The sequence below is a fragment of the Paractinoplanes aksuensis genome, assembly GCF_024137025.1.
Lineage (GTDB): Bacteria > Actinomycetota > Actinomycetes > Mycobacteriales > Micromonosporaceae > Actinoplanes > Actinoplanes aksuensis.
Genome location: NZ_JAMYJR010000052.1, coordinates 1 through 109,586, shown reverse-complemented (window position 1 = coordinate 109,586; position 109,586 = coordinate 1). Strand labels below are relative to the sequence as shown.

General features: G+C 71.1%; 119 protein-coding genes and 4 pseudogenes (1 of these 123 running past the window's edge). 76 read left to right on the top strand and 47 right to left on the bottom strand.

From position 1 onward, the window contains the following. The 3 genes in view from M1L60_RS41170 to M1L60_RS41160 are tightly spaced (at most 4 nt apart) and all read left to right on the top strand, a layout consistent with a single transcriptional unit that may run on beyond the window. Positions 1-139: the 3' portion of a phosphotransferase family protein gene (locus M1L60_RS41170; RefSeq protein ID WP_253243019.1), read on the top strand. 1,085 nt of this gene lie to the left of the window's left edge; 139 of the gene's 1,224 nt are visible here — the last part of the coding sequence; the start codon falls outside the window, past its left edge; its stop codon occupies positions 137-139. Further along, entirely contained in the window at positions 136-1,083 is a 948-nt protein-coding gene (locus M1L60_RS41165) for a hypothetical protein (RefSeq protein WP_253243018.1), read from the top strand. The genes M1L60_RS41170 and M1L60_RS41165 overlap by 4 nt, the downstream gene beginning before the upstream one ends. Before the next feature lie 4 nt (positions 1,084-1,087). Next, positions 1,088-2,176: a protein-L-isoaspartate O-methyltransferase family protein gene (locus M1L60_RS41160; RefSeq protein ID WP_253243017.1), complete on the top strand. Its 1,089-nt coding sequence runs from the start codon at positions 1,088-1,090 to the stop codon at positions 2,174-2,176. Here M1L60_RS41160 and M1L60_RS41155 read toward each other — a convergent pair. Continuing rightward, positions 2,163-3,737, bottom strand: coding sequence for a phospholipase D family protein (locus M1L60_RS41155; protein WP_253243016.1), 1,575 nt, complete (start codon positions 3,735-3,737; stop codon positions 2,163-2,165). The two genes, M1L60_RS41160 and M1L60_RS41155, sit on opposite strands and share 14 nt — an antisense overlap. Before the next feature lie 198 nt (positions 3,738-3,935). After that, complete coding sequence (locus M1L60_RS41150; protein WP_253243015.1) at positions 3,936-5,132, bottom strand: aminopeptidase; 1,197 nt, start codon at positions 5,130-5,132, stop codon at positions 3,936-3,938. 99 nt (positions 5,133-5,231) lie between these two features. Between M1L60_RS41150 and M1L60_RS41145 the strand changes: the two genes are divergently transcribed. Further along, on the top strand, positions 5,232-6,233 hold the full coding sequence (locus M1L60_RS41145) for an SEC-C domain-containing protein (protein ID WP_253243014.1): 1,002 nt from the start codon (positions 5,232-5,234) through the stop codon (positions 6,231-6,233). 3 nt (positions 6,234-6,236) lie between these two features. Here the strand turns inward: M1L60_RS41145 and M1L60_RS41140 are convergent, their stop codons facing one another. Further along, on the bottom strand, positions 6,237-6,455 hold the full coding sequence (locus M1L60_RS41140; RefSeq protein ID WP_253243013.1) for a hypothetical protein: 219 nt from the start codon (positions 6,453-6,455) through the stop codon (positions 6,237-6,239). A 51-nt stretch (positions 6,456-6,506) separates the two neighbouring features. After that, positions 6,507-7,172, bottom strand: a complete 666-nt coding sequence (locus M1L60_RS41135; RefSeq protein ID WP_253243012.1) for a TetR/AcrR family transcriptional regulator — start codon at positions 7,170-7,172, stop codon at positions 6,507-6,509. An 88-nt stretch (positions 7,173-7,260) separates the two neighbouring features. Between M1L60_RS41135 and M1L60_RS41130 the strand changes: the two genes are divergently transcribed. Continuing rightward, positions 7,261-7,782 (top strand): hypothetical protein, encoded by a 522-nt coding sequence (locus tag M1L60_RS41130; protein WP_253243011.1) that lies wholly within the window; start codon positions 7,261-7,263, stop codon positions 7,780-7,782. A 184-nt stretch (positions 7,783-7,966) separates the two neighbouring features. Here the strand turns inward: M1L60_RS41130 and M1L60_RS41125 are convergent, their stop codons facing one another. Beyond that, the gene (locus tag M1L60_RS41125; protein ID WP_253243010.1) at positions 7,967-8,935 is read right to left on the bottom strand and encodes a pirin family protein; all 969 of its coding nucleotides are present in this window, start codon (positions 8,933-8,935) and stop codon (positions 7,967-7,969) included. A 206-nt stretch (positions 8,936-9,141) separates the two neighbouring features. Here M1L60_RS41125 and M1L60_RS41120 point away from each other — a divergent pair, with 206 nt between their 5' ends. Then, positions 9,142-9,342 (top strand): SDR family NAD(P)-dependent oxidoreductase, encoded by a 201-nt coding sequence (locus tag M1L60_RS41120; protein WP_253243009.1) that lies wholly within the window; start codon positions 9,142-9,144, stop codon positions 9,340-9,342. A 22-nt stretch (positions 9,343-9,364) separates the two neighbouring features. Here M1L60_RS41120 and M1L60_RS41115 read toward each other — a convergent pair whose 3' ends face one another. The 3 genes from M1L60_RS41115 to M1L60_RS41105 are packed head-to-tail and all read right to left on the bottom strand — an operon-like array spanning position 9,365 to position 11,911. Beyond that, complete coding sequence (locus M1L60_RS41115; RefSeq protein ID WP_253243008.1) at positions 9,365-9,805, bottom strand: MarR family winged helix-turn-helix transcriptional regulator; 441 nt, start codon at positions 9,803-9,805, stop codon at positions 9,365-9,367. A 46-nt stretch (positions 9,806-9,851) separates the two neighbouring features. Further along, positions 9,852-11,072, bottom strand: coding sequence for an enolase C-terminal domain-like protein (locus M1L60_RS41110; RefSeq protein ID WP_253243007.1), 1,221 nt, complete (start codon positions 11,070-11,072; stop codon positions 9,852-9,854). Continuing rightward, on the bottom strand, positions 11,069-11,911 hold the full coding sequence (locus M1L60_RS41105) for an NAD-dependent epimerase/dehydratase family protein (protein WP_253243006.1): 843 nt from the start codon (positions 11,909-11,911) through the stop codon (positions 11,069-11,071). The genes M1L60_RS41110 and M1L60_RS41105 overlap by 4 nt, the downstream gene beginning before the upstream one ends. 64 nt (positions 11,912-11,975) lie before the next feature. Here M1L60_RS41105 and M1L60_RS41100 point away from each other — a divergent pair, with 64 nt between their 5' ends. After that, positions 11,976-12,362, top strand: a complete 387-nt coding sequence (locus tag M1L60_RS41100) for a hypothetical protein (RefSeq protein ID WP_253243005.1) — start codon at positions 11,976-11,978, stop codon at positions 12,360-12,362. On the opposite strand, the gene M1L60_RS48585 is transcribed toward M1L60_RS41100, so the two are convergent. From M1L60_RS48585 to M1L60_RS41070, 5 genes are all read right to left on the bottom strand, one after another. Then, the gene (locus M1L60_RS48585; protein ID WP_438862211.1) at positions 12,359-12,961 is read right to left on the bottom strand and encodes a Clp protease N-terminal domain-containing protein; all 603 of its coding nucleotides are present in this window, start codon (positions 12,959-12,961) and stop codon (positions 12,359-12,361) included. The two genes, M1L60_RS41100 and M1L60_RS48585, sit on opposite strands and share 4 nt — an antisense overlap. 3 nt (positions 12,962-12,964) lie before the next feature. Beyond that, a complete protein-coding gene (locus M1L60_RS41085; RefSeq protein ID WP_253243004.1) occupies positions 12,965-13,201 on the bottom strand; it encodes a helix-turn-helix domain-containing protein in 237 nt (78 codons plus the stop codon). A gap of 101 nt (positions 13,202-13,302) precedes the next feature. Beyond that, a complete protein-coding gene (locus M1L60_RS41080) occupies positions 13,303-13,497 on the bottom strand; it encodes a DUF3072 domain-containing protein (RefSeq protein ID WP_253243003.1) in 195 nt (64 codons plus the stop codon). A 40-nt stretch (positions 13,498-13,537) separates the two neighbouring features. Beyond that, positions 13,538-14,269 carry a VOC family protein gene (locus tag M1L60_RS41075; RefSeq protein WP_253243002.1) on the bottom strand — a complete coding sequence of 244 codons (732 nt, stop codon included), beginning with the start codon at positions 14,267-14,269 and terminating at the stop codon, positions 13,538-13,540. Between the two features lie 235 nt (positions 14,270-14,504). Next, positions 14,505-16,655, bottom strand: coding sequence for an ATP-binding SpoIIE family protein phosphatase (locus M1L60_RS41070; protein WP_438862210.1), 2,151 nt, complete (start codon positions 16,653-16,655; stop codon positions 14,505-14,507). 814 nt (positions 16,656-17,469) lie between these two features. Between M1L60_RS41070 and M1L60_RS41065 the strand changes: the two genes are divergently transcribed. Beyond that, the gene (locus M1L60_RS41065; protein WP_253243001.1) at positions 17,470-18,522 is read left to right on the top strand and encodes a mechanosensitive ion channel family protein; all 1,053 of its coding nucleotides are present in this window, start codon (positions 17,470-17,472) and stop codon (positions 18,520-18,522) included. A 394-nt stretch (positions 18,523-18,916) separates the two neighbouring features. Next, complete coding sequence (locus M1L60_RS41060) at positions 18,917-20,311, top strand: FAD-dependent monooxygenase (RefSeq protein ID WP_253243000.1); 1,395 nt, start codon at positions 18,917-18,919, stop codon at positions 20,309-20,311. 66 nt (positions 20,312-20,377) lie between these two features. Here M1L60_RS41060 and M1L60_RS41055 read toward each other — a convergent pair whose 3' ends face one another. After that, positions 20,378-20,734, bottom strand: coding sequence for a DUF6401 family natural product biosynthesis protein (locus M1L60_RS41055; protein ID WP_253242999.1), 357 nt, complete (start codon positions 20,732-20,734; stop codon positions 20,378-20,380). A gap of 91 nt (positions 20,735-20,825) precedes the next feature. Here M1L60_RS41055 and M1L60_RS41050 point away from each other — a divergent pair, with 91 nt between their 5' ends. Next, entirely contained in the window at positions 20,826-21,209 is a 384-nt protein-coding gene (locus M1L60_RS41050; protein WP_253242998.1) for a hypothetical protein, read from the top strand. A gap of 5 nt (positions 21,210-21,214) precedes the next feature. Here the strand turns inward: M1L60_RS41050 and M1L60_RS41045 are convergent, their stop codons facing one another. Continuing rightward, positions 21,215-21,421 carry a hypothetical protein gene (locus M1L60_RS41045; protein WP_251798891.1) on the bottom strand — a complete coding sequence of 69 codons (207 nt, stop codon included), beginning with the start codon at positions 21,419-21,421 and terminating at the stop codon, positions 21,215-21,217. A 97-nt stretch (positions 21,422-21,518) separates the two neighbouring features. Here M1L60_RS41045 and M1L60_RS41040 point away from each other — a divergent pair, with 97 nt between their 5' ends. Further along, positions 21,519-22,220, top strand: a complete 702-nt coding sequence (locus tag M1L60_RS41040; protein ID WP_253242997.1) for a hypothetical protein — start codon at positions 21,519-21,521, stop codon at positions 22,218-22,220. A gap of 39 nt (positions 22,221-22,259) precedes the next feature. Here M1L60_RS41040 and M1L60_RS41035 read toward each other — a convergent pair whose 3' ends face one another. Next, a complete protein-coding gene (locus tag M1L60_RS41035; protein WP_253242996.1) occupies positions 22,260-22,724 on the bottom strand; it encodes an SRPBCC family protein in 465 nt (154 codons plus the stop codon). 40 nt (positions 22,725-22,764) lie between these two features. Continuing rightward, the gene (locus tag M1L60_RS41030; protein WP_253242995.1) at positions 22,765-23,769 is read right to left on the bottom strand and encodes a YihY/virulence factor BrkB family protein; all 1,005 of its coding nucleotides are present in this window, start codon (positions 23,767-23,769) and stop codon (positions 22,765-22,767) included. Positions 23,770-23,836: 67 nt separating this feature from the next. On the opposite strand from M1L60_RS41030, the gene M1L60_RS41025 reads away from it, so the two are divergent. After that, positions 23,837-25,423 (top strand): phytoene desaturase family protein, encoded by a 1,587-nt coding sequence (locus M1L60_RS41025; protein ID WP_253242994.1) that lies wholly within the window; start codon positions 23,837-23,839, stop codon positions 25,421-25,423. Here M1L60_RS41025 and M1L60_RS41020 read toward each other — a convergent pair. Beyond that, positions 25,414-25,863 carry an SRPBCC family protein gene (locus M1L60_RS41020; protein WP_308208616.1) on the bottom strand — a complete coding sequence of 150 codons (450 nt, stop codon included), beginning with the start codon at positions 25,861-25,863 and terminating at the stop codon, positions 25,414-25,416. The two genes, M1L60_RS41025 and M1L60_RS41020, sit on opposite strands and share 10 nt — an antisense overlap. 118 nt (positions 25,864-25,981) lie before the next feature. Here M1L60_RS41020 and M1L60_RS41015 point away from each other — a divergent pair, with 118 nt between their 5' ends. The 5 genes from M1L60_RS41015 to M1L60_RS40995 all read left to right on the top strand — a co-directional run bounded on the left by M1L60_RS41015 (position 25,982) and on the right by M1L60_RS40995 (position 30,811). After that, the gene (locus M1L60_RS41015) at positions 25,982-27,190 is read left to right on the top strand and encodes a glycosyltransferase (protein WP_253242992.1); all 1,209 of its coding nucleotides are present in this window, start codon (positions 25,982-25,984) and stop codon (positions 27,188-27,190) included. An 82-nt stretch (positions 27,191-27,272) separates the two neighbouring features. Beyond that, positions 27,273-28,175 carry an ABC transporter ATP-binding protein gene (locus M1L60_RS41010; protein ID WP_253242991.1) on the top strand — a complete coding sequence of 301 codons (903 nt, stop codon included), beginning with the start codon at positions 27,273-27,275 and terminating at the stop codon, positions 28,173-28,175. 5 nt (positions 28,176-28,180) lie between these two features. Continuing rightward, positions 28,181-28,921: an ABC transporter permease gene (locus M1L60_RS41005; protein WP_253242990.1), complete on the top strand. Its 741-nt coding sequence runs from the start codon at positions 28,181-28,183 to the stop codon at positions 28,919-28,921. Positions 28,922-28,946: 25 nt separating this feature from the next. After that, positions 28,947-30,197: a sensor histidine kinase gene (locus M1L60_RS41000; protein ID WP_253242989.1), complete on the top strand. Its 1,251-nt coding sequence runs from the start codon at positions 28,947-28,949 to the stop codon at positions 30,195-30,197. Further along, entirely contained in the window at positions 30,194-30,811 is a 618-nt protein-coding gene (locus tag M1L60_RS40995; RefSeq protein WP_253242988.1) for a response regulator, read from the top strand. The genes M1L60_RS41000 and M1L60_RS40995 overlap by 4 nt, the downstream gene beginning before the upstream one ends. Here the strand turns inward: M1L60_RS40995 and M1L60_RS40990 are convergent. The 3 genes from M1L60_RS40990 to M1L60_RS40980 all read right to left on the bottom strand — a co-directional run bounded on the left by M1L60_RS40990 (position 30,808) and on the right by M1L60_RS40980 (position 32,470). After that, the gene (locus M1L60_RS40990) at positions 30,808-31,572 is read right to left on the bottom strand and encodes a hypothetical protein (RefSeq protein ID WP_253242987.1); all 765 of its coding nucleotides are present in this window, start codon (positions 31,570-31,572) and stop codon (positions 30,808-30,810) included. The two genes, M1L60_RS40995 and M1L60_RS40990, sit on opposite strands and share 4 nt — an antisense overlap. Further along, positions 31,511-32,065, bottom strand: a complete 555-nt coding sequence (locus M1L60_RS40985) for an ion transporter (RefSeq protein WP_253242986.1) — start codon at positions 32,063-32,065, stop codon at positions 31,511-31,513. Before M1L60_RS40985 ends, M1L60_RS40990 begins: the two co-directional genes overlap by 62 nt. Before the next feature lie 72 nt (positions 32,066-32,137). Next, positions 32,138-32,470, bottom strand: coding sequence for a hypothetical protein (locus M1L60_RS40980; protein WP_253242985.1), 333 nt, complete (start codon positions 32,468-32,470; stop codon positions 32,138-32,140). Positions 32,471-32,588: 118 nt separating this feature from the next. Here M1L60_RS40980 and M1L60_RS40975 point away from each other — a divergent pair, with 118 nt between their 5' ends. From M1L60_RS40975 to M1L60_RS40960, 4 genes are all read left to right on the top strand, one after another. Continuing rightward, a complete protein-coding gene (locus M1L60_RS40975) occupies positions 32,589-32,897 on the top strand; it encodes a calponin homology domain-containing protein (RefSeq protein WP_253242984.1) in 309 nt (102 codons plus the stop codon). Between the two features lie 37 nt (positions 32,898-32,934). Beyond that, positions 32,935-33,438: a hypothetical protein gene (locus M1L60_RS40970; RefSeq protein ID WP_253242983.1), complete on the top strand. Its 504-nt coding sequence runs from the start codon at positions 32,935-32,937 to the stop codon at positions 33,436-33,438. An 81-nt stretch (positions 33,439-33,519) separates the two neighbouring features. After that, positions 33,520-34,353 (top strand): helix-turn-helix transcriptional regulator, encoded by an 834-nt coding sequence (locus tag M1L60_RS40965; protein ID WP_253242982.1) that lies wholly within the window; start codon positions 33,520-33,522, stop codon positions 34,351-34,353. Further along, complete coding sequence (locus M1L60_RS40960; protein WP_253242981.1) at positions 34,346-34,774, top strand: VOC family protein; 429 nt, start codon at positions 34,346-34,348, stop codon at positions 34,772-34,774. The genes M1L60_RS40965 and M1L60_RS40960 overlap by 8 nt, the downstream gene beginning before the upstream one ends. Positions 34,775-35,090: 316 nt before the next feature. On the opposite strand, the gene M1L60_RS40955 is transcribed toward M1L60_RS40960, so the two are convergent. Genes M1L60_RS40955 through M1L60_RS47425 form a run of 3 tightly spaced genes read right to left on the bottom strand, consistent with a single transcriptional unit; the run spans position 35,091 to position 37,867 of the window. Continuing rightward, a complete protein-coding gene (locus M1L60_RS40955) occupies positions 35,091-36,728 on the bottom strand; it encodes a RecQ family ATP-dependent DNA helicase (RefSeq protein WP_253242980.1) in 1,638 nt (545 codons plus the stop codon). A gap of 40 nt (positions 36,729-36,768) precedes the next feature. Beyond that, the gene (locus M1L60_RS40950) at positions 36,769-37,719 is read right to left on the bottom strand and encodes a TIGR03557 family F420-dependent LLM class oxidoreductase (protein ID WP_253242979.1); all 951 of its coding nucleotides are present in this window, start codon (positions 37,717-37,719) and stop codon (positions 36,769-36,771) included. 16 nt (positions 37,720-37,735) lie between these two features. Next, positions 37,736-37,867, bottom strand: coding sequence for a hypothetical protein (locus tag M1L60_RS47425; protein WP_255644522.1), 132 nt, complete (start codon positions 37,865-37,867; stop codon positions 37,736-37,738). Between the two features lie 148 nt (positions 37,868-38,015). Between M1L60_RS47425 and M1L60_RS40945 the strand changes: the two genes are divergently transcribed. Further along, entirely contained in the window at positions 38,016-39,578 is a 1,563-nt protein-coding gene (locus M1L60_RS40945) for a glycoside hydrolase family 3 protein (RefSeq protein ID WP_253242978.1), read from the top strand. 52 nt (positions 39,579-39,630) lie between these two features. Here the strand turns inward: M1L60_RS40945 and M1L60_RS40940 are convergent, their stop codons facing one another. Further along, on the bottom strand, positions 39,631-39,915 hold the full coding sequence (locus M1L60_RS40940; protein ID WP_253242977.1) for a GNAT family N-acetyltransferase: 285 nt from the start codon (positions 39,913-39,915) through the stop codon (positions 39,631-39,633). Positions 39,916-39,956: 41 nt separating this feature from the next. On the opposite strand from M1L60_RS40940, the gene M1L60_RS40935 reads away from it, so the two are divergent. From M1L60_RS40935 to M1L60_RS40905, 7 genes are all read left to right on the top strand, one after another. Further along, a complete protein-coding gene (locus M1L60_RS40935; protein ID WP_253242976.1) occupies positions 39,957-40,283 on the top strand; it encodes a hypothetical protein in 327 nt (108 codons plus the stop codon). A 60-nt stretch (positions 40,284-40,343) separates the two neighbouring features. Beyond that, entirely contained in the window at positions 40,344-41,168 is an 825-nt protein-coding gene (locus tag M1L60_RS40930; protein WP_253242975.1) for a DUF1206 domain-containing protein, read from the top strand. 95 nt (positions 41,169-41,263) lie between these two features. After that, on the top strand, positions 41,264-42,430 hold the full coding sequence (locus M1L60_RS40925; RefSeq protein WP_253242974.1) for a mechanosensitive ion channel family protein: 1,167 nt from the start codon (positions 41,264-41,266) through the stop codon (positions 42,428-42,430). Between the two features lie 82 nt (positions 42,431-42,512). Beyond that, positions 42,513-42,944, top strand: coding sequence for a phage holin family protein (locus M1L60_RS40920; RefSeq protein WP_253242973.1), 432 nt, complete (start codon positions 42,513-42,515; stop codon positions 42,942-42,944). Beyond that, a complete protein-coding gene (locus tag M1L60_RS40915) occupies positions 42,941-43,357 on the top strand; it encodes a DUF3618 domain-containing protein (protein ID WP_253242972.1) in 417 nt (138 codons plus the stop codon). Before M1L60_RS40920 ends, M1L60_RS40915 begins: the two co-directional genes overlap by 4 nt. Beyond that, complete coding sequence (locus tag M1L60_RS40910; protein ID WP_253242971.1) at positions 43,354-43,626, top strand: DUF4235 domain-containing protein; 273 nt, start codon at positions 43,354-43,356, stop codon at positions 43,624-43,626. Before M1L60_RS40915 ends, M1L60_RS40910 begins: the two co-directional genes overlap by 4 nt. A gap of 311 nt (positions 43,627-43,937) precedes the next feature. Then, on the top strand, positions 43,938-44,141 hold the full coding sequence (locus tag M1L60_RS40905; protein ID WP_011905669.1) for a cold-shock protein: 204 nt from the start codon (positions 43,938-43,940) through the stop codon (positions 44,139-44,141). Between the two features lie 119 nt (positions 44,142-44,260). Here M1L60_RS40905 and M1L60_RS40900 read toward each other — a convergent pair whose 3' ends face one another. Together M1L60_RS40900 and M1L60_RS40895 are read right to left on the bottom strand one after the other, a co-directional pair. Further along, entirely contained in the window at positions 44,261-44,497 is a 237-nt protein-coding gene (locus tag M1L60_RS40900) for a hypothetical protein (protein ID WP_438862209.1), read from the bottom strand. Positions 44,498-44,535: 38 nt separating this feature from the next. After that, complete coding sequence (locus tag M1L60_RS40895) at positions 44,536-45,513, bottom strand: aldo/keto reductase (protein WP_253242970.1); 978 nt, start codon at positions 45,511-45,513, stop codon at positions 44,536-44,538. Between the two features lie 68 nt (positions 45,514-45,581). On the opposite strand from M1L60_RS40895, the gene M1L60_RS40890 reads away from it, so the two are divergent. After that, positions 45,582-46,352, top strand: coding sequence for a trans-aconitate 2-methyltransferase (locus M1L60_RS40890; protein ID WP_253243037.1), 771 nt, complete (start codon positions 45,582-45,584; stop codon positions 46,350-46,352). Then, complete coding sequence (locus M1L60_RS40885; RefSeq protein WP_253242969.1) at positions 46,349-47,362, top strand: adenosine deaminase; 1,014 nt, start codon at positions 46,349-46,351, stop codon at positions 47,360-47,362. Before M1L60_RS40890 ends, M1L60_RS40885 begins: the two co-directional genes overlap by 4 nt. Here M1L60_RS40885 and M1L60_RS40880 read toward each other — a convergent pair. The 4 genes from M1L60_RS40880 to M1L60_RS40865 all read right to left on the bottom strand — a co-directional run bounded on the left by M1L60_RS40880 (position 47,341) and on the right by M1L60_RS40865 (position 51,925). Then, positions 47,341-47,499, bottom strand: coding sequence for a hypothetical protein (locus M1L60_RS40880; RefSeq protein WP_253242968.1), 159 nt, complete (start codon positions 47,497-47,499; stop codon positions 47,341-47,343). The genes M1L60_RS40885 and M1L60_RS40880 overlap by 22 nt on opposite strands. Before the next feature lie 15 nt (positions 47,500-47,514). Then, positions 47,515-49,686 (bottom strand): RICIN domain-containing protein, encoded by a 2,172-nt coding sequence (locus M1L60_RS40875; protein WP_253242967.1) that lies wholly within the window; start codon positions 49,684-49,686, stop codon positions 47,515-47,517. Between the two features lie 152 nt (positions 49,687-49,838). Further along, entirely contained in the window at positions 49,839-51,218 is a 1,380-nt protein-coding gene (locus tag M1L60_RS40870; protein ID WP_253243036.1) for a HAMP domain-containing sensor histidine kinase, read from the bottom strand. Between the two features lie 17 nt (positions 51,219-51,235). Then, positions 51,236-51,925, bottom strand: coding sequence for a response regulator transcription factor (locus M1L60_RS40865; RefSeq protein ID WP_221377956.1), 690 nt, complete (start codon positions 51,923-51,925; stop codon positions 51,236-51,238). A 96-nt stretch (positions 51,926-52,021) separates the two neighbouring features. On the opposite strand from M1L60_RS40865, the gene M1L60_RS40860 reads away from it, so the two are divergent. The 3 genes from M1L60_RS40860 (at position 52,022) to M1L60_RS40850 (ending at position 54,853) form a co-directional block, all read left to right on the top strand. Beyond that, positions 52,022-52,918, top strand: coding sequence for an ADP-ribosylglycohydrolase family protein (locus M1L60_RS40860; RefSeq protein WP_253242966.1), 897 nt, complete (start codon positions 52,022-52,024; stop codon positions 52,916-52,918). A 124-nt stretch (positions 52,919-53,042) separates the two neighbouring features. After that, complete coding sequence (locus tag M1L60_RS40855) at positions 53,043-54,341, top strand: diguanylate cyclase domain-containing protein (protein WP_253242965.1); 1,299 nt, start codon at positions 53,043-53,045, stop codon at positions 54,339-54,341. Continuing rightward, positions 54,338-54,853 carry an HIT family protein gene (locus tag M1L60_RS40850; RefSeq protein ID WP_253242964.1) on the top strand — a complete coding sequence of 172 codons (516 nt, stop codon included), beginning with the start codon at positions 54,338-54,340 and terminating at the stop codon, positions 54,851-54,853. The genes M1L60_RS40855 and M1L60_RS40850 overlap by 4 nt, the downstream gene beginning before the upstream one ends. A gap of 68 nt (positions 54,854-54,921) precedes the next feature. Here M1L60_RS40850 and M1L60_RS40845 read toward each other — a convergent pair whose 3' ends face one another. Beyond that, positions 54,922-57,081, bottom strand: a complete 2,160-nt coding sequence (locus M1L60_RS40845) for an elongation factor G-like protein EF-G2 (RefSeq protein ID WP_253242963.1) — start codon at positions 57,079-57,081, stop codon at positions 54,922-54,924. A 198-nt stretch (positions 57,082-57,279) separates the two neighbouring features. Here M1L60_RS40845 and pgsA point away from each other — a divergent pair, with 198 nt between their 5' ends. From pgsA to M1L60_RS40825, 4 genes are read left to right on the top strand one after another with little or no spacing between them, the layout of a single operon-like run. Continuing rightward, positions 57,280-57,927 (top strand): phosphatidylinositol phosphate synthase, encoded by a 648-nt coding sequence (gene pgsA, locus M1L60_RS40840; protein WP_253242962.1) that lies wholly within the window; start codon positions 57,280-57,282, stop codon positions 57,925-57,927. After that, positions 57,924-58,787 carry a phosphatidylinositol mannoside acyltransferase gene (locus tag M1L60_RS40835; RefSeq protein ID WP_253242961.1) on the top strand — a complete coding sequence of 288 codons (864 nt, stop codon included), beginning with the start codon at positions 57,924-57,926 and terminating at the stop codon, positions 58,785-58,787. The genes pgsA and M1L60_RS40835 overlap by 4 nt, the downstream gene beginning before the upstream one ends. Positions 58,788-58,795: 8 nt before the next feature. Then, entirely contained in the window at positions 58,796-59,950 is a 1,155-nt protein-coding gene (locus tag M1L60_RS40830) for a glycosyltransferase family 4 protein (protein WP_253242960.1), read from the top strand. Between the two features lie 25 nt (positions 59,951-59,975). Further along, positions 59,976-60,503: a hypothetical protein gene (locus M1L60_RS40825; protein WP_253243035.1), complete on the top strand. Its 528-nt coding sequence runs from the start codon at positions 59,976-59,978 to the stop codon at positions 60,501-60,503. A 1-nt stretch (position 60,504) separates the two neighbouring features. On the opposite strand, the gene pdxS is transcribed toward M1L60_RS40825, so the two are convergent. Then, positions 60,505-61,392 carry a pyridoxal 5'-phosphate synthase lyase subunit PdxS gene (gene pdxS, locus M1L60_RS40820; protein WP_253242959.1) on the bottom strand — a complete coding sequence of 296 codons (888 nt, stop codon included), beginning with the start codon at positions 61,390-61,392 and terminating at the stop codon, positions 60,505-60,507. A 310-nt stretch (positions 61,393-61,702) separates the two neighbouring features. Here pdxS and M1L60_RS40815 point away from each other — a divergent pair, with 310 nt between their 5' ends. Then, positions 61,703-62,926 carry a glycosyltransferase gene (locus M1L60_RS40815; RefSeq protein WP_253242958.1) on the top strand — a complete coding sequence of 408 codons (1,224 nt, stop codon included), beginning with the start codon at positions 61,703-61,705 and terminating at the stop codon, positions 62,924-62,926. Here the strand turns inward: M1L60_RS40815 and M1L60_RS40810 are convergent. Then, positions 62,923-63,330: a VOC family protein gene (locus M1L60_RS40810; protein ID WP_253242957.1), complete on the bottom strand. Its 408-nt coding sequence runs from the start codon at positions 63,328-63,330 to the stop codon at positions 62,923-62,925. The two genes, M1L60_RS40815 and M1L60_RS40810, sit on opposite strands and share 4 nt — an antisense overlap. Continuing rightward, positions 63,327-63,743: a helix-turn-helix transcriptional regulator gene (locus M1L60_RS40805; protein WP_253242956.1), complete on the bottom strand. Its 417-nt coding sequence runs from the start codon at positions 63,741-63,743 to the stop codon at positions 63,327-63,329. The genes M1L60_RS40810 and M1L60_RS40805 overlap by 4 nt, the downstream gene beginning before the upstream one ends. Positions 63,744-63,765: 22 nt before the next feature. On the opposite strand from M1L60_RS40805, the gene pdxT reads away from it, so the two are divergent. From pdxT to M1L60_RS40775, 6 genes are all read left to right on the top strand, one after another. Further along, on the top strand, positions 63,766-64,362 hold the full coding sequence (gene pdxT, locus M1L60_RS40800) for a pyridoxal 5'-phosphate synthase glutaminase subunit PdxT (protein WP_253242955.1): 597 nt from the start codon (positions 63,766-63,768) through the stop codon (positions 64,360-64,362). Between the two features lie 18 nt (positions 64,363-64,380). After that, positions 64,381-65,133 (top strand): YebC/PmpR family DNA-binding transcriptional regulator, encoded by a 753-nt coding sequence (locus tag M1L60_RS40795; RefSeq protein ID WP_253242954.1) that lies wholly within the window; start codon positions 64,381-64,383, stop codon positions 65,131-65,133. A 32-nt stretch (positions 65,134-65,165) separates the two neighbouring features. Beyond that, complete coding sequence (locus M1L60_RS40790; protein WP_253242953.1) at positions 65,166-65,717, top strand: Uma2 family endonuclease; 552 nt, start codon at positions 65,166-65,168, stop codon at positions 65,715-65,717. 66 nt (positions 65,718-65,783) lie between these two features. After that, positions 65,784-66,332 carry a Uma2 family endonuclease gene (locus M1L60_RS40785; protein WP_253242952.1) on the top strand — a complete coding sequence of 183 codons (549 nt, stop codon included), beginning with the start codon at positions 65,784-65,786 and terminating at the stop codon, positions 66,330-66,332. Between the two features lie 62 nt (positions 66,333-66,394). Further along, positions 66,395-66,667 carry a type II toxin-antitoxin system CcdA family antitoxin gene (locus M1L60_RS40780; protein ID WP_253242951.1) on the top strand — a complete coding sequence of 91 codons (273 nt, stop codon included), beginning with the start codon at positions 66,395-66,397 and terminating at the stop codon, positions 66,665-66,667. After that, positions 66,664-67,101: a PIN domain-containing protein gene (locus tag M1L60_RS40775; RefSeq protein ID WP_253242950.1), complete on the top strand. Its 438-nt coding sequence runs from the start codon at positions 66,664-66,666 to the stop codon at positions 67,099-67,101. The genes M1L60_RS40780 and M1L60_RS40775 overlap by 4 nt, the downstream gene beginning before the upstream one ends. A gap of 9 nt (positions 67,102-67,110) precedes the next feature. On the opposite strand, the gene M1L60_RS40770 is transcribed toward M1L60_RS40775, so the two are convergent. Beyond that, positions 67,111-67,650, bottom strand: coding sequence for a hypothetical protein (locus M1L60_RS40770; RefSeq protein WP_253242949.1), 540 nt, complete (start codon positions 67,648-67,650; stop codon positions 67,111-67,113). Between the two features lie 105 nt (positions 67,651-67,755). Here M1L60_RS40770 and ruvC point away from each other — a divergent pair, with 105 nt between their 5' ends. The 10 genes and pseudogenes from ruvC to M1L60_RS40720 all read left to right on the top strand — a co-directional run bounded on the left by ruvC (position 67,756) and on the right by M1L60_RS40720 (position 77,956). Next, positions 67,756-68,298 carry a crossover junction endodeoxyribonuclease RuvC gene (gene ruvC / locus M1L60_RS40765; protein ID WP_253243034.1) on the top strand — a complete coding sequence of 181 codons (543 nt, stop codon included), beginning with the start codon at positions 67,756-67,758 and terminating at the stop codon, positions 68,296-68,298. After that, positions 68,295-68,897, top strand: a complete 603-nt coding sequence (gene ruvA / locus M1L60_RS40760; RefSeq protein ID WP_253242948.1) for a Holliday junction branch migration protein RuvA — start codon at positions 68,295-68,297, stop codon at positions 68,895-68,897. Before ruvC ends, ruvA begins: the two co-directional genes overlap by 4 nt. Then, a pseudogene (locus M1L60_RS48580) lies at positions 68,894-69,226 on the top strand (Holliday junction branch migration DNA helicase RuvB); the annotation flags it as partial. The gene ruvA and the pseudogene M1L60_RS48580, both read left to right, overlap by 4 nt. 189 nt (positions 69,227-69,415) lie before the next feature. Then, positions 69,416-69,904 (top strand): annotated as a pseudogene (locus M1L60_RS48575) (LAGLIDADG family homing endonuclease); the annotation flags it as partial. A 153-nt stretch (positions 69,905-70,057) separates the two neighbouring features. Continuing rightward, positions 70,058-70,933: pseudogene (ruvB, locus tag M1L60_RS40745) on the top strand (Holliday junction branch migration DNA helicase RuvB); the annotation flags it as partial. 146 nt (positions 70,934-71,079) lie between these two features. Next, positions 71,080-71,466: a preprotein translocase subunit YajC gene (gene yajC / locus M1L60_RS40740; protein ID WP_253242947.1), complete on the top strand. Its 387-nt coding sequence runs from the start codon at positions 71,080-71,082 to the stop codon at positions 71,464-71,466. A gap of 188 nt (positions 71,467-71,654) precedes the next feature. Further along, a complete protein-coding gene (secD, locus tag M1L60_RS40735; protein ID WP_253243033.1) occupies positions 71,655-73,514 on the top strand; it encodes a protein translocase subunit SecD in 1,860 nt (619 codons plus the stop codon). 1 nt (position 73,515) lies between these two features. Further along, positions 73,516-74,721: a protein translocase subunit SecF gene (gene secF / locus M1L60_RS40730; RefSeq protein WP_253242946.1), complete on the top strand. Its 1,206-nt coding sequence runs from the start codon at positions 73,516-73,518 to the stop codon at positions 74,719-74,721. A 112-nt stretch (positions 74,722-74,833) separates the two neighbouring features. Beyond that, positions 74,834-75,352, top strand: coding sequence for an adenine phosphoribosyltransferase (locus M1L60_RS40725; protein WP_253243032.1), 519 nt, complete (start codon positions 74,834-74,836; stop codon positions 75,350-75,352). A 168-nt stretch (positions 75,353-75,520) separates the two neighbouring features. Next, the gene (locus tag M1L60_RS40720) at positions 75,521-77,956 is read left to right on the top strand and encodes a RelA/SpoT family protein (protein ID WP_253242945.1); all 2,436 of its coding nucleotides are present in this window, start codon (positions 75,521-75,523) and stop codon (positions 77,954-77,956) included. Between the two features lie 80 nt (positions 77,957-78,036). On the opposite strand, the gene M1L60_RS40715 is transcribed toward M1L60_RS40720, so the two are convergent. Both M1L60_RS40715 and M1L60_RS40710 read right to left on the bottom strand, forming a co-directional pair. Continuing rightward, a complete protein-coding gene (locus M1L60_RS40715) occupies positions 78,037-78,879 on the bottom strand; it encodes a peptidylprolyl isomerase (protein WP_253242944.1) in 843 nt (280 codons plus the stop codon). A 38-nt stretch (positions 78,880-78,917) separates the two neighbouring features. Beyond that, complete coding sequence (locus M1L60_RS40710; protein WP_253242943.1) at positions 78,918-79,772, bottom strand: peptidylprolyl isomerase; 855 nt, start codon at positions 79,770-79,772, stop codon at positions 78,918-78,920. Positions 79,773-79,904: 132 nt separating this feature from the next. On the opposite strand from M1L60_RS40710, the gene M1L60_RS40705 reads away from it, so the two are divergent. The 3 genes from M1L60_RS40705 to M1L60_RS40695 all read left to right on the top strand — a co-directional run bounded on the left by M1L60_RS40705 (position 79,905) and on the right by M1L60_RS40695 (position 82,930). Further along, positions 79,905-80,603: an MBL fold metallo-hydrolase gene (locus M1L60_RS40705; RefSeq protein WP_253242942.1), complete on the top strand. Its 699-nt coding sequence runs from the start codon at positions 79,905-79,907 to the stop codon at positions 80,601-80,603. A gap of 25 nt (positions 80,604-80,628) precedes the next feature. Beyond that, complete coding sequence (gene hisS / locus M1L60_RS40700) at positions 80,629-81,939, top strand: histidine--tRNA ligase (protein ID WP_253242941.1); 1,311 nt, start codon at positions 80,629-80,631, stop codon at positions 81,937-81,939. Between the two features lie 61 nt (positions 81,940-82,000). Next, positions 82,001-82,930: an acyl-ACP desaturase gene (locus M1L60_RS40695; protein WP_253242940.1), complete on the top strand. Its 930-nt coding sequence runs from the start codon at positions 82,001-82,003 to the stop codon at positions 82,928-82,930. Here M1L60_RS40695 and M1L60_RS40690 read toward each other — a convergent pair. Beyond that, positions 82,927-83,424: a PaaI family thioesterase gene (locus M1L60_RS40690; protein WP_253242939.1), complete on the bottom strand. Its 498-nt coding sequence runs from the start codon at positions 83,422-83,424 to the stop codon at positions 82,927-82,929. The two genes, M1L60_RS40695 and M1L60_RS40690, sit on opposite strands and share 4 nt — an antisense overlap. A gap of 55 nt (positions 83,425-83,479) precedes the next feature. On the opposite strand from M1L60_RS40690, the gene M1L60_RS40685 reads away from it, so the two are divergent. The 7 genes from M1L60_RS40685 to M1L60_RS40655 all read left to right on the top strand — a co-directional run bounded on the left by M1L60_RS40685 (position 83,480) and on the right by M1L60_RS40655 (position 92,578). Continuing rightward, positions 83,480-83,962, top strand: coding sequence for a winged helix-turn-helix transcriptional regulator (locus M1L60_RS40685; RefSeq protein ID WP_253242938.1), 483 nt, complete (start codon positions 83,480-83,482; stop codon positions 83,960-83,962). Positions 83,963-83,971: 9 nt separating this feature from the next. Then, positions 83,972-85,546: an MFS transporter gene (locus tag M1L60_RS40680; protein ID WP_308208615.1), complete on the top strand. Its 1,575-nt coding sequence runs from the start codon at positions 83,972-83,974 to the stop codon at positions 85,544-85,546. Between the two features lie 69 nt (positions 85,547-85,615). After that, positions 85,616-88,348 (top strand): cyanophycin synthetase, encoded by a 2,733-nt coding sequence (cphA, locus tag M1L60_RS40675; protein ID WP_253242937.1) that lies wholly within the window; start codon positions 85,616-85,618, stop codon positions 88,346-88,348. A gap of 496 nt (positions 88,349-88,844) precedes the next feature. Continuing rightward, entirely contained in the window at positions 88,845-90,953 is a 2,109-nt protein-coding gene (locus M1L60_RS40670; protein WP_253242936.1) for a serine/threonine-protein kinase, read from the top strand. Between the two features lie 142 nt (positions 90,954-91,095). After that, positions 91,096-91,272 carry a hypothetical protein gene (locus M1L60_RS40665; protein ID WP_253242935.1) on the top strand — a complete coding sequence of 59 codons (177 nt, stop codon included), beginning with the start codon at positions 91,096-91,098 and terminating at the stop codon, positions 91,270-91,272. After that, positions 91,269-91,523, top strand: coding sequence for a hypothetical protein (locus M1L60_RS40660; RefSeq protein WP_253242934.1), 255 nt, complete (start codon positions 91,269-91,271; stop codon positions 91,521-91,523). The genes M1L60_RS40665 and M1L60_RS40660 overlap by 4 nt, the downstream gene beginning before the upstream one ends. A 137-nt stretch (positions 91,524-91,660) precedes the next feature. Then, positions 91,661-92,578: a sigma-70 family RNA polymerase sigma factor gene (locus M1L60_RS40655; protein ID WP_253242933.1), complete on the top strand. Its 918-nt coding sequence runs from the start codon at positions 91,661-91,663 to the stop codon at positions 92,576-92,578. 222 nt (positions 92,579-92,800) lie between these two features. Here M1L60_RS40655 and M1L60_RS40650 read toward each other — a convergent pair whose 3' ends face one another. The 8 genes from M1L60_RS40650 to M1L60_RS40615 form a co-directional block, all read right to left on the bottom strand. Then, positions 92,801-93,526, bottom strand: a complete 726-nt coding sequence (locus M1L60_RS40650) for an urease accessory protein UreD (RefSeq protein ID WP_253242932.1) — start codon at positions 93,524-93,526, stop codon at positions 92,801-92,803. A gap of 37 nt (positions 93,527-93,563) precedes the next feature. Then, positions 93,564-94,310, bottom strand: coding sequence for an urease accessory protein UreG (gene ureG, locus M1L60_RS40645; protein ID WP_438862208.1), 747 nt, complete (start codon positions 94,308-94,310; stop codon positions 93,564-93,566). Beyond that, positions 94,300-94,944 carry an urease accessory protein UreF gene (locus tag M1L60_RS40640; RefSeq protein ID WP_253242931.1) on the bottom strand — a complete coding sequence of 215 codons (645 nt, stop codon included), beginning with the start codon at positions 94,942-94,944 and terminating at the stop codon, positions 94,300-94,302. Before M1L60_RS40640 ends, ureG begins: the two co-directional genes overlap by 11 nt. 7 nt (positions 94,945-94,951) lie before the next feature. Continuing rightward, positions 94,952-96,670 carry an urease subunit alpha gene (locus M1L60_RS40635; RefSeq protein WP_253242930.1) on the bottom strand — a complete coding sequence of 573 codons (1,719 nt, stop codon included), beginning with the start codon at positions 96,668-96,670 and terminating at the stop codon, positions 94,952-94,954. Then, positions 96,667-97,044: an urease subunit beta gene (locus M1L60_RS40630; RefSeq protein WP_253242929.1), complete on the bottom strand. Its 378-nt coding sequence runs from the start codon at positions 97,042-97,044 to the stop codon at positions 96,667-96,669. The genes M1L60_RS40635 and M1L60_RS40630 overlap by 4 nt, the downstream gene beginning before the upstream one ends. Continuing rightward, a complete protein-coding gene (locus tag M1L60_RS40625) occupies positions 97,041-97,343 on the bottom strand; it encodes an urease subunit gamma (RefSeq protein ID WP_253242928.1) in 303 nt (100 codons plus the stop codon). Before M1L60_RS40625 ends, M1L60_RS40630 begins: the two co-directional genes overlap by 4 nt. A 112-nt stretch (positions 97,344-97,455) precedes the next feature. Then, positions 97,456-97,836, bottom strand: coding sequence for a RidA family protein (locus M1L60_RS40620; protein ID WP_253242927.1), 381 nt, complete (start codon positions 97,834-97,836; stop codon positions 97,456-97,458). Positions 97,837-97,846: 10 nt separating this feature from the next. Then, complete coding sequence (locus M1L60_RS40615; RefSeq protein WP_253242926.1) at positions 97,847-99,043, bottom strand: amidohydrolase family protein; 1,197 nt, start codon at positions 99,041-99,043, stop codon at positions 97,847-97,849. 33 nt (positions 99,044-99,076) lie between these two features. Between M1L60_RS40615 and M1L60_RS40610 the strand changes: the two genes are divergently transcribed. From M1L60_RS40610 to M1L60_RS40560, 11 genes and pseudogenes are all read left to right on the top strand, one after another. Then, entirely contained in the window at positions 99,077-100,621 is a 1,545-nt protein-coding gene (locus tag M1L60_RS40610) for a beta-N-acetylhexosaminidase (protein WP_253242925.1), read from the top strand. Between the two features lie 15 nt (positions 100,622-100,636). Next, positions 100,637-101,071, top strand: a complete 435-nt coding sequence (locus M1L60_RS40605; protein ID WP_253242924.1) for a hemerythrin domain-containing protein — start codon at positions 100,637-100,639, stop codon at positions 101,069-101,071. Continuing rightward, positions 101,058-102,227 carry an alanine racemase gene (locus M1L60_RS40600; protein WP_253242923.1) on the top strand — a complete coding sequence of 390 codons (1,170 nt, stop codon included), beginning with the start codon at positions 101,058-101,060 and terminating at the stop codon, positions 102,225-102,227. Before M1L60_RS40605 ends, M1L60_RS40600 begins: the two co-directional genes overlap by 14 nt. Before the next feature lie 38 nt (positions 102,228-102,265). Next, the gene (locus tag M1L60_RS40595) at positions 102,266-103,033 is read left to right on the top strand and encodes a 2-phosphosulfolactate phosphatase (RefSeq protein ID WP_253242922.1); all 768 of its coding nucleotides are present in this window, start codon (positions 102,266-102,268) and stop codon (positions 103,031-103,033) included. A 93-nt stretch (positions 103,034-103,126) separates the two neighbouring features. Then, positions 103,127-103,825: a hypothetical protein gene (locus tag M1L60_RS40590; protein WP_253242921.1), complete on the top strand. Its 699-nt coding sequence runs from the start codon at positions 103,127-103,129 to the stop codon at positions 103,823-103,825. A gap of 70 nt (positions 103,826-103,895) precedes the next feature. Then, complete coding sequence (gene aspS, locus M1L60_RS40585) at positions 103,896-105,698, top strand: aspartate--tRNA ligase (RefSeq protein ID WP_253242920.1); 1,803 nt, start codon at positions 103,896-103,898, stop codon at positions 105,696-105,698. A gap of 12 nt (positions 105,699-105,710) precedes the next feature. After that, complete coding sequence (locus M1L60_RS40580) at positions 105,711-106,505, top strand: SDR family oxidoreductase (RefSeq protein ID WP_253242919.1); 795 nt, start codon at positions 105,711-105,713, stop codon at positions 106,503-106,505. A 49-nt stretch (positions 106,506-106,554) separates the two neighbouring features. Next, positions 106,555-107,043 (top strand): GyrI-like domain-containing protein, encoded by a 489-nt coding sequence (locus M1L60_RS40575; RefSeq protein WP_253242918.1) that lies wholly within the window; start codon positions 106,555-106,557, stop codon positions 107,041-107,043. A 106-nt stretch (positions 107,044-107,149) separates the two neighbouring features. Further along, positions 107,150-107,368 carry a hypothetical protein gene (locus M1L60_RS40570; RefSeq protein ID WP_221378020.1) on the top strand — a complete coding sequence of 73 codons (219 nt, stop codon included), beginning with the start codon at positions 107,150-107,152 and terminating at the stop codon, positions 107,366-107,368. A 120-nt stretch (positions 107,369-107,488) separates the two neighbouring features. After that, the gene (locus M1L60_RS40565) at positions 107,489-109,159 is read left to right on the top strand and encodes a replication-associated recombination protein A (protein WP_253242917.1); all 1,671 of its coding nucleotides are present in this window, start codon (positions 107,489-107,491) and stop codon (positions 109,157-109,159) included. Continuing rightward, positions 109,156-109,586: pseudogene (locus M1L60_RS40560) on the top strand (hypothetical protein); the annotation flags it as partial. The gene M1L60_RS40565 and the pseudogene M1L60_RS40560, both read left to right, overlap by 4 nt.

Here is a 109,586-nt window from a genome sequence, read left to right as displayed (position 1 = left end):
GATGCGCCCGGTCGCCGATCTGCGGGGAGCGCTGATCTACTCCGAGTTTCTCGAGAACATCGAGCCGACCGAGTGGCCGTACCACGCCACCGACGTGCCCGAGGGGCTGGCCGCCGCCGTGGAGGCAGCCCGGGCATGAGGACCCCGCTGCAGGGTGGGCTGCCTCCGGTCGAGGCGGTGGCCGGCCCTGTGGTGGAGATCGCCTGCGACGAGTCCGGCTTCTCGGGCACCAACCTGCTCGACCCGACCACGCCGATGATCACGCATGCGAGCGTCGATCTCAGCGCCGACGAGGCCGCCGGGCTCATCGCCGAGCTGCGGTCGAGCGACCACGAGCTGAAGTCCGGGCCCTTCCTGCGGGGCCCGCGGGCGGCCGAGGGGCTGCGGTTCCTGCTGACCGCCCTGCGCGGCCGCGCCCTGGTGCACCTGATCGACAAGGAGTTCTTCCTTGTCACCCGCATCGTCGACCTGCTGCTGGCCGAGCCGTCCTACGCCCGCCTGACCCCGGATCAGCGAGCGGTCGCCGCCGACCTGCTCCGGGCCGGACGCGAGGCCGGTGAGGTCTGGACGGAGTTCCTGGCCGCCTTCGCCGGACTGGTCCGCGTCAAACGCCGCCCACCCGCGGGCCAAGTCATCGAACAATTCCAACGAGCCGGGGACGCGCTGGGCGACCGAGCCCGGGACGTGCTGGGCGACGGAGCATGGGACGCGCTGGGCGACGCGGGACGGATTCGCGACTTCGTTACCCGGCTCGACCGCGACGACCGGTCGATCCCGCCGCCGCTCGAGCCGCTGCTGCCGGCGCTGGCCGAGACCGTGCTGTTCTGGAGCGACGGCCGCCGCCGCGTGCTGGTCACCCACGACGAGCAGAGCGCCCTCACCGCCGACCGCCTGACCCGCCTGCAGCAGGCGCTGGCCGTCGACGGAGTGTCACCGCTGGCCGGCCTGGTCATGGTGGACTCCCGCGACGACCCGCGCGTTCAGCTGGCCGACCTGCTGGCCGGCGTGGCCCGGCGATCACCGCGGAGTGACGACCTGCGCCCGCTGATCTCCCCGACCTCCCTCCTCCCGCAACTAGGGTGAGGGGATGGGACCGCGGGAGGCGTTTCTCGACCGGATCCGGCGCGGGGGCCTGACCCTCTCGCCGCAACTGGCCGCGGCCTTCGCCGAGGTGCCGCGCGAGGTGTTCGTCCCCGACGGGTTCCAGCGGCGCGACGGCACCTGGGCCGAGCCCGCCGACCCCGACTTCCTTCAGCTCGTCTATGACGACGACGTGCTGGTGACCAAGGTGGACGGTCGCACGCCGATCAGCTCGTCGAGCCAGCCGTCGCTGATGGCGCTGATGATCGAGGCGCTGGACGTGCGGCCCGGGCTGACGGTGCTCGAGATCGGCGCGGGCACGGGCTACAACGCGGCCCTGCTGTCCCACCTCGGCGCGTCCGTGATCAGCGTGGACGTCCAGGCCGACGTCGCCTCGCGGGCCCGCTCGGCCCTGGCCCGGGCCGGGGTCGACGGCGTACGGGTGGTGCTCGGTGACGGTTATCAAGGGCTTCCCGGCGTACGGGTGGACCGGGTGATCGTCACGGTCGGTGTGGCCGGGGTGTCGCCGCAATGGCTGGAGCAGCTCGACGGAACACCCGACGGCGTGGTCGTGGCGCCGGTCGAGCACGCGGGCACCCACCCCGTCCTGCGGATCACCGCTGATCGCCGGGCCCGCGTGGTCAGCCCGTCCAGTTTCATGGTCGCGGCCGGCCCGCTGACGGCCGCCCACCCGTTCCCGGCGCCGGCCCCGCCCAAATCGATGAAGCCCCTGGTCCCGTACGCCGGAAGCCGTTTCGACCCGCCGCTGGAGCCCCTGGCCTATCGCGATCTGTGGTATGCGGCCGGGGTCTGGCACCGCCGCGCGACCTATGCCGCCGTGCCCGGCCACGAACAGAACTGCCTGATGGTGCTGGACGAGCAGCGCACCGGCGGCGCGGCCGTGCTGCCCGACGGCAGCGTGGCCGCCGGCGGCGACGACGCCGAGCGCTACGCGGCCGAGGCGACCGCGATCCTCGACCGCTGGATCGCGTCGGGCCGCCCGCCGATGCAGGCGTGGCGGGTCGAGCTCGCGCCCGGCGGCGACCCGGAGGCACCCATCCTGTTGCCGGGCCGCTGGGAGCTCACCAGCGGTTAGCCCACCGGTCGCGCCAGCGCCGCCCGTCCGGGTCGTAGGCCAGCCGGTAGGCCGGGGTGGCCCACAACTTCTGGAAGAACGGCAGCTTCTCGGTCGAGTGCGGCATCAGCCGGCCCGGCGGGCGCGGACCCTGCCGGCCCCCGTCGTGCCAGGCCTTCAGCCGGTCGGCGGCGGCGGTCATTTCCCGTACGGCGTCCTCGGCATCGACCACGTCGAGGTCCTCGCGGCACAGGTGCTCGTGGGTCAGCGCGAGCCGCAGCTCCCGCGGGAACCGGCGCGCCCCGTCGCCCAGCCCGGCCGGGTCGCGCGGCTCCCGTTCGTCGCGCGTGTCGTCCAGCACCGCGTTCGACAGCTCACTGTCGTGCGTCCAGGACCGGCGGTTGAAGTTGTCGCTGCCCACGCTGCACCAGGTGTCGTCGACCACGCACACCTTGGCGTGCACGTAGATCGGCGTGCCGGCCTCGTTCTCGAGGTCGAACACGTGCACGCGGTCGGGCGCGGCCATCGAGCACAGCTCGATCGCCTTCTCGCGGCCGATCTGGTTGGGCGGCAGCGCGAACCGGCCGTCGACGTCGGGATAACGCGGGACGACCGCGATCAGATGCAGGTCGGGGTTGGCCCGCAGCGCGTCGGCGAACAGCCGGGCCACCTCGGCCGACCACAGGTACTGGTCCTCCAGATAGATCAGCCGCCGGGCCCGCTTGATCGCCTTGGTGTAGCCGCGGGCCACGGTCTGCTCGCCGTTGCGGGCGAAGTCGTACTGCGGGCGCATCGCCGGATAGGTGCGCAGCGTCTGCACGGCCATCGGCCCGCACTCGGGCGGGTCGGGCGGCTGCGGCGGCAGTTTGTCGGCGCTCATGTCGGCGTGCTTGAGCTTGTCGATCACCGTCGAGATCGGGCCGTGCTGGTCGAGGTCGTCCGGCTCGTTCCACCGCTCCCGGAACGTCAGATCCAGCACGCCCACCACCGGCCCGCGCACTTCGAGCTGCACGTCGTGCCAGGGCGGATGCGGACCGTACGCCTTGGCCATGGCCACCGCCTGCGGGTCACCCAGGTGCCGCTCGTCGTCGCGCCGACTGTGGCAAAGGTCGATGCCGCCGGCGAAGGCGACGTCCAGCTCGGGCCGGTCCGGGTGGCGCAGCACCACGAGCTTCTGGTGGTGCGAACCGCCGCGGCGCACCCGCTGGTCGAGCAGCACCTCGCCGCCGGCGGCCCGGATGTCGTCGCTCAGGGTGCGGTTCTCTTCCTCGCTGTACGCGAGTTTGTCCAGGTGGGATCGCCAGAGCAGACCCTTGACGAGGACCCCGCGCCGGGCTGCGGCCGAGAACAGCTCGGCGATCGTCGGCCCGTCGTCGCGCAGTCGCTCGTCGGGGTCGCCGCGCCAGTCGGTGAAGAACAGGTGGTCACCCTCGCGGAGACTTTCCACCTCATTCACCAGACGGTCAAAATATGTTTTGCCGTGAATCAGTGGCTTGGCCGCGTTTCCGGTGGACCAGGTGGGTATGGAGGAGTCCGGGTTGCCCCGCTCCTCCTGCGAGAGGAACCAGTCCGGCAGAGGCACGCCCCCGAATCTAGAACGCCGACCCGGCGCGCGCACCTCGAAGCGCGCTAGTTCCGAAGGGACCGTCCGATGAGCGCCGAGCCGATCACCGAAGCCGCCGACCCCGCTGTTGCCGCCGAAAGGGGACTGCTCATCGCGATGCTGCTGCTCGTCGTCATGGGCGTCGGCGCGATGCTCTTCATGATCTAGTAACGGAGATCACAACACCCATTCGTCGTCCCTGATGATCGTCACCGAGCCGCCGGGCCCGCGGCCGGTGACCGTGATCCCCTCGCCGCCGATCACCACGTCGGTGTGCACGCTCGACATGTTCAGCCCCAGCGCCGTCCGCTGCTCGTCGGTCATCGCGGCCGCCCCCGCGACGGCGAACGGGAAACTCTGACCCCACGCCACATGGCACGCCGCATTCTCGTCGAACAGCATGTTGTGAAAGACCACGCCCGTACGGGCGATCCGGCTGTCCCGGTCGACCAGGGCCACCTCGCCCAGGCGCCGGGCGCCCTCGTCGGCCTCGAGATGAGCCCGCACGACCTCAGCTCCCTCGTCGGCTGAGACGTCCGTGATGCGGCCCCCGGCCAGCGTCACCCGCAGCCCGGTCACCACCTGGCCGGCGATCACCGCGGGCCGGGTCACCCGCATGACCCCCTCCGCCCGGGTGCGATCAGGGCTGGTGAAGACCTCTTCGGTCGGGATGTTCGGCAGGTACGGGAGACCGGCCTGGTCGATCAGGCCGCCACCCGTCCAGCGGCTGTTCGGCAACAGGCCGACGGTCAGGTCGGTGCCCTCGCCCGCGTAGTGCAGCTCGGTCAACTCGAGCGCGTCGAGCCGGCGGCCGCGTTCGGCGAGGATCGCGCTGCGTTCCTGCCAGGCGGCCACCGGGTCGTCGAGGTCGAGCCGCATCGCCGTGCCCACGGCCTTCCACAACCGGTCGACGTCGGGCTCGCCGAACACCTCGCGGGCCCAGCCCGGATTGGGCGCGCCGACCACCACCCAGCGCGCGCCGCCCATCATGATCCGGCGCGTCGCCTGGGCCTCCTCGATGGGCGTGGCGGCTGTCCGGGCCGGGTCGAGACCGTCGAACAGGTGCGGGTCGGCCTCACCGAGCAGGCGGATCCAGGCCACCCCGGCCTGCTGCCACTCGCGGATGCGGTTCAGAGCCCATGGGCGTACGGCGGAAAGCTGTTCGACACTCGCATGAGTGACCGCCGATCGGCGCATGGGGCCGTCGGTCCACACCGGCTCGACCCAGGCCGCGCCGGCCGCGTACGCCGCCTCGGTCACCGCCCGGGCGATCTCGAGGTGGGCCGTGTCGGTGTGCAGAACCACGCCCTGACCCGGCTGGACGTTGATGCCGGCCCGGACCACAAGCTCCGCGAATCGCTCGATCAGCGCCATGTCCCGCAGGCTATGTGTTACCGGCCAGTTGCGATGCCCCGGCGCAAATGAGACTCAGATCAACAGCCACAGATGCGCAAGTCGCAGTAGATTGGCGGCGTGTCGACAAAAACGGTGCTGACCAGCGCAGACCTTGAAGAGATCCGGCAGACCGCCCTGGGCGCGGCCAACCCGCTCGGCGTCGCGGCTGACGTGGCCGACGCGGTCGAGACCGGCCGCCTCGAAGACCCGGAGGACGCGGGCCAGGCCCTGACGCTGGCCGCCGAGATCGCCGAGAGCCGCTCGAAGCTCGACGCGGCCCTGCGCTATGCCGACCAGGCCATCGCGGCGTTCGGCGACCGTGACGACAACCAGGTCGCCAACACCCGCGCCGTCCGCGCCCGCATCCTGTTCCGGGCCGGCCGCGACGACGAGGCCGCGGCCGAGCTCGACGCCCTGCGCCCCCAGCTGACCACCCAGCCCGACGCGGCCGCGTTCATCACGGCCGCCCTGGTCGTCGGCAAGCGCTCCCGCCAGGCCGAGGAATGGCTGACCGAGGCGGTCAAGCTGTCCCTGGCCGAGCGGGCCGCGAACGCCGACGAGTCCGACGAGCCGGCCAGCGCGGACGACGCCGGCACGCTGTTCTTCCTGCTGCAGCAGCGGCACCGCCTGCGCCACGCGCTGGGCCTGCAGCACGACCACCACGACAACCTGGCCGAGCGGCTCGAGACCCGGCTGGCCAACGCGAGCGCGACGCCCGCCACGGCCGACCCGACCGAGCTGGTGTTCTTCCCGCAGGCCGAGTTCGAGAGTGTGCTCAAGCAGTGGCCGGCCCTGGCCGAGCAGTACGGCGCCGACTGGGACGAGCACCGGGGGCGGCTCGAGAAAGAGCTGGTCCGCCTGACCGGCGCCGGCCGCGGCAACCTGGCCGTGTTCCCGGCGACGGCCGACGGCCTGGCCAAGCACGGCGACCCGGCCGAGGCGGGCACGCGGTCGGCGTACGCCCGGGAACTGACCGGCGGAACGAACCACATCGCGTGGCCGCCGGAGCGCAACGGGGCCTGCTGGTGCGGTTCGGGCCTGAAATACAAGAAGGACTGCCTGCCGCGCTCCCGCGCCTGACCCTCAGACAGCGTTGCCGCGACGCCTGTCTTCCGCCCGCTCCGGCGACGGCGGGAGCCAGGCGTCGCGTGTTTCGGTGTGGACGATGGTCGAGTAACTCTTCTCGTCGCCGATCCGCAGGCCCGGGTTGCGCGGGGCGCCGGCGTACGGGCCGGTGTCCGCGTACGAGACCGCGCTAGCCGCGCCGCCGAGCACCCTGAACCGGCGGCGCAGCCGATTCATGAAGCATCGACCGATGCTCGGCCAGCCATTCGTCGTCCGCCTCGGTACGCATCAACCCGTCTCTTCCTCGCTCGGGGCCGGTGGGGCTGCTTCGCTCGGAGGCCGGGCCGCTTCGCTCGGGGGCCGGGCCGCTTCGCTCGGGGGCCGGGCTGCTTCGCTCGGGGGCAACAGAGCGGCGAGAACGCCTGCGGCAACAGTCGCGACGTCGGTCTCCGGGGCCGTCGCGCGGCGCAGCACCAAGCCGCCGCCCAAGGCGCCCCAAGCCGTCACGAGATGCGGCAGCGGCATCGCGGGGCGTACCCCCAGCCGTTCGCAGCACTCGCCGAGCAGCACTGTCAGCTCGTCGTCGAGCCGGCGCTGCACCTCGGCCACCACCGTCGGATGCGCGGCCGTGGCCTCGGCCGCGACGAGCGCCCAGCCGTCGTCGGCCGCCTGGCCCGGGTTGAGGGCGAGAAGCAGTTCCTCCCGCGTACGAACCTGGGCCAGCACCTGCCGCAACGTGCTCAGCACAAGCTCGCTCTGCGCCTGTACCAGCGCCTGCCAGAGCCCTTCCTTGCCGCCGAAGTGTTTGTAGACCGCTCCTCGCGTGTACCCGGCCTCGGCTGCGATGTCGTCCACCGTCACCGCCAGAAACCCGCGCCGCCGGAACATCTCACGGCCGGCGGCCAGCAGCCGCTCGTGAGTCTGCTGCTGGGCCTGAAGTCTGGTGAGTCGCACAGATGCACCTCGTTTCTGGAAACGCAGTGTATCTGAAATCGCCGTAGACTGTCCGGCGACTTCGGACAGCGCAACAAAGGGAGCAGACGTGCAGCTCGCTCAGGTTCTCGACGTGATCGAGCGGGTGCTCGTCGCCGCCGAGCACCCCGACATCGTCAAGATCGAGCGCTACGGCACGGGCACGGAACCGTGGGGCCCGTCAGCGGCCAAATCGCGGACCACCTCGATCGCGGGCGTCCGGGTCACCTACGCCTCAACCGCCACGGCCATGCTGTGGGGCGCGATCTGGCCCGGCGAGAAGCCCCTGCCCATGCCCGCGGAACTGCCGAAGATCAGCGACCGGGTGGCTCGCCTGTCGATCCTGGTCGTCCAGCTGCTCGACGTGGCCAAGCCGGCCGCGTTCACCTCATGGCAGCTGGTGAGCCTGCCCGACCTGGGCCCCCAGGACGCTCCCGCCCCGGCCCCGGCCGGCGTGTCCGTGGTCTGCGCCGACGGCACCAAGATGCTGCTGCGCGCCGCCTCCACCGGCGCCACCGTCGGCGACGAGCCCGAGAACGACCCGACCCCCGACTACGTGATCCCGGCCGGGGTCAGCGGCGCCGGCGTTTAGGTCGTGTCCCGCGGATCACGTGGGAGCGCGGTGGTGGCCCCTGCTGCGCAGCATCGCCCCTGGTCAGGTGACGCTTGGGTCGCGCCGCAGCACCGCGTGATCCGCGGGACACGACCCTTGACCTGCTTCGGCAACGCGAAAGCCCCGCCCGGTTGAAGCCGAGCGGGGCCTGGTCGCTGGTGGGTCAGTCGGTGTGGGGGAGGCGCTCGGCCGGGATGACGCCGAGGCGGCCCTTCTGGAAGTCCTCGAAGGCCTGCTTGAGCTCGGCCTGCGTGTTCATCACGAACGGGCCGTAGTGGGCCACCGGCTCGCGGATCGGCTGCCCACCCATGACGAACAGCTCCATGGCCGGGATGTTCGAGTCCTGGCTGGCGTCGGCCGTCACCCGGATGGCGTCACCCTTGCCGTGCGCGGCCAGCTGCCCGATCTCGATCGGCCGCCGCTCGGCCCCGACCGTTCCGCGGCCGGCCATCACGTACACCAGGGCGTTGTATTCCGGCTGCCAGGGCAGGTCGAGCTGAGCGCCCGGCTGGAGCGTCACATGGGCCAGGTTGATCGGCGTGAACGTGGAGCCCGGCCCCGCGTGCCCCGCGACCTCACCGGCGATGACCCGGATCAGGCTGCCCCCGTCGGGCGTGGTGAGCAACCCCGCCTCACGCCCGCGGATGTCCTGGTACTTCGGCGTGATCATCTTGGCCGCCCGCGGCAGGTTGACCCAGAGCTGCAGCCCGTGGAACAGCCCACCACTGGTCACCAGATGCTCCGGCGGCGCCTCGATGTGCAGAATGCCCTGCCCCGCAGTCATCCACTGCGTGTCCCCGTTGGCGATAGTGCCCCCACTACCCAACGAGTCCTGGTGATCCATGATCCCGTCGATCATGTAAGTCACCGTCTCGAACCCCCGGTGGGGGTGCCAAGGGGTCCCCTTCGGCTCTCCAGGCGCATAGTCGACCTCGCCCATCTGATCCAGGTGGATGAACGGGTCGAGTTCATTCAGCGGCACGCCCGCGAAGGCTCGGCGCACCGGGAAGCCCTCACCCTCGTAGCCGCTGGGCGCGGTGGTGAGGCGCCGGACGGGCCGGAAGCTGGTGCTGGGGTCGAGCTGCGGCACCCGCGGCAGGACCAGAACGTCGTCGACGGTAATGGCGGGCATGGCAGGCCTCCCAAAGCTTGGACTTGCTACACCGTAACTCTTTCAAACTTGAAATACCAGGGTGGGCCGGCTCACGCCAGCGCCGGTACATCGTGCCCTGCCCGGTGCCGCAGGCCTTGGCCACGGCGTTGAGCTTTCACTCGGCCGGCTCGCGCACCAGCCGGTGGGCGGCCTCGGGAATCCGTTCCCGATCGAGCTGGCCTCCGGTGTTCCGTCGTCAGAGCGGTGGCCGTCTGGTCACCGTCGTGTCGACCTCGGGCTTGAAGATCGTTCCCGCGCGGGCGGTGTATGCCGGGACCAAAAATGCGGTCTGCACGCTTCTGGAGGCACTGCAGCAGGAGAACACCGACGGCGTCCTGCGCACCACGCGATCGACCAGCCGGACGACGTCGAGATCGGCGACCTGACGATCCGGCCCGTCCGGGCGGGCTAAGCCTTGCGGACCTTGTCGAAGACGCGGTGGACCACGGCTAGTTCGTCGGGGTCGAGGCGGTCTATGAAGCTGTCGCGGACCGTGATCAGGTGCATGGGGGCGGCGGCCTCCAGGGCGGCCATGCCCTCGTCGGTCAGCACGGCTTCCTGGCCGCGGCCGTCTTCGGGACATGGTTGTTTGCGGACCAGGCCGCGTTTGACCATGGAGCTGATCTGGTAAGTGATGCGGCTGGGGGAGAAGACCAGCTTGCTGGCCAGTTCGCCCATGCGCAGGCGGTGTTCCGGCGCCTCGGAGAGCGTGACCATCACGTGGTAATCGTTCATGCTGAGACCGGTCTGCGCGCGCAGCTCGTCTTCGAGGTGGGTGTGCAGGGCCCAGGAGCTTTCGATGAAGCTGCGCCAGGCGAGCTGTTGGCTCTCGGTCAGCGGGTCAGCCATACAGAAACAATACTTCTTTCAAATCTGAAACAACAAGTGGTCCGCCTCACGGGGCCTCGATCGAGCCGTCGGGGCGGCGGACCGTGGCCGCCCAGCGTTCGTGGGTGAGTAACACCGGCGGGTAGTCGGCGGCGGCGGCCTCGTCGAGGTCGATGCCCCAGCCCGGTGCGGTCGAGGGCCGGGCGTATCCGGCCGCGATCACCGGCGTACCGGGAAAGATCTCATGGACGGCCTCGGCGTAGATGTGACCCTCTTGGATGCCGAATGCCGGACTCGTCAGGTCGAGGGCGAGGTTGGCCGCGGCGCCCACGGGCGACACGTCGGCCGGGGCGTGCCAAGCCGTCTGTACGCCGTGCATCTCGCACAGCACGGCCAGCTTGTGCCCGGGGGTCAGTCCGCCGATGGCCGAGATGTGGCAGCGCAGCAGGTCGACGCCGCCCGCGGTGACCAGGCGGGCGGCGTCGGTCACCGAGGCCGTCAACTCGCCCACGGCCAGCGGCACCGGCGACGCCGCGCGCACCTCGGGCAGGCGGTCGTAGTGTTCGGGCGCCACCACGTCCTCGAGGAAGAACAGGCGGTACGGCTCGAGCGCGCGGGCCAGCACGACGGCCTGTTTCGGGGTGAGGCGGCTGTGCACGTCGTGCATCAGTTCCACGTCGTCGCCGAGGCGGTCGCGGGCCGCCGCGAACAGGCGCGGGGTCTGGGCCAGGTAGTGGTGGACGTTCCAGCCGTCGGGGTACGGCGAGCCGGGATAACCACCGGGGGAGCCGGGAGCTCCGTACGTGCCCAGGCCGGGCTGCCCGGTCTGCAGTCGCACGTGGCGGTAGCCGGCCGCGACCAGCGCTTCGGCCTCGTCCAGGGTCTCCTCGATGGTGGCGCCCGATGCGTGCAGATAGACCGGGACCGCTCCGCGCAGCGGGCCGCCGAGCAGGTCGTACACGGGCAGGCCGGCACGTTTGCCGGCGATGTCCCACAGCGCCATGTCCACCCCGGACAGCGCGCTGTTGAGCACGGGGCCGTTCCGCCAGTACGACGAGTAGTGCAGCGACCGCCCGATGTCGGCGATCTGCGACGCGTCGCGGCCGACCAGCATCGGGGCGATGTGGGTCTCGAGCGCGGACACCACGGCCGCGAAACGCTGGTGGAACGTCGCGCAGCCCAACCCGTACAGACCGGGCTCCGAAGTGTCGATGCGCACGACGACCAGGTTGACCCCCTCGGGCGCGGTCACCACGACCCGCACGCCGGTGATGGTCGGCGTGTTCATGCGACCGGGAACTCGTACGCGGCGGTGAATCCCAGCAGTTCGCGCGCCGGACGCAGGTCGATCGGCACGGCGCGCCCCTCGAAGGCGGGGCGGCGCACGCCGGGGTGGAACTCGTCGAGCAGCCATTCGGTGGACTGCGGCGCGAGGGTCTCGGGCGCGGCGACGTACAGCACGTGGTGGCCCGGCAGGGCCGGTTGCAACGCCATGACCAGGGCTCGGGCGGCGTCCCGGACGTCGAGGTAGCTCCACACGTCGGCCGCGCCACGCCCGGGATCGTCGGCGAACAGCTCGGCCATCGGGCGCAGGCGGTCGTCGGCCCCGCCCACGAAGGGCAGGCGCAGGGCGACCACGGTGGTGCCGTACTGGCGGTGGATCATGTCGGCCGTGGCCTCGTCGGTGCGCTTCGAGAGGGCGTACGGGTCGGTGATCTGCAGCGGCAGGGCGGCGTCGATCGGCAGGTAGGGCAGCCGCAGCGGCCGCCGCGCGAACGGCAGACCGCCGATCGCGTAGCTGCTGGCGATCGCGGCGTTCCGGATGCCCCGCCGTCCGGCCTGGTCGAGCACGGTGAACGTGGCCTGCGTGTTGTGGCCGAAGACGACCTCGTCGGGGTCGCGGCCGGGGTGGGGGATGGCGGCCAGGTGGATCACGGCGTCGCAGCCGTCGAGGGCGTCGTCGACCAGCGCGACGTCGCGGGCGTCGCCGACCAGGGTGCGGTCGGCCCGGGTGTCGCCGGGGTCGAGGACGAGGGCGGTGGTGGTGACGCCGTCGGCGGCGAGCAGGTCGAGGACGGCGCCGCCGATGAGGCCGGCCGCCCCGGTGACGAGGACGTGAGCAGGCATGATCTGAAACTTACTCGGGAAATCGCTTAAGATCGTCCCCTGGTCGGCCGGTGGGGGCAGATGCATGGCGTTCCGGGTGGAGTACGAGGGCGAAGTGGTCGAGTTCGCCGTGCTCGATGCCGCGCTGGACTGCGCGCGCAACGCGATCGTCAACGATCTCGGCCGCATCGACGGCTGGTCGGTCGAACACGACGAAGAGATCAACGACTGGTACGTGCGGGGCGTCCGCAACGGCCGCCGCGTCGGGCCGACCGCGGTGATCACGGGCCCGTCCCCGACCGTCTGGGAGGAGTGGGAGCGCCGGGTCGTCTTCGTCGGGCAGACGCCGGCCGAGGCGTTCGCGATGGCCGCGGCCTGGCTGGAGCGGCGGCCCGACATCACCGTGCTCGGTGACGTCGGCTGGCATCACACCGCCGACGGTCACCAGCTGCGGGTCTACTACCGCGGTTAGGCGGCGGTGGCGCCGACCGAGCGTTCCATCTCTTGGCGTACGCGGTCGAAGTCGACGCCCCGGTCGTGCATGATCAGCATGGCCAGCCCGTGCCCCTCGCGCAGCAGGCCGAGCATGATGTGTTCGGGCGCGATGAACTTCTGCTTGAGCCGGATGGCCTCGCGCAGCGACAGCTCGAGCACCTTTTTGTTGCGGTTGGTGAACGGGATGTGCCCGCTGCCCGCCACGACCTTGCCGAACAGGCCCCGCTTCTTCCGGGGCGGGCGCGGTAGCCGCAGGGAACCCGCGCCGAAATTGGCCTCAATCGCTTCCCGTACGGCGGCCAGGTCGATCCCGATGGCTTTCAGCGCGGCCGCATCCTCGGCGTCGGCGTCGCTGAGCACCGGGCCGTCCTGGTTGTGACCGCCGATGCGTTGCAGGACGTCGGCCCGTACGGCTTCGGCGTCGAGACCGGTCGACCGGGCCACCGGGCCCGCGGGGTCGGCCAGCAGGGTCAGCAGCGTGTGCTCGGTGCCGATGTGCTCGTGGTGCAGGCGGCGCGCCTCCTCCTGGGCCCGGGTGACGACGGTGCGTGCCTCGGCCGTGAATCGCTCGAACATCTTTCAGTCCTCCCGTGGGTCCGGCGCCGGCATCGTGCGCGCGTGCTTCTTGTGGACGCCCTGACGCGTCACCTCGAGGGCGTCGGCGATCTCTTGCCAGGACCAGCCCTTGCGGCGGGCGTTGGCCACCTGCAGGTGCTCGAGGCCCTCGAGCAGGCGGCGCAACGCCACCACCGCGCGCAGGCCGACCCGTGGATCGGCGCTGCCGGCGGCCGCGGCGAGATCGGTTGCTTCGGTCATGATGTCAACTTACGTTGACGACCCGACGATCGTCAACCCCGGTTGACAGTTCGGGCATAAAGAAGGCCGACCCGGAGGTCGGCCCGTCTTTATCTACCGCTCTATTTGCCGCGGCCGGTCTTGTCCTGCAGCTCGTCGATCTTCTGCGATGCCTCAGCCTTGGTCAGGCCGTCCGGCACTTCCTCGTTCGCCTCGCCGGCCAGGGTGTGCAGATAGCTCTCCTGGGCGCCGGTGGCAGGTTCGTCACCGGTGGTCCAGTCCGACGGGTCCTTCTCGGCGTTCGACAGGTCGGTCATCAGGCGTCCTCTCGTCCTCACTTTTCGAACGCCTGTTCCCTTACCCGCCGTAGGTCAACTCCATGCCGATGATGTCGTTGTAAGCCACACTCAACTCGACAGGGCGATGCACCGGCGCGGTCACCGCGAACGGCGCGCCCTGCGGGTCGAGCATCTCGACATAGCTGCCCAGGCCCATCTCGACCGGCCCGGCCACGACCCGGCCGCCCAGCCCGGCGCAGCGGTCGATGGTCTCGGTCGTGTCGGCCACCTGGAACGAGGGCTGCCAGCGGACGTCGTAGCGGCCGGTGATCAGGCCGGCCACCGAGTCGTGGGCCTCGCTCAGCCACTCGCGGCTGCCGAACTCGTCGGTCAGCGACCAGCCGAAGACCGACCCGTAGAAGTCGGTGGCCGTCCTGATGTCGTTGGTGAGCAGGTCGGACCACTCCATCGTGCCCGGCTCGCCGCGCACCTGGGCCCCGGAGAACCCGGCCGCCTGCCACAGGCCGAAGAGGGCGCCGTTCGAGTCCGACACGATCGCCGTGCAGGCCCCGTGCCGCTCCTCGGGCCAGGTCAGCTGCCGGCCGCCGGCCTGCGTGACCCGCTCCGCGGTGCGGGCGAGGTCGGGCGCGGCCAGATAGGTCAGCCAGCCCGGCGGCGTTTCCGGTCGCGTGCGGCTGATGCCGGCCACGGCCTGCCCGTTGAGCAGGAATCGATCACCCTCGACCTGCCAGCCGAACAGCCCGGCATAGAAACCGGCCGTGTCGTCCCGGTCCGAAGTCGTCAGCTCCACCCAGCAGGGAGTCGACGGCGCAAAGCCCCTGATCCGCATATAGCACTCCAACGTGGACGTCCCCGAATGACGATCACTCTACGGCAATCTATACGCGCCGTCACTACCCTGGGGTTCAATGTCCGCTTTGGAGGAGCTTTTCGCTACCTAAAGTGACTGCCTGTAGGTTGCGTGTCACGTCAGAGTTAACGGTTCAAGTTGTTGCCGGTACTGGGAGCGCACCCAGTTACCGCGATCAATCAGTTGTCGTGTGGGGAATGAGCATCTCGAACCACACCGTGGTGCCGCGCACGGTCGGATCGGTGCCCCACGAGTCGCTCAGTTCCTCGATCAGGCCGAGCCCGCGCCCGCGGCTGCTCATCGTGTCGGCGTGGGCCCGGATAACCGTGCCTCGCGTGCCCTCGTCGGCCACCGAGACCAGCAACCGCTCGGCGTTCAGGTCGATGTGGACCCGCGCCGGTGTGCCCGCGTGCAGCAGCGCGTTGGTCGTGAGCTCGCTCGTGCACAGGATGGCCGCGCCGATCACCGGCTCCGGAACCGACCACTCCCGCAGGCGGGTGGTCATCCATTGGCGTACGCGGCTCGGGCCCGTCGGTTCGGCCGGCACCTGCATCGTGTCGGATCGGCTCATGGCCATCGCGTGCTCGACCGCGAGCACCGCCACGTCGTCGTCGGTCGAACCGGCCACCGCCGACGTGGCCAGCGAGCACAGGTTGCGCGGGTCGCCCCCGGTCGCCCCCGCGACCGCCGCCACCAGCGCGTCCAGCCCTTCGGTGAGGGCGTGCCCGCGGCGCTCGACCACGCCGTCGCTGAACATCAGGATCGTGTCGCCCGGCTCGAGCCGCACCTGACCGGTCTGCCAGCGCCCGCCCAGGCCCAGCGGAGCGCCCGGCGGCACCTTGACCAGCTCGGCCGTCGGCGCCTCGCCACCCTGCCCGGCCCGGCGCAGCACCGGCGGCGGGTGGCCCGCGCTGGCCAGCGTGATCGTGCCGTCCGAGGGGTCGAGCACCCCGTAGACGACGGTCACGAAGATCTCTTCGTTGCGCGACTCGGCGCCCAGCGACCCGACCAGCCGGTCGAGCCCGGCCAGCACGCTCGGCGGGGCCGGATCGGTCAGCGCCATGGCCCGCAGCGCGGCCCGCACCTGGCCCATCACCGCCGCCGCCCGCACGTCGTGCCCCGCCACGTCGCCCAGCACCATGGCCAGCCGCCCGTCGAGCAGCCGGAACGCGTCGTAGAAGTCGCCACCGGCCGCGTTGCCGTCGACCCCGACGTCGTAGCGGGCGGCGATGCGGAACGTTTCAAGCTCGGGCAGGTGTTCGGGCAGCATGCTGCGCTGCAGCAGCTGGGCCGTGCCGTGCTGGGCCTCGAAACGGCGGGCCCGCTCGGCCGCCTGGGCCACCAGCTGGGCCGCCGCGTCGAGCAGCGCCCGCTCGGCCGGTAGCCAGCGGTGGGCCTCGCGGTAGCCGATGGTCAGCGCGCCGCTGAGCAGCGGAGTGCGCAACGGCAGCGTGGCCAGGGCCCGGATGCGCCGCTCGTGCCGGTCGGCCGCGACCGCCTGCAACGGCTCGCCGTCGCCCTCGAACGTGGCCTGCCCGGTGCGGGCGGCAGCCACTATCGGGGCGCGCGGGTCGTTGGGCAGCCTCTTCCACACCGGGGGCAGCCGCTCGTCGGCCTCGTCGAGCATCTCGCCCCGGATGCGCCGCACATAGCGGTAGGCCCCACCGTCGTCGACGGCGAACGCGCAGTGATCGACGTCGAACGAGCTCATCGCGTACCCGAGCACGACCCGGGCCACGTCGTCGACGGTGAGCGCGCCGGCCAGCCGGGAGGTGAGGTCGCTGAGATTCTGCAGCCGCCGGGTGACCTGGGTCGTCTCGGCGGCGATCGTGAGCACGCCGGCGACATTTCCTCGCAGATCGCGCACGACCGAGTGGCCGCGCGTGAAGAAGGCCTGCTCGGGCCGGTTGTGCGAGTGGCGGACGACGGTCAGCTGGGTCTCGGGCTCGAGGCGGGGCCGGCCGCTGCGGTAGACCTCGCCGACGACACCGCCGAAACCGCGCGACTCCCACAGGTCGCCGAAGACCTCGCCCGCGGGCTGGCCCAGCGCGGCCGGGTGCAGGGTGCCGATCAGATCGGCGTACGCGTCGTTGTAGATCAGCAGGAAGCCGTCACCGTGGGCGTAGACCATGGGCATCGGCGACGAGAGCACCAGCTCGACGGTCGCCGAGACGGCCGGGTCCCAGTGGTCGCGGGGGCCGAGCTCGGTGCCGCCCCAGTCGCGCCCGCCGACCAGATCGGCGCAGCTCGGGCGACTCGGCGGAGCGGCCGCGGCCTGCGCAGGCAGGGCGCGCATCACTCGGCTCACCCCACCCGTCCCGGCCATGACCAAAGAGTAGCCCGACTCGGCCATTCGGACGATGCCGCACCGGCCAACCGTCCGATTCTTGACGGTACGACCCCCTGATCCCACTCGTACGTACTCGGTGAGTTATCACTCTAGGTAGCGGTTTCTGGATGCCTTGACCTGGCGTGAGGGCGATGTCGTCACTTAGGGTGTTGTCCGTGTCCGAGGATCGCTTGCTGTCGCCCGTGCACCACCCGCGTATCCCGGCTCAACGTGGTCCGTTGATCGACCTTGCGGTCACGCCGCCGCCCGCTGCTCCGCGGCCGGTGCCTGGCCGTCGCCTCGCGGCTGTCGCTGTGGCCGTGTTTCTGGCCGGGGCGGGGGGCTACACCGCGTTGCGCCCGGCTTTGCCATCTTTCGCACCATCCTCCGTACGCGTGGTCCCCGCCCCACCGACGGCCACCGAACCGGCCTGGGTGCGCCCCGGCACCCCGACCGCCGACGCGGACCCGGTCCAACGCCGGTAGCGCATAGCCGATGAACCTCGCCCCCTGCGCTCTCCCGGCTGCGACTTGCCCGGTCTTCAGCCGCACTGGCGGGCGTGACTCAGAGGCCGCGGCCCGATGCGCCCTCGCCGGCCCTGCCGCCCGCCAGTTGCTCGTCGCAGCCGCCGGTCACGCTCACCATGCCGTGCCGGCTGTTTCCCGCGCTGGTTGCTTCCGCGTTGGCCGCTTCCGTTCGTCCTGCTTGTGCGGGCCTCCCGGAATGGGTGGGTCGTGACGAATAGGTAGTTCGGTCGTTCCCTCCTCGGGTCGGCAGCGGACCGGCCCGTATCCGAGGGCGGGAGCGCACGATGACCGGGGACGGGCTGGGCCGGGGCCTCAGCGACATGTGGCGGTCGGTGATGCTGGTCGTGCCGGCCGCGCTGGCCTCGGTGGCCATCCTGCTGGTCGGCTGGCTGGTGGCCCGTCTGCTGCGCGTGGCGGTGACCCGGGTCCTGCACAAGGCCGGCCTGGACGCTGCCGTGACCCGGGGAGCGGCCGGGCGCCTGTTCACCCCCGGCCGCACCACGCCGAGCGAGCTCGGCGGCAAACTCGTCTTCTGCACGGTCCTGATCTTCGCCGCCCAGCTCGCGTTCGGCCTGTGGGGCCCCAACCCGGTCAGCGCGCTGCTCACCGACCTGATCGGCTGGCTGCCGCGGCTGCTGGTGGCGATCGTCCTGGTGGTCGTGGCGGCCACGATCGCCCGCGCCGCCGAGGACCTGGTCGAGGGCGCGCTGAGCGGCCTGCCGTACGGCCGGTTCGTGGCCCGGGGTGTCTCGATCTTCATCGTCGCGCTGGGCGTGATCGCCGCCCTGGACCAGATCCGGGTCGCTGCCGCGGTCACCCGCCCGGTGCTGATCGCCGTTCTGGCCACAGTGGCCGGCGTACTGATCGTCGGCGTGGGCGGCGGCTTGGTGCGCCCGATGCAGTCCCGCTGGGAGTCCTGGCTGACCCGCGCCGCCACGGAATCGACCACCCTGCGCGACCACTTGGCCGCCCGCCCGGAGTACGTCCCCGGAGCCGGCCACTCGAGAGCCGGTGGTTCTGGAGCCGGTCATCACGGAGCCGGACATTCCGGGCCCGCGATCGAAGCCACCCGGCTCGACATCCACGCCGCGGACGAGGGTGTGCACACCGACGAGACCCAGGTGATTCCCCCGCCCCGCCACGAGTCCGGCGCCGACGAGACAGTCGCCGTCATCACCACGGCCGCCGGCGGCACAACGATCGTCAACCCCGGCTCGAACGACATCATCCTCATCGGCAGCGGCACCGAGGACACCGAGAGCACCCAGGTGATCCCACCCGCCACTCGCACCGAAAAATCGGCGGGGGAACAGCGCCGAGGCAAGCCGAGCGCGTAGGGGGCGAGCTTGTGTTGGCCGAGCGAGCCCCGTTCGATGGCCTCAGAGCGGGCAAAGAAATAGGCAAGGACGCTAATTCGCTCCCTGCCTGCTTCAACATATAGCGCGACACAGGGCTTGCGGCAAGGGCCGCCCAGAGGCGCAGAATGGCTCGGTCACGGGCCGTGATCTGTGCGAACTTGGTCGAACAGCGACTGTCGAACCGCCGGTGACGATGGCTGAGGGCTCGGTGCGCGGCACGACGACAGACGGCGGCGAGCGCCGCGAACGGGCGATGGCGGGCGGCGACGGATGGCGACCCGCGCCGGCGACCGCGAGCGACACGACGGGCGAGCGGCGGCGAGCGGCGGCGCGGCGGCGGCGCGCTTGGGTGTAGGCGCTGGGATGGAGTGACATGTTCGACGTGGTCATTGCCGGGGGTGGGCCGACCGGGATGATGCTGGCGGCGGAGTTGCGGCTGCACGGCGTACGGGTGCTGGTGGTGGAAAAGGATGTTGAGCCACCACTGTTTGTGCGGTCCTTGGGGCTTCATGTGCGCAGCATCGAGATCATGGATCAGCGGGGCCTGTTGGAGCAGTTCCTCGCGCATGGGCGGCAGCATCCGGTGGGTGGTTTCTTCGCGGGGATCGACAAGCCCGCGCCTCACCTCGACAGTGAGCATGCCTACGTTCTCGGGATTCCGCAGACCGTTACCGATCGGCTGCTGGCCGAGCATGCCGCCGCGGCCGGGGCCGAGATCCGCCGGGGCTGTGAGGTGCTTTCGTTCACTCAGGACGACTACGGGGTGACCGTCGTGACCAGCGCGGGTGAGGAGCGTGCCTCCTTTCTGGTCGGTTGTGACGGCGGGCGCAGCACCGTGCGCAAGCTGGCCGGCGTCGGCTTTCCGGGTGAGCCGGCCCGGGTTGAGACCCTGCTCGGCGAGATGGAAGCGACCGCGTCCGTGGACGAGATGGCCGCGGTCACGGCGCGGGTCCGCGAGACCGAGAAGCGGTTCGGGGTCGGGCCGATCGGGGACGGGGTCTACCGGGTGGTCGTGCCGGCGGCGGGTGTGTCCGAGGACCGGGCCGCCCCGCCGACGATCGAGGACTTCCGGGAGCAATTGCGGGCCGTGGCCGGCACCGATCTCGGGGTGCACTCGCCGCGGTGGTTGTCGCGGTTCGGGGACGCCAGCCGGCTGGCCGACCGTTATCGGGCGGGGCGGGTGTTCCTGGCCGGGGACGCGGCCCACGTGCATCCGCCGACGGGCGGGCAGGGGCTCAACCTGGGGCTGCAGGACGCGTTCAACCTGGGCTGGAAGCTCGCCGCCGAGATCGCGGGCTGGGCGCCGCTGGGGTTGCTCGACACGTACGAGGCCGAGCGCCGGCCGGTGGCCGAGGACGTCGTCAACAACACGCGGGCGCAGATGGCGCTCATGGACACCGCTCCTGGGCCGCAGGCGGTGCGGCGGCTGTTCGCCGAGTTGATGGACTTCGAGGACGTGAATCGGTATCTGGTCGAGAAGCTGACCGGGATCGGTGTCCGGTACGACTTCGGCTCGGCGGACGACCGGATCGGGCGGCGGCAGAAGGACGTACCGGTGAAGCAGGGCCGCTTGTACGAGCACATGCGCGGCGGGCGCGGGTTGATCACGGGTCCGAGAAAGGCGCAGGGGTGGGCGGACCGTGTTGATCACGTAGAAGCGGACCAGGCCGTTCTGCTCCGGCCGGACGGCCATATCGCGTGGGCCGGCGACTCCGACGATCTGGAAGAGCAGCTCAGGCGCTGGTTCGGGGAGGAAAGCCGGACATGAGGAAGGCCGGTGCCACAACGGCACCGGCCTTCGCATGAAAGGTCGTTCAGCGAGCGGGCAAACTGGTCAGGCGGCGGGCTGGGGCAGGGTGCGGGCGAGGGCGCACACCGCCAGCAGGCGGCGCAGGACCCAGTCGTTGGCGGTCCAGTCGATCTCGCCGGCCGGCGGGCGCCAGCCGTGCGTGAAGGCGGCGTCGCGCACGCCCTCGGCGTACGCGGCGAGCAGCACCGCGGTGAGCGGGCGGACGTCCGACGACAGGCTGTCGCGGATGCCCGCGGTGTGCTGGTCGATCAGGGCCATCAGACCGGGGTTGGCGTCGGCCTGGTCGAGGCCGGCACCGACGGTGTCGTGCAGCTCGGTCAGGCTGGCGTGGGCGGAACGGTGGGCAGCACGGGCGGCAGCGCCGCTGAACAGGCCATTCATGAGAAGAACATTAAGAAGCCACGGGTAGCTGACGGTTCTTCGTGCGGGTGCAGCTCGGTTGAAGCTTTTCCGGCGGGGAAAGAAGAGCGGCATGGACGACACGACCGTCGAGGCGCTGGGCAAGCTCAGCTCGGCCCTGGAGACCACCGAGCGGGCCCGCGGGCACCTGCTCTCGTTCCATCAGCTCACCGGCAAGGCCGATTTCGAGCTGGACGAGGCGGTGGCGCTGTTCCGTAAGGCCGGCCACGACGCGATGGCCGACCGGATCCAGCAGGACCTGATCGGCCGCAACGTCATCCCGGGTCACTGGACGTTCCAGATCATCGAGGAGTACGACGACACGTACTGGAGCTTCTTCCGTACGGTCGAGCGTGAAGCCCGCGAGGAGCTGGCCGACGGGCGCCGGCACCTGCACGAGGCGGCTCTCAAGGAGCAACGGCGCACCCACGGCAAGCCGGGGCACGAGGCCGGCTGAAGAAGCTATTCCGCCTCGGCCTGAGCCGGACGACGGCGCTGGGCGTCGTCGGCGAGGATCACGGTGGCGACGACCATGGCCACGACCACGGCGAAGAGCCAGGAGGCGTCGTCGATCAGATTCGCGGCCAGTGGGGCCTGGAAAGCGGCGAGCAGAAAGCCCATCCAGGCGAGGCGACGCTGACGATCGGTGAGGAATCCGGCAGAACGCATTCGGACAGTCTTGCTCGCACCGGGCGGATCGCCGTCACCCGTTCGGCCGATTCTCCGTTGTCCGATAGTGCCCTCAGGCTTGCGTCGCCACCGCTCAATGATCGCATTGCTGCTGGTCGGCGCGCTGGCGATCACGGGTTGTGAGAAGACTGGGACCACCGCGTTGCCGGAGGCGCGCGAGCACACGGTGACCGGGCCGTTGCAGAACCGTGCAAGCGCGCGACTTTTCGTGCCCGATGCGTCCTCGCGCGTCCACGTGGTGCTGGCGAACCTTCCGGGACTGCTCTACCGCATCACCACGCCCGCCGGTTCCGGACTGAAACCGCGGGTCGTCCGGCGAGGCGGGCTGGTGCGGCTGGGGCTGCTGCCGACCGGTGGGAAAGGGCCGGACGAGGTCAGGATCGTACTCAATCGCACCGTACGGTGGGATCTGCGCTTCCCGGCCGGGGCCGGCGAGCAGCGATTCGACCTGAGCCGGGGCCGGATCACCCGCCTCGACCTGGGCACGGCCGGTCTGATCGAGTTGCGCCTGCCGGAGCCCGGGGGCACCGTCCCGCTCACCTTCACCGGCAGTGTCGGCACGCTCAGTGTCACAGCCCCGCGATCTACGCCGCTGCGCCTGTATCTGGCCGGGGGAGTGGGCTCGGCGCTGACGCCGTGGACGGCCGACGAGCAGTTGCCGCCGGCCACGGCCCTGGCCCCGGCGATCTGGCCCACCGCCCGCGACCGCTACTGGCTGCGCGTCCGGGCGCCGGTCGGTCTGCTGAGCCTCACGAGAGCGGAAACGGCCGCCCGGTGAACCGGGCGGCCGCTTTTCCCTTGGGAGGAACCCCTGACGTCAGACGCCGGGGCGATCAACCTCGCCGCGCCAGGCGCCGGTCTCGACGCCGCCACGCTGCTCGATGTACTCCTTGAACCGCTTGAGGTCGCCCTTGACCCGGCGGTCGACGATGCCCAGCTTGTCGCCGACGTTCTCGACGAAGCCCTCCGGGTCGAAGTCCATCTGCACGGTCACCCGGGTCTTGGTGTCGTCCAGACGGTGGAAGGTGACCACGCCGGCCTGCTTCTCACCCTCGGTCGACTTCCAGGCCACCCGCTCGTCCGGCAGCTGCTCAGTGATCTCGGCGTCGAACTCGCGCTTGACCCCGGCGATCTCGGTCTTCCAGTGCGTGTGGGTCGCGTCGAGCTGACGGATCTCCTGCACGCCCTCCATGAACCGGGGGAACTCCTCGAACTGGGTCCACTGGTTGTACGCGGTGCGCACGGGAACGTCGACGTCAACGGACTCGGTCACGGTACTCACGACTGTGAACTCCTTCTATTTTGTTACCCCGCCTTACGCACTAAGTGGTGCCCGGGTCGGCCGGGGCTAAACGAGGAGCCAGCGGAGTTTTCGGGTTCTCGTCCCCGGCCTGGCGCAGCCGGGCCCGCTGCACCTCGGCGTTGACCTGCACCCCGAGCAGGACGGCGATGTTCGACAAATAGATCCAGACGAGGAACGCCATGATCGCGCCCAGGCTGCCGTAGGTGCGGTTGTACGACCCGAAGTTGGCCACGTAGAGGCCGAAGCCGAACGACGCGATGCTCCACACGAACAGCGAGACCGCCCCGCCCACGGTGAGCCAGCGGAACCGTGGCTGCTTGACGTTGGGGGCGATCCAGAACAGCAGCGAGAGCACCAGCGTGGCCACGGCGACCAGCACCGGCCAGCGCCCGACCGACCACAGCTGCCGGACCGTGTCGCTGGCCCCGAGCGCGTTGCCGACGGCGTCGACCAGGGGGCCGCTGATGATCAGGCCGGCCCCGATCGAGGCCAGCAGCACCAGGGCCACGGCGGCCAGCAGGATCTCGAGCAGCTGCAGCTTCCACCAGGAGCGGCCCTCCTGGACGCCGTAGATACGGTTGGACGCCCGCGAGAACGTGGACACGTAGCCCGAGGCCGACCACAGCGCGAGCAGCAGGCCGAAGCCGAGCAGCACCTTGGCCGAGCTCTGCTGCACGAGCAGCGTCTGCACGACCGAGACCAGGCCCTCGTTGTCGACCACCGAGCCGACGCCGAGGTCGCGCAGGATGCCGATGGTGCCGGTGAGCACGGCCGAGCCGTCGGTGACCAGGTTGATCAGGGCGACGATGACGACCAGGGACGGGATCAGCGCGGTGAACGTCTGATAGGTCATCGCGGCGGCGTAGTCGGAGCAGTCGTCCTCGACGTAGCCGGCCACGCTGCGCCACAGCACCGAGCGCCAGCTGCGCCAGCGGAGCTGACGGAGCTTGAGGGGCACGGGTCGCGGCGTAACCTCGTCGGCAAGCGCCTCGGACTCCCGGTCGACGGTGGGCTCGGTGTCCATGCCGGCTCCTGACATGTTTTGACGGCAGCTACCCGGGCACGGAGGGCGGCAAACGCTGGGGGTGGTCATGCAGAGCGCGGACGCGATCGTGGTCGGGGCGGGACACAACGGGCTGGTGGCGGCCAACCTGCTGGCCGACGCCGGGTGGTCGGTGCTGGTGCTCGAGGCGTCCCCGCAGCCGGGCGGCGCCGTGCGGTCGGGTTTCGTGACCGCGCCGGGCTACCTCAGTGATCTTTTCAGTTCGTTCTATCCCCTCGGGTACGCCTCGCCGGTGCTGGGCGGCCTGGGCCTGGGTGAGCACGGCTTGACCTGGACCCACGCCCCCGACGTGCTGACCCACCTGTTCCCGGACGGCCGGGCGGCCACGATCAACCGCGATCTGGCTCGCACGATGGAGTCGCTCGAGGCGTTCGCCCCCGGTGACGGGCAGAAGTGGAAGAACGCGTACGACGAGTGGCTGTCGGTCTCCGACGCCATGCTCAACACGATCCTGACCCCGTTCCCGCCGGTGCGGCACGGCGTCGACGTGGTCCGCCGGCTTCGCGTCGGGGGTGCGCTCCGGCTGGCCCGGCGGCTGCTTCTTTCCGTACGGGAAATGGGGTCGGAGATGTTCGCCGGCGATGGCGGCACGCTGCTGATGGCCGGGTGCGCGCTGCACACCGACCTGTCGCCCGAGGAGGCCGGCGGCGGCGTGTACGGCTGGCTGCTGGCCATGCTGGGTCAGCAGTACGGCTGGCCGGTGCCGGTCGGCGGCGCCCAGCGGATCACCGACGCGCTGGTGGCCCGGCTCGAACAGCGCGGCGGCCGGATCGTCTACGACGCGCCTGTCGACAAGGTGCTGATCGCCCGGGGCAAGGCCCTGGGCGTGCGGTCGGCCGGTGAGGACTACCGCGCCTACCGGGCCGTGATCGCCGACGTGCCCGCGCCCGCCCTCTATCTCGACCTGGTCGGCGAGCGCTGGCTGCCGCCGCGGCTGGTCGAGGATCTGGCCCACTTCCGGTGGGACGGCGCGACGGTCAAGGTCGACTGGGCCGTACGCAGGAAGATGCCCTGGAAGAACCCGGCCGCCGCCGGCGCCGGAACCGTGCACCTGGGCGCCGACTTGAACGGCCTGACCCGGTACGCGGCGAAGCTGGCCACCGACGAGGTGCCGGAGCACCCGTTCCTGCTGCTGGGCCAGATGACCACGGCTGACCCCGAGCACTCGCCCGCGGGCACCGAGTCGCTGTGGTCGTACACGCACCTGCCGCACCGCGCGCAGTGGGACCCGGACGAGATCGCGGCCCACGTCGAGCGCATGGAGGCGGTGGTCGAGGAGCACGCGCCCGGCTTCAAGCAAGAGGTCGTCGGCCGCAACGTCTACTCCCCGGCCGACATGCAGAACGAGAACCCGTCGCTGGTCGGCGGCGCCCTCGGCGGGGGCACGGCGGCCGCGTTCCAGCAGCTGTTCCTGCGCCCGATCCCGGGCCTGGGCCGGGCCGACACCCCGGTCGACCGGCTGTACATGGCCAGCTCGTCGGCCCACCCGGGCGGCGGTGTGCACGGCGCGCCCGGCAGCAACGCGGCCCGGGCCGCCCTGGCCCGCGACCGCGCCCTGCTCGGTGACGCCTACCGCGGCGTGATCAACACCGGGAACAAGCTGATCTACGGGTGATCGAAGTGCTTGGACCGGTCGCGCTCGGCGATGTCGGCCAGGCGGCGCAGGGACTCGATGTTGCGGCGGTGCAGCACGAGGTCGTTGATCTTGTTGCGCACGGCCAGCAGCGGGCCCTGCTCGAAGTCCTCGTGAATGGTGACCTTGGTGCCGTTCGCACCCTCGGGTTCCAGGTGGATGTCGACCACCGCCGCACCCAGCGGCCACAGCCCCGCGTTCAGGCGCAGGCGCCGGCCGGGTTCCATGGCGAGCACGGTCGACTTGTCGTGCAGGGAGAGCGGCCACGGGCCGGCCTTGTGGTGCAGGTGGGAGCCGACCTCGGGCCAGGCCGCGTCGACGTCGCGGATATGGACGGTGCCGACCACCCAGTCGCTGTAGGTCCAGCCGTCGGCGAGGACGGCGAAGACACGCTCCGGCGGGGCTTGAACGGTTCGCTGCACGGTAGCCACGCACGGGACATACCCTGCGACAAGACGCCGTAACGGATGGGCCCAGGTTTACGGATCCGGCTGTCGGGCATCAGCGTCTGCGCAACCACTGCACTACGGAGGGGACCTCGTGCGCATCGCCATGATTTCCGAGCACGCCAGCCCCCTGGGTGACGGCGGCCAGCACACCCACGTCGCCGGCCTGTCCGCGGCTCTGGCCGAGCTCGGTCACGAGGTGTGCGTGTACACCCGGCGCGACGACCCGGCCACGGCCGAGGTGGTCACCACGCCCGGCGGCCTGCGCGTGGTCCACGTGACCGCCGGCCCGCCCCACTTCCTGCCGCCCGACCTGCTGCTGCCGCACATGGGCGAGTTCGCGCGGTCGCTCGAGCAGATCTGGCGTACGCAGGCCTGGGTGCCCGAGGTCGTCCACGCCCACTTCTGGACCAGTGGCCTCGCCGCCGTCACGGCCGCCCGCCCGTTCGGCATCCCGGTCGTGCAGTCGTTCCACGAGCTCGGCGAGATCCAGGCCGGGAACGGGCAGCCGACTCGGACCGGCTACGAGCGCGCCCTGGGCCGGGCCGTCGACCGGGTCGTCGCCCAGAGCCAGGACGAGCTGCAGGGCCTGGTCCGCATCGGGGTGCCCCGGGCCCAGCTGACCGTGGTGCCGGCCGGCGTCGACAGCGCCCGCTTCACCCCCGACGGCCCGGCCGTCGAGCGCAACCCCGACCGCCCGCGCATCCTCTCGGTGGGCCGGCTGGTCGAGCGCAAGGGCTTCGGCGACGTGCTGCAGGCGATGCGCTACGTGCCCGACGCCGAGGTGGTGGTCGTCGGTGGCCCGTCGGCCGACCAGCTGACCGCCGACCCGGGCGCCCGCAAGCTGCGCGCGCTGGCCGAGAAGCTACAGGTGGCCGACCGGTTCCGGCTGATCGGCGGGGTGCCCGCGCGGGACATGCCGAGCTGGTACCGCTCGGCCGACCTGCTGGTCGCGGCCCCCTGGGAGGAGCAGTTCGAGGCGTCCGCGCTCGAGGCCATGGCCTGCGGCGTGCCGGTGATCGGGACGGCGGTGGGCGGGCTCACCGAGACGGTGGTCGACGGCCTGACCGGCGACCTGGTGCCGGCGCGTGACCCGCGGGCGCTCGGCGGGGCGCTGCGGCGGCTGGTCAACGACAAGGTGCGGCGCTTCGCGTACGCCACGGCCGCGCTCGACCGGGCCCGGCAGGCGTACTCGTGGAAGCGGGTGGCGGCCCAGGTCGGCTCGGTCTATTCGGCGGTGACCGGCCTCGGGAAGACCAGCAGCGCGAGCCCGAGCAGCACCACCGAGGAAGCCATGGCGTAGGGGCGCATCCACCAACTGGTGGATGAGGGGTGGAGCGAGCTGATCGATTCGCCGGCCCCGGTCCTCTTGGGACGCTCGATGCATGACAGTCATCGAGGTCCGTAACCTGCGCAAGGCGTACGGGGACACGGTTGCGGTGCGGGACGTCTCGTTCACGGTGGAAGCCGGCGAGATCTTCGGCATTCTCGGTCCCAACGGCGCCGGCAAGACCACCACCGTCGAGTGCATATCAGGGCTGCGTGCCGCCGACGGCGGGACGATCCGGGTGCTGGGGCGCGACCCCGGCGACCGGTCGCTGCGCAACGACGTCGGGGTGCAGCTGCAAGAGAGCGGCCTGCCGGACAAGCTCACCGTCCGGGAGGCGCTCGATCTGTACTCCTCCTTCTATGCGGAGCCGGCCGACTGGCGGGCCCTGACCCGCGAGCTCGGCCTGGGCGAGAAGCTCAAGACGTCGTACGCGAAGCTCTCGGGGGGTCAGAAACAGCGCCTCTCGATCGCGCTGGCGCTGATCGGCAGCCCCAAGATCGCGATCCTGGACGAGCTGACCACCGGGCTCGACCCGCAGGCCCGCCGCGACACGTGGGACCTGATCGAGGGCGTACGGGCCAGCGGCGTCACGATCGTGCTGGTCACCCACTTCATGGAGGAGGCCGAGCGCCTCTGCGACCGGCTCGCCGTGATCGACCGCGGCCAGGTCGTCGCGCTCGACACCCCGGCCGGGCTGATCGCCGGCATGGACACCGAGCAGCGGATCCGGTTCCGCCCGTCCGCCCCGATCGACGACGCCCTGCTGCGGGCCCGGCCCGAGGTGCGCGAGGTGCACCGGCACGGCAGCCAGATCGAGGTCGTCGGCACCGGCAACCTGCTGCACGCCGTCACCTCCGTGCTCGCCGTCAACGAGATCATCGCCGCCGACCTGCGGATCGAGCAGGCCAGCCTGGACGACGCGTTCGTCCAGCTGACCGGCCGGTCCGTGAAGGAGTGATCGCCATGCGCGTCTTCACCAAGCTGACCCTGACCGAGCTCAAGTTGTTCCTGCGCGACCCGATCTCGTCGTTCTTCGTCCTGTTCTTCCCGACGATCCTGGTCATCATCCTGGGCAGCATCCCGTCGTTCCGGGAGCCGTCGGCCGACCTCGGCGGCCGCCGGGTCATCGACCTCTACGTCAGCATCGCCGTGGTGCTGACCCTGGCCATGGTGGCCATCCAGGTCGCGCCGGCCGTGCTGGCCACCTATCGCGAACGCGGCGTGCTGCGACGGCTGGCCACCACCCCGGTGTCGCCGCTGAAGCTGCTGGGCGCGCAGCTGGCGATGTTCGGGATCGCCGCCGTCGTCTCGACCGCGCTGGTGCTGGCGGTCGGCCGGATCGCCTTCGACGTCAAGCTGGCGTCCCAGTTCGGCGGGTTCGTGCTGGCCTTCCTGCTGACCACGGCGGGCGCGCTGGCCATCGGCCTGTTCGTGGCCGCGGTCGTGCCCACCGGCAAGGCCGGCAACTCGGTCGGCACGATCCTGTTCTTCCCGCTGATGTTCTTCGCCGGCCTGTGGACGCCGCGCGAGGTCATGCCGGACGTGCTGCAGCGGATCGCCGACTTCACGCCGCTCGGCGCCGGTCAGCGGGCGCTCGGCGACGCGATGACGGGCAGCTGGCCCAACCTGCTCTCGGCTACGGTTCTGGTGGGGTACGTGGCCGTCTTCGGGTTCTTCGCGGTCCGTTCGTTCCGCTGGTCGTGACGAGGGTGGGGGAAGCCTGATGGAGGTGTCGACGAGGGACCGGGTGGGCCGGATCATGGGGCGGCTGCCGTACGTCGCCCTGGCCGCCTCGCTCGTGCTGGTGGTGGCCGGCGCCTCGGTCGGCGTCCCGCACGAGGGCTGGCCGGCCATCGGTCTGCTCGTCGCCGCCACCGTCGGCTGGCTGGTCTGGTGGATCGCCCTGCACCCGGCGTGGGAGCGGGACGAACGCAAGATGATCGTCTTCTTCCTCGGTCTGGCCGCCCTCATCTACGCGCTGGTCTGGTCCAGCCCGCTGTTCGGGTTCTTCGCCTGGAGCGGTTACATCCTCACCACGTACGGGCTGAAGAGCTGGCGACGACTGGCCGCGGGCACGCTCGTGGCCGGGGCCGGCGCGATCTCCCAGATGGGCGGCTGGTCGGTTCTCTCCGAACCGGGCGTCCTCCCGGTCTTCCTGGTCGTGCTGGCCATCAACATCGGCGTGGCCAACGTGATGATCTGGATAACCATGTGGACCCTCGAACAGACCGAGAAGCGGGCCCGCATGATCGACGAGCTGGGCGTGGCCAACGCCAAACTGGCCACCGCGCTCAAGGAGAACGCCGGCCTGCACGCCCAGCTGCTGGCCCAGGCCCGCGAGGCCGGCGTGCTCGACGAGCGGCAACGGATGGCCGGCGAGATCCACGACGTGCTGGCCCAGGGACTCACCGGCATCGTCACCCAGCTCGAGGCGGCCGAGGCGGCGACGGCCCGCCCCGGCGACCAGGGCCGGCACCTCGACAACGCCAAGCGGCTGGCCCGGCACAGCCTGACCGAGGCGCGGCGCTCGGTGCAGGCGCTGCGGCCGCAGACCCTCGAAGGGGCCGGCCTGCCCGAGGCGATCGACGAGGTCGTCAAGGAGTGGGCCCGGGTCCACGAGGTGAAGGCCGAGCTGATCACCACCGGCCCGCGCCGGACGCTGCTGCCCGAGATCGAGGCGGCCCTGCTCCGTACGGCGCAAGAGGCCCTGGCCAACGTGGCCCGGCACGCGGCGGCGGGCCGGGTCGGCCTCACCCTGTCCTACATGGAGGACGTGGTCACCCTGGACGTCCGCGACGACGGCGACGGCTTCGACCCGGCCCTGCCCCCGGTGCTGAACGCGCAGGGCGGCTATGGCCTGTCCGCGATGCGCGAACGCCTGGCCCGCATCGCCGGCAGCCTCGAGGTCGAGTCCGAACCCGGGGCCGGCACCGCCCTGTCGGCCTGCGTGCCGGCCATCGCGCTCGGCGCCGCCGCATGATCGGCCTGGTCATCGTCGACGACCACCCGGTGGTGCGGGACGGCCTGCGCGGCATGTTCACCGGCGACAGCCGCTTCGAGGTGCTGGGTGAGGCCGGCGACGGCCGCGAGGCGCTGGCGGTGACGGATTCGGTCGACCCCGACGTCGTGCTGATGGACCTGCGCATGCCCGGCATGGACGGCGTGAGCGCCATCAAGGCCCTGGTCGCGGCCGGGGCCCGGGCCCGCGTCCTGGTGCTGACGACCTACGACACCGACGCCGACGTGCTGCCGGCGATCAAGGCGGGCGCCACGGGCTACCTGCTCAAGGACGCTTCCCGCGACGAACTGTTCCGGGCCGTCGAAGCGGCCCACCGGGGCGAGTCGGTGCTGTCGCCGGCGGTGGCCGGGCGGTTGATGGGCAGCCTGCGCTCGCCGGCCCAGGAGCCGTTGAGTCAACGGGAACTCGAGGTGCTGGGGTTGATCGCCCGCGGCAACTCGAACAAAGAGGCGGCCGGCCGGCTGTTCATCAGCGAGGCCACGGTCAAGACCCACCTGCTGCACGCCTACGCCAAACTCGGCGTCCGCGACCGGGCGGCGGCGGTCGCGGTCGCCTTCGAACGCGGCCTGCTCTAGAAGGTCCGACGAAGACCCGCGCACGGGGCCGGCGGGCAGTCGGCGCTGGTCGGAGACTGACGAAACGGTTCGCCTCCACTGCTGCCCAGTTGCCGGTGAGCTGCCGGTTTACGGCCTGTTCCGCATATTGTCGCCGGGCCGACGTCGTGGTGCACCCCGGCGGCATCGGCTCGGACTGGGCCCTCGCGGCCGGCCCGGGCGTCGACGCCGCGCACGAACGCCACACCGACGAGGTCGAGCGCATCTGGGAGGACGCCGGCCTCTAACGGCTGTCCTTCTTCGCTTGGCGGCGGGCACCGGCGGCCCGGGTCGAGGCCCGCTGCTTCGGCAGGCCCCGATGGTCCGGCTTCCGATCGGTGCGCTGGGCCGCGCGGGTCTCCTGGCGTGGGCGCGGCGGGTCCGGCGGATCGATGTTGCCGGGCTTCGGCCAGGCGCTCCGCCCGCAGCGCCTCGACGCTGGCCCGGGCCGCGGCCGCCACCGCCTCGCTGACCCGGGCCAGCGCGTCCTCGAAGACCTCGGCCTTGGCCCGGCGGCGGGTGTTCCTCGGAAAGGCCCGGCCGCGGGCGCCGATCTCGCCGACCCGGGCGGCGGCCCGGCGCCGGTACACCTTCTGATGTTTGTTGCGGGCCCGCCGGATCCGGTTGTGCACGTCGAGCAGCCCGTCCTCGTCGAGCCCGGCCAGATTCTCCGGCTCGGCCTCACGGAACAACGCCAGCTCCGTCTCGGTCAGCGAGTTGACCACGCCCAGCAGATCGGTCATCCGCCGAGCGTCCCTGGTCGCGGTCGCCCTCGCCTCCCCCGCCGCGGATGAGAGGCTGGGCCGGCACGACCGGTAGGCGGCGCTCCAGATCGCCGATGATCGTGCGCAGCGCGGCCAACTGCTCGTGCACCGAGGGCTCGCCCGGGCGGGCCGGGCGTTTCACCGCCGCGCGCTCGTCCTCGTGCGCCTCCTGCAGGGCGGTGAGCACCAGCCCGACCAGCAGGTTGGCCAGGTCGAACACGTTCCACCCGTCCCGGAGGAACCCGCGCGGCGAGGCCCCGAACCGGATCAGCAGCTCGACCGCGAAGGCGGCCACGCACGCGTGCTCGACCGCCCGCAGCCAGCCCCCGGCCGCCACGACCACCGGGTCGTACGTCTCCAGGCCCAGCGCTACCGCGTTGACCACGATGACGGCGAACCCGGCCAGATGGAACCAGCTACCCTCGACCAGCCGTCCACAGAGGAAACTCAACCGGTGGGTCGTGCGCGCCATGGATCTCCTCGCCCGGAACTGAGCGAAATCCTCGACATACCGCGCTTACAACCAGAAATCCCCGACCGAGATTCACACGTCCGCGAGCCTCCCGGCATGACCGGTCTCCGCGGCCCGCCGATACAGCGCGTCCGCCTGCTCACCCTGGCCGGCGTCCGTCCGCAGCAGCCCGAGGCCGTACCAGCCCAGCCCGTGACCGCCCTCGGCGGCCCGCTGGAAGGCGGTCTCGGCGTACGCGCTGTCGCCCATGCCCCGCAGGATGAAGCCCAGTTCCGCGTACGCCTCGGCCGAACCGCGCAGGGCGGCGCGCTGATATAGCCCGGCGGCCCCGGCCAGATCGCCCGCATCCCGCGCGCGTTCGGCGAACCGGAGCAGCTCGTCGTCGTTCGGAAAGGTCGCTGCCATACCTCTCTGTCGGCCGGCGTGGGGCCGATATGAGAAAGGTAGGGTCGGGCGATGTTCCCCAGTCCGCGGTGGCGGCAGCTGATCGACGAGCGGACTCGGGAAGCGGTGGGTTCGTGGCGTGGCTGACCGAGATGCGCTTTCACCCGGCCGTGGTCGGCACGCGGATCGCCGAGCCGTCCGCCGGGCCGAAGTCGCGCCGCTGTGGCTGCGGGAGCGGATCGACCTGTGCTGGGCGGCCCGCCGGGCCGTCGGCGAGCAGGTCACCGAGGGTGAGAACGCGCGCGACCAGCATGCCGCGTACGCCCTGCACGTCGCGCGCAAACGGCCCGACCTCGACGGGCCGTGGACCGGCACCCCCGAGCCCCACCTCGACACGTACCGGTCGGATCGGCGTCGCGTGATCGAGCTGACGGCCGGTGGGGTATAGAACAGCCAGCAACGACTATCGAACCTAAGGAATCACCGTGAGCGACGAACCGCTGTACTCGATGCTGGGCTTCACCGACTCCGAGTGGGGGCTGCTCGTCGGCCTGCCGCAGTCGGTGCTCACCGCGGCCAGCGCCGCCACCCCCGACAGCACCCGCAAGACCCGGGCCGAGACGGCGGCCGGGCTCGACGTGATCTCCGACGCCCGGGCCTCGGCCAGCCCGCTGGTGGCCGCGGTGGCCGGGGCCATCCTGACCCGCGCGGGCGATCCCGAGCTGGGCGAGGAGCCCCCGGTGATCGAGCCCAGCGACCCCATCGCGTACGCCCAGGACGTGCTGGGCCGGGCCACCGAGGCCAACGCCCTGCTGGCGGCCAAGGCCGAGCGGGCCGACGCCGAGACCTACAAGCACTGGCTGGTCGAGGTGGCCGAGAGCGTGGTCGGCGCGGCCTCCAGCGGCGGCGTCCTCGGCATCGGCGGTGAGACCGTCACCGACAGCGAGCGCGCCTTCCGCGACGACCTGTCCAAGATCTTCTCCGACTGAGGGGCTCCCGTCACCGGGCCGGGCTCGTCTCTGAGGCAGCGGCCCGGTGCTGGTGACGCTTCGAACCCTTAGGGTCGGTGGATGGTCGTCGACGAGTACGTCATGGCCCGGCCGGCGGCCGCGCTCGGGCGCTACGTGGCGTCGTACTCGGGCTATCGGCAGCGGGGCGTCGCGCCGATGCGGCATCTCGGGCTGCCCTCGCCGTACCTGACCATGATCTTGACCTTGGACGACCCGCTGGTGATGGCCGCGCATCCCGACCCGCGGCAACCTCCGGGCAGCTTCGACGCGCTGGTCGGCGGCCTGCATCTGACGCCCGCGGTGATCGTGCACGACGGGCGGCAGTCGGGCGTGCAGGTGGCGCTGCGGCCGCTGGGCTGCCGGGCGCTGCTCGGGATGCCGGCGGCCGAGCTGGCCGGTCTCGACGTCGACGCGGCCGCGGTGCTGGGCGAGGCCACGGTGGCCGGCCTCCGGGAACGGCTGGCCGCCGCGCCCGACTGGCCGGCCCGCTTCGCGCTGCTCGACGACTCGCTGCGGGCCCGGCTCACCGAGATCGACATCAGACCCGAGATTTCGTACGCCTACCAGCGCGTCCTCCGCGGCGAGCCGGTGCGCAGCGTCGCCGCCGAGGTCGGGTGGAGCGACCGGCACCTGACCAACCGTTTCCGGGCCGAGGTCGGGTTGCGCCCCAAACAGACGGCCCGCGTGGCCCGCTTCGACCGGGCCCGGCGCGCGCTGCACCCCGGCACGCTCATCGCCGAGGTCGCCGCCGCGCACGGCTACGCCGACCAGTCCCACCTGGTCCGCGAGTTCCGGGCGCTGGCCGGCCTCACCCCGTCCGAGTGGATCGCCGACCAGTTCGATTTCATCCAAGCCGTACAGCTCGAACCCGCGCACGATGAAGCACATGACTGATCCGAAAACCCCGCCACCGCAGGTGTGGCCGACGTTGCGGGCCACCGACGCCCGCACCTTGATCCGCTTCCTGGTCGACGCGTTCGGCTTCGAGGAGACCGCCGTCCACGGCACGGGCGACCGCGTCGAGCACGCCGAACTGTCCTGGCCCCTCGGCGGCGGCATCATGCTCGGCTCCGACCGCGGCGAGGCCACCGACGGCGGCGAGGCGACCGACGCGTGGCCGCTCAAGCCGGGCACGTTCGGCTGCTACGTGGTGGCCGACGACATCGACGCCCTGCACGACCGCGCCCTCAAGGCCGGCGCCGAGATCCTCGAAGCCCCGTACGACACCGACTACGGTTCCCGCGACTTCCGCGCCCGCGACCCCGAGGGCAACCTGTGGTCGTTCGGCACCTACCGCGGCGAGCCCCGCGCCTGACCAAGTCGGCCGTCCTGGCCGGTAACTGGGTATCACTCGGACGCGGGCCAGATTTCCCATCGGTTGCGATTACCGCGGCGTACCAGGCAACCGGGATGCTCCCGCTGGATCTGCTGCAGCTGGTCGATGACGTCTTCGATCACCGTGCCTGACGCTATGAACGCGACGGGCTTCGGCGCGGGCGGCCGGGCCTCGGCGGGTTTGGCCGCGGCGGCGAACAGGATCTCCCGAGCCTCCAGCCATTCGGCTCGCGTTCGAGGCCAGGCCAGACAGGGGCCGGCGCCCAGAAGCGCGAAGCCGCTGCTGCCGTGAGTGTCTACTGAGGCACGAGCAACTTGTTCTCAACGACGACAGGCACGGAGAGGGTCTTGTAGCCGACCTCGTCGAACAGCACTGTCATGCGGTCTTCCTCGTAGCTCATCACCGTTCCTGGGCCCCACTCGGCGTGCTTTACCTTGGCGTGGATGGGGAAGGGTTCGTCGGTGGTGGCTTCGACGAGTTCGGCGGCGGTGCCTTCGGCGCAGTTGTCGCAGTGGCCGCACGGTTTCGGCTGGTCCTCGCCGAAATAGGCCAGCAAGGTCTGCGTACGGCAGGCCCGGGTTTCGGCGAAGCCGCGCATCATGTCCGTGCGGGAGCGGGCGACCACCTGCTGCCGTTCGTGCTCCTTGAGTGCGGCCGCGGCCGCAGCGGCCGGTAGGGGTGCGAAGTTCGGGACCGTCAGTTTGGTGCCGCGGCCGGTCGTGGCCGCGCCCACCTGTTCCAGCAGGTTCAGGTACGAGCCGAGTTTGCGCGGACCGAGGCCGGTCGCTTCTTTCAGCTCGCTCTTGTTCTTGGGGCCCGAGCGCAGGGCCGCGGCCAGTTCGCGCAGTTCGACCTCGTCGGGGGCGCCGCCGGTGAAGAAGCGCTGGATGGCCTCGTCCTCGGAGCGCCACAACAGCAGCGCCTGGGCCGGGTCGTTGTCGCGGCCGGAGCGGCCGATCTCTTGGAAGTAGCTGTCGGGGGAGTCGGGCAGGGCCACGTGGGCCACCCAGCGGATGTTGGGCTTGTCGATGCCCATGCCGAAGGCCGAGGTGGCCACCATGATGTCGATCTTGTCGGCGGTGAAGGCCTCGTGCTTCTGTTCGCGGGCGCCCGCGGCCATGCCACCGTGGTAGAAGTCGGCCGGGTAGCCGGCGTCGGTGAGGCGTTCGGCCAGTTCCTCGGCCGAGCGCCGGGTGGCGACGTAGATGATGCCGGGGCGCGGCGCCGAGTCGAGCAGGGCCGTCAGCTTGCGCCAGCGGTAGTTCTCGTCGGGGCAGTACGCCACCTCGAGGAACAGGTTCTTCCGGTCGAGGCCGGAGACGTGGATCTCCGGGTTCTTCAGTTGCAGGCGCTCGATGATGTCGTCGCGGACCGGCGGGCTGGCCGTGGCGGTCAGCGCGAGCACCGGCGGCCGGCCCAACCCTTTGATCATGTCGCCCAGGGCCAGGAACTCGGGGCGGAAGTCGTGGCCCCAGGCCGAGATGCAGTGCGCCTCGTCCACCGCGACCAGGCCGGGCTTGAGCGCCTTGACCTCGGCCAGCCGCTCCGGGTCGCTGAGCTGTTCGGGCGTGATGAACAGGAACTCGGCCCGGCCCTCGCGGATCTCTTTGATCGCCTCGCGCTGCTGGGCCGGCGTCTCGGCCGAGCTCACCCGCACCGCTCGGATCTTCGGGTCGTCGCGCTCGTTGAGGGCGGCGATCTGGTCCTGCTGCAGGGCCAGCAGCGGTGAGACGACCACGGTCGGGCCGGGCAGCAGGACGGCCGGGATCTGGTAGATCGCCGACTTGCCGGCGCCGGTGGGCAGCACGACCAGTGCGTCGCGACGGCGCAGCACGGCGCGCATCGGCTTGAACTGGCCCGGGCGCAGCGAGGGCCATCCGAAGTGGCGGCGGGCCACCTTGCGCAGGCGAGGTCCGTACACGGGAAGCTTCATCGAGCGGCCATGGTGCCCGGCCGGCGCAAGGGGCAAACGCTCACGACAGCTTCGGCAGGATCTCGTTTTGGTAGAGGTCGAAAAGGCCTTGGTAGTGGGGCCCGGTGTTGGCCACGTAGACCTCGTCGAAGCCGGCCTGCCGGTATTTGTCGAGCATTTCGAAATGGGCCGCCGGGTCGTTGCCGCAGACGAACGACTCTTTCACCATGTCCTGCGTGACGAGTTGCGACGCCTGCTCGAAGTGTTTCGGCGTGGGCAGCACCTGCGAGAGCTCACCCGGCACGCCCGCGTTGGGCCATTTCTCGTACGCGATCCGGGCCCCTTCGTCCTCGGTGGACGCGAAGGCCGCCTTGAAACCGGCCTGGGCGATTTTGGATCCGCCACCGCCCTCGCGGAACTTCGACACCAGTTCGCCGTCGGGCATCGTGCTCACATAGCCGTCGCCGATGCGGGCCGCCACTTCGACCGCCTTGGGCCCGAATGCGGAGACGTAGATGTCGGGCGGCGTCTCGGGCCGGGTGTAGATGCGCGCGTTCTCGACCGTGTAGTGCTTTCCCCGGTACGAGTAATTGCCGCCCTGCCACAAGCCGCGCATGATCTCGACCGCTTCCTCGAGCATTTCCAGGCGTACGTCGGCCTCCGGCCAGGCGTCGCCGAAGATGTGCTCGTTGAGGGCCTCACCGGTGCCGATGCCGAGCCGGAACCGGCCGTTCGTGAGCACCGCGCTGGTGGCCGCGGCCTGGGCGATGACCGCGGGGTGGATGCGGACCGTGGGGCAGGTGACCGCCGTCGTGACGGGCAGGCTGGTCACTTGGCTGAGGGCGCCGATCATCGACCAGACGAACGCGCTCTGGCCCTGGGCGTCGACCCACGGGTGGTAGTGGTCCGAGATCCACAGTCCGGAGAAGCCGGCGCGCTCGGCGCCGCGGGCCTGCTCGATCAGTTCGGCCGGGGTGTATTCCTCGCAAGACAGGAAGTATCCGATGCGCATGGTCGGGGAGATACCCCTATTTCTTGCCCCCGAACATGCGACGAATAGCCCAGATGAGCAGCAGGAACGCCAGGGCGACGCCGAGCAGGCGCACGGCGTGCACTTCGGACCAGTCGACCTCGGCGGCGGCGAGCACGGTGGGGGTCACTCACGCATCGTATCGAGCGGGCTTAACCCAGAGCTAATAGAAAGGTTTGTTGACTGAAACAGTCCCCGGGTGTGACCATGGGTTCCGCACACACGGGGGGCGCGCTCCCAAGCAGCGCGCCGGGACGTCACCGGAGGTACGGGGGCTTATGCCGAACCATGGCGAATTGCCGGAACTAGCCGCGACGGTGCTTCAGCCGGGGTTCGCCGGCACCACCGCGCCCGACTGGGTCCGGCGCTGGCTCGGCGACGGTCTCGGCGGCGTCGCGCTGTTCGCGCGCAACGTCGAATCGCCGGCCCAGGTCGCGGCGCTGACCGCTCAGCTGCGGGCCGAGCGCCCGGACGTGCTGGTGGCCATCGACGAGGAGGCCGGTGACGTCACCCGGTTCGAATCGCGCCTGGGCAGCTCCCGGCCCGGCAACCTGGCCCTGGGCGCGATCGACGACGTCCGGCTGACCGAGGAGGTCGCCCACGACCTCGGCTGCGACCTGGCCAACGCCGGCATCACCCTCGACTACGCGCCCGACGCCGACGTCAACAGCAACGCCGCCAACCCGGTCATCGGGGTCCGTGCCTTCGGCGCCGAGACCCAGCTCGTGGCCCGGCACACCGCTGCCTTCGTCCGCGGGCTGCAGGCGGCCGGGGTGGCGGCCTGCGCCAAGCACTTCCCGGGGCACGGCGACACCAGCATCGACTCGCACCACGACGTCCCGCTGATCGACCGCGACCGGGCCCAGCTCGAGCAGGTCGAGCTCGTGCCGTTCCGGGCCGCCATCGCGGCCGGCGTCCAGGTCGTCATGACCGGGCACCTGCTCGTGCCCGCCTACGACGCCGAGCTGCCGGCCACGTTGAGCCGGCCCATCCTGACCGGCCTGCTGCGCGAGGAGCTCGGCTTCGACGGGTTGATCGTCACCGACGGCATCGAGATGCAGGCCGTCCGCCGCCGCTACGGGCTGGCCGGGGCGACCGTGCGGGCTCTCGCGGCCGGGGTCGACGCGATCTGTGTCGGTGGCGACCACGCCGACGAGCAGACCGCCACCCTGCTGCGCGACGCGATCGTGGCCGCCGTCCGCTCGGGCAAACTGACTGAGGAGCGGCTGCGGGAGGCCGCGGCCCGGGTCCGCCGCCTCGGGCAGTGGACCACCGCGACCCAGACCGCCACCGGCGCGCGGGCCGTGGCCGACGCCACCCCCGAGGTGGCCGTGCTGACCCACACCGAGAGCGTCGGTTTCGACGCGGCCCGCCGGGCCTTGCGGGTGACGCTGGGCGAGAACGCGCCCGACCTACCGCTGGGCGAGCCGGCCCACGTGGTCGAGTTCGCCCCGCCGCGCAACATCGCCATCGGCGCCGAGACGCCGTGGGGCCTGGGCGCGCCGCTCGACGAGCTGCGGCCCGGCACCACCTCGGTGCGGCTGACCGAGGACGACCTCGGCCCCGACCCGGTGACGACCGTGCTCGACGGCTCGGCCGGGCGTCCGCTGGTGCTGGTGGTGCGGGACGTGCACCGGCACGCGTGGCTGTCGGCGGTGCTGACCGACGTGCTGGCCCAGCGGCCCGACGCGATCGTGGTCGAGATGGGCGTGCCCGAGACCGTGCTGGGCGCGGTGCACATCGCGACCTACGGCGCCACCCGCGCCTGCGGCCGGGCCGCGGCCGAGCTGATCGCGGGCACCCGGGTGCCCGCGCCGGCGCCGCAGCCGCTGGCCGCCTGAGACTCCGGTCGCCGGCGGTCAGGGCGGGGGGCTCGGCCGCCGGCGATCGGTTCTAACTTTCGATGATGTCGTCGTACTCCGGGTGTTCCGCGACGTACTTGGCGAAGAACGGGCACGAGGGGTAGACCCGGGCGCCCTGCTCGCGCAGCTGGTCGAGGGTGCGCTGGGCGAGCACGTTGCCCAGGCCCTGACCGCGGAAGCGCGGGTTGATCTCGCTGTGGGTGACGGTGGTGACGCCGTCGCGCACCCGGTAGACGGCGAAACCGGCCACGTCGTCGCCGATCCTCAACTCGTAGCGGCTCTTCGCGGGGTTGTCACGCACATCGACGTCGCTCATCGGCCCAGCTTAGGGTCGCGCGGGCCCCGTACGCTGGAAGGGTGTTGAAACCCACGCACCGCCTAGCCGTCGTCCTCAGCTCGGCCACCCTGCTCGGCACGCTCCTCGCCGGTTGCAGCAGTGACAACGTGAGCTGCGGCCTCGACCAGTGCACCGTCGCGATCGATCGCGAGACCAACGCGAGCGCGAGCTTCCTGGGTGTGGAGGCCAAGTTCATCAGCGCCGACGCCAACACGGTCACCCTCGAGGTGGCCGGCGAGCAGATCAGCCTGACCAAGGGCCAGCAGGCGATCGAGGTCGCCGGCCTGCAGGTTTCCCTCGACAGCGTGACCAGCGACCAGATCGGCCTGCAGGTCTCACGTCAATAACATGTGACCGTTCGAAACGTCCCGGGTTTGAAAAAATCCGGGACGGGTCATTTTCCCGGCATGACATCCGCCGCCTCGAACGTCAAGGGCACCGCCTCGCGGGCCGCCGACAGCAAGCCGCTCGAATACCTCGCTCGCGGCGGCTTCATCGGCTACGGCATCATCCACCTCGCCTTCGCCTGGATCGCCTTCCAGGTGGCCTTCCAGGGTTCGTCGCAAGAGAGCGACCAGTCCGGCGCCCTGCAGACGCTCGCCAGCAACGCGGGCGGCAAGACGCTTCTCGTCGTGATCGCGGTCGGCATGATCGCGATGGCCATCTGGCAGGCCTTCGAAGCCGCCATCGGCGAGAGCGGCGAGCAGGACCGCACGGCCAAGGCCGAGCGCGTCCTCTCCGGCGTGCGCGCCATTCTGTACCTCTACCTGGCCTGGACCGCCATCAAGGTCATCCAGGGCGCCAACGCCTCGATGGGTGACAACTCCCAGAGCAAGACCTCGAGCATCATGGACAACACCGGTGGCCGCTGGCTCATCGGCCTGGTCGGTCTCGTGGTGGTCGGCGTCGGCGTCGGGATGTTCATCTACGGCTACAAGAAGAAGTTCACCAAGCACCTCAAGACCGGTGAGATGAAGCCCAGCACCCGCCGGCCGATCATCCGGCTGGGCATGGCCGGCTACATGGCCAAGGGCACGGCGTACGCCATCGCGGGCGTCCTGGTCGTCATGGCCGCTGTGAACTACGACCCCGAGAAGGCCCGCGGCCTCGACGCCGCGCTCAAGACGCTGGCCGGCAACTCGTGGGGCGTGTGGCTGCTCGGGTTGATCGCCCTCGGTATCGCGGCTTTCGGTGTGTACTGCATCGCACAGGCCAAGTACCGGAAAGTGTGAGCAACCTCTGACCTTCGTGCGGAAAAGTTGCGGGTGCCGGAGACCTGGGCAAGCTGGGTCGCTGGTACCCGCATTTTCGTGCGAAGGAGAGAGACGTGCCCAGCACTGTGAAAGCCCTGCTCGCTGTCGTGGTGGCGGCAGGGCTGGCGATTGCGCTGGTCTTTGTCGTGCATTGGGTGCTCGGGCGCCTGGGCCGCAAGTCCGAACTGGCCGCCGATCTGGCTCGTACCGCGCACAAGCCGTTCCTGGTCACCATGACCCTGTTCGCGATCCAGCAGGCGCTCCGCGTCGCCGCGGGGGAGTTCCCGGGCCGTGAGGGCGTGCTGCACGCGCTCGTCATCTGTTTCATCGCCGCGTTCGCCTGGCTGGTCGCGGCGTTCGTGCTGGTGCTGGAGGACGCGGCACTGTCCCACTGGCGTACCGACGTGCCCGACAACCTCAAGCGCCGCCGCCTCAAGACCCAGGTCGTGATGATCCGCCGCCTCACCGTGGCCACGATCGTCGTGCTCACCCTGGGCGTGGTGCTGATGACCTTCCCCGGCATCCGGGCCCTGGGCGCGAGCGTGCTGGCCTCGGCCGGCGTGGTCAGCGTCATCGCCGCGCTGGCCGCCCAGAGCACCCTGGGCAACGTCTTCGCCGGGCTGCAGCTGGCGTTCAGCGACGCCGTGCGGGTCGACGACGTGGTGGTCGTCGAGGGCGAGTGGGGCCGCATCGAGGAGCTCACGCTCACCTACGTCGCGGTGCAGATCTGGGACGACCGGCGGCTCGTGCTGCCGACCTCGTACTTCACCACCAAGCCGTTCCAGAACTGGACCCGCTCGTCCTCGGCCGTGCTGGGCACGGCCGAGGTCGACGTCGACTGGTCGACCGAGATCGAGCCCTTGCGGGCCGAGCTGCGCGCCACCTGCGAGGGCAGCGAGCTGTGGGACGGCCGGGTCTGCGTGCTGCAGGTGACCCAGGCGACCGGCGGCACGGTGCGGCTGCGGGCCCTGGTCAGCGCGAGCGACGCGCCCTCGCTGTGGGACCTGCGCTGCCTGGTGCGCGAGCGGCTGGTGAATTTCATCTGGGCCCATCAGCGCGACGCCCTGCCCCGCTACCGGGCCGACCTGGCCAGCGGCCTGCGGCCGATCGCGACGCCCCCGCGCCCGGTGCCCCGGGGCGACTCGGACGACAGCCGTTTCTACAGCGGTGAGGACGGCGAGGAAAGGCACGCCGCCTTCGCCGGGCCGGACGAGCACGTGCCCGTTCCGGCCAACCGCTGATCCGGTTCTGGCGGGTTTCGTGCAGCAGGATTGACGCGCCGGTGATCAGGGCATAAACCCGTCACAGGGAAAGGAGGACACCATGGCCGATGTTCTGAACGGCCGCCAGCCTCGCACAGGCGGCGACCAGTCCACCGCCGAGCTGGTACAGCAGGCGAGTGAGCAGATCAGCCGTCTCGTACGCGACGAGATCGCGCTGGCCAAGGCCGAGCTGGCCGAGAAGGGCAAGCACGCCGGCATCGGCATCGGTCTGTTCGGCGGCGGTGGCGTTCTCGCCATGTACGGCGTCGGTGCCCTCGTGGCGACCCTGATCATCGTCTTAGACCTGTTCCTGCCACTGTGGCTGGCCGCACTGATCATCACGGTCGCGCTCTTCGCGCTGGCCGGCGTGCTGGCCCTCATCGGCAAGAACCAGGTGTCGAAGGCTGTTCCCCCGGAGCCGTCGGCCGCGATCCAGAGTGTCAAGGCGGATGTCGACGAGGTCAAGCTGGCTGTCGAGCGAGGACGGGCATGAGCGAGAAGAACGGGTCGCCGGAGCCGAAGCCGTCGATCGAGGAACTGCGGGCCGAGATCAAGCAGACGCGCGCCGAGCTGGGCGAGACGGTGCAGGCGCTCGCGGCCAAGGCCGACGTCAAGGCCCGGGCCAAGGAGCAGGTCGAGCAGACCAAGCAGAAGGTCAAGGCGCAGGCCATCGAAGCGACCGAGAAGGTGCGGGCGGCCGCGGGCTCGGTGAGTGGCCGCGTGCACGAGGTGGCCGACCGGACGTCTGAGAAGGCGCACCAGGCGGCCGACGTGACAGTGGCCAAGGCCGACGAGGTCGACATGCGCGCGACACTGCGCAACAGTCCGGTCCCCGTTCCTCTGGTCGTGGCCGGAGTGGTGGCACTGGTGGGGATCATTCTGATCATTCGAGGGGGACGCCGGTGAGCGGCAAGGTTTCGAAGCTGGCCTACAAGCCGGTCGGGTTGTTGCTCGGCATCGGCGCCGGCACGGTGGCGGGCTTCGTATTCAAGGAAGTCTGGAAGCTGGCCGGCAACGACGACGACGCACCCAACGCGACCGACGAGGATCGGGGCTGGACCGAGATTCTCGTGGCGGCCGCTCTGCAAGGCGCGATCTTCGCACTCGTGAAGGCGGCCGTCGATCGGGGTGGCGCAGTCGGCGTACGGAAACTGACTGGTCAATGGCCTAACTGAAGTTAGGTTAACAGTCACTGGTCTCCCACATCGCGAGAGCGAAGTGGGGGACCTTTTCCATATCTGTCGGCGTATTTTCCATGGCCGCCGGGGGCAGCTTTAGAGCCGATATTTCAGGTACAGTGTGCCCAGTTTTTGCGTATGTGGTTCGCTGCTTCCGCCCGATCAAGGGAAACCGGCCGGCCGGCCGGGGTCAGGAGAACGGGCGGATTGGGACGTCCTCTGAAAGGCCGCCTCACGGCGCCGCTGCTCGAAAACGGTCATCGGCCCAGGGGCAGCAGGGGCCGGCACTTTCAGAAGGAGAGTTCAGCATGGCGCAAGGAACCGTGAAGTGGTTCAACGCAGACAAGGGCTTCGGCTTCATCACCGTCGACGGCGGGGGTGCTGACGTGTTCGTCCACTTCTCGGCCATCCAGACGAGCGGTTACCGCACGCTGGAGGAGAACCAGCGGGTCGAGTTCGAGATCGCCCAGGGCCAGAAGGGCCCGCAGGCGGAGCAGGTTCGCCCCCTCTGAGTGACCACGCCGGTCCTGGCGGATCGGCTGCCGATCGCCTGGCGGAGGTCGGCTACGACGCGAAAGCCCCCGCATCCGTACTGGATGCGGGGGCTTTGTCGTCGGTCCATGCAATTGTCTTACATTTTCGTGGTGCCGCCGAGTGGTGGCTGTTGAATGATGGCGAGTGCTTCCGCGCGTTTCGCGCGGGATCGCGCCCTTTCCCCAACAATGATCAAAATCAGTCCCCCGACGGCGACCACCGGACCGATCACGGCCCAGATCCCGATCCCACTCATCCGGCTGTCGGCGACAATGTCGAGACCCTGCAGTGTCCACAGAGCACCGACGACGACAGCCAGCACTCCGAGGGCCATCCGGAGCCACCCGTGGAGCTTTTTGGGAGCGGGCGGAGTCACCATTTGTCGTGCACCTGCGAGCGGATCAGTTCGTCGTAGACCGCGCGGACGCCGGCCTGAACCTCGTCGCTCAGCGGGGGCAGCCCGGCCACCGCGGCGTTGCCCTGAGCCTGGCCGGGGTTGCGGGCGCCGGGGATGACGACGGTGACGCCGGCCTGGTCGAGCACCCAGCGCAGCGCGAACTGGGCCATGGTGAAGCCCTCGGGCACCAGCGGGCGCAGCCGCCGCACGGCCTCGAGCCCGGTCGCGAAGTCGACGCCCGAGAACGTCTCGCCGACGTCGAACGACTCGCCGTGCCGGTTGTAGTTGCGGTGGTCGTCGGCGGCGAACGTGGTGTGCTCGTCGTAACGGCCGCTGAGCAGCCCGCTGGCCAGCGGCACGCGCGCGATGATGCCCACCCCGGCCGCGGTCGCGGCCGGCAGCACCCGCTCGAGCGGCTTGAGCCGGAACGCGTTGAGGATGATCTGGACGCTGGCCGTGCCCGGCCGGGCGATCGCCGCCAGCGCCTCGTCGACCTTCTCGACACTCACGCCGTACGCCTTGATCCGCTTTTCCTCGACCATGGTGTCGAGCGCGTCGTAGACCGCCTCGGAAGAGAAGACGGCCGTCGGCGGGCAGTGCAGCTGCACGAGGTCGAGGGTGTCGACACCGAGGTTGGCCCGCGACCGGTCGTTCCAGGCGCGGAAGTTGTCGAGGTTGTAGTTGTCGAACTCCTGCGCCACCCGGCGGCCCATTTTGGTGGCCACGGTCAGCTGAGGTTTGTCCGTGATGAAGGAGCCGATGATCTGTTCGCTGCGGCCGTCGCCGTAGACGTCGGCGGTGTCGATGAACGTGACCCCCGCGTCGACCGCGGCCTGCAGGGTCTCGTGGGCGTCGGCCTCGCTCACGTCGCCCCAGTCGGCGCCCAGCTGCCACGCGCCGAGGCCGACCACGCCGACCGTCCGTCCCATCCTGCCGAAAGTGCGTTTCTCCACGGGTAGTGACCCTACTCGGCTCCGAGTATTGTGCTTGCAAAACGTACGTACGGTTTGGGAGGTTGACCATGTGGGATCCGGCCGTCTACCGGCGCTTCGGCACCGAGCGCTCCCGTCCGTTCTTCGATCTGGTGGCCCGGGTCGGGGCCGAGCGGCCGCGCGCGGTCGTCGATCTGGGCTGCGGTCCCGGCGAGCTCACGCTGAGCCTGGCCGAGCGCTGGCCCGGCGCGCGGCTGACCGGCGTCGACTCCTCGCCCGAGATGATCGCGAAGGCGGCGGCCCACGGCGGAACGGCGGAATTTCGTACGGGCGACGTGCGCGACTGGCGCCCGGAGCCCGACACCGACGTGCTGGTGACCAACGCGACGCTGCAGTGGGTGCCCGAGCACCGCGATCTGCTCGTGCGCTGGGCCGGCGAGCTGCCGCCCGGGGCCTGGCTGGCGATGCAGGTGCCGGGCAACTTCGGCGCGCCCTCGCACGTGTTGCTGCGCGAGGTCGGAAAGCGGTACGGCGTCAGCGATGTGCTCCGCGAGGCGCCGGTCGGTGACCCGGCCGACTACGCGGCCCTGCTCGACGGGGCGGAGGTCGACGCGTGGGAAACGACCTACCTGCACCGGTTGCCGGTGCACGATGAGCATCCGGTGCTGCGCTGGATGGAGGGGACGGCGTTGCGTCCCGTCAAGGCGGCGCTGGACGACAATGCTTGGCAGTCGTTCCGCGCCGACCTCGCGCGGGAGCTGACCGGCGCCTACCCGGCGACCGGAAGTCACGTCGCGTTCCCGTTCCGCCGCGTCTTCGTGGTGGCCCGGACCGCTTCATCGGAAGGGATCGAACGGTGACATCGTTCATCGCCGGCCTGCCCAAGGCCGAGCTGCACGTGCACCACGTCGGCTCGGCGTCGCCGCGGATCGTGGCCGAGCTGGCCGCGCGGCACGAGGGCGCCTCGCCGGTGCCGGCCGACCCGGCGGCGCTGGCCGACTACTTCGCGTTCCGCGATTTCGCGCACTTCATCGACGTCTACCTGACCGTCGTCGACCTTGTCCGGGACGACGAGGACGTGCGCATGCTCACGTTCGAGATCGCCCGCGAGCTGTCGCGCCAGCAGGTCCGCTACGCCGAGCTGACCATCACGCCGTACTCCAGCGTCAAGCGCGGCATCCCGGCCAAGGCGTTCTGCGAGGCCATCGAGGACGCCCGCCGCGGCGCCGCCGGCGAGTTCGGCGTCGACCTGCGCTGGTGCTTCGACATCCCGGGCGAGGCCGGGCTCGAGGCGGCCGAGCAGACCCTGGCCATCGCGCTCGGGGAGCGGCCCGACGGCCTGATCAGTTTCGGGCTCGGCGGCCCCGAGATCGGCGTGCCCCGGCCGCAGTTCAAGCCGTACTTCGACCAGGCCCGCGCGGCCGGGCTGCACAGCGTGCCGCACGCCGGCGAGACCACCGGCCCCGAGACGATCTGGGACGCGATCCGCGAGCTGGGCGCCGAGCGCATCGGGCACGGCATCACGGCCGCGCAGGACCCCGCGCTGATGTCCTATCTGGCCGAGCACCGGATCCCGCTCGAGATCAGCCCGACCTCGAACCTGCGGACCCGGGCCGTGCCGTCGCTCGACGAGCACCCGCTGGCGCGACTGGTGGCCGCGGGCGTGCCGGTCAGCATCAACTCGGACGACCCGCCGATGTTCGGCACGACCCTCGAGGAGGAGTACGCCGTGGCCGCGCGGCTGCTCGGCCTCGATGACGCGGGCGTGGCCGAGCTGGCCCGCGCCGCCGTCAGGCAGAGCTTCCTCGACCCGTCGGGCCAGGCCAAGCTGCTGGCCGAGATCGACGCCTACACGGTGCGGAGCGCGTAGAGCGGCTCCTGCCAGATCGCCAGCACCACCACGATGCCGATCGTGAGAACGGCGATCCAGCGTACGAGTCGCCGCCGGCCGAATCTGGCCGGGCCCTCCTCGGGCTCGGTCAGGGGCCGATCCAGGGTGTCGCGCACAGCCTTGCCTCCCGCCTAGTCGGGTACCGCCGTCCAACTCTGGTAGCGCTGGCCGTTGCCCGCCTGCAGGACGAGCACCCGGTGCGCGCCGAAACGCTGATCGCCCACGCCGGCCACGAGGTCGCCCTCGGCCGTGCGCAGGGTGAAGCCGTACGCCGAGGCCTGCAGCACCCACCGGACGGCCGTGTCGTCGCAGGCCGACTGGACCAGCGGGACACCGGTGTCCGCGTTGCCGCCGAGCGGGCCGACACACTTGCCGGTGGCCCGCGAGACCAGCGTGTAGCTCTTCTTGCCGGCCGGCACCAGTTTCCACTGCTGCTGGGCGTCGTCGTCGTTGCCGCCCAGGGTCAGCGGCGTGCTCAGCGCCGTGCGGGCGCCGTAGAGGTCGGCCGCCCCGCCGGTGAGCGCGTTGGTCAGCGTGAACCACGAGTTCTGGGCGGGCCGGGCCGCGGGCGCGGTATCGGCCGTGGCCTTGGCCGTGTACCGGCTACCGGACTTGATGGTCACCTGATACTTGGCATCAGGCTTGAGGCCGATGAGCCGGGCCCGGGTGGCCTGGGTCGTGGCGACCGGCTGGCCGTCGACCGAGACCTGGTAGGTGGCCCGGGCCGAGGCCGCGCTCCAGTTCAGCCGGACCGATCCGCTGGTCGCGTCGCGCACTTCGAGCACGGCCTGCACCGGCTCGGCGGCGGGCTCGGCCGGCGGCGTGGTGGTCGCCGCCACCGGCAGTTCCGGCACCTCGGCGCTGGGCGACTCGATCGGCACGGTCGGCTCGCCGGTGGTCGCGGGCGAGCTCGGAGTGACCTCGGCCGAGGGTGAGGCGTCACCGATCTCGGGCGCGGTCAGCGTCGGCGTGGGATCGGGCCCGGCCGGCGTGCTCGGAGCCGGGTCGGCCCCGGCCGGACTGGGTGAGGCGGCCGGCGGCGGGGCGCCCTCGGCGTCCGGGATGTCGTCGCCACCATCGCTGCGCAGCAGGAACTCGCTGCGCGCGACGTTCCAGTTCTTGTTGAGGTAGCTGCCCTCGGCCGGGTTGGTGTTGAAGTAGTCGTCGTTGCCGCAGTCGAGCCGGATCTCGTTCTTCTTCGGGCAGACGTCACGCATCTTCTTACGCGAGCGGTCGGGCCCGCACAGCAGGTCGTACTCGTCGACGCAGCCACCGGCCCCGCTCGAGTTGGGCGAGCCGATCAGGGTCGCGCCGAGCGAGTAGGTCAGCTGGCGGGCGGCCATGGCCGAGCTCCAGCAGCCGGCGTCGACCCGGCTGTAGGACGGGCCGCCGTTGTTGCGGTTGCCGAGGCCGGGACGCCGGTCGGCGACGTAGGTGGCGATGCCGCAGTAGACCTTGGCGTCCGCGAAGACCAGGTATTTGCGGTCGGTGCGGTTGTAGCCGAGCTTGCGCAGCTCGTCGATGTTGCGGGTGAACGAGGTCAGCCCGCCCGCCGGCAGCTCGACCTCGGACACGTCGACCCGGCACTGCGGGGTGGTCACGTAGCGGATGTGGCGGGAGCCGCCGGTCGCGGCCGCGCTCGCGTCGTAGATCTGGTCGACGCCGGAGGACCAGGTGCGGATCGAGCCCAGGAAGTCGCCGTAGCGGCTCGGGGTGCCGAACTCGTGCAGGTAGAGCACCTGGACCCGCTTGCCGCTGCGCCCGTCGCCCTCGCAGGCCACGTCGTGCGCGCCCATGATGAAGTCGGCGTCGCCCGGGGCCGCGTCGGGCACCAGGGCCGGCGCGTCGGCGGTCAGCGCGCTGCCGCCCTCGTCGCGGGCGATCTCGGCGTCGGACGGGGTGGCAGCGGCGCTCTCGCGGGCCGGCTGCTTCGGCTCGGGCGCCTTCGCGGTCACCGGGATGACGTCGCGGCGCACCTGGAGCCCGGTCGGCGCCTCGCTGGGGCCGTGGGTGCAGGTCTGCTGGTCGAGCTCGTAGGAGCCGGCGCACAGCGTGCCCGTCCTGGCGGCCTTGAGTCCCTCGTAGACCAGACCCTCGGCCGGCTGGTCGGCCGGCAGCGAGGTGAGCGACAGACTGCGCGACTCGGAGTTGTCGGTGACGGTCTCGACCACGCTCGGGCCCACCACCCCGCCCACGCCCAGCAGCGCCAGGCCGAGGGCGACCGGCAGCAAGCGGTGCGGCTGCCGCGAGACGGCCCGGCGGTGGCCCCGGGGCTCGGCGGGGGCGCGGTGGGAGGTGGTCATGGGGGTACCACCTCTCACCGCGCGGGAGCTTCGCCGGCTCCTGGGTGCGGGCGCGGAGCCGGGAAGCCGGATGGGATCGGTGGGAACACTGCCAGCCCGGCCCCGCGAGCGGAACGCCTTTAATAGAGAACTAAGCAAGAACTCGGTCCGCTTCACTCGGATCGGGCGGGGCGGCTCGCGCGCTCGCGGGCCAGACGCCCCACGAGCCCGAATCGGCTGGCCTGCTTCGGGGCGGCCTCGGCGTCGGCGAAGAGCATCACGACGCTGGCGCCGCCCATGGCCGCGCGGTCGAGGCTGACCGAGCCGCCGGTGGACTGCGCCGCGCGCCGGGCGATGTCGAGCCCGAGGCCGGTCGAACCCTGATTGCTCTGGCCACGCTGCATTGCCTTCTCCGGATCGGGGATGCCGGGCCCGGCGTCGTCGACACGGACCGCGACCCAGCCGTCACGCCGTGAGATGCCCACCTCGAACGCCGTGCCCTGGGGGGTGTAGCGGAACACATTACCCAGGATCGCGTCGAGAGCGGCAGCCAGTTCGGCCCGGGCCACCGGAACCGGGATGCGCAACTGGGCCCCGACCACGCGGTAGTTGCGGTTCTGGTCGCCGGCCAGGGCCGACCAAAAGGTCATCCTTTCCCGTACGACCTCCGCGACATCGCACACGCCGGTCTCGGGCGCGGCCGCGACCTGGGCCGCGACGGCCTGACGGGTGGTGTTGATGAGCTCGTTGACCTCGCCCTCGAGGGTGACGATGGCCTGCCGGATGCGCCGGATGCCGCGGCGGCGGTCGACCTCGTCGGGGCTCAGGCTGATGATCTGGGTGTCGTCGGGGTCGAGGGCCTCGGCGTCCAGCCGCAGCGCGGTCAGCGGCGTGCGCAGCCGGTGCGACAGGTCGGCCACCATCTCGCGCTCGCTGGTGCGCGAGGTGACCAGGCGGTCGGCCATCCGGTTGAACGCGTAGCCGGCCTCGGCCAGCTCACGCGGGCCCGACGGCTGGATGCGGACGCCGAGGTCGCCGCCGCCGACCGCCATGGCCGCCTGCACCAGGTTGCGGGCCGAGGTGACGGCGCCGCGGGCCAGCCGGTCGACCACGATCACGCTGGCCGCGACCAGCACGAGCGCGATGCCCAGCAGCAGCCACCAGGAGCCTTCGCCGCCGTCGAGCTCGCTGGCGGGCACGAACACCTCGACCACGGACGTACGGTTGGCCACCGTGATCGGCTGGAGCCGGACCAGACCGCCGTCGACGTTCTCGGTGACGGTGGAGCCGCTGGTGGCGGCGTGCGTGACCTCGTCGCCCGGGGCCCGGCCGCCGGTGGTCACGCCCGGGCCGTACACCTTGACCCGGTCGCTCACGCCGGCCAGCGCGGCCGCGAGTCCCTTGGGTCCGGCCCCGGCCGACAGCGCGCCGACGATGCGGGAGCTTTCCTGCTCGGCCGCCGCCAGCACCTGTTCACGGTGATCGTGGCGCAGCTCGAGGCCGAGCGGGACGAGAAAGGCGAGGGCGGCGACGGCAGTGGTGGCGGCGGTGATGTAGGCCAGGCGGGCCCTCAGTCCGGCGCCACCAACCGGAATCCGACCCCCCGCACGGTGCGCAGGTAGCGCGGTTTCGCCGCGGACTCGCCCAGCTTCCGGCGTAGCCAGTACAGGTGCACGTCGATCGTCTGGTCCTCGCCGACCGATGGCTGTCGCCATACCTCCTCCAGCAGCTCCCGTCGTGACACCACCCGGCCGGGCCGGGCGGCGAGATACGCGAGCAGGTCGAATTCCTTGCGGGTGAGCGCGAGCGTCTGCTCGGCCAGGGTGGCGCTGCGCTCGCCGACGTCCACCCGCAGCTCACCGACCTCGTGCACGGCGGGCTGGGCGGTGCGGCTGGCCCGGCCCACGCGGCGCAGCACGGTGGCGATGCGGGCGTCGAGGTGGGCGCCGGTGAACGGCTTGACCATGTAGTCGTCGGCGCCGGCCCGCAGCAGCCGGACGACGGTCTGCTCGTCGTCACGCGCGGTAGCGATGATGATCGGGACGTCGGTGATGCCGCGGAGCATGCGCAGGGCGTCCGAGCCGTCCAGGTCGGGCAGCCCGAGATCGAGCACGACCAGGTCGGGCGTCTCGGCCGCGACCCGGCGCAACGCGTCGAGCGCCGTGCCGACGGCGTGCACGGCATGCCCTCGGTCGGCCAGCGACCGCAGCATGGCGCCGCGCACGACGTGATCGTCCTCGACGAGCAACACCGTGGCCATGCGAAGAAGGTACTGCCCTCGGCAACGAGCGCCTAACCGGTGATGGAGGGATACGTGTCGATTACGCAGCGTGCTCGAATACCATCCGTTGTGCCGATGTCGTTCACTCTTTTTCCCGGTACGCGTCTCGCGTTGGCGCTCGAGAGCCTGGCCGGCCTCAGCGTCGGTGACGCGCTGGGCGCCCAGCACTTCGTGACCCGCGTCGACCCGGCCGCGCCGCCGCCCGGGCCGTGGCCGTGGACCGACGACACCGAAGAGGCGTGCTGTCTGGTCGAGGTGCTGGCCGACGGTGACTTCGATCGGGACGCGTTCGCGGCGCTGCTCGGCCACCATCACGATCCCTATCGCGGCTACGGTCCGGGCGCCGTCGTCATGCTGCGCGAGATCCGCGAGGGGCTGCCCTGGCCGATCGCGGCCGCAGCCGCCTTCGACGGGCAGGGGTCGGCCGGTAACGGCGCGGCCATGCGGGCGGCTCCGCTCGGCGCCTGGCACGCCGACTCGCTCGCCCACGCGGCGGTTCAGGGGGCGCGGGCGGCCGAGGTCACCCACGCCCACCCCGAGGGCATCGCCGGGGGAGTGGCAGTCGCGGTGGCCGCGGCCGTGGCGACGGCCGGTCGGCTCGACGGGCTGCGACCGCCGTTGCTGCGAGCGGTGGCCGCGCACACGCCGGACGGGCTCGTCCGCGACGGTCTGCTGGCGGCGGGCCGGTTGCGGGATCCGCTCGAAGCGGCGTACGAGTTGGGGAACGGCGCCCGGGCGATGGCGCGCGACACCGTGCCGTTCGCGGTCTGGGTGGCCGACCGGTTCCTCGACGACTACCCGGGGGCGATCGCGGCCTGCCTGCGGGCCGGTGGCGACGTCGACACCACCTGTGCCATCGCCGGCGGCATCGTGGCCGCCCACACCGGCCTCGACGGCATCCCGCCGGGCTGGATGGCGGCTCGCGAGCCGCTGCCGGCCTGGCTGACCGCGGCCACGGCGAGCGGCGACTGACCCTCGCGCGCGGCGGCTCGTCATGGCGCGGTGGCTCGTCACGAGGCGGTGGCTCGTCATGGCGCGGCGGCTCGTCACGGGGCGGTGCCAAGAACAACTTCCTCGCAACCCGGGACCTGCTCAAGTGGAGCGTCGGCGCGCCGAATCGGCGGTCATGTCGCGCGCCAAGAATCTGTTCGTCGTCGGCGGTCTCGTCGTGGCCGCGGCGTGGTCGCTGTTCGAGCGCACCTGGATCGACCTGGCCCAGGCCGCGACCGTGCTGGTGGTGCTCGTCGTGGTGCTGCGCATGCTGGCCGAGCGCGACGCCGACCTGCGCGCGCTGCGCCGCGGTGTCGCCCGCGAGCAGGTGCTGAGCGAGCTGGGCACAGCCCTGATCCACGCCACCGACCCGGCCGAGGTGCGCCGGCACGCGGTGAGCGCGGCAGGCACGCTGCTGACCGAGTGCCCCGGCGCCCGGGCCACGATCGTTGGCCTCGACGACGGCCGGTTCACCGTGGCCGAGGCATCCGGGGCCGACGCCGACGCCCTGCGTGGCCGCACTGTGCCGGCCGCCCAGGCCCCGGCCGGACTGGTCGACCGGCTGCTGGCGGGCGAGGTGGTGGTCGTCCACAACCCGGCCGAACTCGGCTACACGAATGTCGAGGCGGTGGTCGACCGCCCGTACACGCTGCTGCCGCTGACCAACGGTGACCGCTTCTTCGGCGTGCTCTCGGTGAGCGCCGAGGGCGAACTGCCGGCCGAGATCTTCCAGTCGTTGCAGGCGCTGCGCACCCAGGTCGCGCTCGCCCTGGCCAGCGTGGCCCTGACCGCGGAGCTGACCGAGCGGGCCCTGCGCGACCCGCTGACCGGGCTCGGCAACCGGGCTCTGCTGCGTGAGCGGCTGGGCGAGGCACTGGCCCGGTCGCGGCGCAGCGGGCGGCCGGTGGGCGCGCTGCTGCTCGACCTCAACGGCTTCAAGCAGGTCAACGACAAGTACGGGCACACCGTGGGCGACCACCTGCTGCAGGCGGTGGCCGGGCGGCTGCGCGAGTGCGTGCGCGACGAGGACACCGTCGGGCGGCTCGGCGGCGACGAATTCGTGGTGATCACCGAGGATCTGGCCTCGGCCCGGGACGCGCTCGCGGTGGCCGAACGGATCGTCGACGCGCTCGACGAGACGATCACCATGGGCGGCCGGAAGCTGCGGACGCCGGCCAGCGTCGGGGTCGCGCTCTCGCACGCGGACGTCGCCGACGCGGACGAGCTGCTGCGGATGGCCGACACGGCGATGTACGAGGCCAAGCGCCGCGGCGGCGGCGGCTTCCAGCTGCACGGGTCGCCGGCGTCGCGCGAGCACGGAGCGGCGGCCCCTCGGGAGGACGGGGCACAGGGCCCGCGCGGGCATCGGGCGGCGGACCGCCAGCCTCTAAGCTCGGGCGTGTGAGCGACGAAGCCGAGCACGTCGAGACCGGGGAGCCCGACGGCCTGGAGCGGCTGTGGACACCGCACCGGCTCGACTACGTCACCGGGGCCGACAAGCCGGCGGACTGCCCGTTCTGCCAGGCCCCCGAGACCGACACGCTCGTGGTGGCGCGGGGCGAGCTCGTGTTCGCCGTGCTCAACCTGTACCCGTACAACCCGGGTCACGTGATGATCTGCCCCTACCGCCACGTCGCCGACTACACCGACCTGACCGACGACGAGACGGCCGAGCTGGCCGCCTACACCCGCACGGCGATGCGGGTGATCCGCTCGGTCAGCACGCCGCACGGTTTCAACCTGGGCATGAACCAGGGCGCGGTGGCCGGCGCGGGCATCGCGGCCCACCTGCACCAGCACGTGGTGCCGCGGTGGGGCGGCGACGCCAACTTCATGTCGGTGGTGAGCCGCACCAAGGTGATGCCGCAACTGCTCGACGACACCCGGCGACTACTGCTGAAGGCGTGGCCCGCCTAGAGCCCGTACGCCCGCCGCACTTCTTCCGCACTCGGGGCGGTCGCCGCCCCGCGAGGCAGCCAACGCGATCACCGTGTAGTGGACTCCTTTTTAACTCCCTCGGCGAGGTGCGGCGGCATCGGTTCGTGCCGGGCGTACGTACGGGTGAAGGTGCCCGCCCCCGACGACAGCGCGCGCAGTTCCACGGCGTACCGGATGAGTTCGGTTGCCGGCACCTCCGCCCGCACCAGGCTGTAGGAGCCGCTGTCCTCGTTCTCGGTGCCCAGCGGGCGGCCCCGGCGCCCCGAGAGGTCGCTCATCACCGCCCCCACGTACGACTCGGGCACCCGGACGACGATCTCGTCGATCGGTTCGAGCAGGGTGACCTGCCCGATCGCGGCCGCCTCGCGCAGGGCCAGCGCCCCCGCGGTCTGGAACGCGGCGTCCGACGAGTCGACGCTGTGGGCCTTGCCGTCGAACAGCGTCACCCGCACGTCGACCACCGGGAAGCCGGTGGCCAGCCCGCGCTCGAGCTGCGCCCGCACCCCCTTCTCGACCGACGGGATGTAGTTGTGCGGCACCGAGCCGCCGACGACCTTGTCGACGAACTCGAAACCGGAACCGCGGGGCAGCGGCTCGACGTGGATGTCGCACACCGCGTACTGACCGTGGCCGCCGGACTGTTTGACGTGCCGCCCGTGACCCTTGGCGGCCGAGCCGAACGTCTCGCGCAGCGGCACCTTGACCGGCTCGGTGTCGAGCTCGACCCCGCCCGCGCGCAGCCGCTCGAGCACGACGTCGGCGTGCGACTCGCCCATGGTCCACAGCACGAGCTGGTGGGTGTCGGCGTTGCGCTCGAGCCGCATGGTCGGGTCGCCCGCCACCAGCCGGGCCAGGTTCTTGGCCAGCGCGTCCTCGTCCGAGCGGGTCTTGGCGACCACGGCGATCGGCAGCAGCGGCTCGGGCATCGACCACGGCTCCATCAGCAGCGGCTGGTCCTTGCCGCTGAGCGTGTCGCCGGTCTCGGCGCTGCCCGACTTGGTGATCGCGCAGATGTCCCCGGCGATGCACGAGGGAACCTCACGCAGCTGGGCGCCGAGCGGGGAGTAGACGTGGGCGACCCGCTCGTCGGCGTCGTGGTCGGGGTGGCCGCGCTCGGCCAGGCCGTGCCCCGAGACGTGCAGCACCTGTTCGGGGCGCAGGGTGCCGCTGAACACGCGGACCAGCGAGACCCGGCCCACGTGCCGGTCGATCGTCGTCTTGACCACCTCGGCCACCAGCGGGCCGTCGGGGTCGCAGCTCAGCGGCGGGCGCGGCGAGCCGTCGACGCCGGTGACCACCGGCAGCTCGTGCTCCAGCGGTGACGGCGCGCCGCTGACCAGGCCGTCGAGCAGCGCGTCGAGCCCGACCCCGGTGCCCGCGCAGACCGGGATGACCGGGTAGAAATTGCCCCGCGCGACGGCCTTCTCGAGATCCGGCAGCAGGGTGTCGGTGCTGATCAGCTCGCCGCCGAGGTAGCGGTCCATCAGGGACTCGTCCTCGCTCTCGGCGATGATCCCCTCGATGAGCGCGTTGCGGTCGTCGGCGATCGGGTTCAGATGCTCGCGCTCGGCCTCGCCGGCGCGCGGCGGATACCCCTCGGAGTAGTCGAGCACCCGCAGCGTGACCAGGCCGATCAGGCCGGCCATGGACTGGCCGTCGTCACCCAGCATGGGCTGGTAGATCGGCATGACGTTCTCGCCGAACGCCTCCTGGATGGTGGCCAGGGTCTCCTCGTAGTCGGCCCGCGGGTGGTCGAGCCGGGTGATGGCGACCGCGCGGGGCATACCGACCGCGGCGCACTCGTCCCACAGCGCGACGGTGGCGTCGTCGACGCCGTCGACGGCCGAGACGACGAAGAGCGCGGCGTCCGCGGCCCGCAGGCCGGCGCGCAGCTCCCCGACGAAGTCGGCGTAGCCCGGGGTGTCGAGCAGGTTGATCTTGACGTCCTGGTGCATCAGCGGCGCGCAGGCCAGCGCGACCGAGCGCTGCTGCCGGACGGCGGCCGGGTCGTGGTCCGACACCGTGGTGCCGTCGGTCACCGAACCGGCCCGGGATATCGTTCCGGTCGCCGCCAGCAGGGCCTCGACCAGGGTGGTCTTGCCCGCACCGGAGTGGCCGACCAGCACCACGTTGCGTACTCTGCCGGGCTCTGTCACCACCGGCGCCGCTGCGCCGTTGAGCCCCTTCTCCGAGGTCTTCTGGGCCATTGCGGTCGCTCCTGCCGATACCGAGGTCTTCTGCGGCAGGCGACCGGGTGCGGTCGCTCCTGCCGTTTCGGGACTGTTACGACGCTGTTGGTAAATCCCACACCCGCGCCGTCCACCCCCGCAACCCTATGTAGTCGGCAACGTTACGGCCTTGCCGGGGAGCGCCGACCCAGCTCACGCCGATAAGGTGGGACGGCCATGGCAAAGATCGTCCAAGTACCCGCGCGCGCCGTCATCGCTTACGGCGTGAACCCGACCGCCCGTTTCCTGCTGCGGATCGGCGTCACTCCCAACGCCGTCACCATCGCCGGCACTGTCGGCGTCTTGATCGGCTCCTACTTCGGTGCGATGGGCCACCTCATCTGGGGCACCGTCATCGTCACCGCCTTCGCGCTGACCGACGCCCTCGACGGCACGATGGCCCGGATGCGGGGTGGCTCCAGCAAGTTCGGCGCCCTGCTCGACTCGTCGATGGACCGGCTGGCCGACGCGGCTGTGTTCGGCGCCGTCGCCTATTACATGTCGACCGAGGGCAACCCGTACGGCGGCATGATCGCCGCCCTGATCAGCCTGTCCGCCGGCCAGGTCGTGTCCTACGTCAAGGCCCGGGCCCAGAGCCTCGGGCTGGACGCCGATGTCGGCATCGCCGAGCGCCTCGAACGCTTGCTCATCGTGGGCGTCGGCGGTCTGCTGGGCGGGGCCGGGCTCGAGTGGGGCCTGCCCGCGGCGCTGTGGGTGCTGGCCGCGCTGTCGCTGGTCACCGTGTTCCAGCGGCTGATCCACGCCGGGCGTACGGAACCGGCTGCGGCCCCGGCGCCGGCCGTTGCTGAGGACAAGCCTGCGTGAAAGACCGGTTGATCGAGTTCGGGTACGCCGCCGGGTGGCGGGTGGTGCGGGCGCTGCCGCTGCCGGTGGCGCGCCGCATCTTCATGACCGGGGCCGATCGGGCGTACGCCAAGAACGGTCCCGGCACCCAGCGGCTGCGACGCAACCTGCAGCAGGTGCGGCCCGACATGCCCGACGAATTGGTGCGCGACGGGCTGCGGTCGTACGCGCGCTACTGGCTCGAGGCGTTCCGCCTGCCCACGCAGAGCCGGCAGCAGTCGCTCGACGGTTTCAGCATCTCGCCCGAGCACTACGACTGGCTCAAGACCGGCGTCGCCGACGGCAAGGGGATCGTGCTCGCGCTGCCCCACGTGGGCAACTGGGACGCGGCCGCGGCCTGGGTGGTCGCCAACGACTGGCGCATGATCACCGTGGCCGAGCGGCTGAAGCCCGAGGCGGTGTACGAGCAGTTCCTCGACTACCGCCGCAAGCTGGGCATGGAAGTGCTGCCGCTCACCGGCGGCCCGCGGCCCCCGCTCGACGTGCTGGCCGAGAAACTGCAGGAGGGCTACGTGGCCGCGCTGCTCGGCGACCGTGACCTGTCCCGCAACGGCGTCGAGGTCGAGTTCTTCGGCGGGCGCACCCGCATGCCGGCCGGGCCCGCGATCCTGGCCATCCGCACCGGCGCCCCCCTGTACGCGGTCGACCTGTCGTTCACGCCGAGCACGACCCACGCCGTGCTGCGCCGGATCGTCCCGCCGACCGAGGGCGCCCTCGACGTCAGGGTCAAGGCGACCACCCAGCTGCTGGCCGACGCCTACGCGGCCGGCATCGCGGACCACCCGCAGGACTGGCACATGCTGCAGAAACTGTGGCTGTAGGGATAACCATGCGGATCGGGATCGTCTCGCCCTACTCGTTCGACGTGCCCGGTGGCGTGCAGAACCACATCATGGACCTGTCCGAGGCCCTGATCGGCCTCGGTCACGAGGTCAGCGTGCTGGCCCCGGCCGACGAGGACGCGGATCTGCCGCCGTACGTGGTCTCGGCCGGGCGGGCCGTGCCGCTGCCCTACAACGGGTCGGTGGCGCGGATCGCGTTCGGGCCGGTGTCGACGGCCCGGGTGCGGCGGTGGCTCAAGGCCGGGCAGTTCGACGTGCTGCACGTGCACGAGCCGATGACGCTGTCGTTGTCGCTGCTGGCCGTGCTGTCGGCGCGGGGGCCGGTGGTGGCTACGTTCCACACGGCCATGACGCGGTCGCGGGCGCTGTCGGCGGCGCAGGGGATGCTGCAGCTGGTGGTCGAGAAGATCACCGCGCGGATAGCGGTCAGTGAGCTGGCTCGGAAGGTGCAGGTCGAGCATCTGGGTGGGGGAGCGGTCGAGATCCCCAACGGGGTGGCGGTGGCCAAGTTCGCTTCGGCCACGCCGCTGGACGGGTGGCCCGGCGACGGGGGGACGATCGGGTTCCTGGGGCGCTTCACCGAGCCGCGCAAGGGCTTCGACATCCTACGTGAGGCTTTTGTCCCATTGGCGCGCCAACGCGCCGGCCTGCGGTTACTCGTGGCCGGCCCCGGCGGCCCCGACGACCTTTATCGCGATTTTCCCGCCGATCTGCACGATCGGGTGACATTTCTCGGTTTAGTGTCTGAAGCGGACAAAGCTCGCATGCTCCGTAGTGTTGACGTGTATGTGGCGCCGAACACGGGCGGCGAGAGCTTCGGCATGATCCTCACCGAGGCCATGGCGGCCGGCACGGCCATCGCGGCCAGTGACCTCGACGCGTTCCGGCGGGTGCTCGACGGCGGCCAGGCCGGTGCGCTGTTCCCGACCGGTGACTCCCAGGCCTTGTGTGTGCTGCTGGACGCCCTCTTGTCCTCGGAGTCGAGGCGCGACGAGCTGTCGGCCGCGGCCTCGGCGGCGGTCACGGCCTTCGACTGGCCGAGCGTCGCCCAGCGGGTCCTCGAGGTCTACGCGACAGCGATCGAGGCCACCGACGGCCGGGTCATGGACGAGGAGTGGTCGGAACCACGGTCGGCGTCATAACACCCCGGGGCGGCGGGGCACTACGATTCCGGCCATGTGGTGGGTCCTGGGTGTCGTCGCGGCGGTCGTGCTGCTCGCGTCGTACCTGGGCTGGACGGCCCACCGGGTCGAGCGCGTGCACGTGCGGGCCCAGTCGGCCGAACGCGCCCTCGACGCCCACCTGATGCGCCGGGCCGCGGCGGCCGCGGTGGTGGCCGAGCAGACCGACATCATCGAGCTGTACGCGGCGGCGCGGCTCGCCCTCGACGCCGACCCCGACGAACGCGAGTCGGCCGAGAACGACCTGACCCGCCAGCTGCAGGCGATCGCGCTGTCCGGGCCCGACGCGGCCACCCGTACGCTCGTGGCCACCTCACGCCGGGTCGTGCTGGCCCGCCAGGTGCACACCGACCTGGTGCGCGACGCGCTCACCGCCCGCCGCCGCCCGCTCGTGCGCGCGTTGCGCCTGGCCCGGCAATATCCGCGGCCCCAGTACTTCGACATCGAAGAGCCCGCGATGCCGCCGATGATCCCCGCCCCAGCGGTGCCCGTGACACCGCTGGAGCCGGTCTGACCTACCAGCCGCGCTCGGCCAGCCGATGCGGCTCGGGCACCTCTTCGACGTTGATGCCGACCATGGCCTCACCCAGCCCGCGCGACACCTTGGCGATCACGTCCGGGTCGTCGTGGAAGGTGGTCGCCTTGACGATCGCCGCCGCCCGCTGAGCCGGATTGCCCGACTTGAAGATGCCCGACCCGACGAAGACGCCCTCGGCCCCCAGCTGCATCATCATGGCGGCGTCGGCCGGCGTCGCGATGCCGCCCGCGGTGAACAGCGTGACCGGCAGCTTGCCCAGCTCGGCCACCTCTTTCACCAGCTCGTACGGGGCCTGGAGCTCCTTGGCCGCGACGAACAGCTCATCCTCGGGCAGCGTCTGCAGCCGCCGGATCTCCGCCCGGATCTTGCGCATGTGGGTGGTGGCGTTGGAGACGTCACCCGTACCGGCCTCGCCCTTGGAACGGATCATGGCCGCGCCCTCGGTCAGCCGCCGCAACGCCTCACCCAGATTGGTCGCGCCACAGACGAACGGAACCGTGAAATTCCACTTGTCGATGTGGTGCGCATAGTCGGCCGGCGTCAGCACCTCGGACTCGTCGATGTAGTCGACCCCGAGCGACTGCAACACCTGCGCCTCGACGAAGTGCCCGATCCGAGCCTTGGCCATGACCGGAATGGAGACGGCATTGATGATCCCGTCGATCATGTCCGGATCCGACATACGCGACACGCCACCCTGAGCCCGGATGTCAGCCGGCACCCGCTCGAGCGCCATGACCGCCACGGCCCCCGCATCCTCAGCGATCTTCGCCTGCTCGGGCGTGACCACATCCATGATCACGCCACCCTTGAGCATCTCAGCCATGCCCCGCTTGACCTGGGCCGTGCCCTTGTTCTCAGACATAGCTGCAGGGTAGGCACGCTGCGGCACCCGGCCGATGGCCAATCGCCCCCAAGGTGGCCTGATCCGCCCCCAGCCGGCCCCACCAACCCCAGAGGCCCCGGAACAAGACACCCTTCAAGGTCAAAAGCAAGGTGTCGTGGCGGGGTGGTGTGTACAGACCGCCGCTCCCGCCGAGGGCCCGGCCGTGCCGGGCAGGGCGCGGGCGCGCCCAGGACGCCCGGCCCGACCGGGCGACCTGCGTAAGTGGTCGCGCCCAGAACCGGCCTCGTGTCTCAGGGTTTCGACAGGGTGGCTGGGTGAGGATCTGGCTATGCGGATCGTGACTTTGGCCGTGGGCAGTCGGGGGGATGTCGCGCCCTATGTGGGGCTGGGGGTGCGGCTTCAGCAGGCGGGGCACGAGGTTGCCATTGCCACGCACACGCATTTCGAGACGATGGTGGTTGAAGCCGGTCTGGGGTTCGCTGCTCTGCCGCTCGACACCCGCGAGGAGTTGATGGCCAAGGCCGGCAGTGGGTCGCTGACCGGCATCGTCGCGGTCAACCGGTCGGTGGGGGCGCAGGCGCTGCCGCTGGGCCGGGCCATGGCGGCGGCCGCGCAGGGGGCCGACGTGCTGCTGCTGACCCCGGCCGGCTGGATCGGCGGGCACGTCGCCGAAGGTCTCAAGCTGCCGAGCCTGGGCGTCTACCTGCAGCCCATGACGCCGACCCGAGAGTTCCCGCCGTCCACCGTCACGACGCGCTCGCTCGGCGCCTGGGGCAACCGGGCGGCGGCGCGGGCCGTGCTCGAATGGGGCCAGCAGCCGTACAAGAAGGGCGTGCGCGCGCTCCGGGCCGAGCTGGGCCTGCCACCCATCGGGCACCGGCAGTGGCTGCGCGACCTGGACGCCTCCGGGTGGCCCATCTGCTACGGCTACAGCCCGCACGTGGTGCCCCAGCCCGCGGACTGGCCGTCGTCGTGCACCACGGTCGGCTACTGGTGGCCCGCCCCCGCGCCGGACTTCACACCGCCGGCGGAGCTGGCCGCCTTCCTGGAGGCCGGCCCGCCCCCGGTCTACGTCGGCTTCGGCAGCATGCCCAGCCGGGACGCCCGCGCGCTGTCTGCACTGGTGCGCGACGCCGCCCGCGCCGCCGGGGTGCGAGCGGTCGTCAGCGCGGGCTGGGCCGGCCTGGAGACCTCAGGTGACGACGCGCTGACGATCTCGGAGGTGCCCCACGAGTGGCTGTTCCCCCGCATGGCCGCCGTCGTGCACCACGCCGGAGCCGGAACCACCGCCGCCGGCCTGCGCGCGGGCGTCCCCGCAGTCCCGGTCCCGCTCATGGTCGACCAGCCCTTCTGGGCCCAGCACCTCGTCCGCCTGGGCGTAGCCCCGACCACAATTCCGTTCCGCCGCCTGACCGCGACCCGGCTGGGCGCAGCGATCCGCACCGCCGTCGAGGACCCGTCGTATCGGCAACGGGCAGGCGAAATGGCCGCGATCCTGTCCGCCGAGGACGGGGCCGCGGGCGTGCTGCACGCGCTCGACAACCTGAACTAGGAGTCGCGCTTTTCGACCAGGACCAGCCAGTTGCCGGTGTTGTCGCGCATGACGGCTTCGACGCCGTAGGGGCGGTCGGAGGGTTCCTGCAGGAATTCGACGCCGGCGGCCGACAGTTCGGCGTAGGTGCGGCGGCAGTCGTCCACGTTCAGGCCGAAGCCGCCCATCTGGCCGGATTCGAGTTGGCCGCGGATGAATGTGGCGGCCTCGGGGGACAGCGGCGGGCCGGGGGTCATCAGCGTGAGCTCGAGTTCGGGCTGGTTCGGGTGGGCGAGCGTCACCCAGCGCAGCGGGCCCATCTGGGCGTCGACGCGGGGCTCGAAGCCGAGGTGCTTGACGTAGAAGTCGCGGGTGGCGTCCTGGTCGAGGCAGTACACCGTCATCAGCGAGATGTTGAGAATCATGTGTCGACCGTAGGAGGCTCGGCGTCGGTGGGCTTCTCCGAAATTGCGATTACTCCGTGCATGAACAGCCAGCAGCCGGGGATGTGCGGGGCCGAGGTGGCCCAGCGTTTCTGGTACGCGGTGGGGCTCTCGCCGACCAGCTCGGTGAACCGGGACGAGAACGAGCCGAGCGACGTGAAGCCGACGGCCATGCAGACCTCGGTGACGGTCAGGTTGGCGTACCGCAACAGGTCCTGGGCTCGGGCGATGCGCCTGCGGGACGCGTACCGCATGGGGGTCTCGCCGTAGGCGGTGCGAAACGCTCGTACCAAGTGGAACCTGGACATGCCGCCCAGCGCGGCCAAATCGCTCAGCGTGAGTGGCGCCGCGCTGTTGCGGTCGATGTGGTCGCGCACCCTGCGCAATGCGAACACGGGATGAGCCTAAGCTCGATGCGTGAACATCGGAGTCCTGGCCCTTCAAGGCGATGTGCGCGAGCATCTCGCCGCGCTGGCCGAGAGCGACGTGCTGGCCCGGCCGATCCGCCGGCCGGAGGAGCTGGCCGACGTCGAGGCGCTGGTCGTCCCGGGCGGCGAGTCGACCACGATCAGCAACCTGGCCGTGGCGTTCGGGCTGCTCGAGCCGATCCGGGCCCGGATCGCCGCCGGCATGCCGGTCTACGGGTCGTGCGCGGGCATGATCATGCTGGCCGGCGCGGTGCTCGACGGGCGGCCCGACCAGGAGAGCTTTCACGGCATCGACATGACTGTGCGACGCAACGCGTTCGGGCGGCAGGTCGACTCGTTCGAGGCCGAGGTGGCGATCGACGACATCGCGGGCGGCGATTTTCACGCTGTTTTCATCCGCGCGCCATGGGTCGAGAAAGTCGGCGACGACGTCCGCGTGTTGGGCCGCGTCAACGACGGGCCGGCCGCCGGTAGGATTGTGGCCGTTCGGCAGGGGAACCTGCTCGCCACGGCTTTCCACCCGGAACTCACCGGTGACCTCCGCGTCCACCGGTACTTCGTCGAGATGGTCCGCCAGGCCGCCTGAGACCACGGAGGTTTTCGCATGTCCGGCCACTCCAAGTGGGCGACCACCAAGCACAAAAAGGCCGTCATCGACGCCAAGCGCGGCAAGATGTTCGCCAAGCTGATCAAGAACATCGAGGTCGCGGCCCGCACCGGCGGTGGTGACCCGGCGGGCAACCCGACGCTGTTCGACGCCATCCAGAAGGCGAAGAAGAGCTCGGTCCCCAACAACAACATCGACAATGCGGTCAAGCGCGGCTCCGGCCTCGAGGCCGGCGGCGCCGACTGGCAGACGATCATGTACGAGGGGTACGGCCCCAACGGCGTCGCGCTGCTGATCGAGTGCCTCACCGACAACCGCAACCGCGCGGCGACCGAGGTGCGCACGGCGCTCACCCGTAACGGCGGCACGTTCGCCGACGCCGGCTCGGTCTCGTACCTGTTCAACCGCAAGGGCGTCATCATCGTCCCGGCCGAGGGCATCAGCGAGGACGACCTGATGATGGCCGTCCTCGAGGCCGGCGCCGAAGAGATCAACAACCTCGGCGAGTCGTTCGAGATCGTGAGCGAGCCGACCGACCTGGTCGCTGTGCGCACGGCCCTGCAAGAGGCCAACATCGAGTACGACTCGGCCGACTCGTCGCTTCTGCCGACGATGAACGTCGAGGTGGATGAAGAGGCCGCGCGCAAGGTGATGAAGCTGGTCGACGCCCTGGACGACTGCGACGACGTCCAAGAGGTCTACACCAACGCCGACATCAGCGACGATATCCTGGCCGCTATTGACGCGTGACACCTGGTCGCACGACCAGTAGGGTGTGAGGTGTGACGACGTTCAGCCTGCCTCACATCGAAGACATCGATGTGGAAGATGTCGCCGCGCTGCCCGGGCCTTACCGCTACGAGCTGCGCGGCGGCAGTCTGTTGGTCATGCCGCCGACCACGTTCTGGCACAAGATCGTGGTCCGTGAGCTCATGGTCCTGCTCCACTCGGCCGGCCACCATGTTCTTCCGGACACGGGAATCCGCGGGGACTTGCCGCGCGACATGCGCCTGCCCGACCTCGGCGTGGTTACTGACCTTCCGTCGGGCCCGGCTGACTGCACCACCTTGCCCGGCTCGGCGTTCGCCCTGGTTGCCGAGGTCGTCTCGGCCGGCTCCGGTCACGACGAACGCATCGACAAGCTGCGTTGGTACGCGGATCGCGGCATCGCCGAATATTGGATCGCCGACTCCGATCCCGATCATCCGCACACCGACGCTGTCGTTCACATCCACCGACTGAGACTCGTGGATGGCGTCCAGGCCTACGAGCTGGAGCGTTCCGTTCGTCTGTCGGAACTCGGAGCCGAACGTGGCGCGAAAATCCAGGCCTGACGACTGGTCGTGTGACCAGTAAGGTGGCGGGACAGAGCCATCTCGGCGTGGAGGTGCGACCCGCCCATGACCGGCTTCTTTCTTCCGCCCGTCGAAGACCTCGAACTCGACGACCTCGCCACCCTGCCGCGGCATTACCGCTACGAGTTGCGGGACGGCAACCTGGTGATCGCCGCCCCGTCGAGCTTCTGGCACAAGGTGATGGCGGGGCGCGTGCTGGTCATGCTGCACAAGGCCGGCCTCAACGTCTTCCAGGATCCCGGCGTACGCGGTGATCGTCCCCGCGACTGCCGGGTGCCCGACCTCGGCGTGGCCGCCCGCCTGCCCGCCGGTCCGGCCACCTACTCCCATCTGCCGGCGTCGTCGTTCAGCCTGGTCGTCGAGGTGGTGTCGGAAGAGTCGGCCAACGGCGAGTACACCGACAAGGCCGCCTGGTACGCCGAGCACGGCATCCCCGAGTACTGGATCGTCGACCAGACCCCCGACCGGGCCGACGACGACGCTTTCGTCTTCGTGCACCGCCTTCTGCTGGCCGGCGGCGAGCCCATCTACGGCCGCGAACGCAACGTCTTCCTCTCCGAACTCGAACGCGAGTACCCTGACATTGACTCGTGACAACTGGTCATAGGACTACTAGTCTTGGAGGCGTAAGCGTGAGTGACCCCCAGGAGGAACCCATGACTGCTGTGGCTATCAGGCCTGACATTCCCACCAGAAGTGACCTTTCGATGCGCCGCGACATCACCGTGAGCGTGACCGTCGACGGCGAGCTGCTGCTGGAGGCTCAGCGGCAGATCAGCGCTGAGTCGATCAGCGCCGCTGTCAATGAGGCGCTGCGCCGGCTCGTCGAAGAGGAGCGCGCCAAGCGCCGAGCGGCGCAGGAGAGGCTCCGTCAAATGCACGAAGACGGTGTGTTCGGCTCTGATGCTGACGAGGGGAGCGGCCAGTGAAGTACCTCGTCGATGCGAGCGCGCTGACGAGGATCCTGCGTCGTCAGGCCGACCCCGCGTGGGGCGACTTCGAAGAGCGTGGGCTGCTGTCGATCGCGGAGCCGGTTCTGGTTGAGGCGCTGAAGATCGCTCAGACCAAGGACTATGCGGGTCTGGAGCGGACGATCCAAGCGAACTATGTCCCCGTCGTCGTCCCGGACAGGCTCTGGGATCAGGTGGCGGTCATCCGGCGAACGCTGGCCGGTCGGAGCGCTCACCACGGGCCGTCGGTGGCCGATCTGGTGATCGCGGCAATGGCGATCCGACTTCAGTTGACTGTGCTGCATGAGGACGCCGACTTCGAAACGGTTGCCCGCTTCGTGCCCGAATTGAAGCAGCGCCGTCTTGGTCACGGACCGCCGACCCAGAAAGCAATGTCGACTGTCGATGGTTGAGCGTAATTCTCAGTAGTCGACCGAGATTGAGGTCATGGTGTGGATCAGGGTGGCTATGAGGAGGATGCCGAAGGCTATGCGGCGGCCGATGGCGTGCCACTGCTGGCGCCGGTAGGCCTGACACCAGGCGATGCCGGCGTCGGCGGCGGCGCGTACCCGTCCCGAACGGTGGGTGTCGGGTAGCACCGCGGCCTTGAGCAGGGCCATGCTTCCACCCCGGCGGTAGAGCGCCGGCGCATACGCAGGGCGATGCAACACCCGTACGTCGACGTCGTAGATCTGGTCGTCGCGCCACTGCTTCGTGCGCACTTCCAGGCGGTGGCGCAGATATTCGTACGCCGCGTGGGGCCGGCCCAGCAGGCGGCGCCGCCACGACAGGCGGCGCCAGTGGGAGGCCACGTCGACCAGCACGTCCATGTAGATGTGCTCGGCCTCCGAGTCCCCGCCGACCAGGCGGGTGGTCTCGCGGCGCAGGTCATCGAGGTGGCACGAGACGAAGGCGACGAACGCCGGTGGTGGCTCGTCGTCCATGGGTGGCACGAGATACATGGGTCACACCCCCGGCCCCCATCGTCGAGGCGTGTCGCTGCCGGGCGCAAGAGGGCACCGTATTAGGGTGTCGAACACACGTACGTGAGGCAGGGGAGGTCGGTGGTGCGCGTGCTCGGCATCGACCCGGGTCTCACCCGGTGCGGGGTCGGTGTGGTCGAGGGCCTCCCAGGGCGGCCCGGCACGATGATCGCCTACCACGTCGTGCGTACCGACTCCGACGACGACATCGCCGACCGCCTGCTGCAGCTCGACCGGGGCCTGACCGAACTGGTGGCCGAGCACCGGCCCGAAAGCGTCGCCGTCGAGCGGGTTTTCGCCCAGCACAACGTTCAGACGGTGATCGGCACCGCCCAGGCCAGCGCGGTCGCCGTTCTGGCCGGCGCGCGGGCCGGTCTGCCCGTCCAGACGTACACGCCGAGTGAGGTCAAGGCGGCCGTCACCGGCTCCGGCACGGCGGGCAAGGCACAGGTCACGGCCATGGTCACCCGGCTCCTGCAGCTCGACGCGCCACCCAAGCCGGCCGACGCCGCCGACGCCCTCGCCCTCGCCATCTGCCACATCTGGCGTGGCGGCACCCGCGCCCGGATCCAGGCCGCGGCCCTCGCCGCCGCCCGCAAAGCTCACCAGGGGAGAGTCCGCCGATGATCGCAAGCGTGCGCGGGGTGGTGGCGGCGATCGCGCCGGACAGCGCCGTCATCGAGGTCGGCGGCGTCGGCCTGCAGGTGCAGTGCGCCCCCGGCACCCTGGCCAACCTGAAGGCGGGAGCCGAGGCGCGGCTGGCCACCAGCATGGTCGTACGCGAAGACTCTCTGACCCTCTACGGCTTCGCCGACGACGACGAGAAGCATCTGTTCGAGTTGCTCCAGACGGCCAGCGGCGTCGGCCCCCGGCTGGCCCAGGCCGTGCTGGCCGTGCACCAGCCCGAGACGGTGCGCCGGGCCATCGCCGGCGGCGACCTGGCCACCCTGACCCGGGTCCCCGGCATCGGCAAGAAGGGCGCCGAACGCATGGTGCTCGAACTCCGCGACAAGATCGGCGCCCTGCCCGCGGCCGACGGTGTCCCGGCCGGCCTGCTCAACGGCGCCTGGCAAGATCAAGTACGCCAAGGCGTGCTCGCCCTCGGCTGGTCCGCCGCCCAGGCCGACCAGGCCGTGGCTGCCGTCGCCGAGTCCATCGACGGCGAGGTCCCGCCCGTCCCGATGCTGCTGCGCCAGGCGATCCGCCTGCTGGGCAAGGCCCGATGAGCGACCTGGTCTCGGCCACCGCCGGCGACGACGACCTCGACGCCGAAGCCAGCGTCCGCCCTCGCCGCCTGGCCGAGTTCATCGCCCAGCACCGCGTCCGCGACCAGCTCGACCTGCTCCTCAAGGGCGCGATGGGCCGCGGCACCCCACCCGACCACATCCTGCTCTCAGGGCCTCCCGGCCTGGGTAAGCCGGTGTCGGTGGACGCGCTGGTCCTGATGGGCGACGGCTCCCGCCGCCGTCTCGGCGACATCGTGGTGGGCGATCAGGTGATCACCCGCACCGGCGCCCCGGCCGCTGTCCTGGCCGTGCACGAGCAGGGCGAACTCGACTCCGTGCGCATCCGCACCACCTCGGGCCGAGAGGTCGTCGCGGCCCCCGACCACCCCTTCTGGACGACCGAGGGCTGGGTCAAGGCAGGCGACCTCACCCCGGACGACGTGCTGGCCAACGTTCTCGCCCCGGCCACCGTGGCCGAGAGCGCCGAGGAGACCGACGAGTTCCGCCTGGCCGGCTACATGATCGGCGGCGGTTCCACCAGCAACCAGGTCACCTTCACCGGCGGCGATGCCGTCGTGCTGGACGACTTCCGCGCGGTGTGTGACCGCCTCGGCTACTCGTACAAGACCCGACCGAACTCAGCCCGCAGTGAGCTGGTGTGCATTTCCGGGCTGAAGCCCTGGCTCACCGAGACCGGGCTGATCGACAAGACGGCCTGGCCCAAGCGCGTTCCGGGTTTTGTCTTCCGAGGCGACGAGTGGCAGGTCAGCGCCTTCCTGGCGGCCTATTTCGCTTGTGACGGCACGGTCAGCCGACGTGGTCGTGATCGCTATGACGTCGTCATCGAGTACTACAGCGTCTCCCGCAGGCTGCTCGAGGACGTCCAGCACCTGTTGCTCAGGCTCGGCATCCAGTCGCGACTGAAGCTCAAACGTGGCAGTTACCAGGGCCGTCTTCACGAGTCGTGGCGGTTGTCGATCACCAGCCAGGACGACGCGGCGCGCTTCGCCGAGCGGGTCACGCCCATCGGTGAGCGGGGCGTGCGGCTGCGCGAGTGGGCGCCGCGGCGAGACCGGTTCGACGAGCGGCTCGCGCCCGACAGGGTGGCTTCCGTCGAGGGTGCCGGGCTGACCGAGTGCCGTTGTCTGACCGTGGCCGACGACCACACGTTCACCGTGAACGACCTGGTCGTGCATAACACCACGTTGGCCAACATCGTGGCGGCTGAACTGGGGACGGGGATCCGGACGACGAGTGGGCCGGTGATCGAGCGGTCGGGGGATCTGGCCGCGATCCTGACCAGCCTCGGGCCGGGGGATGTGCTGTTCATCGACGAGATTCACCGGATCGCCAAGCCGGCCGAGGAGCTGCTCTACAGCGCGATGGAGGACTTCCGCGTCGACGTCGTGGTGGGCAAGGGGCCGGGGGCCACCGCCATTCCGCTCGATGTGGAGCCGTTCACGCTGGTGGGGGCGACCACGCGGGCCGGGTTGCTGTCGGGGCCGATGCGGGACCGGTTCGGGTTCGTGGCTCATCTCGACTTCTACTCGCCGGCCGATCTCGACTCGTTGCTGCACCGGTCGGCCCGGATTCTCGGGGTGCCGATCACGGCCGAGGGCGCGGCCGAGATCGCGGGGCGGTCGCGGGGGACCCCGCGTATCGCGAACCGGCTGCTGCGGCGCGTCCGCGACTACGCCGAGGTGCGCGCCGACGGCGTGGTGACCGAGGAGACGGCGCGGGCCGCGCTCAAGGTGTACGACGTGGACGCTCTCGGGCTCGACCGGCTCGACCGGGCCGTGCTGCGGGCGCTGATCGACTCGTTCCGGGGCGGGCCGGTCGGCCTGTCCACGCTGGCCGTGGCCGTGGGGGAGCAGTCCGACACGGTCGAGGAAGTCTGCGAGCCTTTTCTTGTACGGGCGGGGCTGCTCGCCCGCACGCCGCGCGGCCGGGTCGCCACCGAGGCGGGCTGGGCCCATCTGGGAAAGGTGCCACCCTCGGGCACGATCCAAGGGGATTTGTTCGCACGGGATGCATGAAATCCCCTCGTAATGCGAACGTGATGTGTGCCGCATTCGGAACTCCCAGGTTGACCGATTAGACTCGCCGCCGTTCAACCGGGATGTGTTTATCGCCGGCGGTACGTGGTGTTCCGCGTCACCGGCGGCCAACGGAAGGCTTATTCGTGATCCAGGCAGCCGAGGCATCCGGGGGCGGCAGCTTCACCCCGCTGCTCCTCATCGTTCTGCTCTTCGCCGTCATGTATTTCCTGATGATCCGGCCGCAGCAGAAGCGTCGTCGCGAGGCTCAGCAGATGCAGAACGCGCTCGGCCCCGGTGACCGCATCGTCACCATCGGCGGTCTGCACGGCAGCGTCGTCGCCGTCGCCGACGACGTCGTCACCCTCGAGATCGCCGACGGCGTGCACGTCGACTTCGCGCGCCCGGCCATCGCCCGCGTCGTGTCGCAGACGGCCGTTCCGGCCGAGGCCCCGGCGGAGGAAGTGGTCGAGGAGCCCGTCGTGGAGGAGCCGATCGTCAATCCGGTCACCGACACGCGCAAGAAGGACTGACAACTAAGTCGTAGTACCCCTCGGGCCGGCCCGCGCGGCATTCTGCCGCCGGGCCGGTTCGTCGGGCCCGCGCGTGGCCGCAGCCAACCGCGCGAAGCGGACGTTAGACTCCACGACCGCATTAACCACCTCAGGACGCCGTAAACACAGGGAGATCGAAAGCCGTGGCACGACCACCACAGGGACAGATGCATCCCGGACGGCAGCTTGCCGTGCTCGGCGCGCTCTTCGTCGTCCTTTATCTGCTCGTCTTCTTCGCGGGTGGGGCCAGCGGCTCCTTCACCGACCGCCTGCACCCGAAGCTCGGCCTCGACCTGGTGGGTGGCACGCAGGCCACCTACATCGCCTCGGTCGAGGGCAACCAGGTGCCGCCGAAGGCGAACATGGAGCAGGCCCGCGACATCATCGAGGAGCGGGTCAACGCCCTCGGCGTGTCCGAGGCCGAGGTGGTCATCCAGGGTGACCGCAACATCGTCGTCTCGCTCGCCGGCAAGGCCGACGACCAGCTCAAGGACCTGTCGCAGGCGGCCCAGATGCGGTTCCGCATGGTTGTCGGCGCGACCGGGGACGCCTCCGCGGTCGCCCTGAACCCGCCGACGGCCCAGCCCAGCGCCCCGGCTTCCGCGCCGGGCAGCGCGCCCGCGAGCGCGCCCGCCTCGGGTGGCGCCAGCGCCCCCGCGGTCGGCAGCAGCCCGTCGACCGGTGGCCAGGGTGGCGGCGCGCCCGCCCCCAGCGCCACGCCGAGCGCCCCCGCGCCGACGCCCAGCGCGGCCGCCGACGCCCCGGTCAGCGCGGACACGCAGCAGCAGCGCGACGCGGTCGAGAAGAAGATCGGCGCCGCCGCCTGGTCCGCCGCCGAGAAGCTGACCGCCCCGGTCGACCTGAGCGCCGACCCCAAGGCCGGTCTGCCGTTCGCGAACTTCGGCAAGCTGTCCGGCGACGAGGTCAACGTGCTGACCCCGCAGATGCAGTTCAACGTGCCGACGATCGGCTGCCGGCAACTCGAGGACCGGCCGAACGGCGCCATCGACGCCGTCGGCTCGCAGGCCGTCGCCTGCTACCAGGGCGGCAAGGTGCTGCTCGACAAGGCGCCGGTCGTCGGTGAGGACATCTCCAAGGCGAGCCCGCAGCTCGACCAGCAGACCGGTCAGTGGGTCGTCTCGCTCGACTTCACCAGCGCCGGCTCGGCCAAGTGGGCCGCGCTGACCCGGCAGGCGTTCGAGGCCACCTCGAGTGCCCCCTGCTTCGTCGCCGCGCAGTCGCTGTACGGCCAGGTCGACCACTGCGCCGTCGCCGTGGTGCTCGACAAGAACGTCATCTCGGCCCCGCAGATCCAGGGCGTGCTGACCGGCACCTCGCAGATCACCGGCCAGTTCAACTCGGGCTCGGCCCGGCAGCTGGCCGACCAGCTCAACTTCGGCGCGCTGCCGGTCACCTTCTCGTCGGGCCCGGCCCAGACGGTGTCGGCGACCCTGGGCATCCAGCAGCTGCAGGCCGGTCTGCTGGCCGCCGCGATCGGCATGGGCCTGGTCGCGATCTACGCGTTCTTCTACTACCGCCTGCTCGGCTCCGTGATCTTCCTGAGCCTGATCCTGTCCGGTCTGCTGACCTTCGGCGCGCTGGTGTTCCTCGGGCGGACGATGGGCTTCACCCTGACCCTGGCCGGTATCGCCGGCTTCATCGTGTCGCTGGGTGTCGCGGCCGACTCGTTCGTCATCTACTTCGAACGTCTGAAAGACGAGATCCACGAGGGTCGAAGTCCGCGCAGTGCGGTGCCCCGGGCCTGGGCGCGCGCACGGCGGACGATCATCTCGGCGAACACGATCACCATCCTCGCCGCCGTGGTTCTCTACATCGTCTCGGTCGGCGCGGTTCAGGGCTTCGCGTTCGCGCTCGGCCTGTCGACCGTCCTCGACCTGGTCGTGGTGTTCCTGTTCCGCCACCCGATCATGACGATGTTCGCGCGGACCAAGGCGTTCCTGTCGCCGCGGGTCAGTGGCCTCGGCCGCGTCCTGCGCAACGCCACGACCGATCCCAAGGAGGCCTGAGATGGCCCGCCAAGGTCTTGCCGCCCGCCTGTACGCGGGTGAGGCGAACGTCAACGTCATCGGCCGGCGCAAGCTGTGGTTCATCATCGCCGCCGCGCTCGTCGCCATCTCGATCGGCAGCATCGCGATCAAGCAGTTCCACCTGGGCATCGAGTTCGCCGGTGGCACCTCGTTCAGCGTCCCGGCCGTGGTCGGCGACAAGGAGCTGAGCCAGGCCGAGGTGTCCGACGCGGTCGAGCGGGCCATCCAGGGGGCCGACCCGGCGGCCGAGGTCGGCGCCGCGCAGCGGGTCGGCACGGCCGGCGGCACGCCCACCTACACCGTCCGGGCCTCGGCGATGACCGCACAGCAGGCCGAGCAGGCCAAGGCGGCCCTGGTCGCCGATCTGGGGGTCAGTCCCGAGGAGGTCAGCGACGACCAGGTCTCGGCGGCCTGGGGTGGCCAGGTGACCAGGCAGGCCCTGCTGGGTCTGGTCATCTTCCTGGTGCTGGTGATGGTCTATCTGGTCGTCCGGTTCGAGTGGCGGATGGCGGTGGCGGCGCTCAGCTCGCTGCTGCTCGACCTGATCGTCACCGCGGGTGTGTACTCGCTGGTCGGCTTCGAGGTCACACCGTCCACGGTGATCGGCTTCCTGACGATTCTGGGTTATGCGCTCTATGACGTGGTGGTGGTGTTCGACAAGATCCAGGAGAACACCCGCGGCATCACGGCCAGCAGCGTGCGCACCTACAACGAGGCGGCCAACCTCGCGGTCAACCAGACCTTGATGCGGTCGCTCAACACCGGTCTGGTGGCGCTGCTGCCGGTCGGCGGTCTGCTCTTCATCGGGGCCGGCCTGCTCGGCGCGGGCACGCTGAAGGACCTCGGCCTGGTGCTGTTCGTCGGCATGGGCTTCGGCGTCATCGCGTCGATCCTGTTCGCGGCCCCGGTGCTCACGGTGCTCAAGGACCGCGAGCCGAGGATCAAGGCGCACACGGCCCGGGTGCTCGCCCGCCGGGCCGGCGCCCGCTCCGGCGACGTCGCCCCGCGCGGCGAGCGTACGGGCCGGGACGCCAACGTCGCCGACTCCGACGAGACGGCTCCGGCGCTGGCCTCGGCCGCCCCGCGGCCGGGCAGCCGGCCGACGGCCAAGCGCAACACGAACCGCGGCGGCAACCGGCCCGGTGGGGCCGGTAACCGGCCCAGCGGGGGCACCAAGCGTCGCTGACGTAGCACTACCGCGAAGGGGCAGCCGGTGATCCGGCTGCCCCTTCGCGGTCGTTAGGCTGTCGCGCGTGACCGATGAGAACCCACGCCCGACCGGCGACAGCGGCCCCGATCTGGCCGCGGTGGTCGCGGGCGGCACGATCGACGTGCCCGATTTCCCCAAGCCGGGCATCGGCTTCAAGGACCTGATGCCGCTGTTCGCCGACGGGCGGGCGTTCCACGAGGTGATCGACGGGATCGTCGCCCACTACGGGGCCGACTCGTTCGACGTGGTGGCCGGGGTCGAGGCGCGCGGGTTCGTGGTGGCGGCGGCCATCGCGTACGCGGCCGGGGTGGGCGTCGTGCCGGTGCGCAAGGCGGGCAAGCTGCCACGGCCGGCCCTGGCCGCCTCGTACGAGCTCGAGTACGGCGAGGCCACCCTCGAGGTGCACGAGGACGCGTTCATCGCCGGACAGCGCGTCCTGGTGGTCGACGACGTGCTCGCCACCGGGGGCACGGCGGGCGCGGCCCTCGATCTGGTCGAGCGGGCGGGCGGCACGGTCGTGGGTTTCACCGTGTTGATGGAGTTGGCCTTCCTGAAGGGCCGCGAGCGGCTGAAACCCCGCGCGGTCCACGCCCTGCTGACCGTTTGATGGGGCTTTGCCGCTGTCGCGGCCGCTCTTTCGGAGGTTCGGCCGCGCCATCGGGGAAGACTGTGCGGGTAGGATGGCGTTCTTAACCAGGTGACCAACCCTGGCATTGGTGGACTTCTCCGGTCGGCGACGACCGGCCAGGTCCCGAGTGAAGGTGTAGGGAGGCCGGTGTCCAGCGACGTCGTCCCTCCGGCGGAGGGCGCGGTGCAGCCGACCGAGGACTCACAAAACGGTGCGGGCGCCCCGGTGCCCGCTGATGAGGCACGGCCGGCGGAGGCGCCCGATTCCGACGCCACCCAGCCGATGCCTCCGGCCGAGGCGCCGCAACCCGGCTTCGGCACGCTGGCCGGTGCGCCCACGGGCCGGCGCGTGCGGGCCCGGCTGGCGCGCTTCAACGCGCCCTGGCAGAGCACGCAGGTCAGCGAGGTGCTCGAGCCGCTGATCGCCACCCACCGGGCCAGCCACCCCAAGGCCGACGGGCGGATGCTCCAGCGCGCCTTCGACGTGGCCGCCCGCTGGCACTCCGGTCAATACCGCAAATCGGGCGACCCTTACATCACCCATCCGCTGGCCGTGGCGACGATCCTGGCCAACCTCGGCATGGACACGACCACGCTGGTCGCGGCCCTGCTGCACGACACGATCGAGGACACCGACTACTCGCTCGAGCAGATGCGCAGCGACTTCGGCGGCGAGGTCGCGCTGCTGGTCGACGGCGTGACCAAGCTCGACCGGGTCAAGCTGGGCGACGCGGCCAAGGCCGAGACCATCCGCAAGATGGTCGTCGCGATGGCCAAAGACCCGCGCGTGCTGGTGATCAAGCTGGCCGACCGGCTGCACAACATGCGCACGCTGACCTTCCTCCCGCGTCCCAAGCAGGAGCAGAAGGCCAAAGAGACGCTCGAGATCCTGGCCCCGCTGGCCCACCGCCTGGGCATGAACACGATCAAGTGGGAGCTGGAGGATCTCGCCTTCGGCACCCTGTTCCCGAAGCGGTTCGAAGAGATCAACCGCCTCATCGGCGAGCACCAGCCGCAGCGTGAGGCGCTGCTGCGCCAGGTCACCAACCGGGTCAGCCTCGACCTGAAGTCGGCCAAGATCAAGGCCGAGACGACCGGCCGCCCCAAGCACCTGTACTCGATCTATCAAAAGATGATCGTGCGGGGCCGCGACTTCAACGACATCTACGACCTGGTCGGCGTGCGCATCCTGGTCGACACGGTCCGCGACTGTTACGCCGCGCTGGGCGTCATCCACGCGAACTGGCAGCCGGTGCCGGGCCGGTTCAAGGACTACATCGCGATGCCGAAGTTCAACATGTACCAGTCGTTGCACACGACGGTCATCGGCCCGACCGGCAAGCCGGTCGAGATGCAGATCCGCACCTTCGCGATGCACCGCACGGCCGAGTTCGGCATCGCCGCGCACTGGAAGTACAAGGAGCAGAAGGGCGCGACGATCGTCGGCCCGCCGGCCCACATCGACGAGATGACCTGGCTGCGGCAGCTGCTCGACTGGCAGCGCGAGGCGAGCGACCCGTCCGAGTTCCTCGACGCGTTGCGCTTCGACCTGTCCAGTCAAGAGGTGTACGTCTTCACGCCCAAGGGCGACGTCATCCCGCTGCCCACCGGCTCGACCCCGGTCGACTTCGCGTACGCCGTGCACACCGAGGTCGGGCACAAGTGCATCGGGGCCCGGGTCAACGGCAAGCTGGTGCCGCTCGAGTCGACGCTGTCCAACGGCGACGTCATCGAGATCTTCACGTCGAAGTCGGCCAACGCCGGCCCCACGCAGGACTGGCTCGGCTTCGTCAAGAGCCCCCGGGCCCGTACCAAGATCAGGCAGTACTTCAACAAGGAGCGGCGCGAAGAGGCGATCGAGGACGGCAAGGAGGCGATCGTCAAGGCGATGCGCAAGCAGGGGCTGCCCCTGCAACGCATGCTGACGAACGAGAACCTCACGACGATCGCCCGCGACCTGCACCTGGCCGATGTCGCCTCGCTCTACGCGGCCATCGGCGAGAGCACCGTGTCGGCCCAGTCGGTCGTGCAGAAGCTGGTCGCCGGCTTCGGCGGTGAAGAGGGCGCGGTCGAGGACATCGCCGAGACCGCCGTCGCGACCCGCCCGCCCCGCAACCGCAGCACGGCGCAAGACCCGGGCGTGGTCGTCAAGGGCGTCAGCGACGTGTGGGTCAAGCTGGCCCGCTGCTGCACCCCGGTGCCGGGCGACGCGGTGTTCGGCTTCGTCACCCGCTCGGGCGGCGTCAGCGTCCACCGGGAGGACTGCGCCAACGCCGAAGACCTGCGTGACCAGGAGGAGCGCGTCGTCGAGGTGACATGGAAGCCGACCAGCGCGTCCACCTTCCTGGTGGCCATCCAGGTCGAGGCGCTCGACCGGCACAAGCTGCTGGCCGACGTCACCCGGGTGCTGTCCGAGGAGCGGGTCAACATCCTGTCGGCCACGGTCACCACGACCCGCGACCGGGTGGCGGTCAGCCGCTTCACGTTCGAGATGGCCGACCCGAAACACCTGGGCCACCTGGTCGCCGCCGTTCGCAAGGTCGACGGCGTCTTCGATGCCTACCGCGTGACGTCCGGCGCATAGCCAAAAAGCGCATAGTCAAAAAGGCGCGTAGTCAAAAAGAAAGGCCCCCGCCGCGGCGGGGGCCTTTCTTCATGAGTGGATCAGGCCGCAGCCATCGTCAGCGACTTGATGGTGACCTCCTTCTTCGGGTGGCCACCCCCCGCGGTCTGCGCGAACGCGCCGTCGTCGCCGGCCTTGACCACGCCCTTGACCAGGTCGAGGCCCTCGGTGATCGTGCCGAGCAGCGTGTAGTTCGCGGGCAGCTGCGTGTCTTCCGAGCAGATGAAGAACTGGCTGCCGGTGCTGCCGGGCTGGCCGGTGTTGGCCATCGCGATCGAGCCCGCCGGGTACGGCTTGGTGGTGTCGGTCGGCAGGTTCTCTTCCGCCATCGTGTAGCTCGGGCCGCCCTGGCCGTCGGTCTCGCGCCAGCCCTTGCCGGACGCGAACGGGTCGCCGCACTGCAGCACCTTGAAGGTCGCCTCGTTGACCAGGCGGTGGCACTTCGAGTTGTCCCAGAACTTCTTGCTCGCGAGGAACTCGAAGCTGGCCGCAGTGCAGGGCACCTTCGACTTGTCGACGGTCGCCTTGATGACGCCGAGGTTGGTGTCCATGGTCAGGATGTCCTGGCCGGTGTTGGGCGCGGTCGCCGGCGGGGTGCCGACGTCCTTGACCTTGCCGCCGCCGCCCGCGTCGGGCGTCCAGGTGCACGCGACCTGACCGGCCGGGACGTTCGCGGCCGCCGTGGGGGTGTCGGCCTTGTCGTCGTCACCGCCGATCGAGGTCACGATCCACACCGCGGCGCCGGCGATCAGCACCACGGCGATCGCCGAGCCGATGATGGCCTGGCGCTGCCGGCGCTTGCGGGCGGCCGCGGAACGCTCGGCCATCTCTTTCTCGAGACGGGCCCGCGCCGCCGCGCGCTGCCGGTCCTTGATCGACGACACGGTGTTCCTCCTGCTGATATGTCGGCCTGGGGCTGGGCTCAGGACTGGGTGCTGGCCGAAGGGGCTGCGGACGCCGGGGCGTCGCCGACGGTCAGGGTCTTGATGGTGATCTTCTGGGTCGGCTTGACCTTGTCGCCGGTGCTGTTGGCCGTGGTGGGGATCTTGGCCAGCTTGTCCACGGTCGCCTGCCCGCCCGTCACCTTGCCGACGATCGAGAACTCCGGCGTGGCGGGGGAGTAGTCCTTGGTGAAGATCAGGAACTGGCTGCCGTTGGTGCCCGGCGGGTTGCCGATCAGGGCGACGGTGCCCTTCGGATAGAGCGGCGTCTTCGCATCCGGAGCGGCCGAGGCGCTGGGGTCGGGGCCGGTCGGCACGTTCTCGTTGTAGACGCTGTACGTGGGGCCACCGAGGCCGGTGCCGGACGGGTCGCCGCAGCGGACCGCCCCGTACGAGGTGATCTCGTGGCAGTCGGTGTTGTCGTAGAACTTCTTGCTCGCCAGGTACGTGATGTCGGCCGTGCCGCAGGGCGAGACCTCGCTGTCGAGGCCGACCACGATCGGCTCGCCCTGACTGGTGCTGATCGTCATCGTCTGGGTGCCGAGCGTCGGGATGTCCTTGGTCGGCGGCGTGCCCACGTCCTTGAGGTTCGAGTTCGTGGACGCGTTCTGCGGGGTCCAGAGACAGATGTCCTGGTCGGCTGCCTCGGTGGTCTCGTCGGAGTCGAACGCCCCGCCGATCCAGGCCACGCCGGCCACGATGAGCAGCACTGCCACCGCCGAGCCGGCGCCCGCGAGCAACCGCCGTCGGCGATTCTCTTTCGCGGCCCGTCGCACCATCTGCCGATCGAGCTTCGCCCGCGCCAGCTTGCGCTGCCGGTCCCTGCTGGATGCCACCGAAGACTGTCCTCTCGAACGACCGTGTCACACGCCCGCAAGAGTGTACGGGTACCTCCTGAGAAAGTGGTGTGCGCCCGCCCGACTAGGATCGTTACGATTCGTACCTGTTCCGCACGAGGAGGGCCCGACGTGCTCGTCACCAGCTTCGAGGCCCAGGCGTTCGGCACCAATTGTTATGTGGTGGCCACCGCTCCGGGCGAGCAGTGCCTGATCGTCGATCCCGGCATCGGCGTGCTCGACCAGCTCGACGAGGTGATCGCGGAGCACCGTCTGTTCCCGGCCGCCGTGCTGCTGACTCACGGCCACCTCGACCACTCCTTCTCGGTCGCCCCGGTGTGCGGTGCGCGCGGCATCACCGCGTACGTGCACCCGGCCGACACCGAGATGCTGGCCGACCCGTCCAAGGGCCTCGGCATGAACGTCGACCAGCTCTTCGGGGGCCGGCTGACCTATTCGGAGCCCGACGACGTCGCCCTGCTGACCGACGGCGAGACGATGGTCCTGGCCGGCCTCGAGGTGACCGTCGACCATGCGCCCGGCCATACCGGCGGGTCGGTGCTGTTCCGCCTGCCCGGCGCGAGCTCGTCCTTCGACGCGGACCAGGTCTGCCTGTCCGGGGATGTGCTCTTCGCCGGCTCGATCGGACGCACCGACCTGCCGGGCGGCAGCACCGAGACGATGATGACCAGCCTGCGGACCAAGATCCTGCCGCTGGCCGACGACACCGTCGTCCTGCCCGGCCACGGACCGGCCACCACCATCGGCCGTGAGCGCGCCCAGAACCCGTACCTGCGGGAACTGGTGGCAGCGCCCGGTCGTGGGCTTTAGCGAAATTCCAAGGAGACTCTGAGCAATGCCCATTTCCGGCTTTCCCGAATGGATGCCGCCCCAGCGCATGATCGAGCAGCGGGTCCTCGACCGGATCCGTTCCACCTTCGAGCTGTACGGCTTCTCCCCCCTTGAAACCCGCTCCGTCGAGCCCCTCGAGACCTTGGTCAGCAAGGGCGAGACCTCGAAGGAGGTCTACCTGCTGCGCCGCCTGCAGGCCGACGAGAACGCCAAGGACGACGACAGCCTCGGCCTGCACTTCGACCTGACCGTGCCGTTCGCCCGGTTCGTGGTCGAGAACGCGGGCAAGCTGCAGTTCCCGTTCCGGCGCTACCAGATCCAGAAGGTGTGGCGCGGCGAGCGCCCGCAGGAGGGCCGCTACCGCGAGTTCCTGCAGGCCGACATCGACGTGGTCAACCGCGGTGAGCTGCCGTTCCACTACGACACCGAGATGCCGCTGGTGATCGGGGACGCGCTCAGCGGCCTGCCCATCCCGGCGATCCGGATCCAGGTCAACAACCGCAAGGTGTGCGAGGGCTTCTATCGGGGGCTCGGCCTCGCCGATACCGCCCAGGTTCTGCGTACGGTGGACAAGCTCGACAAGATCGGCCCGGCGCGCGTGGCCGAGGCGCTGATCGAGACCGCCGGCGCGACCCGGGCCCAGGCCGAGGCGTGCCTCGAGCTGGCCGCCATCTCGGCCGAGGACGGCTCCTTCGTGGACGCCGTGCGCAAACTCGGGGTGGACGACCCGCTGCTCGACGAGGGCCTGAACGAGCTGCTGCAGGTGGTCGAGACGGCCCGCGAGAACGCGCCCGGCCTGGTCGTGGCCGAGTTGAAGATCGCGCGCGGCCTCGACTACTACACCGGCACGGTCTACGAGACCCAGCTGCGCGGGTACGAGCGGTTCGGCTCGGTCAGCTCGGGCGGCCGCTACGACAACCTGGCCGCGTCCGGCAACGAGCGGTTCCCGGGGGTGGGCTACTCGATCGGCGTGTCCCGCATGCTCGGCGTGCTCTTCGGGCAGAACGCCCTGAGCGTGTCGCGGTCGGTGCCGACCTGCGTGCTGGTGGCCCTGCCCAATGAAGATCAACGACCCGATTGCGTACGCATCGCGAGCGCCCTGCGTCGCCGGGGCATCCCGACCGAGGTCGCGCCGTCGGCGGCCAAGTTCGGCAAGCAGATCCAGTACGCCGACCGCCGGGGCATCCCGTACGTCTGGTTCCCGGGCGAGCCCGACACGGTGAAGGACATCCGGTCCGGCGATCAGGTCGAGGCCGACGCCGCCGCCTGGCTGCCCCCGGCCGGCGATCTGCACCCGGTGATCTCCGCCGGCTGACCGGTCCCGCGTATCCTTCCCTACGGTGCCGTAAGTTACGGCACCGTAGGGAGTGATCGCCATGCCGCTGGACCAGACTTCGCTTCTCATCGAACTGGAGCCGGTCGTGGCCACCAACCTCGACCGCCACCTGTCCCTGGCCAAGGAGTGGTTCCCGCACGAGTACGTGCCGTGGAGCGAGGGCCGCACGTTCGACGGCCTGCTGGGCGGCGAGCCCTACCAGCCGACCGACTCGCCGCTGCCCGACGTGGCCCGGACGGCCCTGATCGTCAACCTGCTGACCGAGGACAACCTGCCCTCGTACCACCACGAGATCGCCACGCTGTTCGGCCGCGACGGCGCCTGGGGCACCTGGGTGCACCGCTGGACGGCCGAGGAGGGCCGCCACGGCATCGCCCTGCGCGACTACCTGACGGTCACCCGGGCCGTCGACCCGGTCGAGCTGGAGCGGGCCCGCATGACCCACATGGAGGCGGGCTACTCCAACGGGCACCCCGACGAGATCCTGCACTCGATCGCGTACGTGGCCTTCCAGGAGCTCGCGACCCGCATCTCGCACCGCAACACCGGCAAGGCCACCGGCGACCCGATCGCCGAGCAGCTGCTGGCCCGGGTGGCGGCCGACGAGAACCTGCACATGGTCTTCTATCGCAACCTGCTGGCGGCCGCTTTCGACCTGGACCCCAACCACGCGATGCGCGCCGTCACCGACGTGGTGGCCGCGTTCGAGATGCCCGGGGCCAACATCGAGGGCTTCGGCCGCAAGGCCCTCTCGATCGCCCTGGCCGGCATCTACGATCTGCGCCAGCACCGCGACGAGGTGCTCCAGCCGGTGCTGCGCCAGTGGAACGTCTTCGGTCGCACCGACCTCGACGGCGACGGCGAGAAGGCCCGCGAGGAGCTGGCCGCGCACATGGACTCCCTCGAGGTGCAGGCCGCCCGCTTCGAGGAGAAGCGCGAGGCCCGCCGCCTGCGCCTCGAGAAGCGCTAGGCGAGCGGGAACAGCATGCAGCTCGACATGGCCTGAGCCGCCAGCCGGCCCGAGGCGTCGGTCAGGCGGGCCTCGGCCAGGGCCGTGCGGCGGCCGCTCTGCAGCACCGACCCGACGCAGGTCAGCCGGCCCGAGGCCAGGGTGATCGGGCGCAGGAACTTCACGTTCAGGTCGAGGCTGGTGTAGCCGACGCCGGCCGGCAGGGTGCTGTGGACCGAGCAGGCGGCGGCCGTGTCGAGCAGGGTCGAGATGACGCCGCCGTGCATCGAGCCCAGCGGGTTGTAGTGGAACTCCTGCGGGTCGAGCTCCAGGGTCACCGACCCGAACTCGGCCTTCAGTGAGGCCAGGTCGATCAGCTGCATGATCGGCGGGGCCGGCAGCGAGCCGTCGCCCATGCCCTGCAGCAGCTCGAGGCCGGTGCGCCGACCGACCAGGTCGGCGTGGAGCGAGGGGTCGGTCCAGCTGAAGGTCCGCGACCGCTGAGTCTGCGTCATGGACGCAGGCTCGCATCCGCTTGCTGGGTCTGTCCAGTGGACCTAGCCTTCTGTCATGAGTTCCACAGCGGCGCCCGAGGCGCTGGACTGGTCGGTCGACACGTGCACGGTCGCGCGGGCGATGGAGATCCTGGGCGAGAAGTGGACCGTGGTCGTGCTGCGCGACGTGTTCTCGGGCATCCGGCGGTTCGACGACATGCGGGTCCGCACCGGCATCCCGCGCCAGGTGCTCACCAACCGGCTGGCCCGGCTCGTCGAGGCCGGGGTGCTGCGCCGGGTGCCCTATCAGGAGCCGGGGGCGCGGGCTCGCCACGAGTACCGGCTGACGCCCAAGGGCTTCGACCTCTACCCGGTGCTGATCGCGGTGGCCGAGTGGGGCGACCGCTACCTGGCCGACCCCGAGGGCCCGCCGCTGGTCTACGAGCACCGCGACTGCGGCGGGCGGGCCCACGTCGAGATCCACTGCGACGCCGGGCACGGGATCGACGACGTCCGGCAAGTGTTGCCTAAGCCCGGGCCGGGAGCGCGCCGCCGATAGGTTCACCGGGTGGATTCACCCTGGGCGCCGCTGCGGGGCCGCGTGTTCCGGATGCTCTGGATCGCGGTGCTGGCCGGCAACGTCGGCACCTGGATGCAGACCGTCGGCGCGCAGTGGCTGGTGGTCGAGGAGCCCGACGCGGCCACCTGGACCAGCCTGGTGCAGACCGTGACGATGCTGCCGGTGCTGATACTCGCGCTACCGGCCGGGGCGATCGCCGATGTGCTCGACCGGCGGCGGTTGCTGATCGCCGTACAGACCGCTTTGTTCCTGGTCGGAGCCGGGCTGACCGTACTCACGACGCTCGGCCGGATGCCGCCGCCGCTGTTGCTGTTCTTCACTTTCCTGCTCGGGGTGGGCCAGGCGCTGACGCTGCCGACCTGGCAGGCCGTGATCCCCGAGGTCGTGTCGCGCGACGAGCTGCCCGCCGCGTCCGCGCTGGGGGCGGTCAACACCAACCTGGCCCGCTCGGCCGGTCCGGCGGTGGCGGGGCTGCTCGTGGCCCACATCGGGCCGGCCGCTGTCTTCGGGCTCAATGCGATTTCGTACGGCGTTTTCGTCGTGGCTCTGCTCGTCTGGCGTCGTCCGCCGCGCCGGGGGCCCAGCCACCCCGAGCGGTTCGGCCCCGCCGTGCGGGCGGGCGGCCGGTTCGTGCGGTACGCGCCGACCGTACGCAGGCTCTTGATCCGCGTCATTCTGTTCGTGGTTCCCGGCAGTGTGGTGTGGGGGCTGCTGCCCGTGGTGGCCCACCAGGAGCTGCACCTGGGCGCGAGCGGGTACGGCGTGCTGCTGGCCGCCCTGGGCGTCGGGGCGATCGCGGGGGCGCTGCTCATGCCCAGGATCCGCCGCGTGATGTCGGCCGACCGCCTGATCCTGGTGGCCGGTCTGGTCTACGGCGGGGCTCTGGTCGTGGTCGCGCTGGTGCCGCAGGAGATCCCGGTCGGCCTCGTGCTGGTGGCGGCCGGCGCGGCCTGGATGACGCTGGTCTCGCGGATGAACGCGACCCTGCAACTGCTGCTGCCGAACTGGGTGCGGGCCCGTGGTTTCGGCATCTACCAGGTCGTCTTCGCGGGGTCGCAGGCGCTCGGGGCGCTGGTGTGGGGTCAGGTCGCCGAGTGGGCCGGGCTGCCGGTCACCTTCATCGCGGCCGCCGTGTTGATGCTGGCCGGCACGGCGACCGTGCCGTGGCTGCCGGTGCACGAGCACGACGACGCCGATCGCAGCCCGGCCGTGTTCTGGGCCGAGCCCCACATCATGTTCGAGCCGCACGCCGACGAGGGGCCGGTGCTGGTCACCGTCGTCTATCGGGTGCGGGACGAGAAGGCGGACGATTTTGTCGCGGCGATGGACGCCGTACGCCTGACCCGGTTGCGCACCGGGGCCGTGCGCTGGGGTCTGTTCCGCGACGGCGAGGACCCGATCCGCTACGTCGAGGTCTATCAGGTGCCGACCTGGGAGGACCATCTGCGCCAGCACGAGGGCCGGTTGACCGGCAGTGACGAGCAGATCGAGCAGCGCGCCCTGGCCCTGGCCGACGGCCCGCCCGAGGTGAACCACCTGCTCCCGACCGACAAAGGCGATTAGCCGGATGTTTCGGTTTTGTTCCGATTAACCTCAGGAGTGGCCGCGCCGGCCCGCTGAGGGAGCTCCGCCATGAAGATCGAAAGCCTTCGCCGCCTGCGCGGACCGAACGTCTATCTGTCCCGCCCGGCCGTGGTCGCGCGCCTGCGGCTGGACCGGCTCACCGACGTCGAGACCTGCGACGTCACCGGCTTCCCGGAGCGCTTGCTGCGTGCGCTGCCGGGGCTGGCCGAGCACCACTGCGCGGCCGGGGCGCCCGGCGGATTCGTCAGCCGGCTGCGCGGCGGCACCTACTTCGGGCACGTCACCGAGCACGTCTGCCTCGAGCTGTCCCAGCTGATCGGCCGCGACGTCAGCTTCGGCCGCACGGTGTCGGCCGGCGAGCCCGGCTGCTACGACCTGATCCTGGAGTGCCCGGTCGACGAGTCGCCCGGTTCCGACGTGCCCCGCGACCTGCTCGAGGCCGCCGTCGAGCTGGTGCTGGCGGTCGAGGCGGGCCGCCCCGCGGCCCCCGACCTGGACGAGCTGGCGGCCCGGGCCGAGCGGGAGGCGGCCGGCCCCAGCACCCGCTCGATCATCGCGGCCGCCCGGCGGCGCGGCATCCCGGTCGAGCGGTTCGACGACCTGAGCCTGCTCCGGCTGGGCTGGGGCACCCGCCGCCGGATGGCCTGGGCCGCGATGACCGACCGGACCAGCGGCGTGGGCATCGACATCGCCGGGGACAAGCAGGTCACGCGCCGGCTGCTCGACGAGGCCGGGGTGCCGATGCCCGAGGGCGGGACGGCCCGGACGGTCGCCGAGGCGCTGCGCTGGCTCGACCGGCTGGGCGGCCCGGTCGTGGTCAAACCCCGGTGCGGCCGGCAGGGGGAGCACGTCGCGCTTCATCTGCGTACGACCGAAGAGGTCGAGCAGGCCTTCGCCGAGGCCGGCGGGGACGTGATCGTCGAGCGGCAGCTGGGCGGCCGCGACTACCGGGTGCTGGTCGTGGCGGGCGAGGTCGTGGCCGCGGCCGAGCGCATCGAGGCCCGGGTCGTGGGCGACGGCCACAGCACGATCGACGAGCTGATCGACGAGGTCAACGCCGACCCGCGGCGCGGGGTGGGGCACTCGCGGGCGCTGACCCGGGTCACCGCCGACCCGCGGATGCTCCAGCGGCAGGGCCTCGACGGTGACGGCGTGCCCGCCGCGGGTGTCGAGGTGCGGCTGGCGGCCACCGGCAACCTGTCGACGGGCGCCACCAGCTCCGACGTCACGGATCGGATCCACGACGACGTGGCCCGGCTCTGCCTGCGGGTCACCGCGCTGCTCGGGCTCGACATCGCCGGCATCGACCTGCGGCTGCCCGGCATCGACCGGCCGCTGCCCCCGGTGGCCGGCCGCGACGAGGTCACGGCCGGGGTGATCGAGGTCAACGCCGTACCGGGCCTGCGAATGCACCTGGCCCCGGTGCGCGGGCGCCCGCGGGACGTGGGCGACGCGATCGTGCGGGCGATGTTCCCGGCCGGGTCGGACGGGCGGATCCCGACGGTCGCGGTGACCGGCACCAACGGCAAGACGACGGTGGCCCGGATGACCGCCCACCTGCTGGCCGACAACGGCGTCCGGGTCGGGCTGGCCACCACCGACGACGTGCGGATCGACGGCCGGGTCGTCTACCGGGCCGACTCCACCGGACCGCTGTCGGCCCAGATGGTCCTGGGCGACCCCGGGGTGCAAGCGGCGGTGCTCGAGACGGCGCGGGGCGGGCTGCTGCGGCGCGGGATGGGCTACGACTGGTCCGACGTCGGGGTGCTGACCAACATCACCGCCGACCACCTGGGGCAGGACGGCCTGGTCACGGTCGAGGACCTGGCCCACGTCAAGGCGCTGGTGGCCGAGCGGGTGCGCGACGGCGGCACGCTGGTGCTCAACGCCGACGACCCGTGGGTGCGCTCGCTGGTCGACCGGCCCCGGGTGCGGGCCGACCGCAAGCGGATCGTCTGGTTCTCGCTCGACCCCGGCCAGCCCGTGCTGGTCGAGCACCTGGCCCGCGGGGCGACGGCGTACCTGCTGCACGACGGCTGGGTGGTGCAGCAGACCGGGGCCCGGCGGACGCCGCTGATCCGGGCGGCCGAGATCCCCGGCGCCTACGGGGGAGCGGCCCCGCACGTCGTAGCCAACGCCCTGGCCGCGATCGCGGCGGCTCGCGCGCTGGGCGCGGGGCAGGAGGCGGTGTGCCGGCGGCTGGCCGAGTTCGACCCGCCGGTCGACAACCCGGGCCGGGGCACGCTGCTGCGCCTCGACGACATCTCGGTATTTGTCGACTATGCACACAATCCCGCGGCGCTGGCGGCGACCCTGCGCACGCTGCACCGGCTGTGGGGCCCCGACCGCTGCGTCGCCGCCGTGACCCTGCCCGGCGACCGGCGCGACGACCTGCTCGCGGCGTGCGCCCAGGTGATCGCCGACGGCGTCTCGCGGGCCGTGCTGTACGAGGACGAGGACCCTCGCGGGCGCCGGCCGGGCGACGTGTCCGCTCTGATGGAACGCGAGATGCGCGCCCGCCGGCCCAAGCTGGCCGCCCTGCGGGCCCCCGACTGGCGGGACGCGGTGGCCGAGGCGCTGGGTCTGGCCGCCCCGGGCGACGTGGTGCTGGTGCTCTACGAGACCCTCGCGCCGGTGCTCGAGCTGCTGGCCGATCTCGGCGCTGTGCCCGCCGGCGAGGCCGTGCCCGCGCTGCCGGGCCGAGCGCCCCGGGCCACAGTGGCCCCGGGAAGGTCATTAATGGAGAACGATCGCGTTCCTATCCCCGGTTACCGCGGCTGAGAGTGATCGCCCCAGGTTGGCACGCCGAATAGGCTGATCAGACGAGGGGGCTGACCGTTCAGGCGGGGTTGCACAGGTAGATCCTTCAACAATTGCCCCAGGGTGATTAATTGTCGAAGTTGGGCGGTAATCGCGATGCGTGACGGCATTGCGACAGTTTGTTGAACAGTCCACTGTGGATGGCGGCAAAGTCTTCCTAGGAGAAACTTCCGATGAAGCGGGCATTTGCCATTAACTCGGTTTGATACGCCCGGAAATCAGTCAGGGATCCGACTTTCGGGTACTGGACGGACACCCGTAGCAGGTGCGATCGGACCCGAAACGGACTGTGACGATCCGCAGGTAAGACCACATGTGCACGGGATCGTTCGGGGGCCGATCATCGGCTAGCATCCCTTCCGTCGATGGGGAAAACCCGGCACCCGCCGGGCACCCCGACGCCGAGGGGCATGGCGGTGCAACTCGGTGTTTCTTCGAAGCGCGCATGTGGGGGCACATGAGCACGTCGGACCTGCCCGGTTCGAGTCTGCTGGCCGGTCGTTATCGACTGGTCGAGCGGCTCGGCGCCGGCGGGATGTCAGTGGTGTGGCGAGGCTTCGACGAAGTCCTCGGGCGCCAGGTCGCGGTGAAGGTCCTGCCACCGTCGACCAGTGCGGATCCGGCGTTCCGGCGCCGGCTGCGGGCGGAAGCTCAGGCTGCGGCCCGGCTCAGCCACCCAAATATTACGAATGTCTACGACTACGGCGAAGCGACCACCGTCGACGGTGAGCCGGTTCCCTACGTCGTCATGGAGCTGATCGACGGCGAATCGCTCGCCGCCGTGCTCGCGCGCGCTCGCAAGCTGCCCTGGCAGCACGCCGTGCGGATAACTGCGGAAGTCGCCGCGGCGCTGGCCGCGGCCCACTCCCGGGGCATCGTCCACCGTGACGTGACCCCGGCCAACGTCATGCTCACGGCCACCGGGGCCAAGGTGGTCGACTTCGGCATCTCGGCCCTGATCGGCGAGAACGACATCGACCCCGACGGCAGCCTGCTCGGCACGCCGGCCTACCTCGCGCCCGAGCGGCTCGAGGGCGGCCAGGTCAGCCCGGCGACCGACGTCTACGCGGTCGGCCTGCTCATCTACCGCACGCTCATCGGTCAGCTGCCGTGGGACGTCGGCACCACGACGGCGCTGCTGCGGGCTCACCAGTACACCGAGCCCGAGCCGCTGCCGCCCGTCGACGACCTGCCGCCCGAGGTGGACGCCCTGGTCGGGCGCTGCCTCGAGAAGCGCCCGGCCGACCGGCCGTCCAGCGCCGAGCTGGCCCACATCCTGGCCGGCATCTCGGCCGGGGCGCCCTCGGTGGCCCGTGGCTACGTGCCCGAATGGGCCGGCAGCGGCGAGGACACGACGATCCTGCCGTCGTCCCAGTCGTACGCCGAGATCCTCAAGGTGGCCGCGGCGGCCCAGGTGTCGCCCGCGCCCGCCGAGCCGGTTTCGCCGGCCGCCCAGGAGCCGGCCGCTTCGGCACCGGCCGCTTCGGCACTGGCGGCTTCGGCGCCGGCGGCCGAGGCTGCTCCGGTCCGTAACAGCCGCTTCGGTGAGCTGCCGTCGGGTCCGGTCTACAACGCCGCTCCGGCGGCCGCCGAGGGCGGTCTGCGCCCGGCGGTCGGCAACCAGCCGCCGTCCCCGCCCGACAAGGCGGCCCGGTCGGCCGCGCCGTCGTGGGCCGAGGGCCCGAAGACCCGTCGCATCTTTGTGATGACCTTCGCTGTGCTGCTGCTCGGTCTCGGCGCGTACACGTGGACCCTCACCGGCGGCGAGCCCGACGAGGCCAAGGGGGCGCTGCCCGCGCCCGCAACTCTTCCGCAGGATGCCCGGTGCGTGGTCAGCTACGCGGTCTGGTCCGACACCAAGGACCGGTTCAAGGCCCAGGTCACCGTGGCCAACCGCAACCAGAGGCCGGTCGAGGACTGGAAGCTCTGGTTCATCATGCCCGGCGACCAGGTCGTCTCCGGCGACGGCGACCTGTCGCTGACCCAGGAGGCGCCCGAGGGCGGTGCCATCACGGTCACCTCCGACGCGGCGATCGCCCCGCTCAAGACGGTGTCGCTGAAGATCAGCGGGCGTTACAAAGACAACAACACGCCGCCCATTGCGTTCTCGCTGAACGACTCGACCTGTGAGACGTTCGTGTCGGCCAAGCCGGGCGAGCCCACGCGCTACGTCCAGCGCCTGGCCAACGGCCAGACCAAGCTGGTCAAGCCGGAGGAATCGCCGATCCCGGGCGTATCGGTGGGCCCCGGCGGAATCATCACGGTGACGCCGACTACCGGACCGGCGGCCACGAGGACGACGTCGGGGCCGGGCGGTGGTCCCAGCATCGTGCCCGGGACGACGACGGTTGCGCCGCCGCCGACGACGACGGAAGCGCCGCCCCCGCCGACCACGGAGCCGCCGCCTCCGCCGCCTACGAGCAAGTCGGCGCCGCCGCCGACGACGGAGGAACCGCCGCCGCCGCCGCCGACGACGACGGAACCGGTCACCAACCAGGAACCGCCGGGGGGCGTCCCCGGTGAAGACGTCGACGAGGGGTGCGACCAGGCCTCCGGGGACTGCTGACCGCGCTTTGACAGAGGGGACCGGCTCGAAGGAGCCGGCCCCCTCTTTTTGTGTCCGGTGGGGCCGGTGGGAGCCGGGAGTCGGATGCTGAACTGAGTCACGGTGAAAAACCGGACGCCGGATCGCCGGTCGCGGAGTTAGGGTGAAGGTGATGATCAAGGCACTTTCTTCCGATTTGCCCGGCGTGGCGGCCGGGCCGGCGTGGTGCCTCGGCAAAGATGAGATAGCAGAACTGGGCGTACGCATCCGGTCTGGAATGCCATACAAGGGGCATTACGTGCTGCGCGCAGAAGGTCGTCCATCGGGGAGTTCGACATGATCAGCATCGTCCGGGATCTGGCGGCGGAGGCACTGTTCGTCTCCGACCTGCAGCCCTCGCAATGTCCTAGCCACGAGGCCGTGGAGAGCGCGGTGACCACCATGATCCTGCAGTACGGCAGCGACGGCTGTGCGGCCAGCGTGGCCCTGGAGTTCGGTGATCACCCGGACACGGCGGTCGCCCGCATGCACTGGGTGCACACGGAACTGACCGAGGTTCTCGAGCCGCACCGGGCCCCCGTCCTGCACTGAAACGAGGTCCGCCCAGCCCGTACCGAAACCTGAGTCGTTTTCACGAAAAGCACCTGAAAAGCAACCGAGTTCGGCCGCCCTCGCACCTTTCGACGGCAAAAGTCTTCCTCGTCAGCCGGTTTCACCCAACCGGTCGTATGAGCGAGGAGGCCTACGTGACGGACACCGAACTCCCCGCCACCATCGGCACGACCCACGACGCGCCCTCCGCGCGTGACATCGAGGACCTGGTCCGCGAACACATGCCGATGGTTGGCCATCTGGTCCGGGAACTTCTGAATCGGGTACCGGGCCACGTCCATGCGGACGACCTGTCCTCGGCCGGGTTCGCCGCGCTGCTGGGCGCGGCCCGGTCCTTCGACGTGACCCGCGGGATCCCGTTCCACCGCTTCGCCGCGGTCCGCATCCGCGGCGCGCTGCTCGACGAGCTGCGCGGACAGGACTGGGCGAGCCGCTCGGTGCGCGCCCGGGCCCGCAAGAGCGCGGCCGCGCGGCAGGAGCTCACCGCGGCCCTGGGCCGCACCCCGACCGACGCCGAGGTGGCCGAACTGCTCGGCATCGGCGTCGCCGAACTGGCCACGGTCGAGGACGACGTGCAGAAGGCGGCCCTGCTCAGCCTCCAGGGCTTCCCCACCGGGGCGGCCGAGGAGATGGTGCCGGAGACCTCGGAGGGGCCCGAGGACCTGCTGCTCAAGCGGGAACGCCTCGGCTACCTGCACCAGGCGATCCAGGCCCTGCCGGAACGGCTGCGGCTGGTCGTCACCGAGTCGTTCCTGCAGGAACAGCCCCTGAGCGACGTGGCGGCCCGGCTCGGGGTGACCGAGTCCCGGATCTCCCAGCTGCGCACCGAGGCGCTGCAGCTGCTGCGCGAGGGCCTGAACAGCTCCCTGGCGCCGGAGCTGCTGACGGTGGCAGCGGGCGGACCGCGTACGCGCAAGGGGTGTCTGCAAAGGCGGCGCTCGGAGTACTTCGCCCGGGTGGCCCAGCAGGGCAACCTGCACACCCGCCTGGCCCTGACCGACGCCAACGGCGTGCCGATCGCGGTCGCGGCTTGATCGATCGATAGAGCGAGGGCGGCCTTCCGGGGCCGCCCTCGTGCCGTCGTGGTCGTGCCGCTCGCGGCGCGCGTTGTGGGCCGGCCTCGCGAGGGTTGTTCAAAAACGATCTTCCCTCCTACCCACCGCCTCCCCCTCCCTCCCAAGGGCATGTGGGGACGGTAGGCGATTTCGGCGCGCTGGTGCCTTCGTCGTCCACAGCGCCGCACGGGCGCTGAGCGATCAGCTGTGGATAAGTACCGGCCGGGTCAGAGGGTCCAGGGCCGCGCGTACGGGCCGGATGTCGGCGCCGACGGCCGTGGCCAGGGCGCCGGGGCCGGCCAGGGGCATGACCGCGAAATCGCCGGGGCCCGACGTCGGCGGGGGCAGCAACGTGCCGGGAACGGCTACAACCGTGCCCAGAGCCCGGCCGCCGCCCAGCACCGCCGCGCCCGACCAGCCCGGAGCCGACGGGCCGATGGACAGGTCGTGGCGGTAGAGGGTGCGCCCCGCGTACCGGATGGTGGTTTCGGCCCGGAAGTCGCCCGCGTCCTCGCCGTGTCGGCCGCAGACGAGGTCGTCGCGCCACAGCACGGAGCCACCCGGAAGCACCTCGACGCAGGTGACGGTGACGTGGTCGCAGCCGGCCGCAGCGATCAGCGGCTCGGGCAGCCAGCGCAGGGTGCCGCCCACCGTCGCGTGGATCGTGAGGCGGGACTGTGGCAGATGGGCGCGGCCGGGCAGGGTCAGCTGGGCCGCCACGCTCCGGATCTCCAGGGTCGCGCCGGGGGCGACCTCGACTTCGAGCCGCAGATCGTCGCCGCGCAGCGGGCCCGCGCCGCCACCGACCAGATGGACCATCGTCGGGCCGGTGCGGCGCAACAACAGCGGCGACTCGCTGCGCAGGACGGCCAGCCGGGTGCCGCCGAGCCCGTCCGGCTCGGCGACGACCCGGGAGGACGCCTTCACGGCGGCGCCCCGCCCGCGGCGATACCGCCGGCCGGCCTCATACCGCCGGCACCCGCGCGGTGACCAGGCCGCGGATCCAGTCGGCGACCGCAGTGGCCTGGCGGTCCTCGACCAGGGAGAGGAAGACCGTGGGCAGGTCGCCGCGGCGGTGCCGGGCGTCGTGGTCCATGACGGCCAGGTCGGCGCCGACCAGCGGGGCCAGGTCGGTCTTGTTGATGACCAGCAGGTCGGCCGTGGTCACGCCGGGGCCGCCCTTGCGGGGGACCTTGTCGCCGCCGGCCACGTCGACCACGAAGATCTGGTGGTCGATCAGGCCCTTGCTGAACGTGGCGGTCAGGTTGTCGCCGCCGCTCTCGACCAGCACCAGGTCGAGCGGGCCGAGTTCCGCCTCCAGGTCCTCGACCGCGTCCAGGTTGGCCGAGATGTCGTCGCGGATGGCCGTGTGCGGGCAGCAACCGGTCTCGACCGCTCGGACCCGTTCAGCCGGCAGCACGCCGTTGCGCAGCAGGAAGTCGGCGTCCTCGGTGGTGTAGATGTCGTTGGTGACCACGGCCAGGCGCAGCTCGTCGCCGAGGGCCCGGCACAGCGCGGCCACCAGCGCCGTCTTGCCCGAACCGACCGGGCCGCCGATGCCGACCCGCAGCGCGCGCGGGCCGGCGGCGAGCGGCGCGTGCGGGTCCACGCCCGGGTCGGGGTGCGTGTGGGGGACCTCGTCGTGCTCGTGGTCGTAGCCGTCCGAGGGGTGGGGGAGGGCCCCACCGGCGACGGAGTGTTCAGGATGCAAAGAGACGCACCTCCCAGGTGGCGTGAAGCTCGGCGCCGACGTCGAGCAGCGGGGCGCCCGCGGCCGGCAGATCGTCGATGGGGTCCTCGGCCCGGGCCGCGGCGTCGGCCGCGATCCGGTCGCATTCGGGGGCGAGCCGGGCCAGCAGCCCGTGCACCGCATAGGGGTCCAGGCCGAGCAGCCGTACGGCGGCACTGGCCGTCCCGCTGACCGTGCCGTGCGCCGCCGCCACGGCCGCTTCGAGCGGGGTGAGCCCGGCCGCCGCGGCGACCACGCCCAGGGCCACGGGCTGGTGCGGGTCGCGGCCCACCGGCGGCAGACTCCACATCGCCCGCGCGGCTCGCAGCAACGCCCGGCCCTGAGCGCGCGAGGCCTTGCGAAGGGCCGGTGACGGCGTACGGGCATCAAAGCCTTCATCCAGCCCGGGTGAGCGAGCCGGACGGTCGCAGGCGGCCGCGGCGAACGCCGCGGCGACAAGCCCGGTGGTGGCCAGCTTGCCCCGCAGGAACTCGGCCACCGCGGCCAGGTCGCGCACCCGCCCGGCCGAGACCTGCGGCTCCAGGCCGCCGGAGTGGGCATGCCCGCCCGACGGCAGCCGTCCGTCGGCCAGCACCAGCAGGGTCGCGAGGCTCATGGCGAAGTCAGAACAGGAAGTAACGCTGGGCCATGGGCAGTTCGGTGACCGGGTCGGGGTCGATCACTTCGCCGTCGACCCGCACCTCGAACGTGTCCGCGTCGACCCGGATGTCGGGCAGCGCGTCGTTGAGCGGCAAATCGGCCTTGGTGACCTGGCGGGTGTTCTCGACCGGGGTGAACGCGCGCTTGACCCCGATCCGGTCGCCCAGCAGGGCGTCGATGGCGGCCTCGGCCACGAAGGCCAGCGACGTCTGGGCCGGCACGACGCCGTGGGCGCCGAACATCGGGCGCGGCAACATCGGCTGCGGGGTCGGGATCGAGGCGTTCGCGTCGCCCATCTGCGCGTACGCGATCATGCCGCCCTTGATGACCAGGGCCGGGCGCACACCGAAGAACGCCGGGTCCCACAGCACCAGGTCGGCCAGCTTGCCCGGCTCGACCGACCCGACCTGCGACGACATGCCGTGCGCCACGGCCGGACAGATCGTGTACTTGGCCACGTACCGCTTGGCCCGGTTGTTGTCGGCGGCGGAGTCGCCGGACAGGCTGCCGCGGCGAGCCTTCATGACGTGGGCGGTCTGCCAGGTCCGCAGGATGACCTCGCCGACCCGGCCCATGGCCTGCGAGTCCGAGCCGATCATCGAGATCGCGCCCAGGTCGTGCAGCAGGTCCTCGGCAGCCATCGTGGACGGGCGGATCCGGCTCTCGGCGAAGGCCAGATCCTCCGGGACGGCCGAGTTCAGGTGGTGGCAGACCATCAGCATGTCGAGGTGCTCGCTGAGCGTGTTACGGGTGTAGGGCCGGGTCGGGTTGGTCGACGACGGCAGCACGTTGGGGTGGGCCGCGACCGTGATGATGTCCGGCGCGTGGCCGCCGCCCGCGCCCTCGGTGTGATACGCGTGGATCGACCGCCCGGCGATGGCCCGCAACGTCTCCTCGACGAAGCCGGCCTCGTTCAATGTGTCGGTGTGGATGGCCACCTGCACACCGGATGCCTCGGCCACCCGCAGGCTCGCGTCGATCACGGCCGGGGTCGTGCCCCAGTCCTCGTGCAGCTTGAAACCGCCGGCACCGCCCCGCAACTGCTCCCACATCGAGTCTTCCGACATGGTGTTGCCCTTGCCCAGCAGCAGAACATTGATGGGGTACGCGTCGATTGCCTCGAGCATGCGGGCCAGGTACCAGGCGTTCGGAGTGACGGTGGTCGCCTTGGTGCCCTCGGCCGGCCCGGTGCCACCCCCGATGATCGTCGTGATGCCGGTGGCCAGCGCCGTGTCCAGGATCGTCGGGCTGATCAGATGGACGTGGCTGTCGATCGCCCCCGCCGTCAGGATCTTGCCGTTGCCCGCGATGATCTCGGTGCCGGGCCCGATGACCAGGTCGGGGTGCACGTCGTCCATCGTGTCGGGGTTGCCGGCCTTGCCGAGCGCGACGATCCGCCCGTCCCGGATCCCGATGTCGGCCTTGACGATCCCCCAGTGATCGAGCACGACGGCCCCGGTGATCACGGTGTCCGGGCTGCCTTCGGCCCGGGTCGCCCGCGACTGCCCCATCGACTCCCGGATCACCTTGCCCCCACCGAACACGACCTCGTCACCGGGCCGCGGTCCGGCGCTGCGGTCCTCCTCGATCTCGATGAGCAAATTGGTGTCGGCCAGCCGAATCCGGTCCCCTTCAGTCGGCCCGTAAAGAGCGGCGTACCGCCCACGATCGAGCATGGTCATCGCGGACTCCCGTTCTCAGGCACAACTTCTTCCGGTACGGCGTCCTCGCGCGCACAAGAGGCGGAGTCGAGCGGCCCACCGGCCAACCCGCGCAGGCCCGGGACGATGCGGGCCCCTCCCAGGGCCACGAGCGTGATGTCGCGAGGAATGCCCGGCTCGAAGCGCACCGAGGTACCCGCGGGAACGGCCAGCCGATATCCCCAGGCAGCATTGCGGTCGAAGTCGAGCGCCTCGTTCGACTCAGCGAAATGAAAGTGCGACCCGACCTGCACAGGCCGGTCCCCGGTGTTCCGCACCGTCATCGCGATGGTGGGCCGACCGGGATTGATCTCGATCGCGCCCTCGCCGAACAGGATCTCACCAGGAATCGTCATGAGATCGGGCCGTGGACGGTGACCAGCTTGGTGCCGTCCGGGAACGTGGCCTCGACCTGCACCTCGGGGATCATCTCGGGGACGCCCGGCATGACGTCGTCGCGGGTGAGGACCCGGCGGCCGGCTTCCATCAGGTCCACGACCGTGCGGCCGTCCCGGGCGCCTTCCAGCAGGAACGCCACGATGATGGCCGTCGCCTCGGGGTGGTTGAGCTTGAGGCCGCGGTCCTGCCGGCGGCGGGCCACGTCGGCCGCGACGTGGATGAGCAACCGTTCCTGCTCGTGCGGGCTGAGGAACAACCGGGCCTCCCCTGGGTAGCGCTCCGCGATGCTCGCAGCTCGACATTTCGCGCGTGTTACCCGCGACACGTCGATCAAAGCAGGCCGGAGCGCCACACCGGGGGAGAAAGCGTCAGGCTCCCGTGTAGAGGACCGCGTCGATCTCGATGTCGAAGCCGACCAGGGGGACCGGCAGGGTCGTGCGTACGGGCAGGTCGTCGCCCTTGATGTACTGGGGGTAGATCTCGTTCATCTCGGCGAAGTCGTCGAAGTCGCGCAGGTAGACGCCGACCCGGACGGCCTGGTCGAGGCTGGAGCCGGCCTCCTCGGCCACCGCGGCCAGGTTGCGGAACGCGGCGTGGGCCTGCTCGGCGAACGTGCCGGTGACCCGGGTGCCGTCGGGCAGCGCGGGCACGGCGCCGGCCAGGTAGATGAAGTCGCCGGCGATGACGGCGTGCGAGTACGGGCCGCCGGCGGGGGCCGCGTTCCGGGCCTTGATGGCGCGCTTGGGCATGCGGTGTCTCCTAAGGGTTGCGTGGGAATTGTTCGGCCAGTCCGGTGGCGTCGACGAGCGGTTCGTCCAGCAGGTCGCGCAGGCGTCGGCGGCGCCGGGCCAGGGCCTCGTGCTGGGCGGGGGTGAGCGTCACCCACGGCGGCGGGTCCTGGGGCCAGGCCGGTGGCAGCAGCCGTCCACCGACGTAGGTGGCGACGTTGACCAGGCGTACGGGGGCCGTCCGCACCTGCAGGTGGGAGTCGACGACCTCGTGGTCCTCGGTGCGCACGTCGAAGACGGCCAGGTCGGCCGGGGCGCCCACGGTCAGCGTGCCGCCGGGCAGGCCGAGGGCGCGGGCCGGCGCCGCGGTCACCTTGTCGAGGACGTCGGGCAGCGGCATCCCGGCCGCGAGCAGTTTGGCCATCGTGGTCGGCAGGTCGAAGACCGGGCCGGGCAGCGAGCGGCAGTGCAGGTCGGTCGAGACGGTGTGCGGGGCCAGCCCGAGATCCAACTGCCTTTCCAGTACGTCGAACGCGAACGCGCCCGAGCCGTGTCCCAGGTCGAGGAGCACACCCCGGTCGACCGCCGCGCGCACGGCCGGGCCGAGCGGCGACGCGAGTCCGCTGGCGCAGTGGGTCATGATGTCGCCCGGGCGCAGCAGGTCGAGCACCTCGTCGAGCGCGGGCGGCGTCGTCCCGATGTGGACCATCACCGGCACCCCGCAGGCTTCCCCGACGGCCAGGCCGTGGCGCAACGGTTCGACGCCGTTGTCGCCGACGGTCTCGCGGTCGACGCGCACCTTGAGCCCGCGGATCAGCGACCGGTGCTGCTGCACGGTGTCGATGGCCAGCGGCACGTCGCAGTTGGTCAGGTCGCGGCTCTCGCCGGTGCGCCCGGTCAGCCCGACGGCCGAGATGTTGAGCAGCACCGGCACCCGCACTTCGCGGAATGTGCGGCGCAGCAGGTCGAACGTGTACGCCCCGGTCGAGCCGGCGTCGACCCAGGTCGTGACGCCGGTGCGCCAGCCGATCGGGTCGGGGTCGATGCCCCAGTAGCCGGGCCCGACGTGGGTGTGCAGGTCGATCAGCCCGGGCGTGACGAGCCGGCCGGTCACGTCCACCACCACGCGGGCGTCGCGGGGCAGACCGGGGCCCACCGCCGAGATCATCCCGCCGGTGACCGCCACGTCGAACGGCTCCCCGCCGGCCAGCAGCAGGTCGTAGGTCACGCGCCGACCCTACTCGAATCTAAGCTGCTGATCATGATCCCTCAGCCGGTCTCGGTCGGGCCCGCCGACGGCGCCTTCCTGCTCGACTCGCGAACGCCGCTGGACGCGCCGAAGGAACTGGACGGTGTCGCTTCCTGGCTTCGCGCCACGCTGCGCTGCCCGCTTCCGCCGGGTGGGGGCGGCGTCGGCTTGCGGGTCGATCCGGCTCTGCGCCCCGAGGCGTACGAGGTGAAGTGCACCCCGGACCGGCTGAAGATCACCGGTGGGTCGCCCGCCGGGGTGTTCTACGGCTTGCAGACCCTGCGTCAGCTGTTGCCGCCGCAGGCGTTGCGCCGGGCCGGGCCGACCGGCTGGCGGGTTCCGGCCGTCACGGTGACCGACCGGCCGCGGTTCGGCTGGCGAGGCGTGATGCTCGACGTGGCCCGGCACTTCATGCCCGTGGCCGACGTGCTGCGCTTCGTCGACCTGGCCGCCTTTCACAAACTCAACGTGCTGCACCTGCATCTCACCGACGACCAGGGCTGGCGTCTCGAGGTGCCGGGGTGGCCGCGGCTGACCGAGGTCGGCGCCTGGCGGTCCGAGTCGATGCTGGGCGCGCGGCAGCATGTCCGATTCGACGGCCGGCCCCACGGCGGCTTCTACACGGCCGACGACCTGCGCGAGATCGTCGCGTACGCGGGGGAGCGGCACATGCGGGTCGTGCCCGAGGTCGATATGCCCGGCCACATGCAGGCCGCCATTGCGGCGTACCCCAAGCTCGGGAATGGTTTTGCCGGTGGTGTGCGGACCGGTTGGGGCATCTCGTCGCACGTGCTCGACCTGGGCCCGGAGTCGCTGGACTTCTGCCGGGCCGTGCTCGACCAGCTGTGCGAGATCTTCCCGTCGGAGCTGATCGGCATCGGCGGCGACGAGTGTCCGCGCGACGATTGGGGCGGCGAGGACCGGCAGCCGGCGTTCACCGCACTGATGGCCGCGCACCTGGCGACCCGGGGCCGGCGGATCTACGGCTGGGACGAGATCCTCGAGGGCGGCGCCCCGGCCGGGGCCGTGGTGGCGGCCTGGCGGGGCCAGGAGCCGACCACGGTCGCGGCCCGGCGCGGGCACCAGGTCGTGGCGTGCCCGGACATCGTGGCCTACCTCGACTACCGCCAGTCGGACGACCCGGGCGAGCCGACGCCGGTCGGCACCCGGTTGACCCTGGCCGACGTGTACGCCTTCTCGCCCGTACCGGAAGGGTTGTCGCCGGCGGAACGGGAACTGGTGCTCGGCGGGCAGGCCAACGTCTGGACCGAGCACATGGATTCGGCACGGGTCGTGGACTACCTGGTCTATCCGCGGCTGTGTGCGTTCGCCGAGGCAGTGTGGGATGCGCCGGACCGGTCGTATGCGTCGTTCGCGGCTCGTCTGCCCGAACATCTGGACCGCCTGGACGCGCTCGGGGTCAACTACCGGCCGCTCACCGGCCCCCGGCCGTGGGACGCGCGCCCCGACGCCCCCGGCAACCCGCGCGACCGGTCCGACCGCCTCGCGGAGCTGGCCGAGATGACAAAGCGCCTTGCTTTCGAAAACCCCGTCTGATGAGCTGCCATCAGCATGGGTTACAACGATGAGCGGACCAGGTTCCGCGCTTACGGAAACCAGTTGATCGGCGCGCATCTGCGCCTGCGCGAGATGGTCGACGACCTTTACGACGCGCTGGACGAGGGCCGCGACCTGCGGCTTTACTGCCTCACCCTGTGCGCTGCGGTGACCGACCACCACACGGCCGAGGACACGAACGTGTTCCCGCTGCTGGCCGAGCGGCACCCGGAACTGGCCGATTTCCTGGCCGGTCTGCGGCGTGACCACCAGGTCATCGCCGGGATGCTGCACCGCCTCGAGCGGGCCACCACGACCGAGGAACTGGACGGGCTCAGCGCCGTGCTCGAGACCCACTTCATCGGCGAGGAGAAGCGGCTGACCGGCGTGCTCAACGCCCTCGAACCGCTGGGCGATCTGGGAATCGAGGTCACGGATGGACGTTCCTGAGGTTGCCGTCGACTGGCGCAGCAAGGGCTTCTGGCTGCCCGAGGGCACGTTCCCGCTCGACGAGAAGCCGAGCCTGTTCGGCGGGCTGTTCACATGGCCGCTGCTCGTGTTGCGGCGCGACGCGGCCGAGGCCAACATCGCCACCATGGCCGCCTACGCCCGGCGTCACGGCTGGGAGTTCGCCCCGCACGCCAAGACGACCATGGCGCCCGGGCTGCTGGCCGAGCAGATGAAGGCCGGCGCGTGGGGGATGACCGTGGCCACCCCGAACCAGGCCCTCGTGCTGCGCAAACTCGGTGTGCCGCGGGTGCTGATCGCCAACCAGGTGCTCGATCCGACGGCGCTGCGCTGGCTGGCCCAGCAGGACGAGATCTACTTCCAGGTCGATTCGCCGGCCGGGGTCGCCGTCGCCGCCCAGGCCGGTCCGCTGCGGGTGCTCGTCGAGCAAGGGCACAACCACGGGCGTACGGGGGTCCGGACGCTCGACGAGCTCGAGGAAGTGGCCCGGGCCGTGGCCGCGGCGCCCGGCCTCGAACTGGCCGGGCTCACGGCGTACGAGGGTCAACTGCGCAGCGAGCGCGAGGTCGACGACTTCCTGGACAAGGTCAAAGCCGGTTTTGTACGCCTGAAGGCGGCAAGCCTGCTGCCGGAGCGCCCGATCTTGTCGGCGGGTGGCAGCGCCTGGTTCGACCGGGTCGTGGCCCGGATCGACGCCGACGCCGTGCTCCTGCTGCGCAGCGGCGCTTCGGTGACCCACGACGACGGCTTCTACCGAGAGCGCACGCCGTTCCTGCGGGTGCCCGCCGAGGGCCCGCTGGCGGCCGCGCTCGACCTGTGGGCCCAGGTGATCTCGACCCCCGAGCCGGGCCTGGCCCTGGCCGGGATGGGCAAGCGCGACGCGCCGTTCGACGAGGGCCTGCCGGTGCCGATGGAGATCCGCCGCCCGGACGGCACCTCGGCCCCGGCCACCGGTATCGAGGTCACCAAACTCAACGACCACCACACCTACCTGTCCACCTCGGGCGCCCGTCTCGCCCCCGGTGACCTGGTGCGATTCGGCATCTCGCACCCCTGCACGGCCTTCGACAAGTGGCGGCACATCCCGGTCGTCGACGAGGACCGGCGCGTGGTCGACGTGCTTGCGACCTATTTCTGAGCCCGTCCGCGCTGGCAGACTGCGGGCAAGGGGGATCGATGGCTGTCGCTGATGGGCAGGGTGTTTTCCAAGTCCGATTCGATTGGGGGCCGGTCGGGGCGGACGCGGTGGCGCCCGGCGCGGCCTACGTCGCCGTCGTGGACGTGCTGTCGTTCACGACCACGCTGACAGTGGCCATCGAGCAGGGCATCAGCGTGTTGCCGTACCGCTGGCGGGACGACTCGGCGGTGGCCGTGGCCCGGCTGCACGGGGCGATGCTGGCCGTGCTGCGGTCGCAGGCCGGTCCGGGCCAGATCACCCTGTCGCCCGAGAGCATCCTGCACACCGACCTCGAGGCCGCCAAGATCGACCGGCTCGTGCTGCCCTCGCCCAACGGTTCGGCCATCTCGGCCCGGCTGGCCGACGCGGGCTGCACGGTGGTCGGGGTCTGCCTGCGCAACGCCGAGGTGGCCGCGACCTGGGTGGCCGAGCGGGCCGCGGGCCGCCCGGTGGCCGTGGTGGCGGCCGGCGAGCGCTGGCCCGACGGCTCGCTGCGGCCCGCGGTCGAGGACCTGTGGGGCGCCGGCGCCTTCCTGGCCGCGCTGGCCGAGGCCGGTGACACCGCGGGCTTCTCGCCCGAGGCGCTGACGGCGATGGCGGCCTACCAGGGCGTGGCCGGCCGGCTCCCGGCCGTCCTGCCGGAATCGGTGAGCGGCCGCGAGCTGCGGGTCAACGGTTTCGCGGGGGACGTGGCGGTGGCCGCGGCGGTCGGCGCCGGCCCGGTCGTCCCGGTGCTGCGTGACGGCTGGTTCGTGCCCGCGTACTGACGTCTGTCAGTCGCCTGCCCGGGGGATGGGAGGCGAACGTTTCGTCGGCTTAGCGTGGGCTTCATCCGGTTTGCCGAGCGGGCGGAGCCGCCGATGTCGACCTTTCGCGCCACGAACAACACGCCGCCCAAGGCGCGTGACCCCTATCCGCTGAACCCGGCCAAGCCGCGTCCCGAGGAGCCCGAGACGCCGATCCCGGACGGGCCGACCGAGCGGATCAACGGACGGTCCGGGAAGCGCTGCGGGATGGCTTTCGTAGCCACGCTGTTCGCGCTGTTCGCGCTCAACGTGGCCGGGGTGGCCATCTTCGTCTCGTGGCGGGCTTCCAACCTGGCCCGGGTCGCGCTGGACCGGCCCGCGCCGGTCGCGGTGGCGCCGGCCCGGTCGGAGAGCTTCGACGTCTCGTACGCCCAGGAGCCCTTGCGCGTGCAGGTCGGGTGCTCGGCGGTGATGTTCCTCGATCTCGACGAGCCGCGCTCCAACGCCGAGGAGAAGGCCGGGGACCTGCGGTACGACAGCCGCTGCGGGGATCAGCCGCCGAGCTTGACGCTCGGGTCGGGCGCGGCCGGGGGCAGCCAGGTCCGGAGCACCGATCTCGATGCGGCCGGGTGCGCGCGGGCCATCCGGACGAGCCCGATCGGGCCGGGGGCCAGTGTTCCCGTACGCAAAGGGTCGGTTCTGTGCGTGCTGACCGAGGCCACCCCGGCGCGGATGGTGCTCGTCGAGATCATGGACGTGGGCAAGACCGGGACCGCCGGGATGCGGGCCACGTCGTGGAAAGTCGCGGGCTGACGGCGGTCGCCGCGGGCGCCCCTGACAGAATGTCGGGTGCGCCCCAGACCGCTTGTGAGGAGTCCTACCCGTGATTCGTACCCATGACGCCGGCACCCTGCGCGCAGGCGACGCCGGCACGACGGTGACGCTCGCCGGGTGGGTGGCCCGCCGGCGCGACCACGGCGGTGTCATCTTCGTCGACCTCCGCGACGCCTCGGGCGTGGTCCAGGTCGTCTTCCGCGAGGAGGACGCGCACGCGCTGCGCAACGAGTTCTGCGTGCTCGTGGTGGGCGAGGTCAACGCCCGCCCCGAGGGCAACGCCAACCCCGAGCTGGCCACCGGCGAGATCGAGGTGGTGGCCTCGCAGCTCACCGTCCTCTCCGAGGCCGCCCCGCTGCCGCTGCCGGTCGACGACACGATCACCGCGTCCGACGACCTGCGCCTCAAGTACCGCTACCTCGACCTGCGCCGCTCCGGCCCGGCCAACGCGCTGCGGCTGCGCTCGCGGGCCAACCAGATCGCCCGCGAGGTGCTGCACGCCCACGACTTCAACGAGATCGAGACGCCGACCCTGACCCGGTCGACGCCCGAGGGCGCCCGCGACTTCCTGGTGCCCGTGCGCCTGCAGCCCGGCACCTGGTACGCCCTGCCCCAGTCGCCCCAGCTGTTCAAGCAGCTGCTGATGGTCGCGGGCATGGAGCGGTACTACCAGATCGCCCGCTGCTACCGCGACGAGGACTTCCGGGCCGACCGGCAGCCCGAGTTCACCCAGCTCGACATCGAGATGTCGTTCGTCACGCAGGACGACATCATCGCGCTCGGCGAAGAGATCGTCTCCAAGCTGTGGAGCGAGCTCGCCGGCTACCAGGTGCAGCTGCCGATCCCGCGCATCACCTGGACCGACGCCATGAACCGCTACGGCTCCGACAAGCCCGACCTGCGCTACGGCGTCGAGCTGAACGAACTGACTTCCTATCTGACCGGCACGGAGTTCCGGGTCTTCGCCGGGGCCATCGCCGCCGGTGGTTATGTCGGCGCGGTGGTCATGCCGGGCGGGGCTTCGCAGACGCGTAAGGAACTGGACGGCTGGCAGGACTGGGCCAAGGCCCGCGGCGCCCGCGGTCTGGCCTACGTCGTGCTCGACGCCGAAACGGGCGAGCCCCGCGGCCCGGTCGCCAAGAACCTGTCGGCCGAGCACCTGTCCGGTCTGGCCGACGCCGTGGGGGCCAAGCCGGGCGACGCGATCTTCTTCGCCGCCGCCAACGAGCGCCGCGAGGCCCAGGAACTGCTGGGCGCGGCCCGCATCGAGATCGCCAAGCGCTCGGGCCTGATCGACGAGTCGAGCTGGGCGTTCTGCTGGGTCGTCGACGCCCCGATGTTCGAGAAGACCGACGAGGGCGGCTGGACCGCGGTCCACCACCCCTTCACCTCGCCCAACAACGAGTGGGTGGACCGCTTCGAGGAGGCGCCCGACCAGGCGCTGGCCTACGCCTACGACATCGTCGTCAACGGCAACGAGATCGGCGGCGGCAGCGTCCGTATCCACCGCGGCGACGTCCAGAGCCGGGTCTTCGACCTGCTCGGCATCTCGCCCGAGGAGGCCCAGGACAAGTTCGGCTTCCTGCTCGAGGCGTTCAAGTACGGGCCGCCGCCGCACGCCGGCATCGCGCTCGGCTGGGACCGCACCTGCATGCTGCTCAGCGGCAACGAGTCGATCCGCGAGGTCATCGCGTTCCCCAAGACCCGGGGCGGCTACGACCCGCTGACCACGGCGCCGACCGCGATCACCCCGCAGCAGCGGCTCGAGGCCGGCATCGACGCCAAGCCCAAGCCGACGGGCGTCACACCGGGCACCGACGGTCAGGCTGTTCCCGTGGAGCGCTCGAACTGATTTGATCGAAGCGTGAGCACTCTCCTCGTCGGCGCGTCGGGTTTCCTCGGTTCCGTTCTGGCCCGTCAGGCGACGGCCGCCGGGCACGCCGTGGTCGGCACCGCCACCACGGCGACCGGCGGCTGGGTGCCGGTCGACGTCACCGATCGCAAGGCGGTGCGGGCGCTGATCTCGGCCGTCCGCCCGAAGCTCGTCTTCAACAGCACCTGGGGCGACTGGCGGGTCTCGGCCGACGGTGCGGCCACCGTGGCCGCCGAGGCGGCCGCGGTCGGGGCCCGGTTGGTGCACGTCTCGACCGATGCGCTGCACGCGGGCCGGCCCACGCCGTACACAGAGGACGACCCGCCGACGCCGGTCTCGCTGTACGGCGCGGCCAAGGCAGCGGCCGAGACGGCGGTGACCGCGATCGACCCGTCGGCGGTCATCGTGCGGACGTCGCTGATCTACGGCAACGGCGAGGGTCGTTTCGAGACGTTCGTGCGCGGGTTGCTCGACGGTGGGCCGGGCACCCTGTTCCGCGACGAGATCCGCTGCCCGATCCACGTCGACGACCTGGCCGCGGCGCTGCTCGAACTGGCCGACTCGCGCTTCGCGGGCGTGCTCAACGTGGCCGGCCCCGAGGCGGTCTCGCGCGACGAGTTCGGCCGGCTGATCGCCCGCGCGTACGGGCGCGACCCGTCCGCCCTGCCGGTCGGCCTCACCACGGACGCCGATCTCGGTCCCCGGCCGCTCGACGTCCGGCTCGACACGTCGCTGGCCCGGTCGGTGCTGCGGACCAGGTTGCGTCCCGTCTCCGAGGGCGCCTGAACCGGCCGGTCGGAGTGCGCCTGTTCGGCCCGGCTGTGAGACTGACCGGGTGGAGCCGACAATTGTCGAACGGGCCGAGCAGCCGTACGTGGGCCGGCGCGAGTCGATCACGATGACCCAGTTCGCCCGGGTCGCCGACCACCTGCCGACCATGTTCGCCCGGCTCGGCGAGCGCGGGGTGCCGGTGACCGGCGCCCCGTTCTTCCGCTACCGGGTGATCGACATGTCGGCCGACCTGGTCGTCGAGGCCGGCATCCCGATTGCCGAGCGGGTCGAGCCGGCCGCCCCGATGTTCGTCGAGACGCTGCCCGCGGGCCGCTACGTCACGGTCAGCCACGTCGGCCACCCCGACGAGCTGATGACGGTCACCGCCCGCATGCTCGACTGGGCCCGCGACCGGGGTCTGCAGTGGGACATGCAGCCCACCCCGACCGGCGAGGTGTGGGGCTGCCGCCTCGAGGTGCTGCTGACCGACCCGGCCGAACAGCCCGATATGCGCAAATGGCGGACCGACCTGTTCTTCAAGCTCGCCGACTGAAACCGGTCGATGCGTTGTCTTGATCACCCACTCCACGGTGGAGTTTGCGCAATAGCGGCAGCGGGGTATTTGCGTGACACGGCTCTCACCCCTCGGAGGAAACATAATGCTTGCCATCGCTGCCGCTGTCGTATTCGGTGTCTGGCTCCTGCTCGACCTGCTCGACACCAACCTCGGCGCCCCCGACCTGTTCAACTTCCAGACCATGGCCTCGCTCGGCCTGCTGCTGCTCGCCCTGTACCTGGCCGGTGTCGGCAGCGGCCCCCGGGCCGGCAACGGCTCCTCGGGCCGCCGGTTCTACGGCCGTCGTCCCGGCCGCGGCTGAGCCCGCCCCCACGCCATCACTCCGCGAGCCACCGGCGCCCCGCCTGGCCCGGCTCGCACCCCGGCCCGCCGTTACGTGGACTTCGCGTCCGCTACCGGCGGGCCGGTACTGTTTCAGCCGATGGCTCCACCTGATGACCTCTTCTCCCTGGCCCAGCCGGGCGCCGCTGCCCCCACCCCCGGCCCGGCCGACGGCTTCAGCTCGCCGGCGGCCGACTCGCCGCTGCCGGTGCGCATGCGGCCGGCCTCGCTCGACGAGCTGGTCGGCCAGGAACACCTGCTCGCGCCCGGGGCGCCGCTGCGCCAGCTGGTCACCGGGGCCAGCCCCATGTCGGTGATCCTGTGGGGGCCGCCCGGCACCGGCAAGACCACCATCGCCCACCTCGTGGCCGGCGCCACCAACCGCAAGTTCGTGGCCATGTCGGCGCTGTCGGCCGGGGTCAAGGACGTGCGCGCGGTGATCGACACGGCCCGCCGCGAGCGCCGCTACGGGGGCCCGCCGACGGTCCTGTTCATCGACGAGGTGCACCGCTTCAGCAAGACCCAGCAGGACTCGCTGCTCGCCGCCGTCGAGGACAGGACGGTCACGCTGCTGGCCGCGACCACCGAGAACCCGTACTTCTCGGTCATCTCGCCCCTGCTCTCGCGGTGCGTGCTGCTGACGTTGCAGGCGCTCGACGACGACGACGTGCTCGGCCTGGTCCGCCGCGCGGTCACCGACGAACGCGGGCTGGGCGGGGCGGTCACGCTGTCGGCCGAGGCCGAGGAGCATTTGGTCCGGCTGGCCTCGGGCGACGTCCGCAAGGCGCTCACCGCCCTGGAAGCGGCCGCGGGCTCGGCGGTCGCCCAGGGCGTGAAAGAGATCGACCTGGCCACGGCCGAGAAGGCGGTCGACGTGGCCGCCGTCCGCTACGACCGCGACGGCGACGCCCACTACGACGTCATCAGCGCCTTCATCAAGAGCATGCGCGGCAGCGACCCCGACGCGGCCCTGCATTGGCTGGCCCGCATGCTGGTGGCCGGCGAGGATCCGCGGTTCATCGCCCGGCGCATCGTCATCTTCGCCAGCGAGGACGTGGGCATGGCCGACCCGCAGGCGCTGCTGGTGGCGTCGGCCGCGGCCCAGGCCGTCCAGCTCATCGGGTTGCCCGAGGCCGGGCTCAACCTGGCCCAGGCCGTGATCCACATGGCCACGGCCCCCAAGAGCAACAGCGCCACCACCGCGATCGGGGCGGCCATGGCCGACGTCCGGGCCGGGCGGGGTGGTGCAGTGCCGTCCGCGCTGCGCGACGCGCACTACCCCGGCGCGCGCGGATTAGGGCACGGCCGGGGTTATCGCTATCCGCACGACGACCCGCGCGGGGTGGTGAAACAGCAGTATCTGCCCGACGATCTGGCCGAGGTCGAGTACTACCAGCCGACCGATCACGGCGCCGAACGGGCCATGGGCGAACGGGTGCCCCGGTTGCGCCGCATCGTCCGTGGCCGGGCCGGCACGCAGCGTACGGGGGACGCTCCGGCCGCCGGGACCGACCGCGCGGCGGGTGGTGCGCCGGCCGCCGATGAGGGACGCTTTGCCGCGAACATCACACCGGACCAGCCGCCGGCCCCCGTCGCGGCTGATCCGGAGCCCGACCGGCCCGACCCGGCCGGCGCCGGTCCCGGGCCGGCCGCCTCCGATGGGAGCGCGACCACAGCCGGGACTGGTAGCCTCGCCGGTCCGGACTCGACCGGGCCGGACGCATCGAAACCGGACGACAGCGGCACCGCCGCCGGAGAGGAACAGCCGTGACCCCGCGCGGTGCCGATCGGCCCGACGACGACGCTGACCTGCGCAACGAGCAGGGCGGCGGTCGAAAGGGACGCCGATTCGGTCGCGGGCGCCCGGCGGAACCGGCCGAACCCGAGGTCATCGGCCAGGAAGAGACCGGCTGGCTCGACGACCTGCGCACCCACAAGGAGCAGCGCGGCGCCATCGGCCCGGGCACGCTCGCCGGCGAGACGCGCTACAGCAAGTCCGGGCGGGTCGCCCCCGGCCCCGACGATCAGCCGGACGGCGACTTTCCCGCCCTGGGCGCCGGCGAGGGCGCGGCCCCCGGCCGACCGGGCGGCAGCGGCGAACAGCCGGCGACCGGCCGCCCGCCACAGGCCGACCAGCCCGGCCACGGATCGCGCGGCCAGGTCTCCGGCGCGCGCCCGACCGGTCCAGGCCGCGCGGG

What these genes read in the sequence shown, in the direction of transcription:
- M1L60_RS41165 (WP_253243018.1), top strand. Translation starts at nt 136, where the DNA reads ATGAGGACCCCGCTGCAGGGTGGGCTGCCTCCGGTCGAGGCGGTGGCC.
- M1L60_RS41160 (WP_253243017.1), top strand. Translation starts at nt 1,088, where the DNA reads ATGGGACCGCGGGAGGCGTTTCTCGACCGGATCCGGCGCGGGGGCCTG.
- M1L60_RS41150 (WP_253243015.1), bottom strand. Translation starts at nt 5,132, where the DNA reads ATGGCGCTGATCGAGCGATTCGCGGAGCTTGTGGTCCGGGCCGGCATC.
- M1L60_RS41140 (WP_253243013.1), bottom strand. Translation starts at nt 6,455, where the DNA reads ATGAATCGGCTGCGCCGCCGGTTCAGGGTGCTCGGCGGCGCGGCTAGC.
- M1L60_RS41125 (WP_253243010.1), bottom strand. Translation starts at nt 8,935, where the DNA reads ATGCCCGCCATTACCGTCGACGACGTTCTGGTCCTGCCGCGGGTGCCG.
- M1L60_RS41115 (WP_253243008.1), bottom strand. Translation starts at nt 9,805, where the DNA reads ATGGCTGACCCGCTGACCGAGAGCCAACAGCTCGCCTGGCGCAGCTTC.
- M1L60_RS41110 (WP_253243007.1), bottom strand. Translation starts at nt 11,072, where the DNA reads ATGAACACGCCGACCATCACCGGCGTGCGGGTCGTGGTGACCGCGCCC.
- M1L60_RS41105 (WP_253243006.1), bottom strand. Translation starts at nt 11,911, where the DNA reads ATGCCTGCTCACGTCCTCGTCACCGGGGCGGCCGGCCTCATCGGCGGC.
- M1L60_RS41100 (WP_253243005.1), top strand. Translation starts at nt 11,976, where the DNA reads ATGGCGTTCCGGGTGGAGTACGAGGGCGAAGTGGTCGAGTTCGCCGTG.
- M1L60_RS48585 (WP_438862211.1), bottom strand. Translation starts at nt 12,961, where the DNA reads ATGTTCGAGCGATTCACGGCCGAGGCACGCACCGTCGTCACCCGGGCC.
- M1L60_RS41085 (WP_253243004.1), bottom strand. Translation starts at nt 13,201, where the DNA reads ATGACCGAAGCAACCGATCTCGCCGCGGCCGCCGGCAGCGCCGATCCA.
- M1L60_RS41080 (WP_253243003.1), bottom strand. Translation starts at nt 13,497, where the DNA reads ATGACCGACCTGTCGAACGCCGAGAAGGACCCGTCGGACTGGACCACC.
- M1L60_RS41070 (WP_438862210.1), bottom strand. Translation starts at nt 16,655, where the DNA reads ATGGCCGGGACGGGTGGGGTGAGCCGAGTGATGCGCGCCCTGCCTGCG.
- M1L60_RS41065 (WP_253243001.1), top strand. Translation starts at nt 17,470, where the DNA reads ATGACCGGGGACGGGCTGGGCCGGGGCCTCAGCGACATGTGGCGGTCG.
- M1L60_RS41060 (WP_253243000.1), top strand. Translation starts at nt 18,917, where the DNA reads ATGTTCGACGTGGTCATTGCCGGGGGTGGGCCGACCGGGATGATGCTG.
- M1L60_RS41055 (WP_253242999.1), bottom strand. Translation starts at nt 20,734, where the DNA reads ATGAATGGCCTGTTCAGCGGCGCTGCCGCCCGTGCTGCCCACCGTTCC.
- M1L60_RS41050 (WP_253242998.1), top strand. Translation starts at nt 20,826, where the DNA reads ATGGACGACACGACCGTCGAGGCGCTGGGCAAGCTCAGCTCGGCCCTG.
- M1L60_RS41045 (WP_251798891.1), bottom strand. Translation starts at nt 21,421, where the DNA reads ATGCGTTCTGCCGGATTCCTCACCGATCGTCAGCGTCGCCTCGCCTGG.
- M1L60_RS41040 (WP_253242997.1), top strand. Translation starts at nt 21,519, where the DNA reads ATGATCGCATTGCTGCTGGTCGGCGCGCTGGCGATCACGGGTTGTGAG.
- M1L60_RS41030 (WP_253242995.1), bottom strand. Translation starts at nt 23,769, where the DNA reads ATGGACACCGAGCCCACCGTCGACCGGGAGTCCGAGGCGCTTGCCGAC.
- M1L60_RS41025 (WP_253242994.1), top strand. Translation starts at nt 23,837, where the DNA reads ATGCAGAGCGCGGACGCGATCGTGGTCGGGGCGGGACACAACGGGCTG.
- M1L60_RS41010 (WP_253242991.1), top strand. Translation starts at nt 27,273, where the DNA reads ATGACAGTCATCGAGGTCCGTAACCTGCGCAAGGCGTACGGGGACACG.
- M1L60_RS41005 (WP_253242990.1), top strand. Translation starts at nt 28,181, where the DNA reads ATGCGCGTCTTCACCAAGCTGACCCTGACCGAGCTCAAGTTGTTCCTG.
- M1L60_RS40995 (WP_253242988.1), top strand. Translation starts at nt 30,194, where the DNA reads ATGATCGGCCTGGTCATCGTCGACGACCACCCGGTGGTGCGGGACGGC.
- M1L60_RS40990 (WP_253242987.1), bottom strand. Translation starts at nt 31,572, where the DNA reads ATGACCGATCTGCTGGGCGTGGTCAACTCGCTGACCGAGACGGAGCTG.
- M1L60_RS40985 (WP_253242986.1), bottom strand. Translation starts at nt 32,065, where the DNA reads ATGGCGCGCACGACCCACCGGTTGAGTTTCCTCTGTGGACGGCTGGTC.
- M1L60_RS40980 (WP_253242985.1), bottom strand. Translation starts at nt 32,470, where the DNA reads ATGGCAGCGACCTTTCCGAACGACGACGAGCTGCTCCGGTTCGCCGAA.
- M1L60_RS40965 (WP_253242982.1), top strand. Translation starts at nt 33,520, where the DNA reads ATGGTCGTCGACGAGTACGTCATGGCCCGGCCGGCGGCCGCGCTCGGG.
- M1L60_RS40960 (WP_253242981.1), top strand. Translation starts at nt 34,346, where the DNA reads ATGACTGATCCGAAAACCCCGCCACCGCAGGTGTGGCCGACGTTGCGG.
- M1L60_RS40955 (WP_253242980.1), bottom strand. Translation starts at nt 36,728, where the DNA reads ATGAAGCTTCCCGTGTACGGACCTCGCCTGCGCAAGGTGGCCCGCCGC.
- M1L60_RS40950 (WP_253242979.1), bottom strand. Translation starts at nt 37,719, where the DNA reads ATGCGCATCGGATACTTCCTGTCTTGCGAGGAATACACCCCGGCCGAA.
- M1L60_RS40945 (WP_253242978.1), top strand. Translation starts at nt 38,016, where the DNA reads ATGCCGAACCATGGCGAATTGCCGGAACTAGCCGCGACGGTGCTTCAG.
- M1L60_RS40940 (WP_253242977.1), bottom strand. Translation starts at nt 39,915, where the DNA reads ATGAGCGACGTCGATGTGCGTGACAACCCCGCGAAGAGCCGCTACGAG.
- M1L60_RS40930 (WP_253242975.1), top strand. Translation starts at nt 40,344, where the DNA reads ATGACATCCGCCGCCTCGAACGTCAAGGGCACCGCCTCGCGGGCCGCC.
- M1L60_RS40920 (WP_253242973.1), top strand. Translation starts at nt 42,513, where the DNA reads ATGGCCGATGTTCTGAACGGCCGCCAGCCTCGCACAGGCGGCGACCAG.
- M1L60_RS40915 (WP_253242972.1), top strand. Translation starts at nt 42,941, where the DNA reads ATGAGCGAGAAGAACGGGTCGCCGGAGCCGAAGCCGTCGATCGAGGAA.
- M1L60_RS40905 (WP_011905669.1), top strand. Translation starts at nt 43,938, where the DNA reads ATGGCGCAAGGAACCGTGAAGTGGTTCAACGCAGACAAGGGCTTCGGC.
- M1L60_RS40900 (WP_438862209.1), bottom strand. Translation starts at nt 44,497, where the DNA reads ATGGCCCTCGGAGTGCTGGCTGTCGTCGTCGGTGCTCTGTGGACACTG.
- M1L60_RS40890 (WP_253243037.1), top strand. Translation starts at nt 45,582, where the DNA reads ATGTGGGATCCGGCCGTCTACCGGCGCTTCGGCACCGAGCGCTCCCGT.
- M1L60_RS40875 (WP_253242967.1), bottom strand. Translation starts at nt 49,686, where the DNA reads ATGACCACCTCCCACCGCGCCCCCGCCGAGCCCCGGGGCCACCGCCGG.
- M1L60_RS40865 (WP_221377956.1), bottom strand. Translation starts at nt 51,925, where the DNA reads ATGGCCACGGTGTTGCTCGTCGAGGACGATCACGTCGTGCGCGGCGCC.
- M1L60_RS40860 (WP_253242966.1), top strand. Translation starts at nt 52,022, where the DNA reads ATGTCGTTCACTCTTTTTCCCGGTACGCGTCTCGCGTTGGCGCTCGAG.
- M1L60_RS40845 (WP_253242963.1), bottom strand. Translation starts at nt 57,081, where the DNA reads ATGGCCCAGAAGACCTCGGAGAAGGGGCTCAACGGCGCAGCGGCGCCG.
- pgsA (WP_253242962.1), top strand. Translation starts at nt 57,280, where the DNA reads ATGGCAAAGATCGTCCAAGTACCCGCGCGCGCCGTCATCGCTTACGGC.
- M1L60_RS40830 (WP_253242960.1), top strand. Translation starts at nt 58,796, where the DNA reads ATGCGGATCGGGATCGTCTCGCCCTACTCGTTCGACGTGCCCGGTGGC.
- pdxS (WP_253242959.1), bottom strand. Translation starts at nt 61,392, where the DNA reads ATGTCTGAGAACAAGGGCACGGCCCAGGTCAAGCGGGGCATGGCTGAG.
- M1L60_RS40815 (WP_253242958.1), top strand. Translation starts at nt 61,703, where the DNA reads ATGCGGATCGTGACTTTGGCCGTGGGCAGTCGGGGGGATGTCGCGCCC.
- M1L60_RS40810 (WP_253242957.1), bottom strand. Translation starts at nt 63,330, where the DNA reads ATGATTCTCAACATCTCGCTGATGACGGTGTACTGCCTCGACCAGGAC.
- M1L60_RS40795 (WP_253242954.1), top strand. Translation starts at nt 64,381, where the DNA reads ATGTCCGGCCACTCCAAGTGGGCGACCACCAAGCACAAAAAGGCCGTC.
- M1L60_RS40785 (WP_253242952.1), top strand. Translation starts at nt 65,784, where the DNA reads ATGACCGGCTTCTTTCTTCCGCCCGTCGAAGACCTCGAACTCGACGAC.
- M1L60_RS40780 (WP_253242951.1), top strand. Translation starts at nt 66,395, where the DNA reads ATGACTGCTGTGGCTATCAGGCCTGACATTCCCACCAGAAGTGACCTT.
- M1L60_RS40770 (WP_253242949.1), bottom strand. Translation starts at nt 67,650, where the DNA reads ATGTATCTCGTGCCACCCATGGACGACGAGCCACCACCGGCGTTCGTC.
- ruvA (WP_253242948.1), top strand. Translation starts at nt 68,295, where the DNA reads ATGATCGCAAGCGTGCGCGGGGTGGTGGCGGCGATCGCGCCGGACAGC.
- secD (WP_253243033.1), top strand. Translation starts at nt 71,655, where the DNA reads ATGCATCCCGGACGGCAGCTTGCCGTGCTCGGCGCGCTCTTCGTCGTC.
- secF (WP_253242946.1), top strand. Translation starts at nt 73,516, where the DNA reads ATGGCCCGCCAAGGTCTTGCCGCCCGCCTGTACGCGGGTGAGGCGAAC.
- hisS (WP_253242941.1), top strand. Translation starts at nt 80,629, where the DNA reads ATGCCCATTTCCGGCTTTCCCGAATGGATGCCGCCCCAGCGCATGATC.
- M1L60_RS40695 (WP_253242940.1), top strand. Translation starts at nt 82,001, where the DNA reads ATGCCGCTGGACCAGACTTCGCTTCTCATCGAACTGGAGCCGGTCGTG.
- M1L60_RS40690 (WP_253242939.1), bottom strand. Translation starts at nt 83,424, where the DNA reads ATGACGCAGACTCAGCGGTCGCGGACCTTCAGCTGGACCGACCCCTCG.
- M1L60_RS40685 (WP_253242938.1), top strand. Translation starts at nt 83,480, where the DNA reads ATGAGTTCCACAGCGGCGCCCGAGGCGCTGGACTGGTCGGTCGACACG.
- cphA (WP_253242937.1), top strand. Translation starts at nt 85,616, where the DNA reads ATGAAGATCGAAAGCCTTCGCCGCCTGCGCGGACCGAACGTCTATCTG.
- M1L60_RS40670 (WP_253242936.1), top strand. Translation starts at nt 88,845, where the DNA reads ATGAGCACGTCGGACCTGCCCGGTTCGAGTCTGCTGGCCGGTCGTTAT.
- M1L60_RS40660 (WP_253242934.1), top strand. Translation starts at nt 91,269, where the DNA reads ATGATCAGCATCGTCCGGGATCTGGCGGCGGAGGCACTGTTCGTCTCC.
- M1L60_RS40655 (WP_253242933.1), top strand. Translation starts at nt 91,661, where the DNA reads ATGAGCGAGGAGGCCTACGTGACGGACACCGAACTCCCCGCCACCATC.
- M1L60_RS40640 (WP_253242931.1), bottom strand. Translation starts at nt 94,944, where the DNA reads ATGAGCCTCGCGACCCTGCTGGTGCTGGCCGACGGACGGCTGCCGTCG.
- M1L60_RS40635 (WP_253242930.1), bottom strand. Translation starts at nt 96,670, where the DNA reads ATGACCATGCTCGATCGTGGGCGGTACGCCGCTCTTTACGGGCCGACT.
- M1L60_RS40630 (WP_253242929.1), bottom strand. Translation starts at nt 97,044, where the DNA reads ATGACGATTCCTGGTGAGATCCTGTTCGGCGAGGGCGCGATCGAGATC.
- M1L60_RS40620 (WP_253242927.1), bottom strand. Translation starts at nt 97,836, where the DNA reads ATGCCCAAGCGCGCCATCAAGGCCCGGAACGCGGCCCCCGCCGGCGGC.
- M1L60_RS40610 (WP_253242925.1), top strand. Translation starts at nt 99,077, where the DNA reads ATGATCCCTCAGCCGGTCTCGGTCGGGCCCGCCGACGGCGCCTTCCTG.
- M1L60_RS40605 (WP_253242924.1), top strand. Translation starts at nt 100,637, where the DNA reads ATGGGTTACAACGATGAGCGGACCAGGTTCCGCGCTTACGGAAACCAG.
- M1L60_RS40600 (WP_253242923.1), top strand. Translation starts at nt 101,058, where the DNA reads ATGGACGTTCCTGAGGTTGCCGTCGACTGGCGCAGCAAGGGCTTCTGG.
- M1L60_RS40595 (WP_253242922.1), top strand. Translation starts at nt 102,266, where the DNA reads ATGGCTGTCGCTGATGGGCAGGGTGTTTTCCAAGTCCGATTCGATTGG.
- M1L60_RS40590 (WP_253242921.1), top strand. Translation starts at nt 103,127, where the DNA reads ATGTCGACCTTTCGCGCCACGAACAACACGCCGCCCAAGGCGCGTGAC.
- M1L60_RS40570 (WP_221378020.1), top strand. Translation starts at nt 107,150, where the DNA reads ATGCTTGCCATCGCTGCCGCTGTCGTATTCGGTGTCTGGCTCCTGCTC.
- M1L60_RS40565 (WP_253242917.1), top strand. Translation starts at nt 107,489, where the DNA reads ATGGCTCCACCTGATGACCTCTTCTCCCTGGCCCAGCCGGGCGCCGCT.